At 64.1% G+C, this 106470-nt stretch carries 125 protein-coding genes and 1 riboswitch (2 of these 126 cut by a window edge); of the genes, 62 read left to right on the plus strand and 63 right to left on the minus strand.

Annotated elements, in window-relative coordinates:
• A protein-coding gene (locus tag FJ414_RS13635) for a xanthine dehydrogenase family protein molybdopterin-binding subunit (protein ID WP_140644900.1) crosses the window boundary here: on the plus strand, nucleotides 1-354 show its 3' portion. 1911 nt of this gene lie to the left of the window's left edge; only the last 354 of its 2265 coding nucleotides appear in the window; the start codon falls outside the window, past its left edge; the stop codon is at nucleotides 352-354.
• A gap of 171 nt (nucleotides 355-525) precedes the next feature.
• Nucleotides 526-771, plus strand: coding sequence for a MoaD/ThiS family protein (locus tag FJ414_RS13640; protein ID WP_140644901.1), 246 nt, complete (start codon nucleotides 526-528; stop codon nucleotides 769-771).
• A 51-nt stretch (nucleotides 772-822) separates the two neighbouring features.
• Here the strand turns inward: FJ414_RS13640 and FJ414_RS13645 are convergent, their stop codons facing one another.
• Together FJ414_RS13645 and FJ414_RS13650 are read right to left on the minus strand one after the other, a co-directional pair.
• A complete protein-coding gene (locus tag FJ414_RS13645; protein ID WP_140644902.1) occupies nucleotides 823-1605 on the minus strand; it encodes a competence protein CoiA family protein in 783 nt (260 codons plus the stop codon).
• A gap of 253 nt (nucleotides 1606-1858) precedes the next feature.
• Nucleotides 1859-3184 carry an ATP-binding protein gene (locus FJ414_RS13650; protein ID WP_181181609.1) on the minus strand — a complete coding sequence of 442 codons (1326 nt, stop codon included), beginning with the start codon at nucleotides 3182-3184 and terminating at the stop codon, nucleotides 1859-1861.
• A gap of 91 nt (nucleotides 3185-3275) precedes the next feature.
• On the opposite strand from FJ414_RS13650, the gene FJ414_RS13655 reads away from it, so the two are divergent.
• A complete protein-coding gene (locus FJ414_RS13655) occupies nucleotides 3276-4229 on the plus strand; it encodes a hypothetical protein (RefSeq protein ID WP_181181610.1) in 954 nt (317 codons plus the stop codon).
• A 128-nt stretch (nucleotides 4230-4357) separates the two neighbouring features.
• Here the strand turns inward: FJ414_RS13655 and FJ414_RS13660 are convergent, their stop codons facing one another.
• From FJ414_RS13660 to FJ414_RS13685, 6 genes are all read right to left on the minus strand, one after another.
• Nucleotides 4358-5047 (minus strand): hypothetical protein, encoded by a 690-nt coding sequence (locus tag FJ414_RS13660; RefSeq protein ID WP_140644905.1) that lies wholly within the window; start codon nucleotides 5045-5047, stop codon nucleotides 4358-4360.
• Nucleotides 5048-5053: 6 nt separating this feature from the next.
• The gene (locus FJ414_RS13665; protein ID WP_140644906.1) at nucleotides 5054-5476 is read right to left on the minus strand and encodes a DOPA 4,5-dioxygenase family protein; all 423 of its coding nucleotides are present in this window, start codon (nucleotides 5474-5476) and stop codon (nucleotides 5054-5056) included.
• A 530-nt stretch (nucleotides 5477-6006) separates the two neighbouring features.
• Nucleotides 6007-7005 carry a nucleoside hydrolase gene (locus FJ414_RS13670; protein WP_140644907.1) on the minus strand — a complete coding sequence of 333 codons (999 nt, stop codon included), beginning with the start codon at nucleotides 7003-7005 and terminating at the stop codon, nucleotides 6007-6009.
• Between the two features lie 299 nt (nucleotides 7006-7304).
• The gene (locus FJ414_RS13675) at nucleotides 7305-9374 is read right to left on the minus strand and encodes an ABC transporter ATP-binding protein/permease (RefSeq protein ID WP_140644908.1); all 2070 of its coding nucleotides are present in this window, start codon (nucleotides 9372-9374) and stop codon (nucleotides 7305-7307) included.
• 454 nt (nucleotides 9375-9828) lie between these two features.
• Entirely contained in the window at nucleotides 9829-11802 is a 1974-nt protein-coding gene (locus tag FJ414_RS13680) for an EAL domain-containing protein (protein ID WP_140644909.1), read from the minus strand.
• Nucleotides 11803-11947: 145 nt separating this feature from the next.
• Nucleotides 11948-12715 carry an alpha/beta hydrolase gene (locus tag FJ414_RS13685; RefSeq protein ID WP_140644910.1) on the minus strand — a complete coding sequence of 256 codons (768 nt, stop codon included), beginning with the start codon at nucleotides 12713-12715 and terminating at the stop codon, nucleotides 11948-11950.
• A gap of 183 nt (nucleotides 12716-12898) precedes the next feature.
• On the opposite strand from FJ414_RS13685, the gene FJ414_RS13690 reads away from it, so the two are divergent.
• From FJ414_RS13690 to FJ414_RS13705, 4 genes are all read left to right on the plus strand, one after another.
• Nucleotides 12899-14446, plus strand: a complete 1548-nt coding sequence (locus FJ414_RS13690; RefSeq protein WP_140644911.1) for a winged helix-turn-helix domain-containing protein — start codon at nucleotides 12899-12901, stop codon at nucleotides 14444-14446.
• Between the two features lie 335 nt (nucleotides 14447-14781).
• Nucleotides 14782-15165 carry a GNAT family N-acetyltransferase gene (locus tag FJ414_RS31660; RefSeq protein ID WP_210239667.1) on the plus strand — a complete coding sequence of 128 codons (384 nt, stop codon included), beginning with the start codon at nucleotides 14782-14784 and terminating at the stop codon, nucleotides 15163-15165.
• A 104-nt stretch (nucleotides 15166-15269) separates the two neighbouring features.
• A complete protein-coding gene (locus FJ414_RS13700; protein WP_140644912.1) occupies nucleotides 15270-16418 on the plus strand; it encodes an amidohydrolase in 1149 nt (382 codons plus the stop codon).
• 42 nt (nucleotides 16419-16460) lie between these two features.
• A complete protein-coding gene (locus FJ414_RS13705) occupies nucleotides 16461-17024 on the plus strand; it encodes a DNA-3-methyladenine glycosylase (RefSeq protein WP_140644913.1) in 564 nt (187 codons plus the stop codon).
• On the opposite strand, the gene FJ414_RS13710 is transcribed toward FJ414_RS13705, so the two are convergent.
• The gene (locus tag FJ414_RS13710) at nucleotides 17021-17335 is read right to left on the minus strand and encodes an EthD family reductase (protein ID WP_140644914.1); all 315 of its coding nucleotides are present in this window, start codon (nucleotides 17333-17335) and stop codon (nucleotides 17021-17023) included. The genes FJ414_RS13705 and FJ414_RS13710 overlap by 4 nt on opposite strands.
• A gap of 199 nt (nucleotides 17336-17534) precedes the next feature.
• Between FJ414_RS13710 and FJ414_RS13715 the strand changes: the two genes are divergently transcribed.
• Nucleotides 17535-17894, plus strand: a complete 360-nt coding sequence (locus FJ414_RS13715) for a hypothetical protein (RefSeq protein WP_140644915.1) — start codon at nucleotides 17535-17537, stop codon at nucleotides 17892-17894.
• A 22-nt stretch (nucleotides 17895-17916) separates the two neighbouring features.
• Here the strand turns inward: FJ414_RS13715 and FJ414_RS13720 are convergent, their stop codons facing one another.
• Together FJ414_RS13720 and FJ414_RS13725 are read right to left on the minus strand one after the other, a co-directional pair.
• Complete coding sequence (locus FJ414_RS13720) at nucleotides 17917-18528, minus strand: dihydrofolate reductase family protein (RefSeq protein ID WP_140644916.1); 612 nt, start codon at nucleotides 18526-18528, stop codon at nucleotides 17917-17919.
• Nucleotide 18529: 1 nt separating this feature from the next.
• Nucleotides 18530-19060, minus strand: coding sequence for a cupin (locus FJ414_RS13725; RefSeq protein ID WP_140644917.1), 531 nt, complete (start codon nucleotides 19058-19060; stop codon nucleotides 18530-18532).
• Between the two features lie 80 nt (nucleotides 19061-19140).
• On the opposite strand from FJ414_RS13725, the gene FJ414_RS13730 reads away from it, so the two are divergent.
• On the plus strand, nucleotides 19141-19659 hold the full coding sequence (locus FJ414_RS13730) for a hypothetical protein (RefSeq protein ID WP_140644918.1): 519 nt from the start codon (nucleotides 19141-19143) through the stop codon (nucleotides 19657-19659).
• Between the two features lie 56 nt (nucleotides 19660-19715).
• Here FJ414_RS13730 and FJ414_RS13735 read toward each other — a convergent pair whose 3' ends face one another.
• From FJ414_RS13735 to FJ414_RS13750, 4 genes are read right to left on the minus strand one after another with little or no spacing between them, the layout of a single operon-like run.
• Complete coding sequence (locus tag FJ414_RS13735) at nucleotides 19716-20732, minus strand: zinc-dependent alcohol dehydrogenase family protein (protein ID WP_140644919.1); 1017 nt, start codon at nucleotides 20730-20732, stop codon at nucleotides 19716-19718.
• Between the two features lie 42 nt (nucleotides 20733-20774).
• A complete protein-coding gene (locus FJ414_RS13740) occupies nucleotides 20775-21170 on the minus strand; it encodes a cupin domain-containing protein (protein WP_140644920.1) in 396 nt (131 codons plus the stop codon).
• Between the two features lie 19 nt (nucleotides 21171-21189).
• On the minus strand, nucleotides 21190-21648 hold the full coding sequence (locus tag FJ414_RS13745; protein ID WP_140644921.1) for a cyclophilin-like fold protein: 459 nt from the start codon (nucleotides 21646-21648) through the stop codon (nucleotides 21190-21192).
• A complete protein-coding gene (locus tag FJ414_RS13750; RefSeq protein ID WP_140644922.1) occupies nucleotides 21645-22847 on the minus strand; it encodes an MFS transporter in 1203 nt (400 codons plus the stop codon). Before FJ414_RS13750 ends, FJ414_RS13745 begins: the two co-directional genes overlap by 4 nt.
• A gap of 177 nt (nucleotides 22848-23024) precedes the next feature.
• On the opposite strand from FJ414_RS13750, the gene FJ414_RS13755 reads away from it, so the two are divergent.
• On the plus strand, nucleotides 23025-23918 hold the full coding sequence (locus tag FJ414_RS13755) for a LysR family transcriptional regulator (protein ID WP_140644923.1): 894 nt from the start codon (nucleotides 23025-23027) through the stop codon (nucleotides 23916-23918).
• 114 nt (nucleotides 23919-24032) lie between these two features.
• Complete coding sequence (locus FJ414_RS13760) at nucleotides 24033-24857, plus strand: sulfotransferase (RefSeq protein ID WP_140644924.1); 825 nt, start codon at nucleotides 24033-24035, stop codon at nucleotides 24855-24857.
• Between the two features lie 25 nt (nucleotides 24858-24882).
• On the opposite strand, the gene FJ414_RS31450 is transcribed toward FJ414_RS13760, so the two are convergent.
• The 3 genes from FJ414_RS31450 to FJ414_RS13775 form a co-directional block, all read right to left on the minus strand.
• Nucleotides 24883-25215 (minus strand): hypothetical protein, encoded by a 333-nt coding sequence (locus FJ414_RS31450; RefSeq protein ID WP_181181611.1) that lies wholly within the window; start codon nucleotides 25213-25215, stop codon nucleotides 24883-24885.
• Between the two features lie 162 nt (nucleotides 25216-25377).
• On the minus strand, nucleotides 25378-26109 hold the full coding sequence (locus FJ414_RS13770; RefSeq protein ID WP_140644926.1) for an SDR family oxidoreductase: 732 nt from the start codon (nucleotides 26107-26109) through the stop codon (nucleotides 25378-25380).
• Between the two features lie 31 nt (nucleotides 26110-26140).
• Entirely contained in the window at nucleotides 26141-26602 is a 462-nt protein-coding gene (locus FJ414_RS13775) for a VOC family protein (protein ID WP_140644927.1), read from the minus strand.
• A gap of 133 nt (nucleotides 26603-26735) precedes the next feature.
• On the opposite strand from FJ414_RS13775, the gene FJ414_RS13780 reads away from it, so the two are divergent.
• From FJ414_RS13780 to FJ414_RS13805, 6 genes are all read left to right on the plus strand, one after another.
• Entirely contained in the window at nucleotides 26736-27623 is an 888-nt protein-coding gene (locus tag FJ414_RS13780; RefSeq protein WP_140644928.1) for a transcriptional regulator GcvA, read from the plus strand.
• A 63-nt stretch (nucleotides 27624-27686) separates the two neighbouring features.
• Nucleotides 27687-27914: a hypothetical protein gene (locus tag FJ414_RS13785; RefSeq protein WP_140644929.1), complete on the plus strand. Its 228-nt coding sequence runs from the start codon at nucleotides 27687-27689 to the stop codon at nucleotides 27912-27914.
• Nucleotides 27915-28230: 316 nt separating this feature from the next.
• Nucleotides 28231-29229, plus strand: a complete 999-nt coding sequence (locus FJ414_RS13790) for a L,D-transpeptidase (RefSeq protein WP_140644930.1) — start codon at nucleotides 28231-28233, stop codon at nucleotides 29227-29229.
• A 150-nt stretch (nucleotides 29230-29379) separates the two neighbouring features.
• Nucleotides 29380-31818, plus strand: a complete 2439-nt coding sequence (locus FJ414_RS13795) for an FAD-dependent oxidoreductase (RefSeq protein ID WP_140644931.1) — start codon at nucleotides 29380-29382, stop codon at nucleotides 31816-31818.
• A gap of 54 nt (nucleotides 31819-31872) precedes the next feature.
• Nucleotides 31873-32982 carry a mandelate racemase/muconate lactonizing enzyme family protein gene (locus FJ414_RS13800; protein ID WP_140644932.1) on the plus strand — a complete coding sequence of 370 codons (1110 nt, stop codon included), beginning with the start codon at nucleotides 31873-31875 and terminating at the stop codon, nucleotides 32980-32982.
• Nucleotides 32983-33200: 218 nt separating this feature from the next.
• A complete protein-coding gene (locus FJ414_RS13805) occupies nucleotides 33201-33524 on the plus strand; it encodes a DUF2934 domain-containing protein (protein WP_140644933.1) in 324 nt (107 codons plus the stop codon).
• Here the strand turns inward: FJ414_RS13805 and FJ414_RS13810 are convergent.
• Nucleotides 33502-33879 (minus strand): hypothetical protein, encoded by a 378-nt coding sequence (locus FJ414_RS13810; protein ID WP_140644934.1) that lies wholly within the window; start codon nucleotides 33877-33879, stop codon nucleotides 33502-33504. The genes FJ414_RS13805 and FJ414_RS13810 overlap by 23 nt on opposite strands.
• A gap of 159 nt (nucleotides 33880-34038) precedes the next feature.
• Between FJ414_RS13810 and FJ414_RS13815 the strand changes: the two genes are divergently transcribed.
• From FJ414_RS13815 to FJ414_RS13825, 3 genes are all read left to right on the plus strand, one after another.
• Nucleotides 34039-34356: a metalloregulator ArsR/SmtB family transcription factor gene (locus FJ414_RS13815; protein WP_140644935.1), complete on the plus strand. Its 318-nt coding sequence runs from the start codon at nucleotides 34039-34041 to the stop codon at nucleotides 34354-34356.
• A complete protein-coding gene (locus FJ414_RS13820) occupies nucleotides 34353-34838 on the plus strand; it encodes an SRPBCC family protein (protein WP_140644936.1) in 486 nt (161 codons plus the stop codon). The genes FJ414_RS13815 and FJ414_RS13820 overlap by 4 nt, the downstream gene beginning before the upstream one ends.
• A 61-nt stretch (nucleotides 34839-34899) precedes the next feature.
• A complete protein-coding gene (locus FJ414_RS13825; RefSeq protein ID WP_140644937.1) occupies nucleotides 34900-35313 on the plus strand; it encodes an MAPEG family protein in 414 nt (137 codons plus the stop codon).
• A gap of 23 nt (nucleotides 35314-35336) precedes the next feature.
• On the opposite strand, the gene FJ414_RS13830 is transcribed toward FJ414_RS13825, so the two are convergent.
• Nucleotides 35337-35609 carry a PilZ domain-containing protein gene (locus FJ414_RS13830; RefSeq protein ID WP_140644938.1) on the minus strand — a complete coding sequence of 91 codons (273 nt, stop codon included), beginning with the start codon at nucleotides 35607-35609 and terminating at the stop codon, nucleotides 35337-35339.
• A gap of 149 nt (nucleotides 35610-35758) precedes the next feature.
• Nucleotides 35759-36331: a histidine phosphatase family protein gene (locus tag FJ414_RS13835; RefSeq protein ID WP_140644939.1), complete on the minus strand. Its 573-nt coding sequence runs from the start codon at nucleotides 36329-36331 to the stop codon at nucleotides 35759-35761.
• Nucleotides 36332-36416: 85 nt separating this feature from the next.
• Nucleotides 36417-36560, plus strand: a riboswitch (adenosylcobalamin (AdoCbl) riboswitch).
• On the opposite strand from FJ414_RS13835, the gene FJ414_RS13840 reads away from it, so the two are divergent.
• The 6 genes from FJ414_RS13840 to FJ414_RS13865 all read left to right on the plus strand — a co-directional run bounded on the left by FJ414_RS13840 (nucleotide 36561) and on the right by FJ414_RS13865 (nucleotide 40289).
• Nucleotides 36561-36770, plus strand: coding sequence for a CbtB domain-containing protein (locus FJ414_RS13840; RefSeq protein WP_140644940.1), 210 nt, complete (start codon nucleotides 36561-36563; stop codon nucleotides 36768-36770).
• 163 nt (nucleotides 36771-36933) lie between these two features.
• Nucleotides 36934-37674: a CbtA family protein gene (locus tag FJ414_RS13845; RefSeq protein ID WP_140644941.1), complete on the plus strand. Its 741-nt coding sequence runs from the start codon at nucleotides 36934-36936 to the stop codon at nucleotides 37672-37674.
• Between the two features lie 51 nt (nucleotides 37675-37725).
• Nucleotides 37726-38310 (plus strand): hypothetical protein, encoded by a 585-nt coding sequence (locus tag FJ414_RS13850; RefSeq protein ID WP_140644942.1) that lies wholly within the window; start codon nucleotides 37726-37728, stop codon nucleotides 38308-38310.
• A gap of 65 nt (nucleotides 38311-38375) precedes the next feature.
• A complete protein-coding gene (locus FJ414_RS13855; RefSeq protein WP_140644943.1) occupies nucleotides 38376-38870 on the plus strand; it encodes a DMT family transporter in 495 nt (164 codons plus the stop codon).
• Nucleotides 38871-38914: 44 nt separating this feature from the next.
• Complete coding sequence (locus FJ414_RS13860) at nucleotides 38915-39817, plus strand: GNAT family N-acetyltransferase (protein ID WP_140644944.1); 903 nt, start codon at nucleotides 38915-38917, stop codon at nucleotides 39815-39817.
• Between the two features lie 136 nt (nucleotides 39818-39953).
• Nucleotides 39954-40289 carry a hypothetical protein gene (locus FJ414_RS13865; protein ID WP_140644945.1) on the plus strand — a complete coding sequence of 112 codons (336 nt, stop codon included), beginning with the start codon at nucleotides 39954-39956 and terminating at the stop codon, nucleotides 40287-40289.
• Between the two features lie 43 nt (nucleotides 40290-40332).
• Here the strand turns inward: FJ414_RS13865 and FJ414_RS13870 are convergent, their stop codons facing one another.
• Nucleotides 40333-40482 (minus strand): hypothetical protein, encoded by a 150-nt coding sequence (locus FJ414_RS13870; RefSeq protein WP_112100506.1) that lies wholly within the window; start codon nucleotides 40480-40482, stop codon nucleotides 40333-40335.
• Nucleotides 40483-40728: 246 nt separating this feature from the next.
• Between FJ414_RS13870 and FJ414_RS13875 the strand changes: the two genes are divergently transcribed.
• From FJ414_RS13875 to FJ414_RS31455, 3 genes are all read left to right on the plus strand, one after another.
• On the plus strand, nucleotides 40729-40911 hold the full coding sequence (locus FJ414_RS13875; RefSeq protein WP_036258067.1) for a hypothetical protein: 183 nt from the start codon (nucleotides 40729-40731) through the stop codon (nucleotides 40909-40911).
• Between the two features lie 59 nt (nucleotides 40912-40970).
• The gene (locus FJ414_RS13880) at nucleotides 40971-41351 is read left to right on the plus strand and encodes a YkvA family protein (protein ID WP_140644946.1); all 381 of its coding nucleotides are present in this window, start codon (nucleotides 40971-40973) and stop codon (nucleotides 41349-41351) included.
• 148 nt (nucleotides 41352-41499) lie between these two features.
• Nucleotides 41500-41661 carry a hypothetical protein gene (locus tag FJ414_RS31455; RefSeq protein WP_181175249.1) on the plus strand — a complete coding sequence of 54 codons (162 nt, stop codon included), beginning with the start codon at nucleotides 41500-41502 and terminating at the stop codon, nucleotides 41659-41661.
• Nucleotides 41662-41849: 188 nt separating this feature from the next.
• Here FJ414_RS31455 and FJ414_RS13890 read toward each other — a convergent pair whose 3' ends face one another.
• Nucleotides 41850-42074: a hypothetical protein gene (locus FJ414_RS13890; RefSeq protein ID WP_140644948.1), complete on the minus strand. Its 225-nt coding sequence runs from the start codon at nucleotides 42072-42074 to the stop codon at nucleotides 41850-41852.
• A 474-nt stretch (nucleotides 42075-42548) separates the two neighbouring features.
• Nucleotides 42549-42734 carry a hypothetical protein gene (locus FJ414_RS13900; protein WP_140644949.1) on the minus strand — a complete coding sequence of 62 codons (186 nt, stop codon included), beginning with the start codon at nucleotides 42732-42734 and terminating at the stop codon, nucleotides 42549-42551.
• A gap of 553 nt (nucleotides 42735-43287) precedes the next feature.
• Here FJ414_RS13900 and FJ414_RS13905 point away from each other — a divergent pair.
• Nucleotides 43288-44688 (plus strand): sensor histidine kinase, encoded by a 1401-nt coding sequence (locus tag FJ414_RS13905; protein ID WP_140644950.1) that lies wholly within the window; start codon nucleotides 43288-43290, stop codon nucleotides 44686-44688.
• Nucleotides 44685-45329, plus strand: coding sequence for a response regulator transcription factor (locus FJ414_RS13910; RefSeq protein WP_140644951.1), 645 nt, complete (start codon nucleotides 44685-44687; stop codon nucleotides 45327-45329). The genes FJ414_RS13905 and FJ414_RS13910 overlap by 4 nt, the downstream gene beginning before the upstream one ends.
• 36 nt (nucleotides 45330-45365) lie before the next feature.
• Here FJ414_RS13910 and FJ414_RS13915 read toward each other — a convergent pair whose 3' ends face one another.
• From FJ414_RS13915 to minC, 6 genes are all read right to left on the minus strand, one after another.
• The gene (locus FJ414_RS13915) at nucleotides 45366-45923 is read right to left on the minus strand and encodes a hypothetical protein (RefSeq protein ID WP_140644952.1); all 558 of its coding nucleotides are present in this window, start codon (nucleotides 45921-45923) and stop codon (nucleotides 45366-45368) included.
• A gap of 370 nt (nucleotides 45924-46293) precedes the next feature.
• Entirely contained in the window at nucleotides 46294-46791 is a 498-nt protein-coding gene (locus FJ414_RS13920) for a hypothetical protein (protein ID WP_140644953.1), read from the minus strand.
• Between the two features lie 384 nt (nucleotides 46792-47175).
• Nucleotides 47176-48063: a DMT family transporter gene (locus FJ414_RS13925; RefSeq protein ID WP_246672391.1), complete on the minus strand. Its 888-nt coding sequence runs from the start codon at nucleotides 48061-48063 to the stop codon at nucleotides 47176-47178.
• A gap of 321 nt (nucleotides 48064-48384) precedes the next feature.
• Nucleotides 48385-48657 (minus strand): cell division topological specificity factor MinE, encoded by a 273-nt coding sequence (gene minE / locus FJ414_RS13930; protein ID WP_140644955.1) that lies wholly within the window; start codon nucleotides 48655-48657, stop codon nucleotides 48385-48387.
• Nucleotides 48654-49469: a septum site-determining protein MinD gene (gene minD, locus FJ414_RS13935; protein ID WP_140644956.1), complete on the minus strand. Its 816-nt coding sequence runs from the start codon at nucleotides 49467-49469 to the stop codon at nucleotides 48654-48656. The genes minE and minD overlap by 4 nt, the downstream gene beginning before the upstream one ends.
• Nucleotides 49470-49573: 104 nt before the next feature.
• The gene (gene minC / locus FJ414_RS13940; protein ID WP_140644957.1) at nucleotides 49574-50476 is read right to left on the minus strand and encodes a septum site-determining protein MinC; all 903 of its coding nucleotides are present in this window, start codon (nucleotides 50474-50476) and stop codon (nucleotides 49574-49576) included.
• A gap of 183 nt (nucleotides 50477-50659) precedes the next feature.
• Here minC and FJ414_RS13945 point away from each other — a divergent pair, with 183 nt between their 5' ends.
• Nucleotides 50660-51091, plus strand: coding sequence for an SgcJ/EcaC family oxidoreductase (locus tag FJ414_RS13945; protein ID WP_140644958.1), 432 nt, complete (start codon nucleotides 50660-50662; stop codon nucleotides 51089-51091).
• 103 nt (nucleotides 51092-51194) lie between these two features.
• Entirely contained in the window at nucleotides 51195-51629 is a 435-nt protein-coding gene (locus FJ414_RS13950) for a hypothetical protein (RefSeq protein WP_140644959.1), read from the plus strand.
• A 191-nt stretch (nucleotides 51630-51820) separates the two neighbouring features.
• Here the strand turns inward: FJ414_RS13950 and FJ414_RS31460 are convergent, their stop codons facing one another.
• Nucleotides 51821-51985 (minus strand): hypothetical protein, encoded by a 165-nt coding sequence (locus FJ414_RS31460; protein WP_181181612.1) that lies wholly within the window; start codon nucleotides 51983-51985, stop codon nucleotides 51821-51823.
• 345 nt (nucleotides 51986-52330) lie between these two features.
• Between FJ414_RS31460 and FJ414_RS13955 the strand changes: the two genes are divergently transcribed.
• Complete coding sequence (locus tag FJ414_RS13955; RefSeq protein WP_140644960.1) at nucleotides 52331-52582, plus strand: DUF982 domain-containing protein; 252 nt, start codon at nucleotides 52331-52333, stop codon at nucleotides 52580-52582.
• 200 nt (nucleotides 52583-52782) lie between these two features.
• Here the strand turns inward: FJ414_RS13955 and FJ414_RS31465 are convergent, their stop codons facing one another.
• The 7 genes from FJ414_RS31465 to FJ414_RS13985 form a co-directional block, all read right to left on the minus strand.
• Nucleotides 52783-52932, minus strand: coding sequence for a hypothetical protein (locus FJ414_RS31465; RefSeq protein WP_181181613.1), 150 nt, complete (start codon nucleotides 52930-52932; stop codon nucleotides 52783-52785).
• Between the two features lie 100 nt (nucleotides 52933-53032).
• A complete protein-coding gene (locus FJ414_RS13960) occupies nucleotides 53033-53215 on the minus strand; it encodes a hypothetical protein (protein WP_140644961.1) in 183 nt (60 codons plus the stop codon).
• A 93-nt stretch (nucleotides 53216-53308) separates the two neighbouring features.
• Nucleotides 53309-53584 carry a DUF1488 domain-containing protein gene (locus FJ414_RS13965; RefSeq protein ID WP_140644962.1) on the minus strand — a complete coding sequence of 92 codons (276 nt, stop codon included), beginning with the start codon at nucleotides 53582-53584 and terminating at the stop codon, nucleotides 53309-53311.
• A complete protein-coding gene (locus FJ414_RS13970; RefSeq protein WP_140644963.1) occupies nucleotides 53581-53907 on the minus strand; it encodes a hypothetical protein in 327 nt (108 codons plus the stop codon). The genes FJ414_RS13965 and FJ414_RS13970 overlap by 4 nt, the downstream gene beginning before the upstream one ends.
• Complete coding sequence (locus FJ414_RS13975; protein ID WP_140645013.1) at nucleotides 53904-54140, minus strand: hypothetical protein; 237 nt, start codon at nucleotides 54138-54140, stop codon at nucleotides 53904-53906. The genes FJ414_RS13970 and FJ414_RS13975 overlap by 4 nt, the downstream gene beginning before the upstream one ends.
• 117 nt (nucleotides 54141-54257) lie before the next feature.
• Complete coding sequence (locus tag FJ414_RS13980) at nucleotides 54258-54563, minus strand: hypothetical protein (RefSeq protein WP_140644964.1); 306 nt, start codon at nucleotides 54561-54563, stop codon at nucleotides 54258-54260.
• Nucleotides 54560-54823, minus strand: coding sequence for a hypothetical protein (locus FJ414_RS13985; protein WP_140644965.1), 264 nt, complete (start codon nucleotides 54821-54823; stop codon nucleotides 54560-54562). Before FJ414_RS13985 ends, FJ414_RS13980 begins: the two co-directional genes overlap by 4 nt.
• Nucleotides 54824-55404: 581 nt before the next feature.
• Here FJ414_RS13985 and FJ414_RS13990 point away from each other — a divergent pair.
• From FJ414_RS13990 to FJ414_RS14000, 3 genes are all read left to right on the plus strand, one after another.
• The gene (locus FJ414_RS13990) at nucleotides 55405-55614 is read left to right on the plus strand and encodes a hypothetical protein (protein WP_140644966.1); all 210 of its coding nucleotides are present in this window, start codon (nucleotides 55405-55407) and stop codon (nucleotides 55612-55614) included.
• Nucleotides 55615-55660: 46 nt separating this feature from the next.
• A complete protein-coding gene (locus FJ414_RS13995; protein ID WP_140644967.1) occupies nucleotides 55661-55852 on the plus strand; it encodes a hypothetical protein in 192 nt (63 codons plus the stop codon).
• A gap of 73 nt (nucleotides 55853-55925) precedes the next feature.
• The gene (locus FJ414_RS14000; protein WP_181181614.1) at nucleotides 55926-57317 is read left to right on the plus strand and encodes an FAD-binding oxidoreductase; all 1392 of its coding nucleotides are present in this window, start codon (nucleotides 55926-55928) and stop codon (nucleotides 57315-57317) included.
• Nucleotides 57318-57355: 38 nt separating this feature from the next.
• Here the strand turns inward: FJ414_RS14000 and FJ414_RS14005 are convergent, their stop codons facing one another.
• Both FJ414_RS14005 and FJ414_RS14010 read right to left on the minus strand, forming a co-directional pair.
• Complete coding sequence (locus tag FJ414_RS14005; protein ID WP_246672392.1) at nucleotides 57356-58225, minus strand: BA14K family protein; 870 nt, start codon at nucleotides 58223-58225, stop codon at nucleotides 57356-57358.
• Between the two features lie 129 nt (nucleotides 58226-58354).
• A complete protein-coding gene (locus tag FJ414_RS14010; protein WP_140644969.1) occupies nucleotides 58355-59479 on the minus strand; it encodes a KamA family radical SAM protein in 1125 nt (374 codons plus the stop codon).
• Nucleotides 59480-59625: 146 nt separating this feature from the next.
• On the opposite strand from FJ414_RS14010, the gene FJ414_RS14015 reads away from it, so the two are divergent.
• On the plus strand, nucleotides 59626-60561 hold the full coding sequence (locus FJ414_RS14015; protein WP_140644970.1) for a hypothetical protein: 936 nt from the start codon (nucleotides 59626-59628) through the stop codon (nucleotides 60559-60561).
• A gap of 14 nt (nucleotides 60562-60575) precedes the next feature.
• On the opposite strand, the gene FJ414_RS14020 is transcribed toward FJ414_RS14015, so the two are convergent.
• Nucleotides 60576-62132 (minus strand): serine hydrolase, encoded by a 1557-nt coding sequence (locus FJ414_RS14020; RefSeq protein WP_140644971.1) that lies wholly within the window; start codon nucleotides 62130-62132, stop codon nucleotides 60576-60578.
• Nucleotides 62133-62281: 149 nt separating this feature from the next.
• Nucleotides 62282-62686, minus strand: coding sequence for a VOC family protein (locus FJ414_RS14025; protein ID WP_140644972.1), 405 nt, complete (start codon nucleotides 62684-62686; stop codon nucleotides 62282-62284).
• Nucleotides 62687-62808: 122 nt separating this feature from the next.
• Between FJ414_RS14025 and FJ414_RS14030 the strand changes: the two genes are divergently transcribed.
• From FJ414_RS14030 to FJ414_RS14040, 3 genes are all read left to right on the plus strand, one after another.
• A complete protein-coding gene (locus FJ414_RS14030) occupies nucleotides 62809-63513 on the plus strand; it encodes a YafY family protein (RefSeq protein ID WP_140644973.1) in 705 nt (234 codons plus the stop codon).
• Nucleotides 63514-63689: 176 nt separating this feature from the next.
• Nucleotides 63690-65348, plus strand: a complete 1659-nt coding sequence (locus tag FJ414_RS14035) for an acyl-CoA synthetase (RefSeq protein WP_140644974.1) — start codon at nucleotides 63690-63692, stop codon at nucleotides 65346-65348.
• 82 nt (nucleotides 65349-65430) lie between these two features.
• Nucleotides 65431-66324: a hypothetical protein gene (locus tag FJ414_RS14040; RefSeq protein WP_140644975.1), complete on the plus strand. Its 894-nt coding sequence runs from the start codon at nucleotides 65431-65433 to the stop codon at nucleotides 66322-66324.
• 36 nt (nucleotides 66325-66360) lie between these two features.
• Here the strand turns inward: FJ414_RS14040 and FJ414_RS14045 are convergent, their stop codons facing one another.
• On the minus strand, nucleotides 66361-67785 hold the full coding sequence (locus FJ414_RS14045; protein ID WP_140645015.1) for a hypothetical protein: 1425 nt from the start codon (nucleotides 67783-67785) through the stop codon (nucleotides 66361-66363).
• A 524-nt stretch (nucleotides 67786-68309) separates the two neighbouring features.
• On the opposite strand from FJ414_RS14045, the gene htpG reads away from it, so the two are divergent.
• The 3 genes from htpG to FJ414_RS14060 all read left to right on the plus strand — a co-directional run bounded on the left by htpG (nucleotide 68310) and on the right by FJ414_RS14060 (nucleotide 72121).
• Entirely contained in the window at nucleotides 68310-70196 is a 1887-nt protein-coding gene (htpG, locus tag FJ414_RS14050; RefSeq protein WP_140644976.1) for a molecular chaperone HtpG, read from the plus strand.
• 118 nt (nucleotides 70197-70314) lie between these two features.
• Complete coding sequence (locus tag FJ414_RS14055) at nucleotides 70315-70995, plus strand: glutamine amidotransferase (protein WP_140644977.1); 681 nt, start codon at nucleotides 70315-70317, stop codon at nucleotides 70993-70995.
• A gap of 172 nt (nucleotides 70996-71167) precedes the next feature.
• Nucleotides 71168-72121 (plus strand): serine hydrolase domain-containing protein, encoded by a 954-nt coding sequence (locus FJ414_RS14060; RefSeq protein ID WP_246672393.1) that lies wholly within the window; start codon nucleotides 71168-71170, stop codon nucleotides 72119-72121.
• A 40-nt stretch (nucleotides 72122-72161) separates the two neighbouring features.
• Here FJ414_RS14060 and FJ414_RS14065 read toward each other — a convergent pair whose 3' ends face one another.
• The 5 genes from FJ414_RS14065 to FJ414_RS14085 form a co-directional block, all read right to left on the minus strand.
• Nucleotides 72162-73784, minus strand: a complete 1623-nt coding sequence (locus FJ414_RS14065; protein WP_140644978.1) for an ABC-F family ATP-binding cassette domain-containing protein — start codon at nucleotides 73782-73784, stop codon at nucleotides 72162-72164.
• A 152-nt stretch (nucleotides 73785-73936) separates the two neighbouring features.
• Complete coding sequence (locus FJ414_RS14070) at nucleotides 73937-74680, minus strand: 2OG-Fe(II) oxygenase (protein ID WP_140644979.1); 744 nt, start codon at nucleotides 74678-74680, stop codon at nucleotides 73937-73939.
• Nucleotides 74681-74806: 126 nt separating this feature from the next.
• A complete protein-coding gene (locus tag FJ414_RS14075; RefSeq protein WP_140644980.1) occupies nucleotides 74807-75331 on the minus strand; it encodes a hypothetical protein in 525 nt (174 codons plus the stop codon).
• Between the two features lie 5 nt (nucleotides 75332-75336).
• Nucleotides 75337-75759, minus strand: coding sequence for an OsmC family protein (locus FJ414_RS14080; RefSeq protein ID WP_140644981.1), 423 nt, complete (start codon nucleotides 75757-75759; stop codon nucleotides 75337-75339).
• A gap of 230 nt (nucleotides 75760-75989) precedes the next feature.
• Nucleotides 75990-77540, minus strand: coding sequence for an acid phosphatase (locus FJ414_RS14085; protein WP_140644982.1), 1551 nt, complete (start codon nucleotides 77538-77540; stop codon nucleotides 75990-75992).
• A 205-nt stretch (nucleotides 77541-77745) separates the two neighbouring features.
• Here FJ414_RS14085 and FJ414_RS14090 point away from each other — a divergent pair, with 205 nt between their 5' ends.
• Both FJ414_RS14090 and FJ414_RS14095 read left to right on the plus strand, forming a co-directional pair.
• Nucleotides 77746-79011, plus strand: a complete 1266-nt coding sequence (locus FJ414_RS14090; RefSeq protein ID WP_140644983.1) for a cytochrome-c peroxidase — start codon at nucleotides 77746-77748, stop codon at nucleotides 79009-79011.
• Nucleotides 79012-79165: 154 nt separating this feature from the next.
• On the plus strand, nucleotides 79166-79417 hold the full coding sequence (locus FJ414_RS14095) for a hypothetical protein (RefSeq protein ID WP_140644984.1): 252 nt from the start codon (nucleotides 79166-79168) through the stop codon (nucleotides 79415-79417).
• A gap of 51 nt (nucleotides 79418-79468) precedes the next feature.
• Here the strand turns inward: FJ414_RS14095 and FJ414_RS14100 are convergent, their stop codons facing one another.
• Entirely contained in the window at nucleotides 79469-80056 is a 588-nt protein-coding gene (locus FJ414_RS14100; RefSeq protein WP_140644985.1) for a dihydrofolate reductase family protein, read from the minus strand.
• A 46-nt stretch (nucleotides 80057-80102) separates the two neighbouring features.
• The gene (locus FJ414_RS14105; protein ID WP_140644986.1) at nucleotides 80103-80957 is read right to left on the minus strand and encodes an NmrA family NAD(P)-binding protein; all 855 of its coding nucleotides are present in this window, start codon (nucleotides 80955-80957) and stop codon (nucleotides 80103-80105) included.
• Nucleotides 80958-81058: 101 nt separating this feature from the next.
• On the opposite strand from FJ414_RS14105, the gene FJ414_RS14110 reads away from it, so the two are divergent.
• The gene (locus tag FJ414_RS14110) at nucleotides 81059-81475 is read left to right on the plus strand and encodes a helix-turn-helix domain-containing protein (protein WP_140644987.1); all 417 of its coding nucleotides are present in this window, start codon (nucleotides 81059-81061) and stop codon (nucleotides 81473-81475) included.
• Between the two features lie 115 nt (nucleotides 81476-81590).
• Here the strand turns inward: FJ414_RS14110 and FJ414_RS14115 are convergent, their stop codons facing one another.
• The 3 genes from FJ414_RS14115 to FJ414_RS14120 form a co-directional block, all read right to left on the minus strand.
• Complete coding sequence (locus FJ414_RS14115; protein ID WP_140644988.1) at nucleotides 81591-81806, minus strand: hypothetical protein; 216 nt, start codon at nucleotides 81804-81806, stop codon at nucleotides 81591-81593.
• Nucleotides 81807-82330: 524 nt separating this feature from the next.
• A complete protein-coding gene (locus tag FJ414_RS31470; RefSeq protein ID WP_181175240.1) occupies nucleotides 82331-82477 on the minus strand; it encodes a hypothetical protein in 147 nt (48 codons plus the stop codon).
• 100 nt (nucleotides 82478-82577) lie between these two features.
• Nucleotides 82578-82772 (minus strand): hypothetical protein, encoded by a 195-nt coding sequence (locus tag FJ414_RS14120; RefSeq protein WP_348639831.1) that lies wholly within the window; start codon nucleotides 82770-82772, stop codon nucleotides 82578-82580.
• A gap of 227 nt (nucleotides 82773-82999) precedes the next feature.
• On the opposite strand from FJ414_RS14120, the gene FJ414_RS31475 reads away from it, so the two are divergent.
• The 3 genes from FJ414_RS31475 to FJ414_RS14130 all read left to right on the plus strand — a co-directional run bounded on the left by FJ414_RS31475 (nucleotide 83000) and on the right by FJ414_RS14130 (nucleotide 86827).
• Nucleotides 83000-83161: a hypothetical protein gene (locus FJ414_RS31475; protein ID WP_181167121.1), complete on the plus strand. Its 162-nt coding sequence runs from the start codon at nucleotides 83000-83002 to the stop codon at nucleotides 83159-83161.
• 717 nt (nucleotides 83162-83878) lie between these two features.
• The gene (locus tag FJ414_RS14125; RefSeq protein ID WP_246672394.1) at nucleotides 83879-85339 is read left to right on the plus strand and encodes a tlde1 domain-containing protein; all 1461 of its coding nucleotides are present in this window, start codon (nucleotides 83879-83881) and stop codon (nucleotides 85337-85339) included.
• Nucleotides 85340-85582: 243 nt separating this feature from the next.
• The gene (locus FJ414_RS14130) at nucleotides 85583-86827 is read left to right on the plus strand and encodes a glycosyltransferase (RefSeq protein ID WP_140644990.1); all 1245 of its coding nucleotides are present in this window, start codon (nucleotides 85583-85585) and stop codon (nucleotides 86825-86827) included.
• 1 nt (nucleotide 86828) lies between these two features.
• Here FJ414_RS14130 and FJ414_RS14135 read toward each other — a convergent pair whose 3' ends face one another.
• The gene (locus tag FJ414_RS14135; RefSeq protein ID WP_140644991.1) at nucleotides 86829-87596 is read right to left on the minus strand and encodes a DUF4239 domain-containing protein; all 768 of its coding nucleotides are present in this window, start codon (nucleotides 87594-87596) and stop codon (nucleotides 86829-86831) included.
• Between the two features lie 204 nt (nucleotides 87597-87800).
• Between FJ414_RS14135 and FJ414_RS14140 the strand changes: the two genes are divergently transcribed.
• On the plus strand, nucleotides 87801-88586 hold the full coding sequence (locus FJ414_RS14140; RefSeq protein WP_140644992.1) for a ThuA domain-containing protein: 786 nt from the start codon (nucleotides 87801-87803) through the stop codon (nucleotides 88584-88586).
• A 104-nt stretch (nucleotides 88587-88690) separates the two neighbouring features.
• Entirely contained in the window at nucleotides 88691-89749 is a 1059-nt protein-coding gene (locus FJ414_RS14145; RefSeq protein WP_140644993.1) for a Gfo/Idh/MocA family oxidoreductase, read from the plus strand.
• Nucleotides 89750-89945: 196 nt separating this feature from the next.
• On the opposite strand, the gene FJ414_RS14150 is transcribed toward FJ414_RS14145, so the two are convergent.
• The 3 genes from FJ414_RS14150 to FJ414_RS14160 form a co-directional block, all read right to left on the minus strand.
• Nucleotides 89946-90668, minus strand: a complete 723-nt coding sequence (locus tag FJ414_RS14150) for a 3-keto-5-aminohexanoate cleavage protein (protein ID WP_140644994.1) — start codon at nucleotides 90666-90668, stop codon at nucleotides 89946-89948.
• Nucleotides 90669-90833: 165 nt separating this feature from the next.
• Nucleotides 90834-91766, minus strand: coding sequence for a dimethylarginine dimethylaminohydrolase family protein (locus FJ414_RS14155; RefSeq protein WP_140644995.1), 933 nt, complete (start codon nucleotides 91764-91766; stop codon nucleotides 90834-90836).
• Nucleotides 91767-91801: 35 nt separating this feature from the next.
• Nucleotides 91802-93394, minus strand: coding sequence for an amidohydrolase (locus tag FJ414_RS14160; protein ID WP_181181615.1), 1593 nt, complete (start codon nucleotides 93392-93394; stop codon nucleotides 91802-91804).
• A gap of 82 nt (nucleotides 93395-93476) precedes the next feature.
• Here FJ414_RS14160 and FJ414_RS14165 point away from each other — a divergent pair, with 82 nt between their 5' ends.
• The 5 genes from FJ414_RS14165 (at nucleotide 93477) to FJ414_RS14185 (ending at nucleotide 98500) form a co-directional block, all read left to right on the plus strand.
• Nucleotides 93477-94364 carry a LysR substrate-binding domain-containing protein gene (locus FJ414_RS14165; protein WP_140644997.1) on the plus strand — a complete coding sequence of 296 codons (888 nt, stop codon included), beginning with the start codon at nucleotides 93477-93479 and terminating at the stop codon, nucleotides 94362-94364.
• Nucleotides 94365-94533: 169 nt separating this feature from the next.
• A complete protein-coding gene (locus FJ414_RS14170) occupies nucleotides 94534-95628 on the plus strand; it encodes an ABC transporter ATP-binding protein (RefSeq protein ID WP_140644998.1) in 1095 nt (364 codons plus the stop codon).
• Nucleotides 95629-95711: 83 nt separating this feature from the next.
• Nucleotides 95712-96827: an ABC transporter substrate-binding protein gene (locus FJ414_RS14175; RefSeq protein WP_140645016.1), complete on the plus strand. Its 1116-nt coding sequence runs from the start codon at nucleotides 95712-95714 to the stop codon at nucleotides 96825-96827.
• A 22-nt stretch (nucleotides 96828-96849) separates the two neighbouring features.
• Entirely contained in the window at nucleotides 96850-97683 is an 834-nt protein-coding gene (locus FJ414_RS14180) for an ABC transporter permease (protein ID WP_140644999.1), read from the plus strand.
• A gap of 4 nt (nucleotides 97684-97687) precedes the next feature.
• On the plus strand, nucleotides 97688-98500 hold the full coding sequence (locus FJ414_RS14185) for an ABC transporter permease (RefSeq protein ID WP_140645000.1): 813 nt from the start codon (nucleotides 97688-97690) through the stop codon (nucleotides 98498-98500).
• Here the strand turns inward: FJ414_RS14185 and FJ414_RS14190 are convergent.
• The 3 genes from FJ414_RS14190 to FJ414_RS14200 form a co-directional block, all read right to left on the minus strand.
• Nucleotides 98497-99285 (minus strand): fumarylacetoacetate hydrolase family protein, encoded by a 789-nt coding sequence (locus FJ414_RS14190; RefSeq protein ID WP_140645001.1) that lies wholly within the window; start codon nucleotides 99283-99285, stop codon nucleotides 98497-98499. The genes FJ414_RS14185 and FJ414_RS14190 overlap by 4 nt on opposite strands.
• A 460-nt stretch (nucleotides 99286-99745) precedes the next feature.
• Nucleotides 99746-100288, minus strand: coding sequence for a cytochrome b (locus FJ414_RS14195; RefSeq protein ID WP_140645002.1), 543 nt, complete (start codon nucleotides 100286-100288; stop codon nucleotides 99746-99748).
• Nucleotides 100289-100497: 209 nt separating this feature from the next.
• The gene (locus FJ414_RS14200; protein ID WP_040988334.1) at nucleotides 100498-100857 is read right to left on the minus strand and encodes a metalloregulator ArsR/SmtB family transcription factor; all 360 of its coding nucleotides are present in this window, start codon (nucleotides 100855-100857) and stop codon (nucleotides 100498-100500) included.
• A 429-nt stretch (nucleotides 100858-101286) separates the two neighbouring features.
• Between FJ414_RS14200 and FJ414_RS14205 the strand changes: the two genes are divergently transcribed.
• Both FJ414_RS14205 and FJ414_RS14210 read left to right on the plus strand, forming a co-directional pair.
• On the plus strand, nucleotides 101287-101481 hold the full coding sequence (locus FJ414_RS14205) for a hypothetical protein (RefSeq protein ID WP_140645003.1): 195 nt from the start codon (nucleotides 101287-101289) through the stop codon (nucleotides 101479-101481).
• A gap of 106 nt (nucleotides 101482-101587) precedes the next feature.
• Complete coding sequence (locus FJ414_RS14210; RefSeq protein WP_140645004.1) at nucleotides 101588-101833, plus strand: DUF982 domain-containing protein; 246 nt, start codon at nucleotides 101588-101590, stop codon at nucleotides 101831-101833.
• A gap of 148 nt (nucleotides 101834-101981) precedes the next feature.
• Here FJ414_RS14210 and FJ414_RS31480 read toward each other — a convergent pair whose 3' ends face one another.
• On the minus strand, nucleotides 101982-102146 hold the full coding sequence (locus tag FJ414_RS31480; protein ID WP_181167119.1) for a hypothetical protein: 165 nt from the start codon (nucleotides 102144-102146) through the stop codon (nucleotides 101982-101984).
• Nucleotides 102147-102424: 278 nt separating this feature from the next.
• On the opposite strand from FJ414_RS31480, the gene FJ414_RS14215 reads away from it, so the two are divergent.
• Entirely contained in the window at nucleotides 102425-102667 is a 243-nt protein-coding gene (locus tag FJ414_RS14215) for a DUF982 domain-containing protein (RefSeq protein WP_095816412.1), read from the plus strand.
• Nucleotides 102668-102972: 305 nt separating this feature from the next.
• Here the strand turns inward: FJ414_RS14215 and FJ414_RS14220 are convergent, their stop codons facing one another.
• Nucleotides 102973-103935: a glycosyltransferase gene (locus tag FJ414_RS14220; protein ID WP_140645005.1), complete on the minus strand. Its 963-nt coding sequence runs from the start codon at nucleotides 103933-103935 to the stop codon at nucleotides 102973-102975.
• Between the two features lie 15 nt (nucleotides 103936-103950).
• Complete coding sequence (locus FJ414_RS31990; protein ID WP_181181617.1) at nucleotides 103951-104532, minus strand: CatB-related O-acetyltransferase; 582 nt, start codon at nucleotides 104530-104532, stop codon at nucleotides 103951-103953.
• 183 nt (nucleotides 104533-104715) lie between these two features.
• Here FJ414_RS31990 and FJ414_RS14230 point away from each other — a divergent pair, with 183 nt between their 5' ends.
• Together FJ414_RS14230 and FJ414_RS14235 are read left to right on the plus strand one after the other, a co-directional pair.
• Nucleotides 104716-105501, plus strand: a complete 786-nt coding sequence (locus FJ414_RS14230; protein WP_140645006.1) for a hypothetical protein — start codon at nucleotides 104716-104718, stop codon at nucleotides 105499-105501.
• Between the two features lie 175 nt (nucleotides 105502-105676).
• Nucleotides 105677-106470, plus strand: partial view of a hypothetical protein gene (locus FJ414_RS14235; RefSeq protein ID WP_140645007.1) — the 5' portion only. The gene runs 136 nt beyond the window's last position; only the first 794 of its 930 coding nucleotides appear in the window; its start codon is at nucleotides 105677-105679; the stop codon falls past the right edge of the window.

Consider the following 106470-nt stretch of genomic DNA (forward strand, 5'->3'; position numbering starts at 1 on the left):
GCGGTGCACCCGACCTATGTCGAGGGCCAGTACCAGGGGGGTGCCGCGCAGGGCATCGGCTGGGCGCTCAACGAGGAGTATATCTACGGCAAGGACGGGCGGCTGCAGAATGCGGGCTTCCTCGACTACCGCATCCCGGTCTGCTCCGACCTGCCGATGATCGACACGCAGATCCTGGAAATCCCCAACCCCAACCACCCCTATGGCGTGCGCGGCGTGGGCGAAACCTCGATCGTGCCGCCGCTGGCGGCGATCGCCAACGCAGTGTCGAATGCCGTCGGCGTGCGCATGACCCACATCCCGATGTCGCCGCCGCGGATTCTGGCGGCGCTGGACGCGGAGCGGGAAGGCTGAGAGGCATCCAAGCTTGGGTAGGTGTGTTGAGATTCAGGTCAGGCCGAGCCGAGAATGATGGCTTCCGAGAACCGGAGCGGAGCGTACTTGAAGTACGTGAGCACCGGAAGCGCAGGAAGCCGTCGTTCGCAGGCCGGCCTCACCTGAATATCGACGCACCTTGAGGCGATAATGGTCGCCGTCACCCTCTGGGGCTCGCTCAGCGCCGTCGCCGGCGGCAAGGCCAAGCACGAGATCGAGGCCAAGGACATCAGGGAGCTGTTCCGCAAGCTGGCGGAACAGTATCCCGGGATAGAGCCGTGGATCGACCGGGGGATTGCCGTGGCGATCGACGGGGTGATCTATCGCGATACGTGGGGGAAGGAACTGCCGCCGGGGGCGGAGATTTTTCTGCTGCCGAGGTTGGCCGGGGGGTAAGGTGGATCAGGCCTACTCGCTCTTTCCTCACTGCCCTACGCTGATGGTGCCCTAGTATTTTGCTCGACGACGACCTCTAGGTTGACCAAAATGTGGAGGTCTTGCGTAGTTCCAGCGACGAGCGGTTAGCCCCTTTTGGACAAACCATCTAATGGCATCCGTTGGTATGATCTGCTCCCTCATCTTAGCCGCGTCGACAAACCAGGACCGCGAAACAGCCGCGAGAACCGCATAGCCGTCGAAACGCCCCGGTAGCAAACACCAAAGCTTTCCTTGCATTTCCCTAGGTGATCCGTCCGGTAAATCGAAGCCTTCGAAATCGAACAAAACCGGCTTTGTGCAGTTGAGCCAAACAGCAGGCAGACAACTCTCAGGGCTACGCGTGATGAACAGGTTTTTCGCAAGGGGCACACTCAACAGGTTTCCGCGCGCCAGAAACCGCTTCCGGTCGTTCTTTAGGCGCATCCCGTCCACGATCCAGATCATGTTCCGGTAAAAAGCCTCGCGTGCAATTCTCTCTTGCGCAGGCAAGTGGGAATGCTGGAACTCAATCACTTGGCCATTTCCGGTCATCACATCTGCGACGTGCTTCTCACCTTTTTCATCGCGCTGGATGATTTCCTGCCATTCCAAGGGAAACTGATCCTTCCAGCCGCGGTGCCAAAGAGTTTCTGGCTCCCACCAAGAATCGCAGCTTCTATTGCCGCGATGCGCCCAATGCCAAACGCGTTGTGTCCCGCACTTTGAGGTCATGGGTTGCGAACAGCCCAGGCAGCAGCCGGACAGTTTGGGGGCCGCCTCACGTCTTTCGTCATTCACCAATGCAAGCCGCATAAATTTCTCCACAATTCGCGGTTGCCCGTGTCGCGGGACGCCGCTGATTTCTTGCGAGGAGTGTTTCGGCAGCATAGCCAACCACAGGCTGGCGCTGGTTCTTCTTATCGTCGACGTAAGGGGCCAGCCCACTGTCGGTTATCGCGCGACTGTCCTCAATGCCTGGCGCCGCTTCTTCTCAAGGCACGAGCAGGATTGTAGCTGGCGAGCTCCGCCGGTCAAGTCCGGCGCAGACGCCGCGCTCGTAAGTGGTTCAATAGCGATTGTTCCGAAACTTCGCGATCTCTTCACTCACCATGCCAAGCGATAGAGGTGCGAAGTCGAATGCATCGTAGAGCGGCTTGAGTAACGGAAAAAGGACTTCCGCCAAGTTATCTTCGATGACTGAAGCCCGCGCCTGCCCTTGCATTTTCACTGTACCGACAAAACACTCGCGGTCATAGCTGAGGTAACGCCAATCAAATAACGCCGACATCCGCCGACCTTTCAAGCCGTCGTACTGAACGCGCACCGAAATTTCAGGATCCTCGCCAAACAACTTGGCCAGGCGCGCCACATAGAGCAGCGTCTCACCGACGCGCCAAATCGGAATGGTCAGATCGACAGCCGTGCCCGGCTCAGCCTTCTCAGTAAAATCCTCATCGTAAGATCGAATTTCATACAGAAAGCCATCAGGCCGGACTCGCCAAAAGTCACAATGCCGACCATCCCTATGTTCTTCGCGAGGATCACCAACCCAGGCCTCGATTGCGTCGCCTACTGGCACCGGACCAATCGGCCTCCGATCGAGCACCACAAACGGACCCCATCCCGTCAATCTGACTTCGCTGGCCTTTCGAAGATGGCCCAGCAAACTCCTAAGATCTTGAGCCGGGCTGACGTTCAAGACCTGGAACGATTGTTCGTAGTGCCCAAGAGGGAAACGAGCTGGATCGTCCTTCGGCAACGGTTCCAGACGCTCATTCCACCTGTCCCGTGAGACTTCGGTGAACTTAAGCAGTTCATCAATCTGCGCCTGCGCTATAGAATCTAGGGAGTGGCCTTGTACGATACCTCTTATTGCCTCCAGCAGGCTGTCCCGATTTGCGCGAACACATCTGTCGAGGAGTGTTCGCCACTCCTCAGCCGTAAACGGCTCCTCGCTCTTGGGGCCCGGCTTTCGGATGTAGACTTTCTGCGCGAGAATTTCTCCATCCGTGCCCTTCGCCGCCATAACAGGAACAATCTGGCCGCCCGGTACAACTACGACGGCGTGTTCATTGCCTGATATAGGATGATTCAGATGGACAAGTTCACAGTGAATGTGCGGGTCTGCATACCTGTTTACCGCTGCATTCACAGCGTCGGCAGTGTACCGATTGATTTGAGCTGGACGAGGATAGGAACCAATAGGCGCGTTGCTAACTTCCCGCATCCCAATGAGAATGGCCCCCCCACCATGATTTGCTAGTGCAATCGCGGCCTTGGCAAGTGGCGCCCGGCCCGCTGGGGCATCGAGGTCGAGCCATGACTTAAATTCCGTGGCAAGCGTCTCGTTTTGAAGCTGAAATAGTTGTTCTAGGTCTTCGATATTTGCCACCGGCAAGCATCCTGCAAAACATATTGCGACACTACGATTTAACATCCACATTGAAAATAGTACACAGAGTGAGGCACGGAAAGATTCACAGATGCAGATCACGCCAGTTAGAATTGCAATTGAACTGCGCCTTTCTGGAGGCAGCGAACAGATGGTGGCCATGCGGGAGCGCTTAATAGCGATATGCCAACACTATCTCGATAGCGGGTTTGGGGATGGCAACGCGGAGCAAAGACTTTGTTCGCCTGATGACTTCACCTATTGGCAACAGCTCTCGGAGGTGCTGCTGGCGCATCAACTTACGGCAGCCGGCATTGAATTCACCCATCAAGCTGTTGGGCCGGATTTCTGCATTACCCACGGCGGAAGGCGCATCTGGATTGAGGTGATCGCCCCGACTCCTGCCAACGTCCCGGCGGCTTGGCTCGAGGCTACAGAAGGCGTTCGCGATTTTCCGCATGAAGCGATTCTTCTTCGATGGACAGCCGCAATCAAGCAGAAGGCCGAGGTTTTGCTTGGGAACCCACCCCGCGCCAATGGCTACCTCTCCAGCGGCGTAGTCAGCCAGAACGACTGCTACGTGATAGCGATTAACGGGCGCCTGTTGCGTGGCTTTGGCGGCTCGTTGCACGCGCTGATCGGCGTTAGTCAATTTCCCTTCGCGGCTGAGGCAACCTTTGCCATCGGACCACTTCAGGTGCGGATCAATCGCGAAACGTTAGAGGCATCAGCACCAGAGCATCAGCAAAGGTATTTGATCCACAAGCCAGTGGGACAACCTGTTCCGGCCGACACGTTTCTCGATCCGCGCTTTGCCCCCATCAGTGCGATATGGGCAGTCGATATCGATGAATCTGTGGTTGTCGGCCGGCCTGCAACGATGGTCGTTGTTCATAACCCGAGCGCAACCAACCCTTTGCCTGTGGGTTTTCTGCCCGCACAAGACGAATATGTCGCACATGTTGTTGATGAGCAGACTTATCGCCTCGATCGTGTCGAAGGTCGAACGGCGCGTCCTGCAGAAATTTCGATGACGGTCGGTTAGTGCGCGCCGCCCCGATCTTAACTGCCTAAGATTGGGGGCAGTTGGACCCGAAAGTCCAATAAAAATGCCGCCTACTTTAGCTCATCGTTATGCGGCCAACTGCCCCAACAAATGCTAGTGTAAATCCCTCAATCAGGCGGAAGGCCGAGTTCTTGAAGGATCGCCGGGGTCGTCAGGCCCCAGTTGGCCGTCCAGTGAAACATAAACGCGCTTATATCTAGATGTCCCCGAGACTCTGCAACTCTAGCGACTACCAGGAGACACCACAGTAATGCTTCTCGGCAAAATTGCTGATCTTCGAACAACGCCTGTCGATTTTCCACAAGACCTTTTATTGTGACAGGGGCGTTTGCTGGCAATGTAAGAGATGACGGGACCCAACGTGGGTGGACAACCTCGTTCCGGAGTTGCGAAAGCGCAAATATTTCATTTATTAGCCGATCCTGATCGCGCATTGGTCGATCGGGCGTTAGCGCAATCAGCTCCTTAATCTTTTTTGAAAGCGACCCATGGCTTTGCCCTACTCGCTTTAACAGCGCACCGCTTCGCAGTTCTTGTCCACGAAGATAGAAGAAGGTGTTCGTGAAAGCTTCAAGTCCAGTAAGGCTCATTATGAATGATTGCAGCCCGAACCACCGTCGTTGTTCGCCTTGTTCTTGTTTGATCATTGAATCAAGGTTCAAGGCTGCGAGCTTGAAATAGACGGTTACGACACTGAATAACTGCTCGAGCCGCACAGCGCCCTGATGCGGCTCGCCGTCTTTGAACACTTGGCGGATCGTGCCGTCCTCCTGCAACTCAATCACGAAATCCGGCATGCCCCCTCACACCCCCAGCGTCGGCTCGGTATTCACCTCAAGCGCCTCTTCCGCCTCGTCCTCCTCGCCGAGCACCTCGCCATGCACACCGAGCGCGCGACCGATCCAGATCGGGTCGACCGTGTGGTCGCGCTTGGGGTTGGTGGTGTTGGGGTGGATGAGGATACTCAGGCCGCCATGGTTCAGCATCAGCCAGGGGACCAGCGTGGCGAAGATTTTGGTGGCGAAGGAGACCTGGTACATGGCCTGCTCATGCGGGCCGACCGGCTCGTCGCGCCAGTTGCCGAGCCGCACACGGAACCGTTCGCCGATGCGCTGGCGCAGCCATTCGGCGTGTTGGCGCTGGGCCGCATCGCCGTAATAGATATGGGCGTGATAGCTGGCGATCTCCGCGAGCGGTCTCGGATCGTGCGGCCTGGCTTCGTTCATCGCGCTGCTCCCCTCCCCGGTGGTTCCGGTCTGCCGTGCGCAGCGAAACTCTAGGCGGTTCTTCGTTGCCTGGAAACGGCGAGCCGGCCTACAGACTGTTCAGTGCGGGCGTGTTTGACCGTAATCGCAGACGCCGGCGCCACTCCGTCTCGGCGCTGCGCGCCGAGCCACCTCTACCCCACTTTGTCTACGCTATGCACATCTTCTGTGACTGGCGCGACTAATCAGGCCGAGGCTTGATTGCCACGTGGTTCCCCCAATCCGTCGCTGCTTCGCAGCGCCACCTTTCCCCTCTCCGGAGGGAAAGGAAGGGAGCGTTGCTGGACGGGCGTTGACGGCAAAAAAGCTTGGCGCCTTTCCTCTACCCCGTCGATCGGGGGAGAGGTGGCTCGGCGAAGCCGAGACGGAGTGGGGGTCGACCAGTGCTGCATAAGACAATGCATGCGCCAAGCTGCCATGCACGCTATCGCCAAAGGCCAGCCGCGTGGAACGTGTGCATGCCGTAGCCCATTTCATGGGGGCGAGGAACGCTAACCGCCAAGGCCGCGACCTCGGCCGGCCTTCTTGCCGCTCAGCCGCTCGACCGCGTCGACGATCAGGTCGCAGAATTTTTGATGGTCGAGCTTCATCGCCACGCTGTGGCGGAAGTTCACCTGCTCGCTCGCCGTGCCGCCGAAATGGCGCATGCCGCCCATCTTCTCGAAATTGCAGACCGTCATGCCCCTGGTCCAGCGTCCGGCGGTCTCGACGCGGATGTCGGCCTTCTCGGTGGTGAAGACGCTTGCGTCGATCATGGCCGCCACGCAGCAGGCGTCGTGGACGGCGGGATATTCGATCTGCAGGAGGCCGCCATGCGTGGTGGCGATGAATTCCCAGATATCGAGGATGAACTTGGCGATCGAGCCGCCGACGGCGCGCACCCTGTCCTGCAGCTCAGGGGTGGCCAAAGCCTGGTGCGTGAGGTCGAGCCCCACCATGGTGACGTCCCAGTCGGCGCGGAACACCACGTCGGCGGCTTCCGCGTCGGCGTAGACGTTGAACTCGGCCGCGGGCGTGATGTTGCCGCGCGTGAAGCTGCCGCCCATCGCCACGACCCGCTTCACCCGCCCGACGATGCGCGGGTCCTTGCGGGCCGCGAGCGCGATGTTGGTGTAGGGACCGACCGGCACCAGCGTGACGGTCCTCGGCTCATGCGTCATAACCGTGTCGATGATGAAGTCGACGGCATGCCGCCTGTCGAGATCGAACGAAGCCGGCGGCAGCTCGGGGCCGTCGAGCCCGGTCTCGCCATGGATCTCGATCGCCAGCACCTGGTCGCCGACCAAAGGGCCGGGCGAGCCCTTCGCCACCGGCACCTCGATGCCATAGGCCGTGCAGGTGGCCAGCGCGTTGCGCGTGGTGTTCTCGACATTGTGGTTGCCCGAAACCGTGGTGATGCCGAGCAGGTCGATGTTCGGGTTGCCGGCCGCAAGCAGGATGGCGATGGCGTCGTCGTGCCCCGGGTCGCAGTCCAGGATAATCTTTTCCATGGTTCCTCCCTGTGGCGATTACAGACTGGGGCGGCTTGCAGCGTCAAGGTTCATCGGTTGGCACAAAGGGTGGGATGCAACATCGCGGATGCCGGCGCTGCCCCCGCTCCGTCTCGGCTTCGCCGAGCCACCTCTCCCCACTTTGTGGTGGCGAGGAAATGCTAATCGGCAAGGGCGCGGCCTTTGCAAGCTTGGGTTCCTCGCCCCCGCCAAAGGTGGGGGAGAGGTGGCTCGGTGCGCAGCGCCGAGACGGAGCGGGGGAGCGCCGCTGGCGATTACGCGCCACGTTAGAGTGCCCCCTACCCCTTGCTGCCATTCCCGCCGCTGCCCCACAGCGCGCGCTGCAGCAGGCCCCGCGCGCGCTTCTTCGGCGCGAGCTCGACGTCGCTGACCAGACGCGCCCCGCCCTGGCGCCGTTCCAGCGTGATCTTTCGCGTGTGGAAGGCTTCCAGCTCGGCGCGGTGCGCCACGCTGATGATGGTGACCTGGGGCAGCTCCTTGATCACCGTGCGCATCATCTTGTCCTGGCTCTTCTCGTCCAGCGCCGAGGTCGCTTCGTCCAGCACCACGATATCCGGCGCGTGCAGCAGCAGGCGGGCGAAGGCCAGGCGTTGCTTCTCGCCGCCCGACAGCGTCTGGTCCCAAGGCGCCTCTTCCTCCAGCCGGTCCTTCAAATAGCCGAGGCCGACCTTGTCGAGGGCCGCGTCGATCTCTTTCGTCTTCCAGTTGTCGGCGGCGGCGGGATAGGCGGTGGCGCGGCGCAGCGTGCCGGACGGGATGTAGGGGCGCTGCGGCAGCATGAACAGCCGCTTGCCCGGGTGGAAATCGACGCTGCCGCTGCCCCAGGGCCAGAGACCCGCAATGGCGCGCACCAGCGTCGACTTGCCCGAACCGGATTCGCCCGAGACCAGCACGCGCTCGCCGGGCTCGATCATCACTTCGGTTTCCTTGACCACGGCGGTGCCGTCGTCGAGCGTCACGGAAAGATCGTTGAGGCTGAGCATCGCCCCGTCTGCGGTCTCGCCGCGCTGGATGCGGCCCAGCTTGTCGTTCTCTTCGGCGCGCTCCAGCCCGTCCAACGACATCATCAGCGAGGCGATGCGGTGGGCCGACGCGTTCCAGTCGGCCAGGCGCGGGTAATTGTCGACCAGCCAGCCGAAGGCGCCCTGCACGATGGCGAAGGCGGAGGCCGCCTGCATCACCTGGCCCAGCGACATCGAGCCGTCGAGGAATTTCGGCGCGCACAGAAGCACCGGCACCACCGGCGCGAACAGGCTGGAGCCTTGCGAGACCAGTGCCGTGCGCATGTGCTGGCCGGTGAGCCGCGCCCAGCGGCCGAGCACGCCGGCGAAGGTGCGGTCGATGCCGGCGTTCTCCTCCTCCTCGCCGCCGAGCAGCGCGATGCTCTCGCCATTTTCGCGCACGCGCGTCAGCACGTAGCGGAACTCGGCCTCGGCCTGGTTCTTGTCCTCGGAAAGCTGGACGAAGCGGCGGCCGATGGCGAACATCGAGGTCGAGGTGATCGCCGCGTAGATGACCGCGGTGACGACGAGGAAGCCGGGCACGGTGATGGTGGAACCGCCCAGCGTAAAACTCAGCGCGCCGCCGATCGTCCACAGCACCACGATGAAGGTCGAGGCCGACAGGAAGGCGTTGAGGACGCCGGCGATGAAATCGACCGGCGATTCGGTGGCGATGCGCAGGTCCTCGGTCAGGCGGGCCTCGGGGTTGGCATGGTCGCCCTTGACGAGGTTGAGCTGGTAGTAGCGGCCGCTGGCCAGCCAGCGCTGGATGACGGCCGTGGTCAGCCAGGAGCGCCAGCGCCGCTGCATGGTCATGCGCAGGTAGACTTGCGCGACCACCAGGCTGATGCTGCCGGCGACCAGCGGCAGGAAGATGCCGCTCAGCCAATAGACGGTGTGGGCGTCGCGCTGCTCGATGGCGTCGAAGATCGCGCGGTTCCAGCGATTGATGCCGTATTGGAACCCGACATTGACGCAGATCAGCGTGAGCAGCCCGATCGTCAGGGGCCAGGCGAGCCTGTCGCCGTGCAAACCCCAATAGCCGCGACCGCTGATCCAGAAGCGCCGCAAAAGGTATTTCTTGCGCGCCCGCTCGGCTTCCTCCGGCGAAAGCGCGGGACCCGGCTCGGCGGCCTCGGGCGGCGGCGACCCGGCATGGCCGATGGCTTCCGGTGCTGCTTCGGCGGATGCTTTTTGTTCAGGCGCCTTGGGCGGGGCTTCGCTTGGCTTGGGCGGCTTCTCCTGCCGCGCCTTCGGCTTCCCTACCCGCTTCTGCGGGCGCGATTGGCGGACCGCGCGCGGAGTGGCGGCGCCTGCAGGCGCCGGTTTGACTTTGGCCTTGGGCATCGCGCGACAACGGCCCAAAAATCAAAAGGTTTCATGCGGGCCGCCCAGGCCAATCGCCGAGGGCGCTCCCCCTCTCCGTCTCGGCTTCGCCGAGCCACCCCGCCTTTGGCGAGGGCGAGGAACCGCATGCATTGTCTAGTGTAGCGCTGGTCGACCCCCACTCCGTCTCGGCTTCGCCGAGCCACCTCTCCCCCGCTCGACGGGGTAGAGGAAAGGCGCCAAGCTTTTTGCCGTCAACGCTCGTCCAGCAACGCTCCCTTCCTTTCCCTCCGGAGGGGGGAAGGTGGCGCTGCGAAGCAGCGACGGATTGGGGGAACCACCTGGCAATCAAGCTCAGGTCGATCAGTCACGCCCGTCACACCCTCGGAGCGCTCCGCCGCTCCGAGTGCCGCGCCTCACGGCAACCCTACCCTTTCGAGGCTGCTTGCCTGCTGGGTCACGGGCGAGCGACCCATCACGCGGCGTTGCCGCTGCGAGGATTGCGCAACGGCTCGAAAATAACCTCAGCGGCAGCGGCGTCGAAGGCCAGCGCGTCGCGCATCGGCAGCGCCGCCGAAAACAGATAGCCCTGCGCGATCATGCAGCCCAGCGAGCGCAGGATCATGCGGTCGGCGTCGGTCTCGACGCCTTCGGCCATCACCTCGATCCCCAGTGTCCGGCCAAGGCCGATGACCGCCTCGACGAGCGCCTGGTCTTCGACGGATTTCGCCAGGTCGCGGACGAAATCCTTATCGATCTTGATCTTGCGGATGCGGCTGTCCTTCAGCGACACCAGGGTCGAGAAGCCGGTGCCGAAATCGTCGAGCACGATCGATATGCCGGCATCCGCCAGGTGCCCGACCTTTTCGTCGACCCGGTCGCGGTCGACCGGCGCCTCTTCGGTGATCTCGATCTCGAGCATCGCGGCGGGCACATTGTTCGCCCGCAGGCCGGTAAGGATCATGTCGTCGACATTGCCGGCCTCGAGCTCGCGCGGCGAAAGGTTCATCGCGACCCGAACATCGCCGCGCCCCTGCTTCACGAGTTCACCGATCATGGCGCAGCAGTTGAGGAACACCGTCTCGGTAAGAAGCGAAAGCAGGCCGGTTTCGCGCGCGGCGGTGACGATCTCGGGCGGCGAGATGGCGCCATGGACGTCATGATGCCAGCGCAGCAGCGCCTCGAAGCCGACGACCGCGTTGCTGTCGAGCCGCACCAGCGGCTGGAACCAGGAGCAGAGCCGGCCTGCCTCGATCGCGCCGCGCAGGTCGCGCTCGATGCGGTTCTTGCGTTCCAGCGCGGCGTCGAGCTCCGCGTCGAACAGGCAATATTCGTTCCTGCCGCCGCGCTTGGCCGCATAGAGCGCGAAATCGGCCTTGAGCAGCATTTCCGTCAGGCGTGGCTTTTCCGCCTGATAGATGCCGATCGAGGCGCCGACGCGCACCGAATTCAGCTCCGGATCCGGATTGGCGATGGCCGCGATGATGGCCGACGCAAGCTCGCCGGCCTGCTGCGGACACCTGTCGGCGGAGAAAAGCAGCACGAACTCGTCGCCGCCGATGCGCGCGATCGTAGCGCCCCGCGGGGCGTGGTCCTCGATCCGGCGCGCCACCTTGACCAAAAGGTCGTCGCCAATGTTGTGGCCATAGGTGTCGTTGACGGATTTGAAGCCGTCGAGGTCGATCAGCATGGCGACGAACGGGCCGTCGGAAAGCCCGAGCTTGGCGATCGCCTGCTCCAGGCCATAGCGGTTGAGAAGGTTGGTCAGCGGATCCCGCCTGGAATTGCGCTCCATCTCGGCGGCGAATTCGCGCGCCTCGTATTTGAGGCGGCTGGTCTCGCGGAAACGGGACTGTCCGAGCAGCGCGCTCCTGATCATGCCGCCGAGAAAAAGCAGGATCGTGAAGGCGAGCACGCCATTTTCGACGCCGCCTTGCGCGAACACGCAGCCGGCGGCGATGAGAAGCGGCAGCACGATGAAGTTGATCGAAGCCGGCGCGTAGGAGGTTCCATAAGTGACCGAACCGGCCGAGGTGCCGGCAAGCACGATCAGATAGAGCGGCGCCTGCGGCGTGGTGTATCCATCGCTGAGCAGCGCCAGGAAAGACCAGGCGACGCCCGAGGCCAGCGCCAGCAGGCCATAGAGGGAAAGCCGCGCACCCACCGCCTCCGGCCTGTCGTCGGCAGCATCCGACTGAACAGCGGCAAGCACCACACGCGCGCCATTGATCAAGGCGATCGCGATAAACCACAACACCGCGGCAAGGCCGCCGCCCGACAAGAGCTGCACCGCCAGGATCAGGGCCGAGAGCACCGTGCCTATGGGCATCGAGATGAAGACGCACTTGCTCAGATCAGCAAGCTGGTCGCGCAGGATGCCTGCTTCCACGGCTTCGCTGCGTCCCTCAGAGGAGAGACCTGCAACCAGCCGCTCATCATGCCCTGTCATGGCCATAGTGGTTAGGCGAGCGGAATGAAAATCGTGTTAAGGATTTCAGCGGTTTACGGTGCATTTCTCGATCAGGGGCCGGCGCGGCAGCCGGAAAGCCCGGGCGCCGCCAGGCGTCCGGGCTGTTCGCAAGGATAACGCGGTATCAGTTTTTCGCGGCGGCGGCCTTTTCGATAAGGTCGGCGACGGCCTTGGGGTTGGAGACGTAGACGGCGTGGCTGCCGGCCACTTCCACCGTCGTCGCCTTGGCGCGGCTGGCCATCTGGCGCTGCGCCGGCGGCGGGATCATGTGGTCGTCGGTGGCGACGAGGTACCATGACGGCTTCACCTTCCAGGCCGGCTGGGTGACCTTGCCTTCGAGCGCCGCCACACCCCACGGAACCTGCGAGTCGGCCATGAAGGACGCGAGTTCGGGCTTGACGTCGGCGGCGAAGGAGGCGGCGAACTTCGCCTTGTCCAGCATCAGGAAGCCGTCGACGGGCGGCAGGATCGGGGGCACCGGAGCGCCAGCAGGCGGGTTGGCGATCAGCGAGGAGACCGACTCGCCGGCGTCCGGCGCGAAGGCGGCGATATAGACGACGCTCTTCACCTTGGGATCGGTGCCGGCTTCCGACACCACGACGCCGCCATAGGAATGGCCGACCAGGATGACGTCGCCCTTGGCGGCGGCGATGGCGCGCCTGGTGACGGTGACGTCGTCGGCCAAGGAGGTGGTCGGGTTCTGGACGATGGTGACGTCGTAGCCGTCCTCCTTCAGCTGCTGGTAGACGCCGTCCCAGCCCGAGCCGTCGACGAAGCCGCCATGGACGAGGACGACGGATTTCGCTGGCTCGGCCTTGGCCGCGAAGGTTGCCGATGCGGTTGCGCCGAGAGCGAGCGCGGCGGAAGCGATGATTGCTGCGGTGGTCGACATTTTGAGTTCTCCTGTTTCAAAGTTGTTTGCGTTGCTTGCAGGAGGACTATGCGACTGCGCGGCCGGGCTCGCTTTCAGGCGGCCTTCAGGACTTCTTGATTTTCCCTTGAGATCGCTTTGATTTTGCGTGCCCGACGCGATTAGAGTGTCCCATATTCACGGCGCGGCCCGGAGCAATTGATTTTGGCGTATCATTTCGAGGACTTTGCACTGGACGGCGACCGGCGCGAATTGCGCCGCGGCAGCGACCTGATCGCCGTCGAGCCGCAAGTGTTCGATCTTCTGCAATATCTGATCCGCAACCGCGACCGGGTGGTGAGCAAGGACGACCTGGTCGACGCCGTGTGGCAGGGCCGCATCGTTTCCGACGCGACTTTGGCCAGCCGCGTCAACGCTGCCCGCAATGCCCTCCAGGACAGCGGCGAGCAGCAGCGGCTCGTCCGAACCATCCTGCGGCGCGGCTTTCGCTTCGTCGGCAGCGTGCGCGAGGAAGGCGGGGCGCAGCCGCTCCCTTCGGCAGAGGAGCCGCCCTGCCCCGAGCCTTCCGCCCGCCCGTCGATCGCCGTGCTGCCCTTCCAGAACATGAGCGGCGATCCGGAACAGGATTATTTCGCCGACGGCATGGTCGAGGACATCATCACCGGTCTGTCGCGTATCCGCTGGCTGTTCGTCATCGCGCGGAATTCGAGCTTCACCTACAAGGGCCGCGCGGTGGACGTAAAGCAGGTCGGGCGCGAGCTCGGCGTGCTTTATGTGCTGGAAGGGTCGGTGCGCAAGGTGGGCAACCGCGTGCGCATCACCGGACAGCTCATCGATGCCGAGGACGGCAGCCATCTGTGGGCCGAGCGATACGATCGCGACCTCACCGACGTGTTCGCGCTGCAGGACGAGATCACCATCTCCGTGGTGGCGGCGATCGAGCCCAACCTGCGCCGGGCCGAGATCGAACGCGTCAAGCGCCAGCGGCCCAACAGTCTCGATGCCTACGACCTTCTGCTACGGGCGCTCCCCGCCGTCTACACTTTCATGCCGCAAGGTGCGGCCAAGGGCCTGCCGCTGCTCGACCAGGCTTTGGCCATCGAGCCGACCTACGCGCTCGCCCACGGCTTTGCCGCCTGGGCACACCAGACCCTGTTCATCCGCGGCGGTCTGAAAGCAGAGCATCGCGACAGGGCGGCCCGCCACGCCCATGCGGCGATCGAACATGGGTCGGGCGACGCCATGGCGCTGGCCTTGGCCGGCTTCACCATCGGTCTGGTCGAGCATGACCGCAGGCTTGCCGACGAGGCGTTTGCCGCGGCGCTTTTGCTCAGCGCCTCCTGCGCCTTCGTCTATGCCTTCGGCTGCGTGCCGGTGGCCTATGGCGGCGATGCGGCACGCGCCATCGCCTGGTGCGAGCAGGCGATGCGGCTCTCGCCGCTCGACGCCATGAGCTGCGTGCCGCAAGGCATTATCGGCTTCGGCAATTTTCTGTCCGGCCGGCATGAACAAGCCATCATTGCCGGCCGCCGCGCGGTAGAGATGACCCCGGGCTTCAGCATCCTGCATGGCTGGCTAGCGGCGCCGCTGGCCAGGGTCGGGCGGATCGAGGAGGCAAAGGCCTCCGCCAGGCGGCTGATGGCGCTCGATGCGCATTTCACGATCAGCGGCTGGTCGGCGGCCGTCGGGATTGCGCCTGGGATTATCGATGAGGTGACCAACGCGCTGCGGCTCGCGGGGCTGCCGGAATAAACGGTGGAGCATGGACACTCTTGGCCCGACCGAGCTCAGGCTGATGCAGGGCCTCGCCCAGGACGTGACGGCGCTGCGGCCGGAACTGCTCAATGGCGATGCGACAAGCGGCGAATTGGCTTGGGTCTGGGCCAAGGATTTCGATGCGCTCAGCCCCTTCTGGCGGCATCGGCTGTGGTTCGTGGATGGGCGGCTGGCGGCGTGGGGATGGGCCTGCCTGCCCCATCGGGTGCCGCGCGGCGACGACACGGTATACGAGGTCGAGACCGCCAACCTGACCTGGCAGACGCATCCGCACCGCACCGCGATGCTCGGGGAAATCCTCGACTGGCACGATGAGGTCGCGGGCGTCGCGCTTCAGCGAGGCGGCGTTCGAGCGCGTACGGCGGACCTGGCCGTACCGGGGCGACCTGCATGTGCTCATCGCCGCGCCCGACGGCACGCTGGCCGCCACCGCGATCATCTGGCTGGACGAGACGACGCGGACCGCCGAATTCGAACCGGTCGGCACGCATCGCGATTTTCGCCGGCGCGGACTGGGCACCGCCTTGCAATTGCACGGCATGCGGCTGGCGAGAGCCGCGGGCGCCACGCGCATGTTGGTCGCCTGCCGCGGCGCCCCGGCGGATCCGGCCGCCCGCAACATGTATTACGGCGTCGGCTTCCGCCCGATCAGCCGCGACCTGCCGCAGGTGAAGGTGGTCAGATGGCGGCATTGATTTTGCGAAGGCCGATGGACCATCGGAATTGATCGGCATGGCACGGCGCGAGAAAAAACCTATCGTGTTTGTGTGACCTGAAAAACCCATCGGAGCCCCAACCCATGACCCTGACCAATCGAGACATCGTCGAGCTCACCGAATGGCGGCGCAAGCTGCACCGGCAGCCGGAAATCTCGAATGAGGAGGAAAGGACCGCGAAGGAGGTGGTGAATTTCCTCGCCGATACCGGGCCGGACAAGGTGCTGACCGGGCTCGGCGGCCACGGCGTCGCGGCGGTCTATGACAGCGGACAGGTCGGACCGACGGTGCTGTTCCGCTCGGAGCTCGATGCGCTGCCGATCGAGGAGCTTTCGGGTGTGGCGCATGCCTCCGAGGTGCCGGGCAAGTCGCATATGTGCGGCCATGACGGGCACACCGCGATCCTGGCGGCGCTCGGCCGCCAGTTCGGACGCGAAAGACCGGCGCGCGGCCGCGTCGTCTTGATGTTCCAGCCGGCGGAGGAAACCGGCAATGGCGCGGCCGGGGTGGTCGCCGACCCGCGCTTTTCCGAGATCGCGCCGGACTTCGCGTTTTCGCTGCACAACCTGCCGGGCGTGCCGTTCGGCGAGGTGCGGCTGAAGGCCGGCACCGTCAACTGCGCCTCGCGCGGCATGCGCATCGTGCTCGAGGGCAAGACGGCGCATTCCTCGATGCCGGAAACCGGCATCTCGCCGATGCCGGCGGTGAGCGAGTTGATGCCGGCGCTGCCCGCGCTCGGCCGCGGGACCTTCACTGACGAGGATTTCGGCATGGTGACCGTCACCCATTGCGCGATGGGCGAAGCCGTGTTCGGCATTGCGCCCGGCTATGCCGAAGTGTGGGCGACGCTGCGCACCCGCCGCGACGAGCGCATGGCCGAGCAGGTCGCCGCGGCGGAGGCGCTCGCGGCAAAGATCGCCGCGAAGCACGGCCTTGCCGTGCGTTTCGACTATCACGAGATCTTCGTCGCCAGCGTCAATGCGCCGGACGCGGTGGAGCATCTCAACCGCGCGCTCGACGAGGAAGGCGTTTTACGCAGCGAGGAGACGCTGCCGATGCGCGCCTCTGAGGATTTCGGCATTTTCGGCCACAATGCCAGGTCGGCGATGTTCTTCCTCGGCGCCGGCGAGCGCACCCCCTCGCTGCACAATCCCGACTATGATTTCCCCGACGACCTCATCCCGATCGGCTCGCGCATCTTCATGCGCACGGCGCGCAGCCTTTTGGGTTGAGCGGAGCGCCAATGATGGCCTGCCCGATCGACGTCAATCACCATGCCATTTAGTGCTGGCTCTGCCGCCGACTTCTTCGCCCGCGACGCGGCTGTCGTGGCACGCGCGCTGATCGGCGCGCGGCTCGAGCTCAGTGGCGTCGGCGGCATCGTCGTCGAAACCGAGGCGTACCGGCCCGACGACCCCGCCTCGCACAGCTTTCGCGGCCGCACGCCGCGCAACGCGCCGATGTATGGCGTGCCCGGCACCGCTTACGTGTACCGCTCCTACGGACTGCATTGGTGCCTGAACGCGGTGTGCCTGCCGGGCAGCGCGGTGCTGATCCGCGCCATCCAGCCGCAATCCGGTATCGCCGCCATGCGCGCGCGGCGCGGAATGGATGACGAGCGGCTTCTCTGCTCAGGCCCCGGCAAGCTTTGCCAGGCGCTGGGCATCGACGGCTCGCACAACCGGCTGCCGCTGACCGCGCCACCTTTCGAATTTGCCCGTTCCGAAGCCGACCCGGCCGCGATCCTTGCCGGTCGCCGGATCGGCCTCACCAAAGGCGTGGAAGCCGAGTGGCGCTTTGGCCTCGGCGGATCGGCCTATCTCAGCCGCAGGTTCTAAACTTCCCTGCTGTCGAAAATGAACATCTGGATGCCCGACTCGTCAGGTGCGTAAAGCCGGCGATCAGCGCCCGCCGCTTTTCCTTCCGGGCTCGCGAAACCCTTCTTCATGGCGTCGAGATCGTCGAAATGCAGCATCCCGATCAGGTAGACGTCGGGTGGTCCGGCCAGCACCGTGATAGGCCCGCGGCTGACCTCGTATTTCCTGAGACCCGGAATTTTCTTGGCAAGCGGTATGTGCGTCTCGAAATAATGCTTGTCGAACGCCTGCGCGTCCGCCGGCTGCTTGTAGATGACGATCATTCCAGCCATTGCGGTTCTCCTTTTTGCCTGGACGAACCAAGGACGAAATGGCGGGTGGAAATGGAACGGGGCGTTGAAAAGAATCCGGGAACCGGGCTCGAAGTGCGACGATGCGGCTCTCGGTCCTTCCATCCGCTTTCGAGCCGTCTCGCTTGTGCGAAGACGCGTTCCGTGTAGTCTTCGCCCTAAATTAGCAGAGACTCAAACGATGAGAATTGCGGTGATCGTCGCGCTGAGCGCGGCAGCGGCTGGGTGCGTATCCTCCCCAGTCGACTATGGCGCCTCGCTTCCCCAGCAGGATCCGAAATGGGCGTCGCCGGAATGCCAGCAGGCCCGCAAGGCGGCCTCGGATTACGCCACCCGCGAGAAGCAGAACCCCGGCTGGGGCTTCGGCGTGCTGGTTGGCCCTTATAGCATGGGGCTCGTCGCGGCCGCCAAGGAGCACGAGCAGCAGCAGCGACGGCTGCTCGCCCGCCAGATACACCTGCAGTGCTCGAGCCAGCCGCTGCCGAAGGAACTGGATTTCGATCCGTCGACCTACGCGCCGAAGAAGACGCATTATCCGTAGGCGGTGGGCCGCGGCCCGGTTTCTACCGCGGCCGCTCCGCCGCGCCCTCCCCGTCGAACGCGTAGGTGAGAATCGCCACGCCCGTCGCGGTCGATACCAGGTCCGACAGCTTCAGCGCCGACGGCGCCTGCCCCGGCTCAAAAAGGCGCGAGCCTTCCCCCAGCACCAGCGGGTGGACCATCAGCACCAGTTCATCGATCAGCCCGTGCCGCATCAGCGCGCGCAGCAGCTTGCCGCTGCCGAACATGACCAGCGTCTTGTCGTGGCCTTGCTTAAGCGCGCGCACGGCCTCCCCGGCATCGCCGGCAAGCAGCGTCGAATTCTCCCAGCGCGGTTCGTAGCCGGCGTCATGCGAGGCGACGAATTTCTGCGCGCCGGTCAGCGCCCTGGTCATCGGATTGGCTGGCTGGCGGACAGCCCAGGCTTCGTAAAGATCCTCATAGGTCGTCCGGCCGGCGAGCAGCGACCAGCCGCCGGCCATGGCGCGTCCGATGACCTCCTGCAGCTGCGGGTCGCTGCCCGCAATGCCCCAGCCGCCATGCGCAAAACCGTTGCGCGTGTCTTCATCGGCGCGCGCCGGCGCCTGGAAGACACCGTCCAGCGTCAGATGCTCGATGGCGACGATCCTTGCCATTTCAGCCTTCGCTCCATGCTTTCAGCAGCGGCCCGTCGCCGCCATGGACCGGATCCTTGTCCGGCCGGCCGACAGCCGGGATGGTGCGCAGCGCCTCGGCGTGCTGCTCGGCGCTCCGGCACAGATCATATGTGCCGAAAGGCGGATAGGCACCGACCACCAGAAGGTCGGCCGAGGCGGACAGGCGCTGATGGCCTGTGCCGGCCGGTAGCAGCGCCACGTCGCCCGCCTTGACCTTGAGCACCTTGCCCTTATCGCCGCCGAAGCGGACCTCGGCGGCGCCGCGCGCGATGCCCAGCACCTCGTGGATGCGCGAATGATAGTGGACGAAGCCGTAGATGCCGTCTCGCCAGCTGTCGCCCCAGCCATTGGCGCCGAAAATATCCTCGAAGACGGCCGCCGGATCGGCGTCATTCGGCAGTTGCACCGCGCCGGGATAGACGAGCATCGGCCAGCGCGGATGGTTGGGCACCAGCCCGTCATCGGCAAAGTGGAAGGCGAGAGGTTCCTGTTTGTTGACAGATTGTGCCATCCTTGCGGCTTCCTGCATGGTCTTAATCGGACCTAACGGTTTTCCGCGGGTTTTGCTCCGGCCAGTCCGAGGAGGTCACAATGGCTGCGTTTCGTCTTTCGGCAATCGGCCTTTTTGCATCGGCACTTGCCTTTACCGCCGCTGCCGCCGGCAAGGCCACGGCGGCGGCTGCGCAGGATCTCCACAAGCTCTGCCGCCAGGTGAAGAACGACGACACGGTCCGCCCCTATTCGCACGCGCTTCACGCCGGCACCGTCAAGGCATTCAAGAAGCTGTTTCCGGAGGCCAAGAGCGCGCCGCAGGAATCGGAGCTTGCGACGCAAGCCAACTATCGCTGCATGAACGGCAAGCTGCTGGCCTGCTTCGTCGGCGCCAACCTGCCCTGCGCGAAGATGAACGCCGCGCGCGACAATCCCGGCGCGGACGAGTTCTGCAGGACCAACCCGAATGTCGACGTCGTGCCGGCTTTCGCGACGGGACACGACGCCGTCTATGCCTACAAATGCGCGGCTGGCAAGGCGGTGATCACCGGCCAGCCATGGGTGCTCGACAAGCGCGGCTTTGCCACCAAACTGTGGGCCGAAGTGCCCCGGCACTGACATGCGCGGGTCCTCGGCCCGACTGCCGAGGGCTCGCGGCCACCTGCCGGCGAAACCTAGACCTCGAGCATGACCTTGACGGCGCGACGCTCGTCCATCGCGCGGTAGCCTTCCGCCACCTCGGCCAGCGGCAGCTTGAGGTCGAAGACCTTGCCGGGCTTGATGCGGCCTTGCAGCACGCGCTCCATCAGGTCGGGCAGGAAGCGGCGCACCGGCGCCGGGCCGCCCAGCATGCGCTTCTGGCCGAAGAACAGGCGCTGGCCGTCGAAGCTCACGCCATGCGGCACGCCGACATAACCGATCGTGCCGCCGGGCCGCGAGCAGGCCAGCGCCTGGTCGAAGGATTCTCCCGTGCCGACGCATTCCAGCACCGAATCCGCGCCGACGCCCCTGGTCAGCTCCTTGATGCGCGCAATGCCTTCCTCACCGCGCTCGGCCACGATGTCGGTGGCGCCGAATTCGCGCGCGAGTTTCTGGCGGCTTGCATGGCGGCTCATGGCGATGATGCGCTCGGCGCCCATCTCCCTGGCCGCGAGCACGCCCATCAGGCCGACCGCGCCGTCGCCGACGACGACCACCGTCGATCCTTCGCGCACCTCGGCCGCATCGGCCGCGTACCAGCCGGTCCCGAGCACGTCCGACACCGCCAGCAAGTCAGGGATAAGCTCGGCCGGCGGAACCTCGGAAGTCGCCACCAGCGTCCCATCGGCCAGCGGCACGCGGGCGTAAGGCGCCTGGGCGCCGCTCATGAACTCGCGCTGCTCGCAGGAGGACTGGAAGCCGAAGCGGCAATGCGGGCAGGTGTTGTCGGAGAGGCAGAAGGAGCCGACGACGAACTGACCGGGACGGACATTGCGCACCTCGCTGCCCACCTCGACCACGATGCCGCAATATTCATGACCCATGTGCTGCGGGCCGTCGACCGGCTGCAGCCCGCGATAGGGCCACAGGTCCGAGCCGCAGATGCAACTGGCCGAGAGCTTGATGATGGCGTCCGTCGGGCGCAGGATTTTCGGATCGGCGACTTCCTCGCAGCGGATGTCGCCGGGCTTGTGAAGAACGGTTGCGAGCACTTGCTTTCCTTTCGTTCAATCAGACAGGGTCGGGCAGGAAGCTTAGGCGCCGTAATCGGCGTCGCTGACGTGTTCCAGCCAGTCGACGACCTTGCCGTCCTTGACCTCCTGGAGGGCGATGTGGGTCATGGCGGTTGCAGGGGACGCGCCGTGCCAGTGTTTTTCGCCAGGCGCGAACCAGACGACGTCGCCCGGCCGGATCTCCTCGACTGGGCCGCCCTCGCGCTGCACGCGGCCGAGGCCGGAAACGACGATCAGCGTCTGCCCGAGCGGGTGCGTGTGCCAGGCGGTGCGGGCGCCGGGCTCGAAAGTCACCTGCGCGCCTTGCACACGCTCGGCGTCGAAGGGATTGAAGAGCGGATCGATCCGCACGGTGCCGGTGAACCAACTTGCCGGACCCTTGCCGGAAGGCCGCGTGCCTGCGCGAAGAATGTCCATGGTAATCTCCTTTACGTCGTCAAATGCGCTCGATGTGAAGAGGGAAAGCGCCGTGCAAGGCCTCCTGACCCTCGTCGAAGCGGCCGAGCCTGATCAGCCCGGGATGGCGATAATCGGCGTAAAACATCGCCAGGTTGCCCCAGGGCATGAAATAGCAGAGATCGTAGGGCTGCTCGTTGCCGAATGGACCGCTGCCCTCCTCGGCCAGCTTGCGCGGCAGGTAAGCGATCTTCTCATTGTGCGCGTAGTCCTCGATCTTGAGATCCAGCGGCAGCATCGGGAAGAAGTCCCGCGCAGAAGGATTGTCGTGGAGCGTGGCGGTCATGGTCCGGCCATCGAACGTCATCCTGATCCTCATGTCGGTCGGCTCCTGGTTGGCCGGGTCCCTGCCCTGTTGGCTGTTGGCCGGCCGCGGCATGACCACGGTTGCAAGCGCGGCGCAGAGCAGCGTTCGCCGGCTGACCGGTTGTCGCGTCATCGATGGCTGCTCCCGCGCGCTGTCGCCGCGGCGGCAAGCAGCGCCGAACCGAGAAGCAGCACGGCGCCGAGCGCGAAGGGGCTCCACCAGCCGGCGGCATCGAACAGCAGCCCGCCAGCGAAGGCGCCGAAGGTGATGGCGAACTGGATCAGCGCGACCTGCAGCCCGCCGCCCGCCTCGAGATCGTGCGGGATCACCCGGGTCATCCAGGTGTTCCAGGCGACGGGAATCGGCGTGGTGAACAGGCCCCAGGCGATCAGCAGGGCGGCGGTCGCGATGGCGAACGGACCGAGCGCGATCAACAACAACGCGATGAGCGCCAGAACCGTCGGCAAGCCGACCAGCACGGCCGCGAGATGCGGGCGGAGCAGGAACCCGACCGCCGACGTGCCGACCAAGCCCGCAAGCCCCAGCCCAAGCAGCACCAGCGACAGCGTATTCACCTCAAGGCCGGTGACGTTTTCGAGGAAGGGGCGCAGATAGGTGGAGAGCGCGAACTGGCCCATGAAGGCGAGCGTGGTGGCCGCCATGCCGATGGCGAAGACGCGATTGCCGAGCAGGCCCAGCATTTTGCCGACCGAAGCCTGCTCACCCGCTGGCATTTTCGGCAGGACGGCAAGCTGCCAGACGATCGCCAGGAGGCCGATCGGGACGACGATGAAAAAGGCGCCGCGCCAGCCGATCAGGCCGCCGAGAAAACTTCCGAGCGGCGCCGCGATCACCGTGGCAAAGGCCGTTCCGCCCTGCAGCATGGCGATCGCCCTGGGCAGGTCGGCGCCAGGCACGAGGCGGGCCAGGATAGCGGTGGACAAGGACCAGAAGCCGCCGATCGACACGCCGATCAGGGCCCGGCCGAGCATGAAGACGAGATAGTTCGGCGCGAAGGTGATCGCCAGGCCGGAGACCACGAGGATGGCCGTGTAGAGGACAATGACGGTCCGCCGGTCCAGCCGCGACAAGAGCGCATTGCCGAACAGGCTGGCGAGGACCGCGAAGAAGCCGGAGACGGAGATCGCCTGGCCGGCCTGCCCCTCGGAGATGGCTAGCTCATTGGCAATGGGGGTGAGCAGGCTGACCGGCATGAACTCCGACGCCACCAGCACGAAGGTGAGCAGCGACAGACATGTCACCGCTCCCCAGGCGCTGGGCACTTTCACCACTTGGGCTTTGGCCAATTGACTGTCGTAGGTCGTATCCATGTGCCGCGGCTCGCGTCGAGCCCTCCAGTCATTTCGCTGGCGGCTATATAGATCATCGGCACTATCCGGATTAGCCATTGCAATCTGCATGAACTTATCCATTCTTGATATGAATTGACGAGTGGTGGCCACGAACCGCCACAGCTTGAACGAGCAGCCGAGCCAGGATGGTGCCCCATGCAGCGCGAGGATCTGAAGGATTTGCTGTGGTTCCTGACGGTGGCCAGGGAGCGCAGCTTTACCAGGGCGGCGGCCGAGCTCGGGACGTCGCAATCGACGCTCAGCCATACCATCAAGCAATTGGAGGCGCGGCTCGGCGTGCGGCTGCTGACCCGCACGACGCGGAGCGTAGCGCCCACGGAAGCAGGCGAGCGGCTCTACCAGTCACTCGTCCCGCGGTTCGAAGGCATCGAGTCCGACCTGTCGAGCCTGGTCGCCTTCCGCGACAGGCCCGCCGGCACGGTGCGTATCACACTGTCGGACCATGCGCTGCGGATGGTTGTCTGGCCGAAGCTGCAGCCGATGCTGCGCGACTATCCCGACCTGCGCGTCGAGCTCTACAGTGACAACGGCATGCGCAACATCGTCGAGGAGCGCTTCGACGCCGGCGTGCGGCTCGGCGAGAACGTCGACAAGGACATGATCGCGGTGCGCATCGGCGCCGACTGGCGGCTGGTGGCGGTGGCTTCGCCGGACTATTTTTCGCGCCGTCCCATCCCGAAAGCACCGCAGGACCTGGTCGCGCATGACTGTATCTGCCTGCGACAGACGACGTTCGGCGGGCTCTATGCCTGGGAGTTCGAGAAAAAGGGCCGCGAGCTCAGGGTGCGGGTGGAGGGCCAACTTACCTTCAACACGACCATCCCCATGGTCGACGCCGCGCTGAACGGATACGGCATAGCCTATGTCCCGGAAGACCTCGTCAGCCAGCATGTGGCCGAGGGCCGGCTGAGGCTCGTGCTCGACGACTGGAGCCTGCCCTTTCCAGGCTACCACCTCTATTACCCAAGCCGGCGACAGCTCTCGCCGGCGATGGCGGTGGTCGTCGCGGCGCTTCGGCACCGCGTTTGACGGCAGAACGTCCTGGCCGTTTCCGCCGGCTGGACCAGCCGGAGCCCGGCGCTTGCCCCGCCCTCCAGATCACTGTCGTCAGCGGCAATTAGCTGTTCGTCGCCGACCGCATATATGCATTTCCTATTGCAATCTCCGGAAGAAGAAGGTTCATTAAAATTTCCGGGGGAGAATAAAATCGTGCATAGGGGTGTGGTGCGGCTTCTTCCGAAGCCCAGGGTTTCTATATTCATTTGCGGTTGTGGGCATACGGGATCGACCTTGCTCGCCCGGATACTGGCTGCCCATCCGGATGTCTTCGCCATTCGACGCGAGACAAGCGCTTTTGTCTCCAACAGTGGCGCGCGATGGACCAAGCTAAGCCTGGTCTTGTTGCAGGCGGCCATTTCACGCCGCAGCGTCTGGGTCGAAAAGACTCCGAACCATATCCACTATACAAGGCAGATCACCGAGACGATCCCGGGCGCGCGCTTTATCGTCGTCACGCGCGACGGCAGGGATGTCGTGGCGTCGCTCGGGCAGCGTTACGAGGGCGATTTCGACAAGGCCTTCCAAAGATGGATCGCCGACAGCAAGGCCTCGATGCTTCGCGTCGAAAAGGGCGAAAGCATCCTATGGCGCTATGAGGACTTCATCGAATCGCCGGCGCTTTCCATCGAACGGCTGTGCCGCTTCATCGGCGTGGCCTTCGATCCGGGCATTCTGAACTATCACGAGCAGCCTGTTGTATGGGGGCGGGAAAAGGTGGTTCGCACGGCGCATTCCGCTCGCCGGCACGCCCAGGTGAACCAGCCGATCACCGATTATAGGGGCGGCTGGCGATCCAGGCTGCCGACGGAAGTGGCTTGCCGTTTCGACGCCGGCGAAGCGCGGGAAATCATGGACTATTTCGGATACGCGCAGGCCGAGCATTCGGGTGATGTCAATCACCAGACCTAAGCGTAGTCGAGGAGCGACCGTTTGATCAGCGCGGGAGCAGCCGCGAGACCTTGAGCCGCGGCGCGAAGAAGCAGCGCAGATAGGGCTGGTTGGTTATGACGTAATGGTTCTCGCAGATATGGTAGCGGCCGTCCGGCGATTCCTGCACGCGCTCTCGCGGGATGTTGAAACCTTCGGGAAGATAGACATAGCCGCCATCGGCCCTGGATTGCACGGCAGAGTCCGGTATGGGGCGGCAATCCGTGCCGCCACAGCATTTGAAGTTCGTTACCGGGTCAACCTTGTTTTCGTACCAGTCATGGGCGTTGGCACCTGTCGCGGCGCCAATCCACATGGCTGTGACGATGACCCTTCGCATGGCATTCCTCGACGAAGCGGAGGCGCTGCTCATTCAAGCGTCATCTATATTGGCGTTCCGCCGGAAACGCCATTGCCCGGCGAAGGCCTGGAAAGCGACGCCGGCCCTTGCGGCGGCGATGGATGAGGCCAGATCCTCAGACAGAGGTCCGGCCCTGCCCGCTCACACCAGCCGCTGCCCGCCGTCGATGTGGACGGTCTCGCCGGTCATGAATTCGTTCTGCATCAGATAGAGATAGGCGGGCGCGATGTCGGCGGGTTTGGCGATCTTTCCCGCCGGGATACGCGCGCCCATCTGCTCGAAATAACCTGACTTGGCCTCGCCGACGATCTCGTCCCACATTTCGGTATCGACCCAGCCGGGCGAGACGATGTTGACGCGGATCGGCGCGAGCTCCAGCGCCAGCGCGCGGGCGAAATAGCTGAAAGAGCCGGCGACTGCCGAGACCACCGAGCCGCCCGGGACCGGCGGGCGGTCCTTGTTGATGCCGGAGGTGAAGATCATCGAGCCGCCTTTGTTCAGCGTGCGCACGGCATGCTTGGCCAGCATCACCGCGCCGATCAGCTTGCCGTCGACGAAGCCGCGTACGAAATCCATGTCGGTCTCGCCGATCGGATCATTGGGCGGTGGTGTGCCGGCCGTCGCCACCAGATGATCGAAGGCGCCGGCTGCCTCGAACAAGCGGGACACCTCGGCCTCATCGGCCATGTCGGCGGCGACGCCAGTCACGCGCCCTGCCCCGCCGAGCCGCTTTTCGGCGGCCTTCAGCTTTTGCGCCGAGCGGCCGACGATCACGACTTCGGCGCCGTTTTCCAGCGCCGCGGCCGCGACGCCGAAACCGATGCCGGAGCTGCCACCGACGACAATGAGCTTCTTTCCCGTGAGACTGGCCATAGGTCTTCTCCGTTCTTCAATTGTGGGATGTTCAGGCGCGGCCGGCGTGGGCGGCCGCGATATCGGCGAGGATGATCTTCTTCATCGAATACATCGCCTGCCGAGCCCGGTCGGCCTTGGCGCGATCCGGGTCGTTCATCAGCCGCAGGGCTTCGCTGGGAATGACCTGCCAGTAGACGCCGAATTTGTCCTTCAGCCAGCCGCAGGACTGCTCCGAGCCGCCGTCGGCAGTCAGCGCGCTCCAGAAATAGTCGGTCTCGGCCTGGTCCTTCGTCTCGATGTAGAGCGAGATGCGCTCGTTGAAGGGCGGCACGCCGCCGGCATTCAAAGCGGTAAAGCGCTGGCCTTCCAGTTCGAAGTCGAAGATCGCGTGCGGCTTGTCGGTGAACTCGATGGTCCGCAGCGCGCGGCTGTTCTTGAAAACGGACAGATAGAAATCTCGCGCGGCTTCGGCATCGAGATTGAACCAGAGGAAGGGATGAACGGTGGCCATGGTGTCCTCGCAGGTTTGATCTGAAGTGAGCGTTGATCACAAATTCTGTGAGGATTTTTGGCTGGAAAAAGCTCGACGGACAAACCAAAGTTTGGCAAGGATTTGTTACCAACACTCACAAATCGATCTGGCCATGACCCGCAGACTGCCGCCGCTCAATGCCCTCCCGGCCTTCGAGGCTGCCGCCCGGCACCTGAATTTTTCCAGGGCTGCAGACGAGCTCAATCTCACGCATGGCGCCGTCAGCCGGGCGATAAAACATCTGGAGGAGCAGCTCGGCGCGCAGCTCTTCGAACGCGCCACGCGCTCGGTGCGGCTCACCCCGGTCGGCGAGCCTTATGCGGCTGCCGTGCGCGAGACGCTCGACCAGCTCGCGCTGGCGACGCAGACGGCGACCTCACGCCATTCGGGTTCGACGCTGAATGTCAGCACCTCGGACGGCTTCGCCGGCAAATGGCTGGTGCCGAGGCTCTACCGCTTTCATCGCACGCATGGCGACATCGACGTGCGCGTCTCGACCACCGGCAAGCTGACCAATTTCCGCGGCGACGGCATCGACGTCGCCATCCGTTATGGCGGCGGGCATTATCACGGGCTGACGTCGGAATTCCTCACCGGCGAGGAGGTGTTTCCCGTCTGCAGCCCGAAGCTCTTGGAGGGTCCGCGTCCGCTCAAGCACCCGCAGGACCTCAGGCACCACACGCTGATCCGCGACGGCTACCGCATCGACTGGGCGGCGTGGCTTGCCAGCGCCGGCGTCGAGGGCATCGACCCGAACAGCGGCCTCACCTTCGACTCCGCCACCTTCGCGGTGGAATCGGCGGTGCAGGGCGAAGGCGTGGTGCTCGGCCGCACCATGCTGGTTTCCGCCGATCTCGCCACCGGCCGGCTGGTGCGGCCGTTCGACCATGCGCTGAAAGCGGTCTCCAGCTTTTACCTCGTCTACCCGCCGGAGGCGATCCGCCAGCGCAAGGTGAAGGCGTTTCGCGATTGGCTGTTTGAGGAGATCGGGCCGGGCTGAAGCAAAGGCTTGCCAAAATCCCAGCCTTGCGAAGACGTGCCGATTGCGCGATGTTGCACAACCATGGCTGGCGAGTATCTGGACCACAAACTGGAATGCCCGTTTTGCGGCACCATCCGTTTGCAAATTCCGGCCGATGCTCAACCCGAAACGGCGATCCATTGCGCCGAGTGCGGCAAATATCTCGGCTCATGGGACGAGCTGCAAACCGATTTCGAGATCCAAGGCGGCACGGACGGCGTATTCCGGCTGGATAAGGGGCGCATCCAGAAGCTCAATTCCAGCCGATGACCAGCCGCAGCTGACGGAGCCCATGGGGCTCAGACCGGAAAGCGCCCAACAGGGCAACCGACGGCATGGGCGGGGGGCGTTGGGGAGCCGTCGGTTACCAGCACGAGGGGCCATGGAATCAGAAAATGCGCAGGCCCTGGCACGATAATGCCAGTTCTTTGCGTTCATGGGAACTGGTTTCCAGCTTAAAATTCAAATGTCTATGGGAGAAAGCGCACACTCGCGATGATCTTCGTGCGACTCCCCGCGACAGGAACCACATCGGCCGTGCCGCGTCATAGAGACAGGCTCTTGTCGCGATCCTGGAGTGACGTCGATGGTCAGGCTGCTTGGTGTCGTTGCGTTGGCGCTCGCGCTCGCGTGCGGCGGGACGCTGGCAGCCAAGCTCGACCTCACCGCTGTCAACCAGGCGCAATTCAGCGAGGGCGAGCCGAAGGGTGTCGATCCGATGGTGCTCAGGGCGCAGATCCTGCTTGATCGCGCCCGCTCCTCCCCCGGCCTGATCGACGGCCGCCTTTCCGACAATTTTTCCAAGGCCGTCGCAGCCTTCCAGGCGGCGAACGGACTGCCCTCCGACGGCAAGCTCACCCGGGAGACCTGGGACAAGCTCACAGCGATTTTCGCCGGCCCGGTGTTGATAAACTACGAGGTCACGGCCAAGGATGTGCGCGGGCCGTTCACCAGGCGCATCCCCGCCCGCATGGAGCGGATGGCGCATCTGAAGCGGCTCGGCTATCGCAACGCGCGGGAAAAACTGGCGGAGCGCTTCCATGTCAGCGAACAATTGCTGAGGCTGCTCAATCCCAAAACCGGTTTCAGGAAGGCCGACACCACGCTGGTGGTGCCTGATATCGGCCGCGGCGACCCTCCCGCGACCGTCGCCAGCGTCGAGGTCGACAAGGGCGCCCGCCAGGTGCGCGCGCTCGATGCGTCAGGCAAGGCGCTTGCGGTCTATCCCGCCTCGATCGGCAGTGAGGAAAAGCCGGCGCCGAGCGGCGCGGCGGAGGTCAGGCGCGTCGTCCACAATCCGACCTACCATTACAACCCGAAGTTCGCCTTCAAGGGGGTGAGGAGCAAGCGGCCCTTCACCATCGCCGCGGGACCGAACAATCCGGTCGGGGTCGTCTGGATCGATCTCTCGATCGAAAGCTACGGCATCCACGGCACGCCCGATCCCAGCAAGATCGGCACGACCTTCTCGCATGGCTGCATCCGGCTGACCAATTGGGATGCCGAAGATCTCGCCGCCATGGTCAAGCCCGGCACCAAGGTCGACTTCGAACAGGAGACGGCGCAAGACGGGCAAGGACAGTGAAATGCCGGCGGGTCGCGAGGCCGCCACGCTGTAACCTGTTGCATAAATCCAGCTTATCATGACCCCCAGTTTTTGAAGACGTTACACGGGCTTTCCCCGCCTGTAGCTTCGGCGGCGCTCGTTCAACAATGATATGGCTTCGGTGGTTTGATGCAGACACATGCGCGCGTGGTGATCGTCGGCGGCGGATGCGTCGGCGCGGGTATTCTTTATGGCCTGGCCAAGCGCGGCTGGACCGATGTGGCGCTGCTCGAGCGCACGCAGCTTACAGCAGGCTCGACCTGGCATGCGGCCGGTCTGATCCCCTCCTACGCCCGCAACATCAATGTCGGGCGGATGATCAACAAGACGATCGAGATCTATGAGGGGCTGGAGGCCGAGACCGGGCAGCCGGTCGGCTGGCACAAATGCGGGCAGCTGCGCATCGCCAATTCCAGGGACCGCCTCGACGAATATAAGAGCTATATGAGCGTCGCCGAGGTGCAGAACATGCGGGCGCAGCTGCTGACGCCGGACGAAGCCCGCAAGCTTTGGCCGCTGCTCGACAACAAACAAATGCTCGGCGCGCTCTATCATCCCGACGACGGCCATATCGCGCCGGCGGACGTGACGCATGCCATGGCCAAGGGCGCGCGGGATCTCGGCTCCAAGGTCTATCTCAACACCGAGGTGACCGGCTTCAAGCGGACGGCCAGCGGCGAGTGGCTGGTTGAGACCAACAAGGGCGACATCACCTGCGAGCATGTGATTTGCGCCACCGGCAATTACGCGCGCCAGACCGGCGCGCTGCTCGGCCTCGACATCCCGGCGATCCCGATCCTGCATCAATACTGGATCACCGAAGCCGTGTCGGAGGTGGTCGAGCGCAAGCGCGCGGGCCGGCCCGAAATGCCGATCCTGCGCGACGAAGGTTTCGAGGGCTATCTGCGCGAGGAAGGCGACGGCTTCATGTTCGGGCCTTACGAGCGCACCGAGCACCTCAAGCTCTTCGCCGAGGATGGCGTTCCCGCCTGGTTCGGCGCCGACCTGCTGGAAGAGGATTTCGACGCGGTGTCGTGGAACTGGGAACAGGCGCTGCAGCTCGTCCCGGCGCTTGGACGCGTCGGCATCAAGGCCAATGTGCGCGGCCCCTTCCAGATGACGGCGGACGAGCTGCCCTTGATGGGTCCGGCCTGGGGCCTGCCCAACGTCTGGCTGGCCGAGGGCGTGCCCGGCGGCATCCTGTGGGGCGGCACGATCGGCTATTATCTGTCGGAGCGGATCGTCGAGGGCGGCAACAGCCTCGATGTCTCCGACCTCGACCCACGCCGCTTCGGCGATTACGCCAACAAGGCTTGGACGCGCGAAAAGGTGCGCGAGGCCTGGGGCACACATGCCGAGCAGAAATATCCCGGACAGGACATGCCCGCCGCGCGGCCGCAAAAGACCGCGCCCTCCTATGACAGGCTGACCGAGCTCGGCGCCGTCTGGGGCGTGCTCAATGGCTGGGAGATGCCCAACTGGTTCGCGCGCGACGGGGTCGAGGCCAAGGACCAGTTTAGCTGGCGCTGGACGCCGAAGGGCAACCTCGTCGGCGAGGAGGTGCTCGCGGTGCGCAACGCCGTCGGCCTGGTCGAGATGACGCCGATGACCAAGTTCGAAATGTCGGGACGAGGCGCGGCCGCCTGGCTGGACCGGATCATCGCCAACCGCCTGCCGGCGGTCGGCAAGGTGACGCTGGCGCATCAGCTTACCGCCAACGGCGGCGTGCAGGCGGAATATATGGTGGCGCGCCTCGGCGATGACCTGTTCTACCTGATCTCGACGCCGCGCGCCGAGCGCTGGAATTTCGACGACCTCACAAAACTGCTTCCCACCGATGGCAGCGTGAAGCTGACAAACGTCACCAACGATCGCGGCTGTTTCACGGTCGTCGGACCCAAGGCGCGCGAGGTGCTGCAGCCTCTCACCGAGATCGACCTTTCCAACGAAAGTTTTCCGTGGTTCGGCGTCAAGACCGGCAATGTGTCTCTGGCCAGCGACGTGCGGCTGCTGCGCGTCAACTATGAAGGCGAGCTGGGCTGGGAGCTCTACCATCCCCTGCCCTATCAGCGTCAATTGCTCGACGCGATCCTGAAGCAAGGCGAGAAGCACGGCATGCGGCTGGTCGGGCTGCACGCGCTGGAGTCGCTCAGGCTCGAGAAATCCTATCGCGCCATGTACCGCGACATGAATCCCGAGCTCAACGCGCTGGAGAGCGGGCTGGAGCGTTTCATCCGCCTCGACAAGGGCGACTTCGTCGGGCGCGAAGCGGTGCTGAAATACAAGGAGCGCAACGACCAGCGCCGCTCGGTGACGCTCCGGATCGACACCGAAGGCACAAGCTCCCTTGCCAATGAAGGACTCTACAGCGACGGCGCGCTGGTCGGGCGCATCACGTCGGGCGGCTATGGCTACGCGCTCGGGCATGACGTGGCGCTGGCGCTGCTGCCCGAGCGTTTTTCCAAACCCGGCACGAAGCTCGACGTCGCGATCCTGGGCGAATGGAAGGTCGCGGAGGTGATCGCGGATTCGCCTTACGACCCGACCTCGGCCAGGGCGCGGATGTAGTAGGTGGGGCCTGCAAAGGCCCCGTTGCCGACGTGTCCTTCGGAGGAAGCCCGTATGCGTATCGATCGGATCAACGTCTATTCGGCGCAACTGCCGGTTAAAGGCGGTGTCTACCGCATGGCCAGCGCCGACGTGGAGGCGCTCGACTCCACACTGGTCGAAATCGTCACCGACGATGGTTTTGCCGGCTGGGGCGAGACCTGTCCGATCGGCCCGGTCTACCAACCGCATCATGCGCTTGGCGCCCGCGCCGCGATCGCCGAAATCGCGCCGGGCCTGATCGGCTCGGAGGTCGCCTCGATCAGGCAGCTGGCGAAACAGATGGACGAGCGGCTTAGCGGGCACGGCTACGCCAAGGCCGCGTTCGATATGGCGTTCCTCGACCTGCTCGGCCAGAAGCTCGGCGTGCCGGTCTCGACGCTTTTGGGCGGCGCGCTGACCGACCGCGTGCCGGCCTACTACTCGCTGATCGTCGGGGCGCCGGACGAGACGGCGCGGATCGCCGCCGACAAGGTGAAGGCCGGCTATCCGCGCCTGCAGGTCAAGATCGGCGGGCGCAACCTGGAAGAGGACGTGGCCGTCGTCCACAAGGTCTGGGAAGCGGTCGGCTACCAGGCTCGGCTAGCTGTCGACGGCAACCGAGGCTTGACGGTCGCCGCCGCGATGCACCTCGACCGGCTTTGCCAGCAAATCCCCTTCGTCTTCGAACAGCCCTGCAACACGATGGACGAGATCGCGACGCTGAAGGGCCGCGTGACGCATCCGGTCTATCTCGACGAAAGCACCGAGGACCAGAACGCCGTGCTGAGGGCCATCTCGCTCGGCATCGCCGACGGCTTCGGCTTCAAGGTGACGCGCCTTGGCGGCCTCACCAAGATGACGACGGTGCGCGACCTCTGCGCCATACGCTCGCTGCCGCACAGCTGCGACGACGCCTGGGGCGGCGACATCATCGCGGCGGCCTGCGTGCATCTGGCCGCCACGGTCGAGCCGCGCCGCATGGAAGGCGCCTGGATCGCGCAGGAATACATCAAGGGCCATTTCGACGCGAAGCACCCGGTCGTCATCAAGCAAGGTCACATCGCCGTACCGCAACGGCCGGGGCTGGGCGTGAAACCGGAGCCCGGCATGTTCGGCAAGCCTGTGGCGATATATGGGCCATAAGCGGGAAGCGGCGCCGCCGGGTTCGCAGTTTCGGATCGGAATGGCTGCTGGCCGGCGGTAATCATCAGCGCCGTCCCCCACTCGGAGTGGGAACGCCCTATGGGATTGTCCTCAGGCCGGGCGTTTCGACGGCTGCGCGCATCAGCCGATCACGTTCGCGATGCCACGGATCGTTCCGCCATGTCCCGCGTTCTTGTGACACGCAAGGAGGAACGGCGATGGACGACGATCGGACCGAGAAGATCAAGCAACGGGCCTATGAGATCTTTCAACGCGAGGGCGGCATCTTTGGCAATCACGAACGGCACTGGCATCAGGCGGAGTTGGAGATCGACCGCGAGGCCGCCCTGCCGCTGACTGCAGGCGATGCGCTGCCGGAAACGCGCGAGATCGACAGCGCGGATGTGCTGACGGTCGAGGCGCTTGCCATGCGCACCGGCATTTCCGGCGACGAGGCGCAGGAACTGCTCGACCGGCTGGGCAACGACCGCGCGGCGATCGAGCAAGCGGCGCGAAGCCTCAAGGCAAAGCGGCAGCGCTGACCCGCCGAAGATGCTCTATTTGCGCTCCACGGCGAGCACGACAGGCATGCCCCAAGGCATGTTCCTTGGCGCCTGCAGCAGGGAAACCTTGCCTTCCGACACCTGGGCCTCCCACCACGCGTAATGTTTCAGCCTGTAGTTGCCCCGGCGCACCGCTGAGACCGACGATGGGACCGCCGTCGAGATTGAGCGCGGTGTTGATGTCGAGTCCTGCTTTCAGCAGGGAGGTCGCCGGCCTGTCCAGGGAGAAGAAGGCTTCCTTGGTCGAGCCGACGATGATGCGGCCCTGACCGTCTTCGGCGATGAAGGTGCGGTTCGCCAGCCAGTTGCTCTTTGCGCACGTTGTTGCCGCCATCCTCGCCGATCAGCAGCGGATAGGACACAATCGCATTTTCGGCCCCATCCAGAACCGCTCGCCAGGCGCGGCCGGCAAGGTCGACCACGTGCGTGCCGCATGGGTGGCACTCTCCATCCGGGTTGACAGGACAGACGCGCCGCCCTAGCTTTCGCGTTAGTGACCACTAACGCGAAATACTGGACAGCGCTCGGCGATCCGACGCGACGCACGATCTTCGAACTGCTGGTCGACCGCCCCAGCTCGGTCAGCGGGCTCGCCAATGCACTGCCCGTGACGCGGCCGGCGGTCTCGCAGCATCTGAAGGTTCTCAAGGATGCCGGGCTGGTGGCCGACACGCGCTCGGGCAAGGAACGCATCTACCGTATCGACCCGGACGGCCTCGCGGCTTTCCGGGCGGAGATCGACCAGTTCTGGGTGAAGACGCTCGCGGCTTACGCGCGGCTTGTCGAGCAACCGACGGAGGACGAAACATGATCAAGCAGCCGGCACCCGCGCCCGTGAAACATTCCGTCGTCGTCGCGGCGCCGATCGCACGCGCCTTCAAAGTGTTCACCGAGGATTTCGGCAGCATCAAACCGCGCGAGCACAATCTGCTCGCCGTCCCGATCGCGGAAACGATCTTCGAGCAGCGGGTCGGCGGCCACGTCTACGACCGTGGCGTCGATGGCTCAGAGTGCCGCTTCGCCCGTGTGCTGGCCTACGATCCGCCGAACCGGCTGCTTCTGAGCTGGGACATCAGCCCGCGCTGGCAGATCGAAACCGACCTCACCCGCACAAGCGAGTGGGAAGTCCGCTTCACGGCCGAGGCGGAAAACCGCACCCGCGTCGAAATCGAGCATCGCCATATCGAGCGGCATGGCCAAGGCTGGGAAAGCGTGCGCGGCGGAGTCGACAGCGATCAGGGCTGGCCGCTCTACCTGCAGCGGTTCCAGGACCTCTTTTCCCGGGCAGCCTGACAGCACTACCCGGTACCGAAGGGCTTGGCCCGCACGACAGCCATTGGAAGGAGCGCGGAAAATGGAAGCTTATTGGCTGAGCACGCTCGGCGTGCTTGCGCTCTGTCTCCTGTCGGTGGCGCTGGCGGTCTATTCCGGCTCGTCCAAGGGATTTGCGGGCAAGCTTTCGGGTCCGGTCGTCCCGGCGGACGACGACAACCGGCTCTACCGGATCGACCGCGTCCACATGAATTCGGTCGAGGCGCTGGCCCCTTTCGCCGTGCCCGTGATGCTGGCGATGATGGTCGGCGTCGGCCCGGTGACGCTCGCCGTGCTTGTCTGGGTTCACCTGGCGATACGCCTCGTACACATGGTCATCTACCTGCGTGGGGGAAACGCCGCCAAGGGCGGCAGCGTCAGGACGATCCTCTATGTCTCGGGCGCGCTGGTCACGCTTGTTCTCATCCTCGTGACGGGGTGGGCGGCGCTTCGCTGAGCAGCTTTCGCTTCGGCCGCGCATCAGTCCTTCGGCGCGTTGCTGTAGAGCGCCACGCCGACGCGGTCGTTGCGCCGCCACCGCACCAAAGCGCGATAGGCCGTATCGTCGGCCGGGACCTCGAGCAGGAAGCGGTCCGGGATCTCCACATCGGCGCCGACGCGCAATTCCGCACCTTGCTCGTGCTGGTTTCTGACCGAGCAGCCGATCCTGACGCCGGCGGTGATGATCGTGGCTTCCTTGAGCACGAATTCGCGCGCATGTAGACGGCGCTCGGTCTCGGGAAAATTGGCCATATCCGGCGGGCTCCTCAGGCAAGGCTCTCCTCGCCATGGGGCAGCACCATAGCAGCGAGGCGTTTCCGTTCCGTTAGCGATCACTGAAACGCGGAACGGCAGCTTCATAGGCCGACCGCGTTCATCGGGATCTCTCATGCCCAGAGGGTTCAACCAGAGACGATGACCCCGCTCGCGTGCAGGACCCAGCGGCGGCCGTCGCCGCGGAACTCGGTGAGCGACAGCGGCTCGATGTCGATCTTCCAGACCGAGGAAAGCGGCGCGCCCAGAACATGCACCATGGCCGCGCGGATCGGCAGGGCGTGCGTGAGCGCGATGGTATGACCGCTCTCGGAAGCCAGGCGCTCCATCAGCGCGGCGCCGCGCCGGGCGACGGCGGCAAGCGATTCGCCGCCATGGGGCGCCGCTTCCGCATCGGCGAACCAGGCCGCCATGCCTTCCGGATCTTCTGCCTGCACCTCCTCGAAGCCTTTGCCGGCCCAGCGCCCGAAATCCTGCTCGGCAAGCAGCGGCTCGACCGTCGCCTCGAGGCCGAGCGCCTCGGCCGTCTGCCGCGCGGCCAGCGCCGGACTCGTCCAGACGCGGTCGGCGCGGCGCAGCGAAGCGGCCAGCGCGCCGGCACGCTCGAAGGCTCGCGGCTCCGGCGCCTCGTCACTCGGAAAACGACCCTTGCGCGTGGCCTGCGTCGCGCCGCTTGCGATCATCGTCAGGCGGGCGAGCATCCCAAAACTCCGTGGTCCAGTAAAATTTCGGCCGCGCGAAGCCGTGTTGGCCATTACATGTCGTTGACAGGCGAACGAAGTGCTGACAAGTGTTTTAGCGCTATACGGGATTGGAAGCCGGTGCGAGTCCGGCACGGTCGCGCCACTGTGATCGGCACCAGCCGAAAGTCAGGCCTTATTCCGCAGCATTGTTCGATCAACGGGACGCAGTATCCCACGGGAGGTCAATATGTCCGACACCACCTTCGCCCCCAGCTACGGTCCGGTTGCGATTCCGGTTCGCGAGCTTCTGCCGTGGGCCATCTTCGCCGGCCTGCTGTTGATGCTGGCGATCTATTTCGTCGGGGCGGAAGAAGGCGCGACGTCGCTGCTCCGCGGCACCTATGTGCACGAATTCGTGCATGACGGCCGCCACCTGCTCGGCTTCCCCTGCCACTAAAGCGGTTCAGCATCGCTGAACCCGCTTTCGATTCTGATCTAACGCAATTCCGGGCGGAAAGCCGCTACGCACTTTTCCTGGAATTGCTTGGTTGGCTTAACGCAATTCCGGACGGAAAAACCGCTACGCACTTTTCCTGGAATTGCTTAGAGGGATTAGTGACATGGTTGGAAAACTTTTGCTGCGCGGCATGCTTGTCGGGCTGGTCGCCGGGATTCTGGCGTTCGCCTTCGCCCGCGTCTATGGCGAGCCGCAGGTCGACAAGGCGATCGCCTTCGAGGAACAACAGGCCCAGGCCGCCGGCGGGGCGCCGGAGCCCGAGATGGTCAGCCGCGCCACGCAGGCCGGCATCGGCCTGGCAACCGGCGTGCTGGTCTATGGCGCCGCGCTTGGCGGGCTGTTCTCGCTGGTCTTCGCCTATGCCTATGGCCGGCTGGGCTCGCTCGGACCGCGCGGCACCTCGGCGCTGATCGCGCTGCTCGGCTTCCTAGCCGTGATCGTGGTCCCCGGCCTCAAATATCCGGCCAACCCGCCCGCGGTCGGCAATGCCGAGACCATCGGCTACCGCACGGAATTGTTCTTCATCATGATCGTGGTCTCGATCGCGGCGATGGTGGCGGCGGTCGGCCTGGCGCAGCGGCTGTGGACCCGGCTCGGCGCCTGGAACGCCTCGATCGTGGCTGGGCTGGCCTTCCTCGTCGTCTTCGCACTGGTGAAGGCAGCCCTGCCCGACATCAACGAAGTACCGGAGACCTTCTCGGCGACGGTGCTGTGGCAGTTCCGCGTCGCCTCGCTCGGCATCCAGCTTGTGCTATGGACCGTCGTCGGGCTCGGCTTCGGCGCGATTGCCGAGCGCGTGGTCGCGGCGCGCGACCAGCGCAGCCCTGCCCGCCGCTTCGCCTGAAATCCGATGTGTCGGCCGCCACGGTTCCTTGCCCTGGTGGCCATTTTCTTTTTGGCGACCGCCCTTTCGATCATGACGGCGGCAGCACCCGCCGAAGCGCATAGCGGATCCTTCGCCCCGCCTCCTCCCGGCATCCAGATCCCGAGCCTGACACACGGCCAGATGGCCGTGATCGCCCGCTATCGCGGCGAGATCATCGAGCTCGCCCAGCACCAGACCGCGACCGACCCGACCTTCCGGCGGCTCTACAATCACGGCAATCTGCAATACACCTATTGCCTGTGGGGCCTGATGCCGGGAAGCCTCGCCGACGAGGAGAGCCCCTTCAACGAATGCAGCCACGCCTACCTCGCCACCGCCAAGGCGCTGCTCACCCATATGGCGACGATGCCCTCAGCCGAACGCAACGCGAAAGCACTGATCTCCGATATCGACGCCGACATGGTGCGCAGCGGCGCGTCGTGGATCCTGTGCCAGTATAGCGGCGAATCTTTCAGCACCGGCGCCGTCGTCGAGCCCAGATGGCGCGACATGGTCTTCCACCTGCCGAGCCTCTGCGTGCTGCTTGCCACGATAGCGGCGCTCGTCGCCGCCGCATGGTCCATCTTCGGCACGCCGCGCGCCCGCGCGGCCTAGCCGAGCGCTGCGCGCAGGCGTAAGCATCGGCAATTGTCCGGTTCCCGGATTCGCAGCCGCCAGCCATGTTCGCCCCCGAAGCCTTCGCCGTCACCGCCGCCTTATGCAGCGCGCTGAGCTCCATGTTCCTGAGCGAGCTCAAGGGCGGCGTTCCCCTGCTCCAGCTTGCCCGCTGGCAGATGCTCGCAACCTTCGTGATGACCGGCTCGGTGTCGTTGGCGATCGGCGGCTGGCACACGATCGGAGCGAGGGAGTTCTGGCTGCTTGCCGGATCGAGCTTCGCCGGCATCAGCATTGCCAGCTCGACCTATTTCGCCACCATCTATTCGGTCGGCCCGCGCATCACGGCGCTGCTCTTCTCGCTCACCTCGCCTTTCGCCCTGGCGCTCGGCTATCTCGTGCTCGGCGAAACCATCAGCCGCTGGCAGGCGCTGGGCGTGGCGCTGGCGCTTGCCGGCATCGTGCTTGCCATCGGTGGGCAAACGCCGGGGGTCAACGCGGCCTCGGACCCCGGACGATGCTTGCTGATGGCGCCCGAGACGGCAGGCATGGACAACTGATACGATCGGCGTTGCGGCTCACGCTCTGTGGCTGAGGTTGTTCAATGTCGCTCGTTTACAGACCTGCTCGCGCCGATGATCTCGTGGCGACCGATGCGCTGGTGGTGGCCAGCATCAACGAGCTTACCACTCGGCACGGCTTTGGCCCGATGGCGGCGACGAGCCCTCCCAACTTCCAGCTGTTTTCGCTCGAGGACGACCCCGGCGGCCTGTGGGTGGCGGAAGACGACGGGGACATTGCCGGCTTCGCCTGGAGCTGGGTATGCGGCGATATCTGGTTCCTCGCCCAGTTGTTCGTCGATCCTGGCCGACAAGGCCGCGGCATCGGAAACACGCTGCTGGAACGGACCATGGAGCATGCCCGCGCATCAGGCGCAGCCCACAAGGCACTCATAACATTCACCTTCAATCGTGTGTCGCAGGGGCTTTACATGCGGCACGGCTTGTTTCCCAAAACGCCGATCTACCTTCTCAGCGCCGCGCGCGAACGGGTGACCAAGGCATTGGCTCGACCGCCGTTGCGCGCCGTCGAAATGGACGACAGCGCCGCGACGATGGAGAAACTTGCCGAGATCGACGCCCGTGCCCTGGGCGCCTCGCGAGTGAAGCATCATCGCTACCTGCTCACCGATCCGTCGACAACAGGCGTCCTGCTCTTTGCTGGCGGCGATGCGGTCGGCTACGGATACACCAACGCCGGCGGGCATATCGGCCCCCTGGCGGTGACGCGGCCCGATATCGTTCGCGATGCCTTTGCAACGGCGTTGCTGTTGGCGGCGGATCGCTCGGCCGAGAAGGTATCGGCCTTCCTGCCGGGCACATGCGGGAGCGCGCTCGGCCTCGCGATCGATCAAGGCATGCGCATCACCTTCCCGATGCTGCTGATGGCATCGCCCGGCTATGGCGACTGGACGCAGTACCTGCCGCGAAATCCCGGCTTCATGTGATCGGCCGCCCGCGGCTGAAGGCGGCCGGCGGCAACCAAATGCTTGTTTTGCCGTTTATTTCAGCGGCTGCCGGCACACAGCGTGGCGCCAGCCGGCTGCGTCGGCCAGGTATCGCCGAGGCGGAAAGGAGGCCGCGATGACACGGCCGACAGTGGAAATAGGCGACAGGGTGGCTGTCATCGCCACCGTGGTCGAACGCAACGAGAACCGCGTGATGCTGAGGCTCGACGGCGACAGCCATAAATATTCGATGGTCGAGCCCAATGCCAAGGCTGGCGACAAGTTCAGACTCGAGGGCGAGGTCGTGCATGTCGACGAGGATCTCGGACGCACGACCGTGCAGGTTCTGGGGCGCGTGACCGTCGACACCCGGTCGGTCGAGATGGTGACGCGACGTTGCGACCTCGACCATATCGGCTCGAACGTGCCGGGCCACCCTCGCCCACGCACCCCGCCGCGACCGCATGGGTGAGCCGGGGCCGAGCCGCGATTCTGTCGTGGGACGATGGACCGGTCTAATGGCGCTTGAAATACTGCACTTCGCGTTCGTGCTTTTCCGCCGCTTCGCGCGACTTGAAGGTGCCTAGATTGCGGCGCTTGCCGGTTCTCGGATCGATTTTGCGCGAATAGAGCCTGTATTCGCCGGATTTCAGCTTGCGGATCATGGCGGTCTCCTTGTGAGCCAAGAACCTAACCCGCCTGGGGCCGTCGCGGTTCCAGGCAGGCCATCCAGCCCGCTCGCGGCCCATCCGCAAAAAAGCGCCGCTGTCGGTGAACCATTTCACGGACGTAAACGACCCAATATCGGAATCGAGACCGCAACGACACGATTAGGTCGGATTATTTGTATTCAAATGACTTTGGCGACGTTATGCGGATGTCGCCGAAGTGCCGGATCTGAGGAGGGTGAGATGGTTACGGCGAAGCTTCACGGCGTTGAACTCGTCAGGGGCCAGAAGTGGACGGTGCGCGTCACCGCCTATGGCACGACGCTCATCTTTCCCTTCGAAGCCGAGCAATATGCGCGCTCCTATGCCGATGGCCAGGCCTTCCGCCTCGGCGTCGAGGTTGTCGAGTTGAAGGACTGCGCCTGAGAGGCCGAGCCATCGACCACCAAATGGCCTGAAGACCCGCGCACCCATATATAAGCGGCATGTCGATACTCGATACCGCGAAGCGGTGGGCGCGCAAGATCAAGCGCGATGTGGTTGCGCTCTGGATCGCCGCCCGCGATCCGCGTGTGCCCTGGTATGCAAAAGCCGCCGCGGGCGCAGTCGCGGCCTACGCGCTGAGCCCCATCGATCTTATCCCGGATTTCATCCCGATCATCGGTTACCTGGACGACCTGCTGATCGTGCCTGTCGGCATCATGCTCGCGGTCAAGCTGGTCCCGTCCGATCTGATGCAGGAATTCCGCGATGAGGCCGCGCGACGCGAGAAGCCGGTGAGCAAGGTCGGGCTCGCCTCCATGATCGCGCTCTGGGTGCTTGCGGCGTTGGCCCTCGCCTGGCTGTTCTGGCCGAAGCCGGCCTAGATCCTTCAGCCAGCGCAGCCGCGCATGCCGGCGGAATCTCACTCGGCAGCTAAATTAGCTGTCCCTTGTAATTTATGCAAATCAGGGCCATGCTGGACGAGCGCGTGAAATGGCAGGCGCAATGGGTGGGTTCAATTAGGGGTCAGGCGTGATGGAGTTCGCAGTCTGCTACGACCACAGCGGGTTCGATCTGGCACGGTCGCTCTTCCTCGATGTCACGGCGTTCTTTGCGCTGATGGCGCCATGGGCGGTCGCGCGGCTCATCGAGATGTCGCGCGAGGATGGCGCAGTCGGGCTACAGCCGGTCTGAGGCTCGAGCCGCCGCTTTGCTAAAGAGCGTTTCGCGGAAGCGCCGAACCGCTCTAACTCTCTGTGCTTTTCCTGGAATTGCTTTAAAAGCGCGTCGCGCTGAAGCGGATTCTGGCGACGCGCTTTTAAGCCTTTGTTTTCATGCATGTCGTTATCGCAAAACCGCTGCACACTTTTGCGCGACATGCATTAGCCGTCGTGGACGACCTTTCGGATCGACAGGTCGTCGCCGAACAACGCCGAACAGTCGATCTCCTCCTGGAAGTTTGCCTGCGGATCGAGCACCAGCCACGAAGCGTGCGTGCGAAGATCCTTCAGCCTGGCATTCTTTTGCGCGCGCGCCAGGCGCTCGGCCTCGGCAACCGAGGCCTGAAAATGCCTTTCGGCCTTGCGATGGTGAAGGATCCTCGACATAGCGGCGGAAAACGCGCTTGTCCCGCTTTTCGTTCCGTCGAAAGCGGCGGGTCGGACGCCTCGACCCTAACGCGTTCCCTGTTCGACGGTGGCGCGGCAGGATCTCCACGCGTCACGGTACGCGCGAAGGCGCATTTCTTTAAGTTTGCGCCCTGTTTCAAGCGGTATCGAGCATGAGCGCGCGCCGGATCGGCGGCTGAGGTAGCCCGGCTTGCCTTGGCGGTAAAAGAGTACGGCTCTTTGACGGACAAGCCGGGCTAAAGCGCCGACCATTGGGTTTCCTTGGGGGGAAGCCGGCGCAAGGACAGAGTGTCCGTTTCCCGTTGCGCCCGCAATTGTCGCTGAGGTCCTACGCGCCAGCGCAATGGTCCGACCGGCTGGAGACGTGATGCCGCAATTCCGGACGGAAGGCTACGGGAAAGCGCAGAGCCTACCCGCTCACACTTTTCCTGGAAGTGCTCCACGCCCGAACGCTCAAGCCCGCGTAAGACGGCCGCCCTTTTGCAGCGCCCTCCTGACGAAAAGCTCGGCATGCTGCGCCCATTCCGCTTCCGCGACGTCGTTCTCACGAACGGACTGCCTGAAAGCTTCCCGCAGAGCTTCGAGCTCAAAGATCGACAGCCGCTGGTTTCTTTTTTGTTTTTTTGTGCCGGCGTCCATAGTGCGTTGCCAAGAACCGCAAGGTGAAGCCCATCGTATATGCGGCGGCTGTTCGACCCATCAACACCGTGGCCATGACTTCTTTTGGGGGCAAATTTTGCCGCGGCGTCCGCGTCTTCTGCCGGGACGATGCGGGCTCCGCCTGCCGGATGTGGACGGGGTTGCATGCCGATCCATCCGGCAGCTCCGCCGCTATATGTCTGCACCTAAACGCCCGACAAAAAAGACCGCCTCGGGTCAAGGCGCGGGCGGTTATATCTTGCAGGTTATACGTCTTTTGGTATGGACCCAGCGCTCGATTGGTGGTTGTCTCGCAATTGCTAAAATCATCCATGATTTCAGGTGGCAGCCGGCCCGCGTCTTCCCCGTCAACAGGAATGACGCGGGCTTTTGCCGCTCGGGGAGAGCCACCCTCGCCGCTGGCGAAGCCAAGCCCGTTCGAGAGCGCGCAAACCCGTCGCCATTAACCTTCCCCATGGGCACGGACCAAGGTCGGTGTCGCAATTGCCGTCCCTCGCCTATAATCTTGCAAGCGGGTGGGTGAGCGGGGCCGATGTTTGGGAGATATTTCAGGCGACTTGCACGAATCTGGAGCGGGCTGTCGCTGGCTTGGCAGTTCGTGATCGCGGGCGGCATCGGCCTTCTGGCGGTGATGCTCGTGGTCGGGCTGTGGGTGACGTCGCAGATTCGCGAAGGGGTGATGCACAATTCCGCCACCACGACAGCGCTCTATGTCGACAGCGTGATCGCGCCGCTGCTGCCTGACCTGCGCAAGAGCCGCGAGCTCGACGATTCGGTCAAGCGGGCGCTGGACGAGACGCTCGGCCAGGGCGCGCTCGGAAAGAGGCTGGTGTCGTTCAAGCTGTGGCGACGCGACGGCATGGTGCTCTACTCCGACGACTCGGCCCTGATCGGCAGAACCTTTCCGCCCAACGCCAATCTGAAGTCGGCCTTCGCCGGCAATGTCGTGGCCGAATACAACAACCTCAGCGACGATCCCGAATCGGGAGACGAGAAAGCGGTGAACGCGCCGCTGTTCGAGATCTACAATCCGGTGCGCGAGCCCTGGTCGGGCGAAGTGGTGGCGGTATCGGAATTCTACGAGGTCGCCGACGATTTCCAGGAAACGCTGAACTCGGCGCTCAGATGGACGTGGCTGGTGGTGGCGGCCGCCACCGCGGCGGCGCTGGCGCTGCTCTCCGGCATCGTTTTCCGCGGCAGCCGCACCATCGTCACCCAACAGGCTGCGCTAGAGGCCAAGGTTGCCGAATTGCAGGCGGCGCTGGCGCAGAACTCGTCGCTGCGCCAGCGCGTCCAGCGCGCCTCGCGCCGCGCCACCGCCATCAACGAGCGGTATCTGCGGCGTATCGGCGCCGACCTGCATGACGGGCCGGCGCAACTGGTGGCGCTCGCCGCGCTCAGGATGGACAGCCCGGTGCTGGTTGATCCGACCACATCGAGCACGCTGCGCGAGGCCGAGATCGCCGGCATCCACAAGACGCTCGGCGAGGCGATGCGCGAGATACGCGGCATCTGCAACGGACTGGTGCTGCCGCAGATCGAAACGCAGGCTATCGCCGATATCTTGCGGCTGGCGGTGGCCGAGCACGAGCGGCGCACCAGCACCAAAGTGTTGCTAACTCTGCCCGAGCGCTTGCCGGAGCTCGGCACCTCGGAAAAGATCAGCATCTATCGCTTCGTGCAGGAAGGCCTGAACAACGCCTACCGCCACGGCAAGGGCAAAGGCCAGCAGGTCAGAGCCACGACGAAGGGCGGCAAGCTCCTGGTCGAGGTGCTGGACACCGGCCCCGGCTTCGACCCGGCCCGAAGCGAAGGCCTTGGGCTTGCCGGCCTCAGGGAACGGATCGAAAGCATAGGCGGGCAGTTCGAAACGCTGACCGGCCCGGGAGGAACCAGGCTGGTGATCACCTTGTCTGTCGAGGAGCAACCGTGAGCACATCCATCCGCATCGCAATAGTCGACGACCACCCCCTGTTTCGCGAGGGCGTGGCGCGCAGCCTCGGCGAGATAGGCGGCTTCGAACTTGTGGGCGAAGGCGCCAGCGCCGAGGACGCCGAAAGGCTGGCGCGCGCCAGCACACCCGATATTCTCCTGCTCGACATCAGCATGCCGGGCGGCGGCCTCAACGCGCTGGCCGGCATCCTTTCAGCGATGCCCGAGCAGAAGATCGTCATGCTCACCGTGTCGGAAACCAACGCCGACGTCGCCCTGGCGCTGAAGGCCGGCGCGCGCGGCTATGTGCTGAAAGGCGTCGGCTCCAAGGCGCTGGCCGAGATCCTGCGCGACGTCGCCAACGGCCAGAGCTACGTATCGCCGAGCCTGTCGGCGAGGCTGCTTTCCGACCTTTTGCAGCCCACCGGCAGCAAGCCCGATCCGCTCGGCCAACTCACCGGCCGCGAGGCCGAGATCCTGAAACTGGTCGCGGAGGGGCTCAGCAACAAAGAGGTGGCGGCCCGGCTGTCGCTGCAGGAGAAGACGGTCAAGCATCACATGACCAGGGTGCTGGCCAAGCTCAATGTGCGCAACCGCACCGAGGCGGCGCTGCTGATGCACGAGGCGAGGGAAAGGAACTGAGGAACTAGGTTCCCTCTTTCTTCAATTCTTCAACCCTCACAGGTTCAGCAGGCGTGACAGATCTTCCTCCGTCGCCTGCCGTTCGATGATGGTGCGGCCTTGCGCGTCCTTCATCTCGAAACGGCCGTTCTGGACCTGCTCCTTCATGCCGTTGCTATGGATGACGGTAACCTTGTCGCCATCGATCGAGAGCGTGTCGCCGGTTGCCACGTTGGTGTAGCTGTTCTTACCGCTAGGATCAGTATTGTTCTTACCGCCGGGATCGGTATTGCCCTTGCCGCTGTTGTTGCCCGGCCCGGCATTGGGGTTGCCGCCGCCGGCATTGCTGTTGCCGGAATTGCCGCCGGCATTGCTGTTTCCACTGTTGCCGCTATTGCCTGAGTTCGAGCCGCCGGCGGAACCCGAATTGCCGCCACTGCCGTTGCCGCCATTACCACCGTTCCCGCCGCTATTGCTGTTGCCGGCATCGGCCGTGGCTACGGCAATCCTCGGCGAACCCTCAAAGATGACGTGCCAAGGCGCAACGGTCAGCGCCAGCGCGCTAAACGCGCGCAGCGCGAGCCAAGCAAGCCTGCTGAAGAGGCGGTTTCGCATATTTTCTCTTCGTTCCGGTTCTGCCTCGGCATGGCCGAAGTTCCGCTCACGGCACAGCCGAGGCGGAACCGGTGTCTTGACCAGGGCAAGAATTCACATCCGGCGAGGCGACGAAAGCGGCCCACGACCCATGCCCCGGCCAGTCGGACCATTTCCGGCGCCATGGCTGACCAATGTCGCAACGGACAGGTCTTGCCGCGCAAAAAATTACCCCCGCACGAAGGCGGGGGTAAGGTGAGTAGCCAAGTTCTACCGCAAGACGATCAGGACCGCAGAGACGAAGCAAAAGGTGGCAACCTGATTTTGCAGCGCTGACCTCCGGTCCCTTAAGATCTAATCCCGATAAAACCTCGCTCTCACAAACTCTGTCTCACAGATTCTTCAGGCGATTGAGATCGGCCATGGTGGCTTTCCGGTCGACGATGGTGCGTCCGTACTTGTCTTCCATCCTGAACCGACCGTTCTCGATCTTCTCCTTCATTCCATTGCGGTGCGTGACCTGGATTCTGTTGCGTGTGGCCTCGACCTTGTCGCCGGTTATAGCATTGACGTGACTATCGACATCGGCGGTGCTTGCCGCGCTGGCGCTGCTGTTGCCATTGTCGCTGTTGCCATCATTATTGCCGTTGTTTCCGCCGCTATTGCCGTTGCCGTTCCCGCTGTTGCCGCCGCTGTTGCCGTTCCCGCCGCTGTTGCCGCCGCCGTTCCCGTTTCCACCGCCGCCATTACCACCGCCACCGCCGCCTTTGCCGGCATAGGCCTTGGTCACGACGAGACCATCAATGGAGAGACTGAAAGGCGTGACGACAAGCGCCAACGCTGCCAGTGCTGGCAAGACTAGCCTGCAGCCCCCGCGCGACGCGCGCATTCCGCTCTCCCCATGCCAACCCTTCAGCCCGTCGGCCGAACTACCCCACCGGCAATGTCGCAGCATAAGCATCCCCAATCGGCAAGGCATAAGGAAGTGGCCCACGACCCTTGTCTTGTCCACTCGGACCTATTGCAATTCTTTCATAGGACCTAAGTCTTATTTCAACCACTGGGTGCGGCCGAACATTGCCGCCGCAGAGGTGCATTTTCCAAAGCCTACCAATTCCGAGCAGCGGGCTCCGAAGCGGTTCACTGTTTCACGGAAACGGCAAACCACCGCGCCTCCTTGTTTTGAAGCAGCTCCGGACGGAAGGCCACGGCGAAGCGCCGGGCCTGACCGCTTCGCGCATTTCCAGGAATCGCCTTGGTTCGGAAGATGGATTCAGGCCGGCAACGGCATCGGCCGCCGCGCCGCAACCGCCGTGCCGAAAGCGGCGGCAATGACGGCGGCGACGCCTGCGCATTGCAAAAGGTCGAGCTTCTCATGCAGGAATAGAAAGCCCGTGAGCGCGCCGCCCGCCGGCTCCAGGCAGACCAGCATGCCGTAAACTTTGGCCGGCATGCGGACCAGCACCAGCATTTCCAGATAGAAGGGCAGCGCGCTGGAGAACAGGCCGACCACGGCGGCGCCTGCCATGATGTGCGGATCGGTGAGATAGGCCTGAGCAGCGTTGAAGCCGAAGGGCAGCGCCAGCACGGCGGCGATCGCCATGCCGTAGGCGGAGGTGCGCACGCCGAGTTCGGCGCCGGCCTTCTGCGCGAAGATGATGTAGAGCCCCCAGCAGGCGCCGGCCGCCAGCGCCAGCGCCACGCCTGTCGGATCGAGCCCGCGGCTGATACCGGCAAAGGGCGACAAAAGCACGATGCCGACGACGGCCAGCGCCACCCAGACAAGGTCGAGCAGGCGCCTTGAGCCGAGCGTGGCGACGAACAGCGGCCCGGTGAATTCGAGCGCCACGCAGACGCCGAGCGGAATGCGCTGGAGCGCGGCATAGAACAACATGTTCATGGCGCAGACGGTGATGCCGTAGGCGGCGAGCCAGGGCAGGTTTTTGCGCGAGGGCAGCACTTTCCAGGGCCTCAGCACCGCCGCCAGCATCAGCGCGCCAATGGCGAGCCTCAGCATGGTCGTGCCTTCCGGGCCCAGAACCGGGAACAGCCCCTTGGCAAAGGCGGCGCCGACCTGCACGGAGAGCATTGCACCGAGCAGGCCAAGCACCGGCATGGCGCCGACAGGGGCCTGTTGGTTAGCCTCCTGTGCTGCGGTCAATCCTGGCTCCATCCCTGGTTTAGATATGGAGATAGGACGCGGGCGCCACGCTGTCGTGAGGCAGCGGGAGGCGGATCGATGGGGCAAGGGGAGCGAGGCTTGTCGCCTTCGCCGTCCCAGGGCGGAGCAAGGAGCGAAGCAACGCGCGCAGACTCGAGGATCTAGCCGTTACGCTAAAGCGTTGCAACGATTGTAGAATTCTCCACGGCCGAACTCGTGGCAAGGTCACGGAATGGATCCTCGGGTCAAGCCCGAGGATGACGAGCGTCAGGGCACACCCCCCTCCCCGATCCGCTGCGCGGATCGGCCTACCCCATCAACTCACCCCGCCATGGCGAGCGGCGCGGCGCTCTTGTTGGGGATCTGGATGTCGATCTCCAGCGTCGACATGGTGGCGCCGCGATCCATCGAGACCTGGAGGTAGTCCTGGTCGATCTGCACATGCCTGGCAATGACCGCCATGATCTCCTCGCGCAGGATGGAGACGAGATCCGGCTGGCCGCGGCTCTGGCGCTCATAGGCGAGCAGCAGCTGCAGCCGCTCGCGCGCTACCGGCGCGCTGGTGCGCCGCTTGAAGAGATCGAGGATGCTCATGCGGCCCTCCTTCCGAGAAGCCGGTCGAGGAAGCCCTTGCGTTCGAAGGGGACGACCACCGGCAGGTCCTCGCCTTCCAGGCGTCTTGCCGCTTCGAGATAAGCCTTTGCGGCACCATTGAGTGGTTCCGAGAGCGTGACAGGCGAGCCGAGGTTGGAGGCCCGCAGCACATCCTGGCTTTCCGGTATGATGCCGAGCAACGGCGTGGAGAGTATCTCCAGCACGTCGTCGATCGACAGCATCTCGCCGCGCGAGGCGCGCGCCGCGTCGTAGCGGGTGACCAGCACGTGTTTTTGCACCAGCTCGCCCTGCTCCGCCTTCATGGTGCGGGCGTCGAGCAGGCCGATGATGCGGTCGGAGTCGCGCACCGACGACACTTCCGGGTTGGTGACGATGACCGCCTCGTCGGCGAAGCGCATGGCGAGTTGGGCGCCGCGCTCGATGCCGGCAGGGCTGTCGCAGAACACGTAGTCGAACACCGAGCGCAGCCGGGCGATGACCTCGGCCACGCCCTCTTCGGTCAGCGCGTCCTTGTCGCGCGTCTGCGAGGCCGGCAGCAGATAGAGCGTCTCCAGCCGCTTGTCGCGGATCAGCGCCTGCGACAGCTTCGCCGAGCCCTGGATGACGTTGACGAGGTCGAACACCACGCGGCGCTCGGCGCCCATGATGAGGTCGAGGTTCCTCAGGCCGACGTCGAAATCGACCAGCGCCACCTTCTTGCCGGTCTTGGCCACGGCGGCGCCGAGCGCGGCCGTCGAGGTCGTCTTGCCGACGCCCCCCTTGCCCGATGTGACCACGACTACCTTGCCCATATATCCAGCCTCCATTGGCGGTTTTTATTCTCTGCCGTGCGCGGCACGGCGGACTCGTTAACAACTTTGGCACGCGAAACCGGTCCGAAGCTTGCGCCGCCGGACTAGCCGAGCGGCACCACGCACAGCGCATCGTTGTCGAGGAAGGCCTGCACCGCCTTGCCGCGCGAGACGCCTTCCATCTCCTCGGCCGTGGTGTACCAGCCATCGACGGCAAGCAGCTCGGCCTCGTTCTTGCGGCAGAAGATGCGCGCCGAAATATTGCCTTCCGAGCCGGCGATCGCGCGGCCGCGCAGCGTGCCATAGACATGGATCGAGCCGCCGGCGACGATTTCGGAACCGGACGCGACCGAGCCCAGCACGATCACGTCGCCATGCGGATGGAAGACCGACTGCCCGGAGCGGATCGGCGCCTTGATCATCAAAGTGCCGGCCGAAGGTACCGGAACAGCGCCCAGCCCGGGCTTTTCCGCTTCTGCCTGGGCCGGCTCGATCCTGACTGCTTCCAGCCTCGCCAGTTCGGGGTCGACCGGTTCATCGCCGGACATCTCGATAGGAGAAACTTCCGCCTGCTCCACCTCCGTGGCCGACTGGGTCGTCTGAATAGCCTGCACCCGCTCCCCGGCGGCGGTCATTTCGAGTTCTTCCGCTCGCGCCTTGCGGGCTGCCCGGCCGAGCAGTCCCTCGGCGGTCGCCTCCTTGGCGCCGGCGAGCAGAGGCGGCAGCTCGGGCCCGAGCTCCGCGCCTTCCAGTTCGATGGCGTAGACGCGGATGCCGCGCGAGCCGAGCACGCCGACAAGCGCGCCAATCTCCTCCGGCCCCGGCTGCAAAATGTTCAGATCCAGCACCACCGGACGCCCGTTGAAATAGCCCGGCGAGTTGGCGATCCAGTGATCCAATCCCTCCAGCCAGTCGGCGATCGGCGCCTCCGGCGTCAGCGTGAAAGCGACGAACGAACGGGCGCGAAAGCGGATCGATTTGTTGTGCAAAGGGGCGGCGAAGGTCACGTCCAAGCGAATCCTTACTCAATGGTTAAAGGGTGCCGGGGCAATGGTTAACAAAAGGTTAATTTTGGGGATTGGAGCCGTTAACAACTGACGCGGCTGAGTTCTGTGGCAGCGCGGTGACAGGGCTTGCCGATGCCGCTATCGTCTCATCCCAAGCTGGCGCAAAGCAAGGGAGATCATGTCATGAGGTTGGAGGTCGGCAGACCAGAGGATGCGGCCATTGCCTTTGCCGATGCCTGGAACAGACATGACATGGACGACTTCACGGCGCTGTTTTCCGAGGATGCCAATTTCGTCAATGTCGTGGGCATGTGGTGGAAAAGCCGCGCAGAGATCGAAGCGGCGCACCGCGCGACTCATGGGACTATGTTTCGCGACAGCCGGTTGGAGGGTGTCGTCTCGTCCGTAGTCGAGTTGTCTCCTGGCCTTGCATCGGTGCACTATAGATGGACCCTGACCGGCGCCTCTGCTCCGGATGGCTCGCCAGCCGGAACACGGGAAGGCATCCTGCTTCTGGTGGTGGGGAAGGAACAGGCCGGCTGGCAGATAAAGGTGGCCCAAAACACCGACATTGTGCCAGGGGCGATCGCTCCCCCTGCCAACGCGAGGAGATAGCGGCCAAGCTCGCAAGGCGTGTGAAGCGCCTAATATACGAAGCGATGCGCGCGGACCATCCTCTTGCCCGAGACTTTCCACTCTCTTCAGGAAGGAGACGGGCATGGGCATCGATCGGCAAGACAGCAAGCGAGCAGGCAAGACAGGGGCCGCCATGGTAGCGCTGATGCTGCTTGCAGGATGTATGACGCACCAGCCAACTGGCACGGACGCATACCGGACGAGCAGCATAGACCAATGGCTGACGACCGACGATGCCGACAAGGCGGTCAGCGCGATGAGCGCCAAGGGCATGATGCCGGCGACCATCAACTGCCGGTTCGCCGACACCACGCCTGGCAAGGTGGCCTACCGCTCGAAATTCACCTGGAAACGGGCGCCTGCAAACACACGCTACCATTGGGAAGTCGGCGACCCGGCCTATCTCGCCAGCAAGGATGTCGCATCCAGCAGGGTTGGGCTGCGCCGGACGTTCGCGAAGACGGTGCGGGACCCGGCCACGGGGCAGAAGGTGGGGTGCTCGATCTGGGTGAGCTAGGTCTGCTGCGGGATCGGCCGTGGCTACGATGGCTGGAAGCGTCGCGGCAGAGTACGTCGTCGCAGACGCGATGATTGAGCTGCTCCAGCCAGTCGGCAATCGGCGCCAGCGTGCAAGCGACGAAAGAACGCGCAAGGATGCAAGTGGATTTGTCGTGCAAGGGGCGTCGAATGCCAGGCGCATGGACCCGACTATGATTTCCCGGCCTTGAGCGCCTTTGCCTCTCTCACAAGAGATGGCCAGTTCAGGCCGACAAGATAAATGAGTTCGAGCGCCTGAGCTTCGGTGATGCCGGTCTGCCGCACTAGCCGCTTGACGATATCGTCAAGCGTCGGCTGGCCTTTGTCGCGCGCCATTGCATTCCCCTTTCGTCCCCAACGGCTCTCGCTTCTCGATAGTTCCGCTAGCCAGGCAGGAAATGTGGGCGCACAGTGGACTCTCGCTGATGCGGCGAGGACAGTCCGGCTTGACCTCTTGCTAAACGGGTCGGGCTGTCCAGCAGCTTCGCTTCGGACGGTCCAGAAGCTTCGCTTCGGACGGTCCAGAAGCTTCGCTGTCGCTTCGTATGGATATGGACCCGCGTTCGCGCGTCTAAAATATTTTTTGTTTCGCGCGGCCCGAGCGACCCGATTGAGGTCGCCTTTCGACAGGTCCGTAAGAACAATGCTTGCTATGTTGGGGGCGCCGGCCTAAGCCCAGCAATGGCTAATGAAAAATTCGACCAGCCAGTGACGGTTGTCGCCGAGTTGACTGGCGGCGGGCACGAGACAATCGGCGACGCGGCCGCGTGCCTGGACTTCCTGCTCAGAAGATGGCGCGGCAAACGCAGCGAAAAGCATCGTGCGGCCGTTCAGGCCTGCGCGGATACCAATAGTGGGCGCCGCCCGGCCTCATTCGCGCGAAAGGCGTTCATAGTCGCCGCCCGCGAGGCCGCTATTCTGGTGACCTCCTAAGGCTCCTCACGTGACCTGAAATTCCTGTTTTCAATATCGATGATGTCGCCGCAATTTTCGCACTCCATCTGGGTGTGAGTGCGAATCCAGCCTACGCGTGTTTTGGCCTGGTGGTGGCACCGAGGGCATTCGACATCGATTTCGAAGTGGTCGGACTCTCGCTTTGTCATCGCAGTCCCCAAGGCTGGCCTGACGCGGCATCATCCGTTGTCAGTATTCCGCTCCCGCTCGTTTTCCTGCTCCACTACCTTGCCTTTCGCCTCTTTGGCCGCGAGCTTCGCCTCCTTCTTTGCCGCTTTCGCCTGATCGCGCTTACTGCGCTCGTATCGATAGTTGGGCTTCATCGCCATGGCATTTCTCCCGCTGGATCATTGTACGGCCTGGATTTGGGTATGCCTGGGGTCGCAACCGGTCATAGGATAGAAGGCCCAAACGGACGGTGGCGGAATATCAAATCAGGCGATTGCGTTCCGCGATCTCGCGTGCCCGCCTGACTGTCCCGACGGTGTCCGCGAGTTTGCGCCGCGCTGCCTCGTCCTTCCTGATCGTCAGCCGCACTGGCATGATGTCTGAGCGCCTCACGACCGGCTTGATAGCGACCGGCGGTGCCTCGGGGGTTTTCATCGAACGCATCGGCGTTATCCTTTCACGTAAGACGACAGCCAGGGGGACTGCCAGCCGCCGCATCGTGCCTGCATGCTCGTTCTTTCGATATCGGCTCCCCGCCTATCGGAAACCGGTGGAGGTCAAGGTGTAGGAGTTCCGCCGCTCGCGCGCATAAGCCTTGCTTGCGGCGTCTTGGATGGAACTGCGCAACGCGTCGAATGCCGAAAGGTACGCGTTCTCGGCAGTTTCCCTGCCGCCAGGATGGTCGCCAAATGTGCCTAATGCCTCTACTTCGACGAAAAACCGGACCTGGAACATACCGTCATGCCCAATGAAGCATACGGCGTTCCGCGTCTCGTCGAAACTTCGGCTGGGATTTGGAAAGGCAAGCGTCATGTTTGATCTGCCCGCGTTTCGGTATGTTCAAGTGCCAACCGGGCCCCATTCCATTCCTTTCGGCCCTCGGCATTGCGACGATTGAGATCCAACATCCTCCTCGTCGCATGCGCATGGGTAAGACCGACCATCGGAACGCCGTCGACATAGGCGGGAATTCCCGTGAAGACGTGATAGACGGTCCAGGAATGATCAAATTCGACGCGGCGACCATATTGAAGGTCGCTGAAGTCATGGCCCAAGATGCCGCCGTTATGTCGCGAGCCGCCGAATACGGCATTTTGAACCCGCTCGGTTTCGTCGTTGGGGATGGTTCTGTTCATACCCGTCTTTCCCCGCCTCCCTGCGCGGCAATGATCTCCGAATAGAGGGCTGCGCCATCGGCTTCGGAGATCGTGACGGCGTCCGGCCATTGCGGCATGTTCAGCGTCCTCGCCAAGAGCCGCGCGATCGCGATGGCGTTATCGAGGTCGGCCGCCAGCGCCGTCTCGCGGCCGATGACGGCACGCGCGTCATCGGCGACACGCGTGCGATAGAATTCGATCACGACCTTCATCGGGGTCCGCCGCGCCATCAGTCCTTGGCCTTCGCCTGGGCATTGATGACGGCGCATTCGATCTGGTTGCCAAACAGACTTTCCTGCTTCGGCTTCCTGGCCTCGCGGTTGGAACGCTTATGTGCCCTGGCCATGTCCGAACGTCCTTTCGATGAGGGCAATGCCATTGTCCGATGCCGGCGTCTCGACGCGCTCCAAACTGTCCTCGGTCACCACGCGCTCATGCGGTTCGCCGTCGCTGCGGATGCGGTATTGTGGGGAGCTTCCCTTTGGCGGCAGTGTGCCGGTGACACGATAGATTTCGTCAGTCTTCGGACCGGCGCCAACACCGCCCTTCAGCCGGACCGCTTGTCCGATGTCAAAAAGACGAGGGGGAGCCCCGTGCTGGATGGGGCGTGCGTTGCGTTGCAAGAGGGTTGTCATGGTTGTCTCCCGTCCTCGACGAGCGCGACCTCGAGCCTGGCCGGTTCGATCGGTACCATTTGCCGCGTGGACTCTTTTGCGGAGATCGCCGGCAGGTGAACGAAGGCGGCCACGCGGCGCCATGCGCTGCGCGAAGCCCCTTCGAGGGATTCCTCGTCGAGATCGACGCGGTAGTCGCCGGGCGGCTGCGGCGCATCGAAGCCCGGCAGCATAAACGCCGCATTGAAGCGAACGACGGTCGGCGTGGTGCGAGTGGTCACTTGCGGCTTCCTGCGGAAACGCGCGCATGCGCCTTCCGCTTCAATTCCAGCCGAACCGCCGAAACGATGTCCGACGCTGCCAGTACATCCGTGGTCAACGCCGGCATCATTTCAGGGTTCAAACGAAGCGAGTTGCCGCGCCGGGAGCGGCGCAGTGCATTCGCTATCGAAAATTCGGAGGCGGATGGCGAGGCTTCACTATGACGAAAGCCACCTCGACCAAATCAACGAATTTTATGTATGCACCCCAATTACGCTGCGAACAAGATGGCGGACGCGCTTTATTTTTCCTGGTTAAATAAAAAAGCGTCGCTTGGACACTGAAAAACAAACAGAAATTCTTCTCATCCGCGCTGATATTTTCCGAGTCTCGTAATTATTCCGCCCGATATTTTTACGGAATCCAGCTGTTGATTTCGGCATTCCTATCTATCGCCCTTCAGGCCGTCTATAAAGACAGGCATCCTCGCCTTTGCCGACACAGGAAGAAGCACCCTTGAAATCCGCTCTCCCAAACAATCGCGTCATCCGGCGCGCCGCTCCCGGCACCCGCCACCACCTCGATACTCGGGGTCCTCTCCATGCCTGAACCGACGCCTCACGCCTTCGGCAAATTTGACGCCAAGGCGCCGGCCGCCGTGACGGAGCCAGCCAGACCGAAGCGCCTGGAGAATGCAGCGGCGCGCGGGCTGGCGGCGCTCTCTTCACACGGATCGCTCGCCTTGAAGCTGTATGTGATGCTTTGGATCGTCGCCTTGGCGGTGTCGGTATTTGTCATAGTGAAGGCCTGACAAGGTCGGCCCGTCGCCTGACGCACAAACGAAAAGGAATGTGAGCATGGCAAACCGTTACGCGCTTCGAATGGACCGGCCAAACAGCTGGACCGTCTTCGACATCTTCACCGGCCAACCTGCCGAGGTCGAGCAGAAGATCATGGTCGGCATCAGGACACGCCGCGCCGAAAAGCTGGTTGTCGAACTGAACATCCAAGACGTCAAACGACGGGAAGACGCTCACAGGACATCCTGATCCCGCCAAGGCGGGTGACTCACATGCTTTGCTGCATCTATAGGGTAAGGATTCCTGGATGGAGCCAGCCAGCGTGAGCGACGACAAAGCCCTCATCACCTCCCTTCGCATTGCCTGTGCTACCTCGACCATCTGGAACGCCGCCGAGCTCGCGTCGCGCGATCCCGGCTTCGATGCCCGCAATTTCGGCGCCTCGGCGCTGGTGCGGCCGCGCGATGTCGAGGGTGTTGCGGCACTGGTCAAGTTCTGCACGGAGCATGGCATCAGCCTTGTTGCCCAAGGCGGGCGCACGGGGCTGGCGGGCGGGGCGGCGACCTGCTCCGGCCAGGTGATCTGCGATCTCGGCGGGCTGAACCGGATCGAGGAGATCGACCCGTTCGCGCGCGTGGCGATCATGCAGGCGGGCGTGACGCTCGGCGCGCTGCGGGAGGCGGCGGCCCGGCATGGGCTGGACCCGGGCATCGACCTTGCCGCGCGCGGCAGCGCCACGATCGGCGGCATGGTTTCCACCAATGCCGGCGGCATCATGGCGTTTCGCAACGGCACGATGCGCCACCGCGTGCTCGGCCTGGAAGCCGTGCTGCCGGACGGGCGGGTGTTTTGCGATCTCACCCGGGTGCTCAAGACCAGCGCCGGCTATGATTTGAAACATCTCTTCATCGGCGCGGAGGGCACGCTGGGCATCGTCACCCGCGTGGCGGTGCGGCTCGATCCGGTTGCCGGCGCCAGCGCCACCGCGCTTGTCGGCGTGCCGGACGCCGCCAGCGCGCAGCGCATCGTGCGGCATTTTCTGGGCTCGACCAGCGCCCGGCTCACCGGCGCCGAGATCCTGTGGCGCAATTTCGCTTCGCTCATGCAGCGGGCGCTGAACTATGCGCCAGGCAGCCTGCCCCTCGACGCGCCCTGCCTTCTGGTGCTGGGGCTCGGCGCCGACAGCATCGAGGCGGCTCGACAAGTGCTGGAGGACGGGCTGGCGGCGGTCTGGGAAGAGGCCGGCATCATCGACGGGCTGGTGGCGAGCTCCGAGGCGCAAGCCGCCGCGATGTGGCGGCTGCGCGAGGAGACCGAGCAAATTGAGCGCGCGCATCCCATGGCGCCCTCCTTCGACGTGTCCGTGCCGGGCGGCGGGCTGGATCAATATGTGGCGCGCATCGCGGCGGGGCTGAAGACGCTCGACGCCTCTTATGCACCATACGTCTACGGCCATCTCGCCGACGGCAATCTGCACATCTCGATCAATTGCGACGGGCCGGTCTCGCATGAGCGGCACGCGGCGATCGAGGACGTGCTTTACGAGGGTCTGCGCGAGGCCGGCGGCTCATTCTCGGCCGAGCACGGGGTCGGGCTGGAGAAGCGCGACGCCTATGAGCGGCACGCGGACCCGGTGAAGCGGGATTTGGCAAAGGCGATCAAAGAGATGATCGATCCGGGTAATGTGATGAATCCGGGAAAGGTCGTAGGGTGAGGTTGGCGGCCCTAGCCTTTCGGAGTGCGACTCTTCCCCTACTCGCACTGGCGGCGCGGACCGCCGTCGAAGGGCTGGTAGGAGTTGTCCTGCGGGTCGTAGGAGCGGTAGCGGCTGAAGCAGTAGTCGACGTGGTCGCCCGATACCGGGCGACCCGATGCCTGTTCCCGGGCGGCCTCTGCCTCGGGCGAAATCTCTTCCGGCGGGCCGCCATAGGTGGTGGCGTAGCCGTCGGCCGACGGGGCGTAGCCTTCCATCTCGGCCTGGTCGTCGCTCATCTGATCGTCGCTCGTCCGGTCGTCAGGCATGGCGTTCTGGCGATCGCTCGCTGCTGTCTGGTCATTCTGGCCTGCGCCCGTCGAGGCGGTGCGGCCGTCGCCGGGATCGTAATAGGGTGAGACGCAGGGGCGCAGCTCGCCGCTGTAGGAGCGGTAGCTGTTTTCCGCCGGGCGGTAGCTGCGATAGCGGGTGGCGCACCATTGCAAGTGGGCGACGGGCAATTGCTGCTGCTGCGCCTGCTGATCGACTGTCGCCGGCTGTTTGGCCACGCCGGCGTCGGGCGCTGGCTGGCCCGGGCCAGAGACGTCGGGCAATGGCTGCAGTGGCGGCGCCGCAGGAGGCGCCGTGGCCCCGCCAAGCGCCGCCGTCTGCGTTCCGCTATCCGTCTTGGCCGGCTCGCCAGTCTTGGCGGGCGCAGCCACTACCTGTCGGGCGGGAATGCGTTGAAGGTTCTGTTCCTGCCGATCGACCGGCTGGGCATCCTTCGTCCAGAGCTCGGAAACGCCGATCGCAGGCGTTGCCTGCCGCACCGGCTTGGCGGCGAGCAGCCAGGTGGCGAAGGCAAGCCCGCTGGCAAACACGGCCAGGGTCAACACGAAGCCGCCGGCAATTCCCAACAAAGCCTTCACGCGACGCTCCTTCAGCTCCCTCTCATAGAATGCAGGGCGCGGGATGGAGTTCCTTGTGCTGCGCAATGGGGGCCAAAGTCGGGCGGGCACGCGCAGTCGCCGAACGCCGGCAACGCAGATCGTGGCGGTCTAGACAATCACTTCCTTGTACTCCCGCACCTTGCCGTCCTGGCCGCTGATCCGCCAGGTATCGCCTTCGCGGCCCTCGATATGGCTCGCCGCCAGCGCCACCTTGCCGCCGCCATCCGGCAGGTCGATGACATAAGTCGGGTTGCAGATGCCAGAGAGGCGCCGGCGCAGTTCGGCGACCAGCGCCTGGCCTTGGGCAATCGTGGTGCGGCGGTGCGCCATGCCGCGCGCGAGGTCGCCGTGGTGCAGATAATAGGGTTTTACGCCCAGCCGGTACATCAGCTCGCGGCAGAGCTCCTCCAGCACCTCGACCTTGTCGTTGACGCCTTTCAGCAGGACGCTCTGGTTGAGCAGCACGAAGCCCGCCTGCCGCATCGTGCGGCAGGCCGCCTCGGCTTCGGCGGTGAGCTCGCGCGGATGGTTGAAGTGGGTCACAACAGTCACCATCAGCCGGCCATGCAGCGCCTCGACCAGGCCGAGTGTGATGCGCGACGGCAGCGCCACCGGCACGCGGGTGTGGATGCGCAGAAGCCTGAGATGCGGGATCGCCTCCAGGCGGGCGCGGATTTCGGCCAGCGCCTTGTCGCGCAGCGACAGCGGATCGCCGCCGGTCAGGATCACCTCGCGGATTTCGTTGTGTCCGGCGATATAGGCCAGCGCCGGCTCCAGCGCCTCGCGCGTATAGCCGCGGCCGATCGAGGTCAGCGACTCTTTCCTGAAGCAGAAGCGGCAATAGACCGCGCATTGATAGGTGGGGAACAGAAGCACGCGGTCGGCATGGCGGTGCGTCAGCCTGGACACCGGGCTGAAGGCATGGTCGCCGATCGGATCGTCGAGCTCGCCCTCGGCGGCGACCAGTTCGTCGGGCGACGGGATCACTTGGGCGCGGATCGGGTCGTCAGGGTCGTTCCAGTCGATCAGATCGAGATAGGGTTTGGGCACGCGCACCTTGTGCGCGGTCGCGGCTTCCTGCGCGGCGGCGCGCTCGGATGGCGAGAGCGGCAGGGACGCGAGGTCGCGGACATGGCGCACACCGGCGCGGACGTCGTCTTGCCAGGCGGCGCCATTTTTTCGGGCGGAATTAGGATCGCCCGCGGCGGCCGGTTCTCTGAGGTCTGAGGTCATTGGGATCTCGGGTGGCAATTCGCGCGGGATATCGGCCCGATCGACGGCGGGGTCAATGGCGAGCGACGTCGCGGCTCCAGCAGCACCATAGGTATTTGAGCGAAATAGCTTTAGTCTGCGCTCTCAGGGGCTTCGGGGCGACACAGATGAATTTCAGCGCAGGTCATGGCTACCTCCTCATCGGCGGTCTCATCCTGGTCGGCGCGGGACTGCTGATCCTCTCGCTGATCGTCAATCTGCGCGTAGCCCTCAGCGTGCGCGACGACGTGCGCCACCGCGAAAAACTGCTGGAATACTACCGCAACGTCTTCTCGCAGCTGGGGGTGATCCTGATCGGCATCGGCGTCTCGCTGTTCATCTTCTTCTTCCAGCAGAACTACCAGGACCAGCGCAAACGCGAGACCGAGCTGCAGCAGGTGCTCGCCAAGCTCGCCGCGCGCATCGCCCGCGGCGCGCCGGTCATGCAGTCGCTCGATGAGTTCGACGAGCTGCTGGATGAGGGTGGCCCGTATCTCAGCCCCGATCTCGGCGGCAACAACACCGCCGTCAGCCTACAGGGGACAGAGCTCGGCAAACAGGCGGCCAAGATCCTCCTGGTCGAGCGCGACGTCGATCTTGGCGACTTCGAAATACTGAACCTGTCGCGCGATTTCGAATCCTCCTTCGTCGTCAATGAGCTTGATCCCAGGCTGTGGTTCGACATCGTGCGCGACGAGAGCGAGATCAAATACGCCACCACACAGCTTGCGCTCGACTACAAGGACCTGCAGCAGACGATCGGCGGCGAGCCGGCGCAGACAGGGGTCGCCGATCCCGAAAAGGAACGCAGGATCAAACAGGAGGTGCTCGACATCTTCTACGATGCCGACTTGCTGCGCCAGCGCGCCAGAAGGCATCTGGCCCGGGCCTGCTGGCTTTTCAGCCAGGGGCGCGGCTTCGTCAAAGCTGTCCCGGTCGATGAGATCGAGGCCGATGCCAAATCGCACCAGCAATGGCTCGACCGGTCGAAGCCGGTGCTGACGCAGTCGAAATCAGGCAGCGGCGACTGTTTCGCGCTGCTCCAGTACGGGCGGGCGTCCTGACCGCCCGACCGCTTTCAATCGGGGATACGCCGCAGCGTGCCCATGTGATTGTCGTCGAGGAAATCGATGGTCATCGCCGACGCTTTGCCGTCGGGGCCGACGGCAAAGCTGACGCCGGCGGGCCTGTCGGGTGTCTCCGCGTCAGGGAAGGTCATGAAGCGGTCGCCGTCGAAATGCGCCAGCGAATAGGATCGCGCCCCTGACGGTCCGAGCTTGAGCACAAGGCCCTCGCCGGCGCCCGACACCACGGCATCGCCGATGAAGTCGTTGGCATAGCGGCCGGCATAGGCGCCGGCGCGCCGGGACGGGGTCGGCCTGGACGGCGGGCTAGCATAGGCGGCCTTGGCCGCCTCGATCATCGGGCCGAACAGCCCGACATAGATGCCGTTCCACGCCGCGATCCAATCTTTCTCGACTTTACCGTCGAAGACGAGATCGGCGAAGCTGTCGGACAGCCCCTCCGGCACTCCTGTCGGAAAGGCGTTGGCGAGGATGACGATACCGAGCTTCTCCTTTGGAAAGATCGTCACCAGGGTGCGGGCGCCGACGCTGAAGGCGCCGGCATGGCTCCAGCTCAGGCCGTGCCGGCCGAATTCGATGTTCCAGCCAAGGCCGTAGAAGGATTCGCCGCCGGAGACCGGGTTCTTGCCGCGCGTCATCAAGGGCACGTGGGTCTGGTCCAGCGCATCGGCGGCAATCAGGGTCTTGCCGGCATAGGAGCCGTCGCCGAGCAGGAGGCGTACCCATTGCGCGAGATCGCGCGCGGTTGAGCTGACGCCGCCGGCAGGCGCTTGGGCGTCCGGATCGCGCCTGATCTTGGCAGCCCAGGCGCCGTCGACCCTGACGTGGAGCGCGGCGCGATCGGCGCGCCTCATGAAGTCGGCGTGACGGGAGCTGGTCGAGGCCATGCCGAGCGGACGGTAGAGTTTCTCCTCGGCGATTTCTTCCCACGGCTTGCCTGTCGGTTTGGCGGCCGCGACGGCGCCTTCGGTCAGTCCAAAATTGGAATAGGAGTAGCCGGCGCGAAAGCTCGACGATGGCGGCACGAAGCGCAGGCGGTGGAGGATCGTGTCGCGATCATAGCCTATGTCCTCGAGATCGTCTCCAGCGGTGCCTGGAAGCCCGCTGCGATGCGAAAACAGGTCGCGGATGGTGAGCTCACTGGTTGGATAGGGATCGGCAAGCCGGAAGGCCGAATCGAGGTCGACGACCTTGGAATCCCAGGATACCGCTCCGTCGCTGACCAGCGCGGCTACGACCGTGGCCGAGACCGGCTTGGAGAGCGAAGCGATCTGGAACACCGTGTCGGCATCGACGGCCTCCGGCTTTCCGGCTTCGCGATGACCGAACCCCTCGAGAAAGACCACCTCGTCGTCGTGCACGACGGCGATGGTGAGGCCGGGAACATCACCATTGGCGACGGCGCCTTGCGCCAGCACTTCGAGCCTGGATAGCGCGGCAGTGATCCGCTCGGGCGTGATGGGGTCAGCCGCCGCCGCATGGGGCCAAAGTGCGAGCCCCGCGACGACGGCCCAAATCCTGAAACGCCAGAGATTCCGATCAAGCCGCATGCGCGCCCTCCCCTCCCTGCATTTACCAGGCCATAGTACAGGGTGGTGGGCACGCGGCCAATCCTTGCACAACTATCCTCCGCAGCAGCTTTGGAGGATGGGCAGGAGGGGAAACACTGGCGAAATGCGCCCGCCCCTGTCGATCTGCCTCACCGCTCGAACTTCCTGATCGCCTCAGCCTTCACCGGGGTGAAGAAATTCACCAGATTGCCGTCGGGATCGCGAAACAGAAGCGAGCGGTTGCCCCATGGCATGGTGGTGGGCGCCTGCACCAGCGCGCCATCGATGAAACCGCCCAGCCGACGGTAAGCGTCATCGACATCGGCGACGCGGAACTCGACGATGGCGCTGCGGTTCTCGGCGGGGCTAGCGACATGGTCGCCGCCGAAGAGTAGAAGCGTGCGCGTGCTGCCGATCGCCAGCGTGCCGGCCGCGGCGACGAGCTCGGCGAAATCCTCGGTGTAGAGCGTGAGCTTGATGCCCGTGACCGTCTCGTAGAAGGCGACAAGCCGCTTGACGTCGGTGGTGATGATGCGGGTCGAAACGAAATTCATTTGGTCTTCTCCGTGGACTGGCCGACGAAGAAATCTTCGCGGCTCGACGCGCCCGTTCAGGCACCCTGCCCCGACTTGTGGACCAGGCCTGCTGCCACCATAGTGGCAACAGGAGACATGCCTTGCGCCGCGCCGACAGACTGTTTCAGATCATCCAGATCCTGCGGCGCTCGAGCCGGCCGATCACCGCCGGCCAGATCGCCGAAGAGCTCGAAATCTCGCGCCGCTCGGTCTATCGCGACATCGCCGACCTCATCGGACAGCGCGTGCCGATCCAGGGCGAGGCCGGCCTCGGTTATGTGCTCGACCGCGACTACGACATGCCGCCGCTGATGCTGACGCCGGACGAGCTGGAGGCGGCGGTGCTCGGCGCGCAATGGGTGGCCGACAAGGGCGATGCGGTGCTGGCGGGCGCGGCGCGCGACCTGATCGCCAAGATCACCACCGTCGTACCCGAGCGGCTGCGCCCCTTCGTCAGCCAGCCCAGCGTCGGCGCGCCGCTCAGCCGCGCGAGCCTGCCCGACGGGCTGGATATCGCGCGGGCGCGGGCCTCGATCCGCAACGGCCACAAGATCCGTATCTTCTACCGCAACGAACAGGGCGACGAGAGTGAGCGCGTCGTCTGGCCGACGATGATCGGCTATGCCGAAACGGTGCGGCTGCTCGCCGCCTGGTGCGAGCTGCGCCAGGATTTCCGTCATTTCCGCACCGACCGGATATCCGCCGCGACTTTTCTCGACGAGCGCATCGGCTGCCGGCCGGCTGAGCTGCGCGGCCGCTGGAAACGGCACATGGAAGCGCAGGGAATTCAACTGCCGCAAAGCTAGCTGGCCACTAACTTGCTGGTTGGAAACGCTTTGAGCGGCGAAAGCTTGCGTTCCTTCGCGCAACCGTCGTCGCCTCACTCTCGACTTTCGCCGCAATCGACCCGCGTCCTCTTTTCATGCAATCTCCTTCAGCGGCGACGGCACGGGGAGATATGCGCCGCCGAGGGAGGATTGCCATGACCAAGACGCCAGCGCGGCCGCGCTATGAGGATGCCGTTGCGCAATTCCGCATCGAGGACGAGATCGCGCGCCTTCACGGCGACCCGGCCACCGGCATCAACGCCTATGTCGAATGCTGCGGCCGCTATACCGGCGAGAACCGGCTGGCGCTCCGCGCGATCTCGGCTGGCGGCGAATTGCGCGAATATTCCTTCGACGACCTCGCCGACATGTCCGGCCGCGTCGGCACAATGCTGAAGGAGCTTGGCGTACGGCCCGGCGGTGTCGTGGCGGGCATGCTGCCGCGCATTCCCGAACTGGTGGCGCTGATCCTCGGCACGTGGCGTGTTGGCGCCGTCTACCAGCCGCTGTTCACTGCCTTCGGTCCGAAGGCGGTCGAGCATCGCCTGAGCTACAGCAAGGCCAGGCTGGTGGTGACCAACCCCGCCAACCGCGCCAAGCTCGACGAGGTGGAGAACCGTCCGTGCATCGCCACCATCCTTGGCCGCGGCGACATGCTGCCCGCCGGCGACATCGATTTCCGCGCGGCGCTCGTGACCGCCTCCCCGGACTGCGAGCCCGTGATGCGCAAGGGCCCGGACCTGTTTATGATGATGTCGACCTCCGGCACCACCGGGCATCCGAAGGGCGTGCCGGTGCCGCTCAGCGCGCTGCTCGCCTTCGGCGCCTATATGCGCGACGCGATCGGGCTCACGCCCGACGACATCTTCTGGAACATCGCCGATCCCGGCTGGGCCTATGGGCTCTACTACGCCATCACGGGGCCGTTGCAGCTCGGCATCGCCACCACCTTCTATGAAGGCGCCTTCAACGCCCAATCGACCTACGACATCATCGAGCGCCTGGGCGTCACCAGCCTCGCCGGCTCGCCGACGGCCTATCGCCTGCTGATGGCGGAAGGGCCCGAGGCCGCGGCGCGCGTCAAAGGCAGGCTGCGCGTGGTGAGCAGCGCCGGCGAACCGCTCAACCCGGAAGTGATCCGCTGGTTCGACGCCAACCTCGCCGCGCCGATCCACGACCATTACGGCCAGACCGAGAACGGCATGATGGTCAACAACCATCATGGGCTGGCGCATATCGTGCGCACAGGCTCGGCCGGCTTCGCCATGCCGGGATACCGCATGGTGGTGCTGGATGACGAAGGCAACGAGCTCGGCCCCAACCAGCCGGGCGTGCTCGCGGTCGATATCGCCAGATCGCCGCTGCGCTGGTTCGGCGGCTACCACGAGGCCGAGACGCCGGCGATCGTGGGCGGCTATTACCGCACCGGCGACACGGTGGAATATGAGCCGGACGGCTCGGTCTCCTTCATCGGCCGGGCCGATGACGTCATCACCTCGTCCGGCTACCGCATCGGGCCGTTCGATGTCGAAAGCGCGCTGATCGAGCATCCGGCGGTCAATGAGGCGGCGGTGGTCGGCGTGCCCGATCCGCAGCGCACCGAGGTCGTCAAGGCCTTCGTGGTGCTGGCGCCCGCCTTCAAGGGCAGCGAGGCGCTGGCCGAGGAACTCGCCCAGCATGTGAAGAAGCGGCTGTCGGCGCATTCCTATCCGCGCGAGGTCGAGTTCGTCAGCGAACTGCCGAAGACGCCAAGCGGCAAGATCCAGCGGTTCCTGCTGCGGAAGGCCGAGGTGGAGAAGCGCAAAGCGGAATAAAGATTTGCCGCTGCCTTGATTTCCGCCACGCAAAAGCCGCCAAGTCGGGCGATGGCTCGCAAGGGTTACCTTGGGGTGCAGCATGCGGTTGGTTTTAACGCTTCTCTTTGCACTGGCGGGCAGCACGGCGCTCGCCGCCTCGCCGGAAGACGATTACGTCGCGGCGCGCGACAAGGCGATTGCCGACATCACCGCGCAGGAAAGCGCGAACAGCGCAATCGAAACCCTCGATGCCCAGAACGAGAAGGCGCTGGCCGACCTGCAGCAGCGTCTCGCCGCCATTCTCGGCCCGCTTGCGGTCAAGGGCTTTCCAACGACGGGCACCATGAACATCGAAAGCCTCAACGCTTCCGACATCGGCTATGGCATGCTGGACGGGCTGCGATATGCCCAGAGCGACGACGGTCCGAGCATCGTCGTCTCGACGCGCGGGCTGACCGAGCGCTGGCTCAAATCCAAATCGGCCGAAACGGAAGCAGATTTCAAGCTGCCCGCCGATATCGGCGCGGCGCTGAAGCTCGACAGTTTCTACACCCAGGCCATCGGCAGCGACGCGGCATTCTCCGGCACGCTCGATTTTTCGCTGAAGAAGCCCGACGGCGCCGATGCGGCGGTCGCCCGGCTCGGTGGCTGGACCCAGGATGTCGGACCGATCTACGACCAGCACGTCGTCGTGGCGGTCGTGAAGGGCGATCGCGTGCTGATTGCCGAAGCGCCCGCCTCGCCCGCCGTGCCGAAGATCGCGGCGTGCGGTTCGCTGTGGGCAGCCGCCGACGCCGCCGCGCAGAAAACCCAGCAGAGCGATGATGGCGCGGACCAGGACGACTCGACCGCCACCGATGCCGCCAACGCCGCCTGGGAAAAGGGCGACGCCGACTACCGCGCCTGCATGGCCCAGCGCCTGCCTGGTGACCCGTCCTTCCCGGCGCTGCTCAAGCAGGCGCAGGATCTTGCCGACGGCATGGCGGGGCAATAGCCGGCAGAGCGATCTCCGGAATTACGCAGCGATTTCTCAGCTTCCGTTTGCCCGCATGTTGCGCCGAGCAACACGCCGGGCGGTGGCGCGCCCCGCTTCCGCGATGATCCCATTGGCCTGAGGCGGGGCATCCTTGCGCGACCTTGCGTCGGTCACCCTATGCAGCCGCTCGTAAGGCAGCAATTCCCGGATGCGGGCATTGAGCGCTTCGACTTCGGCGTGCAGATCCTCGCATTCCTGCTTCTGGATATCGAGCTGGATCTGCTCGGACGCCTGCTGCAGCGAAAGCTGTGAGAGATTGGTGCTGACCGCGGACAGGTTCTTCTTGTCGGTTTCGCTCTCGTCCTTGAGAACGGCGAGCCTTTCCTCCGCAATCTGGCGTTCGGTGACGGCATCGTTCAACTGCGCCCTGAGCCTGGCGATCTCGGCCGTGGCTTCGTCGTTGTCGGCGGAGACGTGATCCAGGCGCGATTGCAGTTCCTGGATCTCAGCACGCAAACCGCGCATTTCCGCCTGACCGCGCGCCAGTTCGGCGGCACTGTCGCTTTCGGCGATCCGCGCCATCTCGGCGGTTTCGGCAAGCTTGGTTTGCGTTGCCTCCAGCGTTTTCTGTAGTCGGGTTTCCTCTTTTTCGTGGTTGCCGAGTTGAGCCATCAGCTCGGCGATGTGAGCGGTTTCGCCGGCGTGGGTTGCCGCGAATTCGTCGAACCTGTGCCGGGCCTCCGCCTCGCGCTTTTGCGCCTGCTCCAGATCGACCGAGAGGCCGACCTGCTTTTCGCGCAGCAGCTTGTTCTCGGCGCCGCGTCTGTCGAGCTCCACTGTTTTGGCCGCCAGAGCCTTGGCGATCTCGCCGAACTCCGTCTCGCGCCTGGTGCTCTCGTTGCCCATCTCCACCAGCTCCAGGCGCACGGCCGCAAGCGCTGAGCGCAGTTGCTCCCGGTCCTGAACGAGACTCGCCTCGCGCTGCTGCCACGCCTCGGCCGCGCCGTCGCGTTCGCGCTGCCTGCGGGCGGCGTCAAGCAGTTGTTCTGAAAGCGTTTTGTGTTCCGTGGTGAGGGCTAGGTTTGCCAGTTCCAGCTCGTTGGAGCGCAACACGTCGCGATGGAACACGTTGAGGACTTCGCGCGTCATATGGTGCGCGGTGGCAATCTCCGCCAGCTTCGCCTCGATCTCCTGCAGATGGCTCTGGCCATCCCGGAAAAGCCCGGCGACGGCCTCCAGCGCGGCCAGCCGCGTCTGGGTATGCGGTGTCAGCCGCGATGTCGCTGTGCCGGACGGCTCTTCGGCAGGCGGATTCTCGTCGCTTGCCACCAGTTCCTGGCCGGCAACGGCATCGTCCTCCGAGGGCTGCTGTTCATCATCTTTAAGAACGTCCTCGAATGCTTCCGCCAGATCCGATTGGAGTTCCTGAAATTCCTTATCGACGTCCTCGGCCCGCTTGATCAGAGACTTGAAATTCATCACGGCACATTCCTTACGATCGACGACACACCTTTTACGCTCGCCCCAAGCGTACTTAACGAATTGCTAATCTATCCCTTTACCTTCGGTTCGGGAAGCCTGGGCAAAGGAAACCAGAATTAAGGTTATCGCCGGTCCCAACCTTATGCGGTTCCGCCCTAGGTGATCCCTTCTTCCGCTCTTAACATATGTTAGTTTTCTCTCAGGGCAGGTGCTGAAAGCATGCTCAGCAAAAGGGAAAGACAGCGAGCTGCTTGTCATCATTCACATGAGCGATGCGAAGACTTTCAAAGCCACAAACGAGCACTAAAAACAGAGTCCCCCTGCCGACCCGATCGCAGAGCGTTCGATGGAGTCGGCTTTCCACATACCTCTCGCCGCCTCTTGTTGCCTTCCCCTCGCATCCCGATATTGTCCTGCCGAAGCCGGTCCCGCCCGGGCCGCGGCACAATTGAACAATCGTGGGATGAATCCCTGAAACGCCTCTGGCGCGTCAGGCAGAGTGGAGATTTGGGAAAGTCGAGATGACGGATCAGAATACGGAAACCAGGACATTCGAGGCGGACGTCTCGCGGCTGCTGCACATGATGGTGCATTCGGTCTATTCGGACCGTGACGTCTTCCTGCGCGAGCTGATCTCCAACGCGGCCGACGCCTGCGAGAAGCTGCGCTTCGAGGCGGTAAGCCGGCCCGAGCTTCTGGGCGACGATGCCAAGCCGCGCATCACCATCGCCGCCGACCCGGACAACAGAGACCTTGTCGTCGAGGACAATGGCATCGGCATGAGCCGCGACGAGATGGCGGAGGCGCTGGGCACCATCGCGCGCTCCGGCACGCGCGCCTTCCTGGAGCGCGTAGAGGCCGGCAAGGCGGCGGAAGACACGCAGCTCATCGGCCAGTTCGGCGTCGGCTTCTATTCCGCCTTCATGGTCGCCGACCGGGTCGACGTCATCAGCCGCCAGGCCGGCAGCGAGGAGGCCTTCCGCTGGTCGTCCGACGGCAAGGGCACCTACGAGATAGCGCCGGCGCCGCTCGAGGCAGCACCCAAGCGCGGCACGCGCGTGGTGCTGCATCTGATGGAGGACGCCTCCTCCTACACCACGCCCTACCGGCTCGAGGGCCTGGCGAAGTCGCAGTCGGGCCATGTGCCCGTGCCGATCACGCTTGTCGAGAAACCCGGCGCCGAGCCGCGCGACATCGCCGACGGCACGGCGATTTGGGTGCGCACGAAGAGCGAGATCAAGCCGGAGGAATATACCGACTTCTACCGCAGCATCGCCGGCCAGTATGACGAGCCGGCCTCGACCATCCATTTCCGCGCCGAGGGCCGGCAGGAATACAGCGTGCTCGCCTTCGTGCCGGGATCGCGGCCGTTCGACCTGTTCGACCAGGACCGCAAGGGCCGCATGAAGCTTTATGTGCGGCGCGTCTTCATCACCGACGACGCCGACGTGCTGCCGCGCTACCTGCGCTTCGTGCGCGGCCTGGTCGATTCCGCCGACCTGCCGCTCAACGTGTCGCGCGAGATGATCCAGGAAAGCCCGTTGCTCGCAGCGATCCGCAAGGGCGTGACCAACCGCGTTCTCGGCGACCTCGCCAAGACGGCCGAAAACGATGCCGAAGCCTACGCCAAAATCTGGGAAGATTTCGGCGTCGTGCTGAAGGAAGGGCTTTACGAGGACTACGAGCGGCGCGAGCAGCTGCTGAAGCTTGCCCGCTTCCGTTCGACGACTTCAGGCGAAGGCTGGCGCAGCCTTGCCGACTATGTTGGAGCGATAAAGGAAGGCCAGAAGGCGATCTTCTTCATGGCCGGCGACGACCGCGCCCGGCTGGAGGCCTCGCCGCAGTTGGAAGGCTTTCGCGCACGCGGTATCGAGGTGCTGTTGCTCACCGACCCGGTCGACAGTTTCTGGGTGACGATGGCGCCGGAGTTCGACGGCAAGCCGTTCAAGTCGGTGACGCAGGGCGCGGCCGAGCTTGCCGATGTCGCGCTGCCCGAGGACGCAGCAAAGCCGGACACCGAGACGCCATCCGACATCGCGACGTTCCTTGCCTTCGTGAAGACCACGCTCGGCGAGGAGGTGTCGGACGTGAAGGCCTCCGACCGGCTGACCGAAAGCGCCGTCTGCCTGGTCGCGCCGGAGCATGGCCCGGACCGCCAGTTCGAGCGTCTGCTCAACGCCGCCGGCCGGCTCGACAAGGCCGCCAAGCCGATCCTCGAGATCAACCCGCGCCATGAGCGCGTGGCGGCGCTGGCAAAGCTCGGCGACGAAGAAAAAGCGTTCAAGGAAGACGCAGCGCACCTGCTCTACGACGAGGCGCGCGTGCTCGACGGCGACAAGCCGGCTGACGCCAAGGCCTTCTCGGCGCGCCTGGCGCGACTGATCGATCGCGGGTTGGCGAGAGGGTGAGCCCCCCGGCGCCGCGCTGCGCGGCCTGCCGGCGTCCAGTCGGAACTGGGCGCTGGCACATTTTCGGCAGCCCGCTTAGCTTTATCGTATTCCCACGGCATGAGCGGCAGGTGTTCCTATGAAGCGCATTGTTCTGGTCAGGCACTCGGAAGAACCGGGGGACGATCATGTCCAGACGACGCTTGAGGCGAACGGCCATGCGATCACGACCGCGATGCCGTTCAAGGGCGATCCGATCGACCTCGGGTCCGTCGATGGAGCGGTGATCTATGGCGGTCCGTTCAATGTCTTCGACACCGACATACACCCGTTCCTCAACGACGAAGCCGCGCTGATCGAGCATTGCCTGGACAAGGACCTGCCGCTGCTCGGCATCTGCCAGGGCGCGCAGCAGATCGCCTGGCATCTCGGCGCCGATGTCGGGCCGGTGGAAAGCGGCATCCGGGAGTTCGGCTATTTCGAGATCACGCCGACAGCCGAAGCCGGCGATTTCCTCGACCGGCCGCTCTTCCTGCCGCAGAACCATTTTCATACTTTCGCCGTGCCGGCCGGCGCCGTGCATCTCGCTTCGAGCGACACGTTCCCCAACCAGGCGTTCCGGATCGGCGATAAGACCTATGCGCTGCAATTCCATGCCGAGCAGGGTCCGGCCGGCTTTCGGCGCTGGCAGGAACGGCAAGGCGCGCCCTACGGAACGCTCGGCGCGCAGGACCGGGACGAACAGGACAGGTTGATGGCGGCCCACCACGCAGCGCAGCTTGCCTGGTTCAGCGGCTTTGTGACCAAGCTGTTCGGTTGAGGCGCATTTGGTGGGAATTCGCGCATGACCATAGACGGCGTCTGCGATCCGCGTTTTGCCGGAGTGCGCGATGCGTTCGCCTGGTGTTTCGCTCAAGGCCTCGAGCATGGCGGCGGCGTCTCGGTCGTGGCCCACGGCAGGACCGTCGTCGATCTCTGGGGCGGCCATGCGGATGCCGCGCGCACCCAACGTCTGGTCTTCGACCAAGGGCGTCGTGGCGCTGGCGATCGCGATGCTGGTGGAGCGCGGCAAGCTGGATTATGCCGCACCGGTGGCGCGCTATTGGCCGGAATTCGCGGCGGGCGGCAAGGAGTACATCACGCTAGACCAGGTGATGTCGCACCAGTCCGGGCTGAACGGTCTCGCCGTGCCGATGGATGAGGCTGGCCTGCTCGCCTGGGTGCCCTATGCCGACGCGCTTGCCACCATGTCGCCGCTATGGGAGCCCGGCAGCCGCTGTGTCTACCATGCCCTGACCTACGGCCATCTTGCCGGCGAGGTGCTGCGGCGTGTCGACGGGCGCAGCATCGGCCGCTTCATCGCGGAAGAGATCGCAGTCCCGCTTGGGGCCGATTTCCATGTTGGCCTGCCGCAAGCCCAGGATTCCCGTGCCGCCGAGATGATCAAGGGCCCGAAGACGTCCGATTGGGTCGACTTCGTGCGCGCTTCTCCCTTTCCCCACGCATGCGACAACCCAACGCCCCGCGCATTGGCGCCCAACGACCGCGCCTGGCGCGCCGCCGAGGTGCCGGGCGGCAACGGCCAGTCAACGGCGCACGCGCTGGCGCGTATCTACGGCATGATGGCGGCGGGCGGGAGCTTCGAGGGCAAGCCCCTGATCGGCCGAGCGGCGATCGAAGAAGCCGCGAGGCCGCGCTTTCGCGGCATGGACGACAGCTTCGCGCTGCCAGCCGCCTTCGCCGCCGGCTATCAGATCGAGGATCCTGTCTATGCCCGCCGCGCATCGCCGCAGACATTCGGCCATACCGGCTGGGGCGGCGCCATCGGCTTTGCCGACCCCGGCGCCGGCGTTGGGTTCGGCTATGTCGCCAATCGCATGGTGGGGTTCGACGATGTGGACCCGCGCCGCAAGGCCCTGATCGACGCCGTCTACGACGCGCTCTGACGCCAGATGAAGCGCTGTCGGCCGAGGCCGGCCCTGCCGCCTACCCTCTCAGCCCCGGCGCTTCCTGGCCGGTGCGCGCGACATATTCGGTATAGCCGCCGCCATAGGTGTGGATGCCGTCTGGCGTCAGTTCCAGCACACGGTTGGAGAGTGCCGCCAGGAAATGGCGGTCGTGTGAGACGAAGAGCATGGTGCCTTCATATTGCGCCAGCGCCTCGATCAGCATCTGCTTGGTGGTGATGTCGAGGTGGTTGGTCGGCTCGTCGAGCACCAGCAGGTTGGGCGGGTCGAACAGCATCAGCGCCATCACCAGCCGCGCCTTCTCGCCGCCCGACAGCACGCGGCACTTCTTCTCGATCTCGTCGCCGGAGAAGCCGAAGCAGCCGGCAAGCGCGCGCAGCGGCGCCTGACCGGCCTGCGGAAACGAGTCCTCCAGCGTCTGGAAGACGGTGCGCTCGCCATCGAGCAGTTCCATGGCATGCTGGGCGAAATAGCCCATCTTGACGCTCGGGCCGCGCGCGACGGAGCCCTCGTCCGGCTCGGAGGCGCCGGCGACCAGCTTCAGAAGCGTCGACTTGCCGGCGCCGTTGACGCCCATCACGCACCAGCGCTCGCGGCGGCGGATCTGGAAGTCGAGGCCCGAATAGATATTGCGGCTGCCATAGGCCTTGTGGATGCCCTTCAGCGTCGCCACGTCCTCGCCGCAGCGCGGCGCCGGCTGGAACTCGAAGGCCACCGTCTGGCGGCGCTTCGGCGGTTCGACGCGGTCGATCTTGTCGAGCTTCTTCACCCGGCTCTGCACCTGGGCGGCATGGGAAGCGCGCGCCTTGAAACGCTCGATGAAGGCGATTTCCTTGGCCAGCATCGCCTGCTGGCGCTCGAACTGCGCTTGCAACTGCTTGTCGGCCAGCGCGCGCTGCTCCTGATAGAATTCGTAATTGCCTGAATAGGAGGTGAGTGCGCCGGCGTCGATCTCGATGATCTTGTTGACGATGCGGTTCATGAACTCGCGGTCGTGCGAGGTCATCAGCAGCGCGCCGTCGTAATCCTTCAGGAATTTCTCCAGCCAGATCAGGCTTTCGAGGTCGAGATGGTTCGACGGCTCGTCGAGCAGCATCACGTCGGGTCGCATCAACAGGATGCGAGCCAGCGCGACGCGCATCTTCCAGCCGCCGGAGAGTTTCGAAACATCGCCGTCCATCATCTCCTGGCTGAAGCCGAGGCCGTCGAGCACCTCGCGGGCGCGGCCGTCGAGCGCATAGCCGTCGAGCTCCTCGAAGCGGTGCTGCAGCTCGCCGTAGCGCTCGATGATCTCATCCATCTCGTCGGCGCGGTCGGGATCGCCCATGGCGTGTTCGAGCTCGCGCATCTCGGCGGCCACCGCGCTGACCGGCCCTGCGCCCTCCATGACCTCTGCCACGGCGCTCAAACCGCCCATGTCGCCGACATCCTGGCTGAAATAGCCGATGGTGACGCCGCGATCGACCGAGACCTGTCCCTCGTCCGGCTGCTCCTGGCCGATGATCATGCGGAACAAAGTCGTCTTGCCGGCGCCATTCGGGCCGACCAGTCCGACCTTCTCGCCCTTCTGCAAGGCGGCCGAGGCTTCGATGAAGACGATCTGCCGGCCGTTCTGCTTGCCGATATTTTCAAGACGGATCATGGGCTCGTAGGGAGTAGGGAGTAGGGAGTAGGGAGTAGGGAGTAGGGAGTAGGGCCAATAATCGAATGCGCGGGATAAAGGAACCCCTCATCGCTTCTCGGCCTCGACGTAACCTACTGCCTACTGCCTACTGCCTACTGCCTACTGCCTACTCACCTCGCGTCGTGGAAGATGATCCCGACCGTATGCCGCCGCCCCGACCGCAAGCGGCTCACGCCATGGCGCAGGTTGACGCGATAGTACCCCTTCGTGCCTTGCACCGGCCGGTTGTGAACCGCAAAGATCACCGCATCGCCGCGCTTCAGCGGCACCACCTCGGCGCGGCTTTGCATGCGCGGGCGCTGCTCGGTGAGCACGAATTCGCCGCCGGTGAAATCCTCACCCGGCTCGGACAACAGGACCGCCACCTGCAGCGGAAAGGCGAGTGCGCCGTAAAGATCCTGATGCAGGCAGTTGAAGTCGCCGGGGCCGTATTGCAGCAGAAGCGGCGTCGGCCTCACCTGGCCTTCGTCGTGGCAGCGCTTCAGGAAGGCGGCGTGTTCGGCCGGATAACGCTGCGCCACGCCCATCTTCTCGTTCCAGTCATTGGCGACGGTGGCGAGGCGCGGATAGAGCGCGGTGCGCAGGCCCTCGATCAGGTCCGGCAGCGGATAGCGGAAATAGCGATATTCGCCCTTGCCGAAGCCGTGGCGGGCCATCACCACATGGCTGCGGAAATACTCTTCATGCGGATAGAGCGCAGCGAGGTCGGCGCATTCCTCGGGCGCGAGCAGGTCCGGCATGACGGCGCAGCCATTGACGTTGAGCTCGGTGACCAGGACGCGCCAATCCTGCGCGGCGACGCGGGCTTCGGTTGAGCGGCTGGCGCGTTTGGTGTTCAGGGAATGGATGGTCATGGGTTGGCTCCATCGCTTGCTTGCCCGAAGATGGGGCGAGCGACGGGGCCAAACCACCCGATTCATGGCAAAGTGGCGAGGCGATCGAGCTGCCAATCTCCGTCCTTGCGGGGGAGATCAGCAGCTTCACTGCTGGCGATACGCCTCCAGCTCCGGATCGAGGTCCACCTTCACCGCATTGGTGAACACACACGTCGCCACCATGATGCCGGCGAAGGCAACGAGATTGACCAGCAACGCCTCGTCATAGCGCGCCTTGAGCGCGGCCCAGGTCTCGTCCGGGACGGCATTGGCGTCGGCGGCAACCGCCTTGCCGAAACCGATCAGCAGCGCCTCGTCGGTCGACGGCTCAATCGCCTCCGGATCGAGGCCGTTCTCGATCAGCGCGCGGCGAAAGAAGGTCACCGGGATCTCGGCGCGCATCGTTTCGGCGATCGCCTTCGAAAACAGCCAGATGGCGCGGTCATCGAGCGTGGGGCGCAAGAGGTCGCGCAGCGTGAACCATTCGGCGTAGATGCGATGCGCGGCCGGCGAGTGGAGCAGGATGCGCTTCATATTGGTCATGCGGCCGCGCAGCGCGAGCTCGCGGTCGTGCTCGGCGCGGATCTCGACGGAAGCGGTCGCGTAGTCGATCGGCGAAAGATGCGCCATCGGTCTCACCCGAGCGTCGCGTGAAGTGCCGGCGCGCCGCGCAGCGTGTTTGAGACGGTGCAGATATCCTCGGCATCCGCCAGGATCCGCTCTTTCGTCGCGGCATCGAGGTCTCCGGCGATCGTCAGGCGAATATTGAAGGTTTCCAGCCGCGACGGCTCGTCCTTCGCCTTGTCGCCGTTCACATCCGCCCTCACCTCGCCCATCCGGTCGGCGACCCCTAGGCGGGTGGCGGCGATGCGGGCGCTGAGCACCATGCAGGCAGCCAGCGAGGCGTAGAGCAGGTCGAGCGGGCTGAAGCCGGACGCGCTGACCTGCGTGACCACATCGACGGTGCCGCCGGTCGGTGTCGTGACCACCGGCAGGCCGCCCGGCGGCAGGACGGCGAGCGCGCCGGCGTTTCGGGTTCTGACTTTCAGGTCTGCCATCGCGTGGTCTCCAATTCGGAGACATTGATAGCGGACGGGAATTCACTGAGGCAATCGCCGAGGCAGGCCGTGGGCGATTGGCGTTTCCTCGCCCTCATGAAATGGGGGAGAGGTGGCTCGGCTAAGCCGAGACGGAAAGGGGGAGCGCCCTACGAAGGCCCCCTCTCCGTCCGCTTCGCGGACACCTCTCCCCCGCCTCTGGCGGGGGAGAGGAACCCAGTTCTGAAACGCTACTTCGTCAGATCGAGCGCGGCCGTCAAATCCCCCATCGGCGGCTGGTCGTTGTTGCGCAGCGCCTTGTCGCGGGCGACGATGCCCGGCAGCACCGGCAGGTCGTAGCGGGCGGTGATGAAACGCAGGATCGAGGTCGTGTCGTATTGGGTGTGGTCGACCGTGCCCATCTTCGCATAGGGCGAGATGATGAAGGCCGGGATGCGGTTGCCCGGGCCCCAGCGGTCGGCCTTGGGCGGCGCGACGTGATCCCAGAAGCCGCCATTCTCGTCATAGGTGATGACGACCAGCATATGGGCCCATTGCGGGCTCTTCTCCAGATGCGAAACGAGGTCGGCCAAGTGCTGGTCGCCCGAGGTCACATCGGCATAGCCGGCATGTTCGTTGAGGTTGCCCTGCGGCTTGTAGAAGGTGACGGACGGCAGCTTGCCGTCGTCGATCGCCTTGATGAACTCCACGCCGTCAAGGCCGCCATCCTTGATGTGCTCGGCCCGCGCGGCCGTGCCCGGGGCATAGGCCGCGAAATAGTTGTAGGGCTGGTGGTGGAACTGGAAGTTAGGCACGGGCGTCGCGTTCTTGCCGTCGAGCGCCGCCTGCCAGGCGCCCGCATACCAGGCCCAGGAAATGCCTTTGAGCGTCAGGAGATCGCCGATGGTGATCTCGTGCTGCGGCGGCAGCGTGGTCGGCTGCGCCGGATCGGCGAGCGTCTTGTCGCCGCCCTCGGCCGGCTTGTTGGCGCTCGGCTGGTAAGGCGGCTGCATGGTGTTGACGGCGTAGAAGTCGGGCGTGATGGCGCCGTCATTGGCGAATTTCGGCACGCCGCCCAGCGCCGAGGCGGGCGAGTTGTCGGCCGGGTTCAGCGTCACGCCATCCGGCTCGACGACGGCGATCTGGCCCTTCACCGGACTGGTGTCGGCATTCGGATAGTAGGGCGCGCAGGCGCAAGCGAGCATGAAGTGGTTGAGGAAGGAGCCGCCGAAGGCGCCCTGGAAGAAATTGTCCGCCAGCACGTATTTTTTGGCGATCGCCCACATCGGCAGGTTGGAGCCGTCATAGTGGCCCATGACCAGCGAGCCGGAATCGGCCCAGGCGACGAACTTGTCGTTCCGGCCGCCGTCGATCTGCATCTGCTCCTGGTAGAAGCGGTGCCAGAGGTCGTGCGTGACGACGTTGGTGCCCTCGTTGAAGCCCTTGGGATCGTCGATGGCGAAGGTGGCGTTGGCCAGATGCGCGCTCTGCGCCTCCGTCACCGCCGGCGTGACGCCCTTGCCGGTCAAGCCGCCCCAGGCCGGCGGCAGTTCGGAAAGCGGCTTGCCGTCGCGGTCGAGCTGACGCGCCTGGTCGGGCGACACGTTGGCCAGGCCGTTGGCGCCGGGGAAGCCGCCGTAGAGGTTATCGAAGCTGCGGTTCTCGGCGTAGATGACGACGACGGTGTCGATCTTGTCGTAGCCGGGAGGAGCCGCGTGGGCAGCAGCGGAGAACGATGCCAGCGCCGTGGAGGCGAGGCAAAGCGAGAGGAAGGACCGGGGCGAGAGAAAGAATCGGGTCATCGGGAAATGCCTCGTGGCTTGGGAATGGCTGGAGGACGGCAATGCAGGAACGCAACTGCATCAATGCCGAGCTACTTCGGAGCCTTGTCACCCATGTGACAGTTCCGCAGCGTCCGAACACGGTTTCGTGAGCGAGAAAGCCGGTCATCAATCCGTTGCACTCGATCCTTACGTCGCGAACGAAATAGGGCGAAGGAAATCAGGGATGTCGCCGCAGACGATGGGACGGAAAAATCACGCGATCGCCCTTCTGGCGGCCTCAATCGTCGGCTTGACCGCGCCTGCGAGCACCGCGGAGCCGTCCGGTGTCCACCCCGGGCCGATGTCGCGCCAGGAAGCCTTCGCCCGCGCCGACGCGCTGACGGCGCTTGGGCGGCAGATGTTCCTTGACCCTTCGCTCTCCGCCTCGGGCAAGCAGGCCTGCTCGTCCTGCCACGATCCCAACCACGCCTTCGGACCGGCCTTGGCTGCACCCGTCGAGATGGGCGGAGCCAAGCTCGACCAGCCCGGCGTTCGCGCCGTGCCGTCGCTGCGCTACCTGCAGGCGGCGCCCGCCTTCACCGAGCATTTCTACGACTCCGAGGACGAAGGCGACGAGAGCGTCGACAATGGCCCGACCGGCGGCCTGACCTGGGACGGCCGCGCCGACCACGGCAAGGACCAGGCGAGGATCCCGCTGCTGTCGCCCTTCGAGATGGGCAACAAGGACGAGGCTGACGTGGTCGCGGCGCTGCGCAAGGCGCCCTATGCCGGCGCCTTCGAGGCGGCGTTCGGCGCCGATGTGTTCGAGCACCCGCAGGATGCCTTCGACGCCGCGGTCGAAGCGCTCGGCACATTCGAGCAGAGCAGCGCCGATTTCTATCCCTATTCCAGCCGCTACGATGCTTTCCTCGCCGGCAAGGCGCAGCTCTCGGCGCAGGAATTGCGCGGCCGCATGCTGTTCGAGGACGAAGCGAAGGGCAATTGCGCGAGCTGCCATCTCAGCGAGCCCGCCAATGACGGCGAGCCGCCGCAGTTCACCGACTACGGCCTGATCGCGATCGCCGTGCCGCGCAATCCGGCGATCCCCGCCAACGCCGATCCCAATTATGTCGACCTCGGCCTGTGCGGACCGCTGCGCACCGATTTCAAAGGCCGCGCCGAATATTGCGGCCTGTTCAAGACGCCGACCCTGCGCAACGTGGCCTTGCGAAAGAGCTTCTTCCACAACGGCTATTTCCACTCGCTGCGCGAGGCGGTCGCCTTCTATGCCAGCCGCGATACGGATCCCGGGCGCTGGTATCCGAAGAAGGCGGACGGCACGGTCGACAAATTCGACGACCTGCCAAAGGTTTACTGGCCGAACCTCAACACCGACCCACCCTTCAACGGCAAAAAGCCGGGCGACAAGCCGGCGCTAAACGACGCCGAGATCGACGACATCGTCGCCTTCCTCGCCACGCTGACCGATGCCGACCAGGCTGGTCAATAGGGCGACCGGCAGCCAAGGAGACTGGTGGAACACACGGCCTGCTTGCAGCCGGAGCCGTGCTATCCACCGCAAAAGTGTGCCAATGTGAGCCACGTCATAGGAACGCCAAGTCGCACCTGCTATATTGCCCACCTCTTCACAGATGGAGTCTGCGATGAGGTTCGTCGCGGTGCAGGAGCCGCCCGGCGGCAGCTGGGCGGTGTTCGATGCGGGCAATGGCGCGCCGGCCGAGTATGCCGGCCGGGTGCTTATCGGCCTGACATCGCGCGAGGCCCGCTGGTTCGTCGCCGCGGGCAACGACCAGGCGGCTTGGCCACGGCCCGGCCGGCCAGGCGCGCACCTGCGGTTGGTCAGCGGAGGCGGCTCGCCGCCGATGCGCGAAAGGCACGGCCAAACAGGCGGTTGAGAAGACGCACTGACGGATTGATTCAAGCCGGCGCGACCTCGGTGTCGCTCCTCATTGTGCCGGCGCGTAGCGGCTCACCACCATGCCGCTGGCATAGGGCTTCGAGCCGAGGAGCTTCAGCTTGGCAAAACCACCCTTCTCGAAGATGCGGCGGCCGCTGCCCAGAACCGCCGGATTGATGAAGAGCTGGAACTCGTCGACCAGGCCGGCGGCGATCAGCGCGGCGGCAAAGCCCGCGCCGCCGAACACGGCGATGTTGCCGCCCGCGCCTTGCTTCAGCGCATCGACCTCGCGCGGCAGGTCGCCACTGACGACGCGGGTGCGTTCCCAGCGCGAAGCCTCGAGCTTGTCGCTCGCCACGATCTTCTCAGCCTCGACGATGCGTCGCGCGAAGGCATAGAAGCGATCCTTCGGGTATTTTCTCGCCGCGTTGCCCCAATGGGTCAGATACCCCTCCTCAGCCATCTTGCGGCTCAACAGGATGGTGTCGATTGTTTGGAAGACAGCGTTGAAATCCTGCTTGAGTTCTTCGTCCCAGGCATTGTCATCGCCCCATTCCCAGAGCTGCCAGCGATGCCCCTCGTCCGCGCCGACAAAGCCGTCGACCGACATCTGCATCTGAAGGATGAGCCTTTTCATTTTGGGTCTCCTCGCTAGGAATTTCTGCCGTGAAGGTTCAGGCGGCTCAGCGCGAACGGGCGAAAGCCTGCGCCCAGTCTTCGAAGGTGGTCGGCGTGGCGTTTTCGGCCGAGGGTGCCTCCAGCGCCCAGCGCTCGCCTCTGTTGAAGCTTGCCGCCGTTTCGCCCAGCGCATCGGCAAAACTCGCCGATATGCCGTTGGCGACCATGCCGGCCCGCGCTTCGGCGAACGGCGCTTCATGATAGGCGACATCCTTGCCGATCGCCCGGCCTAGGATGGTGGTGGCCTGTTCGAGCGTGTAGGAACCGCCGCCGTGCAATTCGACGACGCGCTGGGCCAGAAAATGTTCGGCGCTCAACAGGGCGGCGGCGCGCTCGCCAACGTCCTTGGCGGCAGTCAACGGCATCGGCAGGTCGCCGCGGAAGGGCGAGGCGAAGACGCCGGACGCCGCCTGCTCGACGAAGCCCATGCCCTTGACGAAATTCTCCATGAAGAAGGAGGCGCGCAGATAGACGAGCTCCTCCAGGCCTAGTGCGGCAAGCCGCTCCTCCATCAGAGCGGCGCCAAGCGAGGTACCCATTCTGAGATGGGCATTGAGGCCGCTGAGCAGCACGACGCGGCGCAGGCCGGCCTTGGCGATGGACGATGCCAGCCGTGCGCCGACTTGGTCCTCGAACCTGTGCAGATCGGGCGTGGTGACATCGAAGGGGATCATCACATAGGCGCCGTCGGCGCCCGAGAAGGCGGCGTCGAGCGCCGCCTGGTCGTCAAGCGCAACGCCGAGGCTGCGGGCGACGCCGCGTACCGTATGCCCTGCCCTGGTCAGCTTTGCCGCGACCTCGGCGCCGACCTCGCTGGTTGCACCGACGACCACCACCGTGCGGTTCGCTCGCCGGTTCATGACGCTCCTCCTCTGCGCTCAAATGATTTACTTTCGGAACCATTTGACGCAACGCGAGAACGATGTCAATAGTAAAGTGATTTAAAAATGGAACCATACCGATGTCGACCAAGGGAAGATCCGGCTGCCCGATCAACCTGTCGCTCGAGCTGCTCGGCGACCGCTGGACGCTGCTCATCATCCGCGACCTGATCTTCGCCGGGAAGAAGCACTTTCGCGAATTCCTGCAATCCGACGAAGGCATCTCGTCGCGCACGCTGGCCGAGCGGCTGCAGACGCTGCAGGACGAAGGCATCCTCACCCGCAGCGACGACCCGAGCCACGGGCTGAAGGCGATCTATCGGCTGACCGATGCCGGCATCGACCTTTTGCCGGTGCTCGCCACGCTCGGCGCCTGGGGCGGCAAATATCGACAGGCAGATGACAAGCTCGCGCAGATAGCGGATGAGTTGGCGGCCGGCGGCCAGCCGGCGCTTGAGCGGATGAAGCAGAAGCTGAGAGCCGAGCATCTGGGGTAGGCGGCGCGCCCTGCCTCTGCGCGCTGGCCTGCTCAAGGCCGCAGCTGGGCCAACCGCCGGCGTCTGCTATCCGCGAGCCGTCGATCCTCATTGGACAACAATTCCCCGCGGTCCGTCAGCGAGCCCGCTCACTTCCCAGCGGCCTGACCGGCTCCTCCGCCGGAGGCTCCCCGGGCAGCCCCAATCGCAGCCGCTCCTCTTCGGCAAAGATCTCGGCCTGCGCGTGGACATCGAACACTTGCTGCGTCAGCCTGCCGCCGTCGACGACGCGCACGATCCATTGGTTATTGACGGCTTTTACGCGGACACTGTCTGGTTCGCTTGTTACCATATACAGCTCCTGCTCTTCGCTCGAAGAATTGCCTGTCTCCGACCCAATACGATCTAGCGCGCCTGGAGTTGCCGAAAAGCATGGCTTATTGGTTTTTAATGCAAAGCGGCTCGCCGTTATTCGACCTGTTTGCGAAGCCTCACGAATGAAAACGAGTATGGCGCAGCAATTGCACGTCGCGCAGCGGAATTCGACTTCGCCATGGCGTTCGGTCGGCAGCGGATTTGGAAGGCGTCCGAATGGAACTGCGGATCGCGCAGCCCGTCACTTGGCCGTGCGAGAGTGCGGATCAACTCGTCGCGCGCCGGCGGCCCGGCAGCCTTGGGGGGTGATACTGGGTTCGGCGGCCGGGCCTGACCGGAGTTTGCGAGGCCGCCGGCTGTCGTGAGGATGCGCTTGGGGCCGGCCAAGGACAAGAACGACCTAGGCCCTAGGACCAAAGGGCATAGTCAAGACGGCCGAATTGTCATTGGCCAATTGCGATCGGATTGACCGGAAATAAGGCGCGTCGCAAGCCGGCCGCGTCAAAAGCCGAAGAAATGCCGGCCGACGAGATAGCCGAGGGCCGCGACGACCAGCGGAAACACCGCCGGCGCGGCCTTGCTGAACAGCGAGGTGTTTATCTCCTTGGCAGGAGCACTGGGTTTGGCATTGCCGAGGTTTTTGGTCATGGGATCTAATTACCGGTTGGGGCTAGCTGCCGGCCGAACCATTAAATTAGCAGTTGCTTATTAAATTTCCGGCAAGCCCGACGCTACAATTCGCAGCAATTTATTCCGATTGCTGCGTACGCTCGGCAAGCGCGAAGGCCTGAAGGTTACGCGACTTGCCGGGATCCTGGTCGGCGTTGGCGATGATGGCGTGGAAGGCCGCGCGGGCAATATCCCTCTTCTTGGCGTCCGGGTGCAGTTTTCGCACCGCCTTGAGCAGGTCTTTCGGTTTCATATCGGGGGTGACAACGCGCATCAGCGTATCGCCTATGGCCTGCAATTCGCTGGCATCCATAATGATGAACCCTGCTTTAGCGCATCCAGCTTGGCATATAGCGGTGAGAGCGCGTCATTTTTGTGATGCCCCTCGCGGACTCGGAGCCGCCTCTGCAAGAATTTCGTGGCGAAGCGTCAGCCTTGACGCCGGCGAAGGCGCGGGAACCCTGGCGTTGTCGCCGAGTTTAGATCCCGAGACGAATTGCCATGGAAGACAAACCGCCAGCCGAAAACCCGGGAAGGACCCTCGTCACGGTGCTGGCAATCTGCGTTCTCATCTTCGCCCTGTTTTTTATCGGCTTCAAATATTCGGGGCCTGACCAGGGAGCGCTGATCGTGCCGGGCGCAGTACAGCAAGGCAGCAAGTGAATGACTGGCGAGCACCAAGGCCTGACCAGGCTGGTGGAGCGCCTGGCAATCCCCAAGGATTTCGCGCGGCTGCGAAGCCAGTGAGATCGGGCTGACTGTTCCGTGCCGCACCGAGGTCGCCCCGCCCGCCCGGCAGGGTGACTTTTTTTTGGGGCGATCGTCGCGAATATGCGGCAAGCCGACCCCCCCGAACTCCTCGCCGCCTGGCCCAGAAGTTTTTGCAACTGGCTTTTTCAGTATTCTTCAGGCTGTCGCATTTTAACCCTAATCGGCCTCTAGCCGGCCGGAGATGCTGCGGTTCCAGCCTTCACGGTTTCTTGACAGGGGCCGGAAAAACGGGCAGCAAGTCGGGTGAGGGAGAGCATTTCTACCGTGGCGCAGACCATGGAGAGCTCTTTTTTCGCATGGACCGTCGCCAAATCGGCGATTGGTGGAGGGATTGGTTAACCATCTTTGTCCATCTTTTGAATCAATCGGCAACAGACGCGTGAAGGTGCAGGGGGCACCAGCGAACTGTGATCGTGACGGGTGCCAGGTCCGCAAACCGGCATGCCGATTGAGAGTGGTCGTATGGCGTTTTTGCGTTTGAAAAGCCGGGGTGACGCTCCTGATGGGGGGGTAACTTCGAAAAAGTCTGGTCATCGTTGGGTCGTGGTGCCTGCTGTCGGCGCCGCTCTCGCCCTATGGTCTGTCGCCACCTTGGCGGGGCTCTATTCGGTGAGCACCTCGCTGACCGCAGCTTCCAATGGATTGCCGCAAGGCCTGCTTTCGCCGCGCAACATCGCGCTTGGCGACCAGCGCCGGCTGATCGCCAACGCCTGGGCGCCGCGCCTTTCCGCCAATGGCGGCTACCAGGCGGGCTCGCTCATTGGCGGCTGCGACGCCGGCTGTTTCAGCCTCGCGACAAGCTTCAGACATAACGGCCAAGCTGCTGAAAAACCGAAGAATGAAGGCCACGACGGCAAGATGGCGCGCCTCAGGCTGCCGGCGCCCGACAGCGTCGCGCAGGAGAAGGTGGTGGTGGTGGCTTCGGCCGCCGGAGCCGCCGACCGTTTCGACGGCGTGGTGAAAAAGGCCGCGCTTTCGCCGCAGAAGCTTGCCGAAGCCTTTGCCCGCGCCGAGAACGCGCCGTTCCTGCTTGCCAGCCTGCCCTCGGCCAGCCGCTTCGGCGGCGCTGAGCCGGATGCCCCGGCGGAAGCCCGCTTCGGTTCGCAGCCGGCCCAAATCGCCGGCGCTTCCGAACTGGCGCTGGCGCTTGCCAACGTGGCGCAGGAGGATACGGCGGACATTCCGACCGCCGTCGCGCTCGAAAACAGCGACGCGCCAAATGTCGCCGACACCCCGGACAACGGCCAGGACGGCGAGTACCAGGTCGCCTCGCTGCCGCCGCAGGACGATTTGCCCGACACCATCGCCGTGCCCGGCCTTCGACCGCGCACCACGCTCGAGCGCGCTACCGAGGCGCCCGAACAGAACGCGGCCAAGCCGCAGAAACCAGAGATCGCGAAGCCGCAGGCGGCCAGGGCCAAGCCGCAGCCGGCCGACACCGCGCAAAGCACGCCGACAGCGGTCTCGCCCAGGAACGGCGACCAGGCCCTGCCGGGCGTGCCGGGCTCAAAGCCGCTCGTGGCCGACTCCAAGCCTGGCAAGCGCAAGGCGCAGGCGTCAGAGATGCTCGCCTACGCCAAGCCTGACACGCCGGAAAGAGGCGGCCTCGGCAGCGCGTTCCGCAATCTTTTCAACGGTCCCTCGACGGGCAATGGCGTCGCCGTCTACGATATTTCGGCGAGGACCGTCTACATGCCCGACGGCTCGAAGCTGGAGGCGCATTCGGGACTTGGTTCGATGGTCGACCAGCCACGCTTCGTGGACCGCAAGAATGTCGGTCCGACACCGCCGGACACATACAATCTGTCCATCCGTGAATCGCGCTTCCATGGCGTCGAGGCGATCCGGCTGACGCCGGCCAGCGGCAGGAACAAATACGGCCGCAACGGCCTGCTCGCGCATACCTATATGCTGCGCGGCGGCCGCGCCGAGTCCAATGGCTGCGTCGTCTTCAGGGACTACCACCGCTTCCTCGCCGCTTACAAAAAGGGCAAGATCAAGCGTCTTGTCGTCGTCCCGCGGCTCACAAGGTCCCCCACCCAGGTCGCCCAGGAGGGCCGCCAAGGTTAAGCCGAACCGGCCGGCGCGCTGGTCGCCGGCTATTATCGATCCCCACTTGCTGATCCGAAGGGCTTGGCGCCAAGACGCGCCCAAGTATTTGCCGTCGCTTAAACCATGGCGACGATCGCAACCTCATCGGAGGAAGCGATAACGACCCTTCCCAGATGGTAGATATGGCGCAGCCCGGGCTTGCGGCAAGCCCCCGGCCATGGCGTATCAACGCTGCTCCGAAAAACCATAACGGAGCACGGAATGCGTATCCTGTTATCGACTTACGGCTCGCGCGGCGACGTCGAACCGCTGGCGGCGCTGGGCGCGGCGTTGCAGGCGCACGGCGTCGAGGCCAAAGTGAGCGCGCCGGGCGACGCGGAGTTTGCCGCGCTTCTCGCCCGCGCCGGCGTGACGATGGCCCCGGCCTTCGCGCCGGTGCGCGAATGGGCGAAGGAAATGATCAACCGGTCGCGATCGGCGTCGCCCGAAGGCCGGGCCAGGCTCATTGCCGCCCAGGCGGCCGAGATCGTCGCCAGGCAATATGAGGCGCTTAGCGCGGCCGCCGAAGGCTGCGACGCGGTGGTGGCGTTCGGGCTCTTCCCGTCCTGCGCCGCCGCGCGGCTGGTCGCGGAGCAACACGGTATGCGCTACATGCTCGGCACGTTCTGCCCCGTCTGGCTGCCGTCGCCGCACAACCGGCCGCATGAATATCCAAGCCATCCGCTGCCGCCCGGCGTGACCGACAACCGGCTGCTGTGGGAGATGGACATCCGGACCAAGAACGCGCTCTTCGGCGAAGCGGTCAACGGCCAGCGCGCATCGCTCGGGCTGCTCCCGGTGGAAAATGTCCGGGACTATGTCTACGGCAATCCCGTCCTGCTCGCCTGCGACCCGACGCTTGGGCCATGGCCGGACTCGGACCTGATCGACGCCGTCCAGACCGGCGCCTTCATCCTGCCGGACGAGCGGCCCTTCCCTGATGGCCTGGAGGCCTTTCTCGATGCAGGCCCGCCACCTGTCTATGTCGGCTTCGGCTCGATATCGGTCGCCAGGGAAGCCGGCTTCACTGCCATCGAAGCGATCCGCGCCAGGGGCCTTCGCGCGGTCATCGCGCGTGGCTGGGCCGAGCTCGGCCCCGTCGACGACCGCGACGACTGCTTCGCCGTCGGCGAGGTCAACCAGCAGGCGCTGTTCGGCCGCGTCGCCGCCGTCATCCACCATGGCGGCGCCGGCACGACCGTTGCCGCTGCGCGGGCGGGAGCGCCACAGGCGATCGTGCCGCAGATCGGCGACCAGCCTTACTGGGCGCGGCGGGTGGCAGAACTGGGCATAGGGGCGAATGACGGTGCGGTGCCGAGCGCGGAGTCGTTGTCGGCGGCGTTGGATGTGGCGCTGGCGCCCGAAACTAGCACGCGTGCTGCGGCAGTGGCCGGCAAGATCCGCGCCGACGGCGCCGAGGTGGCGGCAAGGCTGCTGATTGAATTGGCGGGGCAACCTAGCCGGTGAATCATTGCGTCGTTAGTTCAGCCAGCGCCCTTTGCAGGGGCGTCGACGAGACCTGGATCGGGCCTGAGAAGGGACTGTCCATGTCGATGATCAAATAGACCGCCGCCGCCGCCAGCGCTCCGGAAACGAGGCACGTGAAGACGACGGTGCCATTGTGCGGTGCCCTGAAGCCGAAGCTGGCGAAAATAAGCGTCAGCCATGCCACGAGCAGCACGATCAGCGGCGCAGGGATGGCGCCCTCGGATTGCTCGGCCAGTATCCAGCGCTGCTCGATCAGCTTCTGGAGTTGCTGCGTCGCAGCCTGTTGCGCGGCGGTCTGCTTGGCATCCGCGGGCGTCAATCCCGCCAGGATGTCTCCGACCTGATAGAGCAGCAGTTCCGACAGCCTGTTCGGGACGACGGTTGTGTCGCTGTCGGCGGTGGAGGTGTCGACGACGCGTTGGACATAGGCAGCGAGCGACTGCCGGGCGCTGTCCGCCTCCGGCCCGTAATGCCGGAGTGTTCGGTCGAGCAGAATAATCTCGGTGGCGAAGGTGTGTACGTTGCCGTTGATGGACTCAAACGTGTTCTTGGCCGAGTTGATCATCAGACCGAGCATAAGCGAGGACATCACCACGAAAAGGTTCGCGGCAAGCCGCACCACCGCGCTGGTGTCGTCCCTAAGGTGGTGAGCGGGGAAGCGCTCGTGCACCATCAAGCTGACCAGCGAGGCCCCCGCCAGGCAAGCAAAGATCGCTGTCCCTACAAGCACTTCGCCCATGGCGGACATTGTAACCGAGGCGCGGCGCTTGCCAATTGGCTGTGCGAGGGTTGAATTAACGTCGAAGCATAAGGACGTATATCGCTGGCTGGTAAGGCGACTTTCATGCCGGGCTCCATGCACAGCGAGGCGAAGGTCGAAAACCGCTTTCAATACCGGGCGAAGGCGCTATCTATGGCGCGGGGCGGCTCCCAATCACACACGAGGCTATCCATGACAATTCGCGCTGTCGTCTGGGGCGAGAACATCCATGAGCGGACCAATGAGGTGGTCGCCGGCATCTATCCGGAAGGCATGCACGCGACCATCGCCAAGGCGCTGAATGCGGACAAGGCCATCTCCGCCTCGACGGCGACGCTGGAGCAGCCCGAGCACGGCCTGCCGGAATCCCGCCTCGCCGAAACCGACGTGCTCGTCTGGTGGGGCCACAAGGACCATGGCGCGGTGACCGACGAGGTGGTCGAGCGCGTCGCAAAACGTGTCTGGGAAGGCATGGGGCTGATCGTGCTCCATTCCGGCCATTTCTCGAAGATCTTCAAGCGGCTGATGGGCACGCCATGCACGCTGAAATGGCGCGAGGCCGGCGAACGCGAGCGGCTTTGGGTGACGAGCCCCAGCCATCCGATCGCCGACGGCGTCGGCGAATTCTTCGAGCTCGAAAACGAGGAAATGTATGGCGAGCAGTTCGCCGTGCCGGAGCCGCTGGAAACAGTCTTCATCTCCTGGTTCCAGGGCGGCGAGGTGTTCCGCTCGGGCCTGACTTACCGGCGCGGCGCCGGCAATGTCTTCTACTTCCGCCCCGGACACGAAACCTACCCGACCTATCACGATGCGACGGTCCAGAAAGTGCTGCGCAATGCGGTGAAGTGGGCGCACAACCCGCAGGGGTCGAAGCCCGCCATCCTCGATGCGCCGAACGTGCCGGTCGAGAAAGCGCTGGAGCCGATCGAGGAGCGCGGGCCCAAGCTGCACGCGCATGGCGAGGCCGGCTTCCGCTAAAAAAGCACTTCCCTGCTTCGCTTGGGATTGCGCCGATACAGCGCCTGGGTCACATTCGCCCCACATGATTGAATCGAACCAAATCGCTCGGAGGAGCAGAAAAAATGCGGCTTTTGATACTCGGTACCGGCTGGATGGCGCAGGAACATGCCCGCCGATTCGGCGCCATCGAGGGCGTGGAATTGGCGGCAGCCGTCGATGTCGATGAAAAGCGCGTCGGCGAGTACGCAGACGGCTTCAAGATTCCGAAGCGCTTCACCTCGCTGGAGGCGGCGCTCGACTGGGGCGATTTCGACGCGGTCGCCAATGTCACGCCGGACCGCATCCACCACCCGACCACCCTGGCGCTGGTCGCCGCCGGCAAGCCGGTGCTGTGCGAGAAGCCGCTGGCCGAGAATTTCGCCAGGGCGAGCGAAATGGCCGACGCCGCGGAAGCCGCCGGCATCGTCAATATGGTCAACCTCACCTATCGCAACGTGGCCGCGCTGCAGAAGGCGCGCCGGATGGTGCAGGCCGGCGAGATCGGCATGGTGCGCCATGTCGAGGCCTCCTATCTGCAGAGCTGGCTGGTCTCGAAATTCTGGGGCGACTGGCGCACCGATCCGAAATGGCTGTGGCGACTGTCGCGCGGCCACGGCTCCAACGGCGTGCTCGGCGATGTCGGCATCCACATCCTCGATTTCGCCAGCTATGGCGCGGCGCTCGACATCGACCATGTGTTCTGCCGGCTGCGCGCCTTCGACAAGGCGCCGGACAACCGCATCGGCGAGTACCAGCTCGACGCCAACGACAGTTTCGCCATGACGCTCGATTTCTCCAATGGCGCCTTCGGCGTGGTGCATGCCAGCCGCTGGGCCACCGGCCACATCAACGAACTGCGCCTGCGCATCCATGGCGACAAAGGCGCCATCGAGGTGGTGCACAATCTCGAGGGCTCGGCTCTGAAGGCGTGTGTCGGCAGCAATGTCGAGAACGCCAAATGGGAGGAGCTCGATGCCGGCACGGTGCCGACCAACTACCAGCGCTTCGTCGAGGCGGTGAAGAGCAGCGTGCAGACCGAACCCACCTTCCGGCACGCGGCAGGCCTGCAGAAGGTGCTGGACCTTGCCGTCGTGTCGGATGAGAAACGGGCGGAGTTGAGGGCGAACGCCGATACGCAGTGAGCCCGAAACTGCTGATCTCCCCCTTGCGGGGGAGATGCCCGGCAGGGCAGAGGGGGTGCTGTCCCGCCGACCTTTCAGCTGTTTGTAGCTGCTGCGTCTGCGGGTTATTGATGGAAAGTCGCCAGCGTTGGCGTTCCTTCACACCCCCCTCTGTCCTGCCGGACATCTCCCCCGCAAGGGGGGAGATTGGCTGTGGCTACGCTCTGCGATAAACCCCGACCGCCGCAGCGACCAGCGCGGCATTGCCGTCCGCCACGCTGGCGTCCGGCAATTCCTTGCCGTCCTCCAGCCCGACCCGGGTCGACAACTTCCGCGCGGCCGCCCTTTCGACGAAGGGCCAAACCGTAGCGTTCTCGCCATGCAGCAGGATCGAGCGGCGGATACCGGCGCGTTGCAGCACCTTCTCGATGCCGTCGGCCACCGCAAAGGCCTCGTCCAGCGTCTGCTCGGAAATCTCGATCAGCACGCGCAGCACCCGGCCGCCATGATCGAGGCCGGCCAGTCGTTCGGCGTCGGCGACGGACGCCAGGCCCGCCTCGATGCCGATGCCGCGCTGGCGCAGGCTTTCCATGACCATAGGTGCCGCCGCCTCGCTGAGATTGACCGAGGCATAGTCGGGCAGTTCGCGCCAGCCGGAGATGGCGACAAGCCTGCGCAGGTCGTCCTTCTCGATCCAGGCTCCGGTGGAGACGCCGATCAGCGTGCCCGGGCAGCCGCGGCGGAGTGCCGCGACCGTCCTGTCCATCGCTTCCGGCGCCAGGCTCTCTCGCCCGTCGGCGCCACGTGCGTGGACGTGCAGCTCGGCCGCGCCCGCAGCAATCGACGCGGCGGCGTCGCGCGCTATCGCTTCGGGGTCGAGCGGCAAGGCGGGGTGGAAATCGGCGGGTCGAGCGCCGTTGATGCAGGCCTGAACGATCATCCTTGCGGCAATCCTGTTTCGGTTGGCTGAAGCCTAGCCCAGGATCGGAGTGGCCGGAACCGGAACGATGCAATCTCCTGACAGGCCGCGCGATCAATATCCCCCCGGCCTGCGACCAGAGGGATAGACATTCATCGCGGGCGATCGCCGAACTTCGAAAGCCCCCTAGGCCGGCACGCGCTTCAGCGCCTGCGCCATGCAGTGAATGCCGCCGCCGGTCTTGGAAATCTCGCTCATGTCGACGGCCGCGACCTCGAAGCCCTGTGCCTTCAGCTTCTCGATCAGCGTCCTGCTGGAAGTCGGCGCGATCACCCTGTCCTTGCCGAGCGACATGAAGTTGCAGCCGAGCGCCATCGTGTCCTGGAAGGGCACGTCGATGATCTCGTGGCCCTTGCCCTTCAACCAGTCGACGATGCCGGGCTCGGTGCAGGCGAGGCAGACGGCGGTGAGCTTTTCGGCGATCGGCACCACCATCAGGTCGATATGGACGTAATATTCATCGATGAAGGCAAGACGCGTCTCCCAGCCTTCCTTCTCGAACCAGTCCTGCACCTGGCGCGCGCCCTCTTCCTGGGTGCGGGCGCCGCCGCAGCCGATCAGCACCACGCCCTCCTCGATGACGTTGAAGTCACCGCCCTCGAAGGTGCCGGCCGTCACCATGTCGTAGATCGGGATGCCGAGTTTTTCATAGGTGCGGATGGCGGCATAGTTCTCGCCGCGCCGCCACCAGTTGGCCATGGCGGTGATGAAGGCGCCGTAAGGCGTCATGACGCTGGAGTCGCGCGAATAGACCTGCATCGGCAGTTCCGGCGTCGGCTCGTGCCAGTGGATGTTGACGCCGAAATGCTCATAGGCCGCGACGAGGTCCTTGTGCTGCGCCTGCGCGATCTGGACGTTGCAGGGGGCCTCGCGCAGATATTTTCTCGACAGCGAACTGGTCGACAGGTGGCGCAGGAAATTGGGCGAGCCGAGCAGGACGTCAGTCAGCACGTCGGTCTCATTGGCGAAGCCCCACGCGGTCAGCGGCTTGGTGCCGCCATTGGGGTTGCGGCGCTGCAGCGAGAACGGCTCGGCGACGATGCGGTCATGGACAGTCATGGAGTTCTCCTCGAGCTGGTGTCGTTGTTGGTCAGTTATGCGGTGGAAGCGGCCGGGATCCACCAGCCGCGCCCGCGCGGCGTGGTGACATATTCCGGCCAGCGGAAATGGATGGGCGGTTCGTAGTCGCAAAGCGGCGCGATCCAGTTCGAGCCGCCGACGCCACCGCCGGTTCGCTTGACGAATTCGTCCATGGCGGCTTCGCGCGCGGCCTTGTCTTCCAGCAGGCGCAGCGCCGTCAGCGCGACCGTCTTGGCGGCGCAGGTCACCATCGGATCGATGGTGGCGGAAATACCGCCCAGCGCATTCATAACCCAGGAGGGATAGGCGTGGCCGTTTGCCGAGCGCAGCGCCGGACGGGCGACATAGAAGCGCGACGTCGGCGCGTGCCAGCTCATGTCGGTATAGTCGTCCGAGGTGGAGTTCAGCTGCGACGGCGGCAGGTCGCGGCGCAGGATCGCTTCCGCGTCGCGCGGCGTGATCAGCCGCTCCAGCTCGTCGATGAACGGGTTCTCGGTCGCCTCGCCGACGGCGTTGACCTGGACCTCGCGGGCGATGACCCTCGCCGCCTCGTCCCAGCGCGGCGCGCCGACGGTCGAGAGTGACTGATAGGTGATGTCGGCCATGGCGTGGTTGGCGAGCCCCGGCCGCGACTTCGATACCCAGTGGCGCTCGTAGCGGCAGCCGCTCATCTTGGCCGCCGCTTCCGCGTTGCGGTCGAGCACGGAGGTCACCTGCTCGGCCATGGCAATGGTCGGCACGCGGATCATGTACTGGATCTCGGCCAGGCCTGCCGGCAGATTGTCGGCGGTCGCCTGCCCTGCCGTCAGGATCGCCTCGCTGATCGACCAGCCGCCCTGATGCGTCAGCATGGAATCGCGCAGCGCCTTGGAGGCCATGTACATCATCATCAGCGCATCGTTGGCGCCGGGCGCCCGGACCGCCGAATGCGCCTGCGGGATCGGCGCGCCGTCGCTGGCGCGAACCCAATTTTCCGGTTGGTCGCAGACGAAGCGATAGATCATCGAATAGGCGGCGCCGCAATGCGTGTCCCAGCGCGCGGTGTTGCAGAGCGGCAGCATGTAGAAGGGATGGAAGGAGATCATGCCGGCGAGGCCGTCATAATAGCCTTTTGCCGCATGGATCGGCTTCGAGCCCCTCACCTTCTCGGCCGGCTCGCCGGTGAAACGCAGCGTGCCCTTGATGCCATGCTCCAGCATCGCCGCCTTGGTAGCCAGAAGCCCGCCGAGGCTGCCGATGCCGAGGCCCGAATGTGGATCGGTGTGCCCGCCGGCCTCGACGCCCAGGCCCGGCCGCGCGCGTTGGACCGTCGCGGCATCCTGGCAGTTGCCGGGCACTGCGTCATATTCGCCATACATGCCGATCGTCGGCCCATCGCCATTCGTCCAATGGGCGCAGAAGGCCGTCGGCATGCCACCCGAGCCTTCCTCGACCGAAAAGCCTTCGCGCTTCAGCCGATCGACATACCAGGCGGCCGACTGGTACTCGCGCCAGGCGGTCTCGCCGAAATCGAAGATGGTGCGCGTCCAGGCCGACAGCAGCGGCTGGATGCTGTCGATGCAGGCAAGCGCGGTTTCTTGCGCCGAAGTCGTCACCGGTTTGTCCATGGCTCAAAGAAAGCAGTGAAGCGGCTCATCAAAAAGTGATATGTTTTCCCGGCTCGTGCAAATTCGGTTCACCTGAGGCCCCTTGCGCATACCTTCCACGCAGGCGCTGCGCGCCCTCGACAGCTTCGCCCGTCACGGCAGCGTTTGGCGCGCCGCCGACGAGCTTCACCTCACCCGAAGTGCTGTCTCGCATCAGTTGCGACTGCTCGAGCGCGATCTCGGCTTCGATCTGTTGCAGCGCATCGGCAAGGGCGTGGCGCTGACGCCGCGCGGCCAGCGCTATGCTGCCGATGTCCGGAAGGCGCTGACCGTGCTCGGCGACGCGGGAACGCAAAACAGCGGCGCCGGCGTCGGCGGCTCCTTCGGCATCTCTTGTCCGCCGGGCTTCGCCTCGATGTTCCTGTGCACGCATATCGGCGAATTCCAGCAGATGTATCCGGACGTGGCGCTCTCCGTGCTGACGCCGCGGCGGCTCGACGACGTCTCCAACCCGGAGGCCGACGCCTTCATCGCCTTCGGTGTCGGCAACTGGCCGAACCGGGCGGTGGAACTGCTTTGCGAAGTCCACTTCACGCCGTTGTGCAGCCCGACCCTGCTCAACAAGATCGGCGGCTTTTCCAAACCCGCCGACGTGCTGCGCGCCAATCTCCTGCATCTTTCCGACACTGAGGACTGGGCACGCTGGCTGGCGCTGTCCAAGGTGGAAAATCCCGATACCGAAGGCGGCATCTTCTTTTCCGACATGAACCTCGTCTTCTCGGCAGCGATCGCCGGCCAAGGCATTGCCATGGGCGACGAGCTGACCGGTCGCCGGGCACTGAGCGAGGGCCGGCTGGTCAAGCCGTTCGAGGCGTCGGTCCCCTCGCCGCGTTCGTATTACCTGGTGTTCGAGCATGCGAAGGCCGCGCATCCGGTGCTGAATGCGTTCAGCGACTGGCTAAGGGCGAAGTTGTTGGAGAACAGGCTTTAGATCGAGCGGGGCGATGGAGAGCCAATCTCCCCGCAGGGGAGATTGGCAGTTCCAGCGCCACTCCCTCTCTCAGACGTGAATCGAATTTGCCGATAAGACGAAAACTATTCGGTTGCGGTGAGCCGCAGCCATGCCTACGATTTCATTGGGAACTGAGGAAAGAGCCAGGATGCAGCAACCCGGCCGGGCCGCGGAGATCAAGGCGAACGGGATCGGTAAGAGCTTCGGCTCGTTCCGAGCGCTGGACAATCTGTCGCTGGATATCGGCCGCGGCGAGTTCCTGACGTTGCTTGGACCGTCAGGTTCCGGCAAGACCACCTTCCTGATGATCCTCGCCGGCTTTGTGCAGCCGAGCGAAGGCAAGCTTTTCAGCGACGGCGTCGATATAACCAACCGGCCGGCCGAACAGCGCGCCGCCGGCATGGTCTTCCAGGGCTACGCTTTGTTCCCGCATATGAGCGTGGAACAGAACATCGCCTTCCCGCTCAAGGTGCGCAAGAAATCCGCCTCGGAAATCAAGCAACGTGTCGGCGAGATGGTCGAGCGCGTCGGCCTCAAGGGCCATGAGAAGAAACTGCCGGCGCAGCTTTCCGGCGGCCAGCAGCAGCGCGTGGCGCTGGCCCGCGCGCTGGTGTTCGAGCCGGGCGTGCTGCTCCTCGACGAGCCGTTCTCGGCGCTCGACAAGAGCCTGCGCGGCCAGATGCAGGCCGAGATGAAGCGGCTGCACCAGGAAACCGGCACCACCTTCGTCTTCGTCACCCACGACCAGAGCGAGGCACTGGCGCTGTCGTCGCGCGTCGCCATCTTCAATCACGGCAAGCTCTTGCAGGTCGGCAGGCCGGACGAGGTCTACGACCGGCCGGCCAACCGCTTCGTCGCCGAGTTCCTGGGCGAGATCAACATGCTGCCGGTGAAGGGCGTGCGCCCCGCCGACAGTGGCGCGACCGGGCTCTGCGAGGATCGCGCCGTCAACATGCGCTGCAAGGCCGAGACGATAAAGGGCGACGCCATCCTCGCCATCCGACCCGAGGACATGTCGATCGCGCCGGAAGCATCGGTCAACGAGAACGGCATCGCGGCGACCGCTGTCGCCTCGACCTATCTCGGTGCCGCGACCAAGCTAGACCTCACCACGCGCCAAGGCGCCAAGGTCACCGTCTCGGTGCCGAACGAGGTCGCGGCCGCGGCCTTGAGCAAAGGCAATTCCGTCTGGCTGACCTGGCCGGCGGAAAAAGGTTTCCTCCTTCCGGATGGAGGACAATAGAGCGCGCCGCCGCGGCCTGAAATCGCTGCATCGGCTTCCGGTTCAAATCAACGACAACAAGGGGAACTGACATGAACGACGATATGAACAACAAGACTCGGAAACAGGCCATCGAATCCCTCGCCGAGCGGACCAAGCGCGGCGAGATCTCGCGCCGGCGATTCGCGCAGCTCGCGGGCCTCGTGCTCGCCGGTACGCCGATGCTTTTGCGCTCGACCGGTGCTTTCGCCGACACCAAAGGGCTGGTGCTGGTGAACTGGGGCGGCGACGCCATCACGGCTTACGACGCAGCCTATGGCCAGGCCTTCACCAAGGACACCGGCATCCCGGTCAAGATGGACGGTTCCGGCCCGACCGAGGGCGCGATCGCCGCGCAGTACAAGAGCGGCGCGCCGACCTGGGACCTGGTCGACGTCGATCCGTTCTCGGCCATCACGCTCGGCGGCCAGGGCATGCTCGAACCGATCGACTACAAGGTCGTCGACAAGAACAAGATGCGTCCGGGCTTCGGCTGGGAATATGCCGCTTCGACCTACTTCTTCTCCTATGTGATCGCCTATGACTCGCAGAAGTTCGGCTCCAACGCGCCGACCGGCATGGCCGACTTCTTCGACGTCAAGAAGTTCCCCGGCAAGCGCTCGCTCTACAAATGGGGCGTGTCGAGCTGGGAAGCGGCCCTTCTGGCCGACGGCATCGCGCCGGCCTCGCTCTATCCGCTCGACCTGAAGCGCGCGCATGACAAGATCGCCGCCTTCAAGGAAAACGTCGTCTCCTACTGGGGCGGCGGTGCAGAAAGCCAGAGCGTTCTGCTCAACGGCGAGGCCTCGATGGCGATCGTGTGGTCGACCCGCGCCTCGCTGATCGAGCAGGACTCGGGCGGCCAGATCAAGTTCATCTGGGACCAGGGCCTGATCTCGCCCGGCGCGCTCGCGGTGCTGAAGAACAACCCCGGCGGCAAGGACGCTGCGATGAAGTTCATCGCCAGCGCGCAGGATCCGCAAAAGCAGCTCGTCATGTTCGACAAGCTCGGCCAAGGCCCGGCGAACCCGGCGGCCGACGCGCTGATTCCGGCCGACAAGAAGCGCATCAACCCCGTCGATCCGGAAAACATGAAGAAGCAGATCCCGCTCGACATGGAGTGGTACGCCAAGAATTACGGCGCCGCACTCGACGAATACACCAAGATCATCTCGGCCTGATCGGGCCGAGATTTTCCAACCGATGAGAGGCATCCTCTCCGACAGGATGGGCGCGGCGCTGCTGATGGCGCCGCTGCTCCTATTCCTTATCCTTGCCTATGCCTGGCCGTTCCTCGGCGTGGTGAAGTGGAGTTTTACGCTTCCAACGCCAGGGCTGGAGCAATACCACGCCCTGCTTACCGATGACCTCGTGCAGTCGGTGTTCATCCGCACGCTGCGCATCGCGGCGATCGTCACCGTCGTCTCCGTAACCGCCGCCTATGCGATCACCGTTGTCTGGGTGCGCGGCAGCCCGACGCAGCGCGTGCTTGCCGAATTCTGCATCCTGGTGCCGTTCTGGATCTCGGTGCTGACGCGCGCCTTCGGCTGGGTGGCGCTGCTCTCCAATCGCGGCCTGATCAACACCTGGCTGCAATCGATCGGCTTCATCTCGGAGCCGCTGACCCTGGTGCGCAACGAGTTCGGCGTCATCGTCGGCATGTCGCATTTCCTGATCCCCTTCGCGGTGTTCCCGCTGGCGTCCGCCATGCGCAGCCTGGACGAACGCGTGCTGCTCGCGGCGCGCGGCCTGGGCTCCAGCCGCATGCGCACGTTCTGGACGGTGTTCGTGCCGATGACGCGCTCCGGCATCATCGGCTCGGCGCTGATCACCTTCGTCTTTTCGCTGGGCTTCTTCGTCACGCCGGCAATCCTCGGCGGCGGCCGCAGCGTGATGATCGCGGAACTGATCTATCTGCGCATCTTCCAGAGCCCGGACTGGGGGCTTGGCGCGGCGATCAGCGTCGTTCTGGTGGTGTTCGTCGGCGCGCTGATGGCGCTTCTGTTCCGCTATGTCAAACCGAAGCAACTGGTGTAGCGCGATGCCGACTTATCGCCCCGGCCCCGTCTCGCTCATCCTCGCCGTGCTGGTGGCGCTGTTCCTGTTGATGCCGCTGCTTGCCGTCATCCCGGTGTCGCTGACGCCGAGCCGCATGCTGACCATGCCGACCGGTGAATTGTCGCTGCGCCATTACCGCTCGCTGATCGAGGATCCGCGCTGGCTGGAATCGATCCTGCTCTCGCTCAGGATCGGCGTCGTCAGCAGCATCCTTTCCACCGCGCTTGCCCTCACCTTCAGCCTCGGCGTGTGGATGTTCCAGCCGCGCTTCACCGCCGCCCTCGTCGGCTTCGTGCTGTTGCCGATGGTGGTGCCGCCGGTGGTCTCGGCCGTCACGCTCTATTTCCTGCTCACCTCGGTCTCCGGCCTCACCTCCTTCTTCGGCTACGATACCTGGCTGGGTGTGGCCATGGCGCATTCGGTGATGACGGTGCCTTTCGCCACGGTGCTCATCCTGGTGTCGCTCAGCCAGCTCGACCGCCGTATCGACCTTGCCGCGCGCGGCCTTGGCGCCAGCGTTTGGGAACGCGCAACGCGCGTCATCATGCCCAACATCAAGTTCGGCATCGTCACCGCGGCGCTGCTGTCCTTCGTGCTCTCCTGGGAGGAGATCGGCGTGACGCTGTTCATCACCTCGGTGAACGCCATCACCCTGCCGCGGCTGATGTGGATGGGCCTGCGCGACAACATCGATCCGGCGATCGCGGCACTTTCGGTGATCCTGATCATCATCACCGTGCTGGTGCTTATCGCGCGCAGCGTCATCACAAGGCAGCGCGGCGCAAGGCCTGATTAGACAAACCTGACCGAGACGCGGCCGAACCTGCCCAAATCGCCGGTGACTTCATCGCCTGGCTCGACTTCTATCGGTTTAACGCAGGTGCCGGTTATCACCACCTGCCCTGGCTCGAGCGCTATGCCCAGGCCCGACAATTCGTTGACGATCCATTGAAGGGCAATCCGAGGATCGCCCAGCACGGCCGCCCCCGATCCGTCATGGCGCGACTTCCCGGCGAGGAACCCGACCACCGGGTGCTTCGCCATATCCACATCGCGCCAATCGTCCTCCACGGCCTCGCCGATGACGAACAGATTGGCGCAAGCATTGTCCGCGATGAGCTGCGCCGCGCCGACCGCGCAGAAATCGTCGTATCGCGAGTCCGGTATCTCGATCGCCGGGTGCAGGGTCGCCACGGCATCCATCACTTCGGCGATCTCATAGGGCTCGGCGCGCGGCTTCAGCTCGCGGCCGAAGCGAAAGGCGAATTCGATTTCGGCCACGCGCATCCTGCTCGTCGCCAGCGAAACGGCTCCGCCGACATCGACCGCCTTCTCGGCCAGCAGGCGCCCGGCCATCGGACCGTCGACGTTGATATGCCTTTGACCGGCAAGGCTGGTTGCGGCGATCTTCCAACCGAAAAGCGGAGCCGCGGAGCGATCCATCACATGCGACTGGACGGCATAGCCTTCGGAGCGCGTTTGCGGCCGCACCGTCTCGGGTATCGCATCGAGACGGGTGCCATTGTCCCAGTGGGCCACCAACAGGCGCGAAGCGGCCTTGGCTTTTTGCGTATCGAACATCGACAGCACCGAAGATCAAAAAATGCCACGCCGCCCGGCGCTTCGCGGATCAGGAGCCCGGCTGGGACCATTGCGCAATGTGAACCAGGCGAGACGATAGGCGACGGGGTATCGAGAGTCCACATTGCCAGTCAGGAGCTTCCCGACGACACCAAGCCGGTGATCGCCCTTGGTGAACGCGGCAAGGCACGGGACCGCAAAACGAAAGAGGCCCGCCGGGAGCGGCGAGCCTCTTACGGAGCCGAAGTGGAAGCTCGGCGCCGTCATGATCCGGGGGTGTGGATCGACTCGAAATTTAGCCAACAGCGCCCGGCCCGGCGACTTACAAATCTGTAATCTTCGGCCCGGCAGGATCAGGCGACACCAACAAAAAGAGGCACGTTATCATAGTCTTGCGAGCGTCCGCGATCGCGCCGTCACGGCGCCTTCAATCAAAAGTGATGGAGCGGAAACCGGCTGACTACCGATTCCGCGGCAACATTCTGGTCAGCACCGTGTCCCGGCGAATGAAGTGGTGATAAAGCGCAGCCATGGCGTGCAAGCCGGCCATGATCAATATGCCGTTCGCGCAGAGCGAATGAAGCTCGCGAATAGTGCGTGCGGTTACCCTGTCCGGGGCGAAGGGTGCGGGAATCATAAACAGGCCGAAGAAGCTCAACGCGTCGCCCCGGAACCAGGTCAACAGGATCCCGAGGACGGGGATGGCGATGAGCAGGGTATAGAGAATGAAATGCCCGATCTTCGCCGCTGCCTGCTCGGCAGCGGGCATTTCCGACGGAAGGCCAGGCGCGCCCCTAAGGCCGCGCAGCACCACCCGCCAGAACACGAGCGCGGCCAGGAGAAGGCCAAACGAAATGTGCAACCGCCAGAAGAATGCGACCGCAGGATCCCCGCGAGAATAAAAAGCGTCACCATAGGTCAGGGCGTAGAGCAGGACGACGAGCGCGAATAGTGTCCAATGAAGGAACTTCTGGGTGGACGTGTAGGTCATGGCGAGGGCCATTCCGAAGGGCTCCTTTTGACAGGTCTTCCCGTTTCGGACGCTTTCCCGGCAGACTTGTGGCCGCTAAATTAAGAATTCGTAAGACTACAACAAACCGGCAAAACGCAAACCAGCGCTTTGCCTGTCGCATTGCCGTCTATTCTCGTCCACGCCATCGAGGCGCCGCACCGGACGAAGGCCCCCCGGCCTCGTCCGTGCGTGCAGGCAGTTCAGGCGGCCTGCGGCCGCCGCATCCTCTCGACAAAGGCCTGCCTTGCCGGTCCGGCAAGCGGCTTGTCCATGGCCAGCAGGCCATCGAGCAGCGCCAGGAGTTCGCGCGCTGCCGAAGACTTGCAGGAGTAATAGACCATCTGACGATCGCGGCGGGTTTCGACCAGGCCAAACCTGCGCAGTTTGGCCAGGTGTTGCGACAGCGCCGATTGGCTGAGTTCGACCTTGTCAGCGAGCACGCCGACAGAGAGTTCGCCCTCGGCCAGGTAGTTCATGATGAGCAGACGCTTCTCGTTGCCCATCACCGCGAGAAAGGCTGCCGCGCTTTCTGCGTTGGCGGTAAGTTTCTTGGTGACCATCGATTTCCCCGTGGTTCATGCTCTTCCGAAGGCCATGGGGGCGATGGCTTCAGAGTTCCAGAGCGTTGGTGAGCATGCCCCGATTTGGACACGGGACCTGCCCTGCTTCTTTTCAACCAGAACCCCTTCGTAACCCGGTTGCCACCACGTCGGGGTTGTTGGTATCGGACAGAACGCGCGGTGCTTTTCTGGGCGCAAGTCAATGCAGACTCGGAAAAATTCCACGCTGCTAATGCGTATCAGCGAAGCGCTCATTCGGCAAGAATATAACGAGGCCGGCAAAGCAATGGCCAACCGCGGGCATGCAAGCACCGCAGCCGGCGTGACCGGTCGAAGAGACCTCGGCCACGATGTTGCCGCGACTCACTCCCAATCTCGAAGCGTGCTAATATTAGCCGGGCAAAGGGGACCGGGCTGTAGGAGGAAGCCATGTCCGTCGTACGCAACACATTCACCCCCGACGAGACGGCCATGCTCGGCCGTGTCTACGAAAACGGCAATGTCGAGGGCGAGACCGCCGAGCAGAAGGAGGCGCGCGCCTCGCGCATCCTCGCCAATTACATGGCGGGCATCACCGACGAGGCGGAACTGATGGAGCTTTCGCGAAGGCCGCTTGGACGGTGAGCAGCGCGTGCCGCACCGGTGAGACGGCTTCACGTTAAGTTGACGTTTCGCGGGGCAACTCTACGGTAAAATATATCGTTCTCCGACATTTTTCGGGAGGTTGGCGATGATCCAAGGATGGTTTTCGAGGCCGGTCGAAGTCGCCGTCGGCGTTTCCGGCTCGATCCGCCACATATCCAACGCCGAGCAGGCTGTCGAACTGCTGACCGGCCAATGGCGCGATGCCGGCAGCGCGCCGCACGGCGCGGCGCTGCGCGCGTGCCGCCGGGCGATCCGCGGCGACGTCGCGGCGGACAATGCCAGGGAGGCCTTTGTTGTCGCCGCGCGCGAGGCGCATGTGTTGGTGGAATAGAGCGGACCGGCGTTCCACAAGCCCGCCTATCGATAGTAAAGCCACAAGAGCACCAGCACCGCGAACACCGCCGGAGAAAGCAGGATTCCGGCCCGAAAGATGCACATGGCCAGCTGAAGCGGAGTGAACATGCCTGGCGGCGTCGGGCCTATCGATCGCGCGACTTGACGGAAAACCGACGCGCCGTTCCAAACGCGCGCAAACGATCAGTTTCAGCGCGGGCACGGCTCAGCCGCATCTCCTCGTAGAGTCCGAAAGCGGTCGCCATCAAGGTGGCGACGGTCATGGTGGATGCGAGCACGGCGATAAGCATGAGAGGTCTTCCCGCGTTTTCATCAGCCTGCCGGATTCATTAGCGCCGTCCGCGAGGGCACGTCAGTGACTTTGGTCACGCGATTTTTCAGCCGGCCGGATCGCGAATCCGCCGGCCCATGGCCCGTCCGGACGCTGCCAATCGTCGGTTTGAAATTCTTCGGAACCTAATGCGTGGTGGTTGGTTAACGCGCGGGTCGGCAATCGCCCTCGGCCTGCATCGACGCCATCCGGCGTCGCTTGCTTGCCCAAAATACGATCATAAGAACGGAGGAAGTGATGAACGATGTCTGGTTTTCCGAACCGGTCGTGATCGATTTCCAGCCAAACGGCCAGCGGAAGGTATCAAGCTGTTTCGAAGCGATGGAATGCCTCGACCAACGCTGGCCGGGACAGGCGCGCGACGGCGCCTGGCGCTCGGCAAGCCGTGTCTGCCGCGATGCGCTCGACGGCCTGCGCAGCCCGGTGGAAGCCCGCAAGACACTGCGCAAGGCGGCCAAGGTCGCCGGCCTGCTGGCGTAGCCTCGATTTCCCATGGCGTCCCACCGGGGACGCCGCCAAGCCCGTCGTGGTTTCCCATTGCCGCGGCGGGCTTTTGTTTTCCATGAGGGCGAAGCGGCGGCCGACGCATACTCCGGAACACGTTCAAGCACGCATCCCGTTGGGCACATGAAAACGCCGGCCGCTGGGCTTCGGGGGCCTGACGGGTTCAGGCCCTTCCATTTCGGTGAGTGGGATGCCGGGCCGCAACGCAAGCGCCGGCGCGTGGCAACCGGGTGGTTACAATCCACAGCGGCGGAGGGCGAAAACAGGCTTGCGCGACCCGATCAGGCGAATCCGCCAAGCACTTCCGGAAACTGGACCGCCATCGCTCCTTCATCCGCCTGCCGGGCGTAGATCCGATGCATCTTCGTGCCGTCATACCTGGCCCGGCGGCGTTGCACGTCCTTGCCGAAAAGGCCAGCAACAGCATCGAAGCGCCGGATGAAGCGCTTCATCACGCCGCGCTCGAAGGGTATGCGCTGCTCGAACGGCTTGCGCCAGGGCGTGTCCTTTGCCAGGTCGCGCCAGACCCCGAGAGCTTCGAGTTCGACGCCGACCTGATTGCCCCACGGCTTGCCGCCCGCGAAATGCCTGGCCCAGGCTTGCGAGAAGCGAAATTCTCTCGTTCCGAGCGATTGCAAATTCCAGTTGGGGTGCATCGTCTGCCATTTGCCCTCGAAGGCGACGTTCAGGGCATTTTGATCGTTCATCTGGCCTTGGACGGCGGTCTTTCGCGTCTGCTCCAGCAGGGCATTCTCCCGGACAGCGTTCATGTCGAAGACGACGACACCGGAATTGAAATACGGCGCGCCGGGCGCCAGCTTGAGCTTTTGCCGGTATGAAGGCCTGAAATACATGTAGTCGTCATGCGCGGCGAGCAGCGGGGCGCGCAGCGGTTGCCCGATCAAGTCGCTGATGTCCCTGTTGAAGAGGACATCGCAGTCTGTGTATGCGATGCGATCGTACAGCTCGAAAACCGGAAACTGGTCGGCGAAAAGCCGAACGTAAGCGGCAATGCTGTATGTTCCGAAGCGAAAGCCGAAATTCGTCATGAAGTCCGTGACATCGACCAGCTCGACCTTGCCTTTCAGCAGATGGCGGGCGACGTCTAGGTCCGGTTCGCTCGCACCGGTGTAGAGCAGAAAGCCGTCGACCGGTGTCGAGACATCGATTATCCGACGCGCCGCCAGGCAGGCATATGGAAAGTATTCGGCGTCCGTGGCCAGAAAGAAACACGATTTGGTCATTCGCCACCGCAACCCTTATTTCGCCGCGGTGCCTGCCACAAAATGCTTCTCGACGAAAGCCTCGATCGGGCCGGTGAGCGAGGCCGCCTCGCTCTTGATCTTGTCATCGTCCCAGCGCCACCATTGGATCGCCAGAAGCTTCGATATGGTCTCCTCCGGGAATCGATACCTGATCAGGGTGGCCGGAGACCCGCCGACGATCGCGTAGGGCGGCACTTTTTTGATGACGACGGCTCCGGCGCCGACAATCGCGCCATCGCCGATCTCCACTCCCGGCAGTATCATCGCGCCGTTGCCGATCCAGACATCATTGCCGACGGTGATGCCGGCCGGTTTGCCGCCATTAACGATCGGCTCGGGCTGCTTCAGCAATCGGCTGTAGATCGGGAATGATGTTGCGCTGTCGGTTGGATGCTGGCCAGAGCAAATGAAAAGCACTCGACCGGCAACCGAGCAGAAGGCTCCGACTTGCAGCGGAGCATCCTTCAAGGGGAACAGAACCTTTCGCCATGTCACGCCGTAGGTGTGACGGCCAACCGTTACATGCTCCGGTAACTTGGAGCGCATGTCCCTCAGCCATTTGGAAAGCGCCGACATTCAGATCTCTTCCCCAACGCTCATGCGACATAGCCCCGGACCGGCGGAACCATCAACCGGGAACTTTGGGCGGCGCAAGGGAGCGGCCCACCCGAAAGCGCACCGACATCAGGAAAGTTTTGAGTGGATTGCGGTAGCGCGTGTTGGTAGTGGGAGGTCCCCGGCACTTCTCCCATTGATCGAATGAACGACGTTTTTGGTTATATCGCTTATGGCGATAACGAGGTTTATCACTTTGGCGCATTGCTGAGCGCACTTAAGCTTTTGCACAATTGCCTAGGCGCCAGAATAATCGTTGCAACCGACAGGCCCGAGCTTTTTCGCGGATACCCCGTCGAGACGATTGCTATAACCGCCGAGCAGAAAGAGTTGATGTCTTTCGGCTGGCGTTATCATTTCGGCATCAAGGCCGCGTTCCTCATCGAAATCCTGAAGCAAGCCGACCGCCTGATCTTCATGGACTCGGACCATTACCCTTATGTCGATCCATCCAGAGGGTTCCGACAGATTTCGCCGACTCGTTCATTCATGCGTAAGTGCGAGGGCGAGCATCGGCTTTACCCGGTTCTTACAGGCAAAGGCGTCAAAATCGCAGACTATACCCTGACTGGGCACGAACCGATGTGGCAAAGTGGAATCCTTGGCATTCATCGAGCCAATGTCGGTGCATTGACCGAAGCCTATTCCGCGATGCTGGCAGTACGCGAATTGACCAATACAGACGCACCCGAACAGTTTTGCATCGGTGTCGCGCTTTCTCGAAAAGGCCTGGCTCTCAGCCGACACCACCTTCCGGTCAGCGACTACAACACTCGAGGCAAGAAGGCCTTCGCCAGCCCACGCGTGCTGCAGTTCTTCAAGATGTACGGCGACTACCCAATTGCCGAGCAAATTAGGAGAGCCGGTTGGTATCGCCTATGGCGATCCCCCGTAGACCTTTGGCGCCAGCGGCGGAGGTGGTCGTTTTAGTTTGCTGTCGTCAGATCGTCGCCGGTGCGCTGGCGATCCCGAGTTCGTATCAATGGGTGTCGATAGTCAATTTGAGGCCGGGTTGCCCGCCCGATGAAATCTTCAGGCTGCTTGATTTTTCTTACGCTGCCAAGCAAAGGGAGTATCGGGGGGTTTGCCGCTTCGAGAGGCAGCCTTGGCATTCAAACCAATCGTGGACAGACTAAGCAGAAGCCAGGCCGTCATCCAGGCCAAGATGCTTCGCAACCAATTCGTCTATAAGAATTTCGAAAGTCGAGGACGGGCATCCGGGCACCTGCTCGCCAAGCAGTTACAAGACGCAAGCGTATCGCGCGTTTGCATTACGATCGCTTTCAATACGCCGTGGGTGATCGACGCCTTGACGAAGGCGTGGGAAATCCAGCCGCCGGGAATGACGCTGGTGGTCGTCGACAATTCGACAAAACCTGAGGCCAGGGAGGCCATTGCCCGCATCTGCCGAATTCGGGACGTCCCCTATCTCGCGCTGCCGATGCGGATTGAGAAGCATCTGTCGAGATCGCACGGATCGGCGATCACGTGGGCATTCAACAATATCGTGAGGCATTTGAAACCGGAGCTGTTCGGCTTCATCGATCACGACTGCTTCCCGGTCGCCCCCTTCGATATTCCGTCCAAGCTGGAAGACAAGGCGGCCTACGGGAAGAAATTCCTTCCGGGGGAAAACCACATCTACAAGCCAAAGCCGGGAGATCGGCACTGGAACCTGTGGGCGGGCTTTTGCTTCTACCGGTTCTCGGCCGTAGCTGGCCATAAGCTGAACTTCGAACCCCGCCTCAATCTCGGCTTGGATACTGGAGGCGCAAATTGGGCGCTCTTTTACTCTAAGTTGGACGCCGACAAGGATGTGGCCGTCGCATTGGTGCGTGAAAGCCCGATGACCATGGCCGGCGCGGTCGGGCACCACGAGTTCATCGACGGCGCCTTCTT

This window comes from Mesorhizobium sp. B3-1-6 (genome assembly GCF_006439555.1).
GTDB lineage: Bacteria > Pseudomonadota > Alphaproteobacteria > Rhizobiales > Rhizobiaceae > Mesorhizobium.

What these genes read in the sequence shown, in the direction of transcription:
- FJ414_RS13640 (WP_140644901.1), top strand. Translation starts at nt 526, where the DNA reads ATGGTCGCCGTCACCCTCTGGGGCTCGCTCAGCGCCGTCGCCGGCGGC.
- FJ414_RS13645 (WP_140644902.1), bottom strand. Translation starts at nt 1,605, where the DNA reads ATGCGGCTTGCATTGGTGAATGACGAAAGACGTGAGGCGGCCCCCAAA.
- FJ414_RS13655 (WP_181181610.1), top strand. Translation starts at nt 3,276, where the DNA reads ATGCAGATCACGCCAGTTAGAATTGCAATTGAACTGCGCCTTTCTGGA.
- FJ414_RS13660 (WP_140644905.1), bottom strand. Translation starts at nt 5,047, where the DNA reads ATGCCGGATTTCGTGATTGAGTTGCAGGAGGACGGCACGATCCGCCAA.
- FJ414_RS13665 (WP_140644906.1), bottom strand. Translation starts at nt 5,476, where the DNA reads ATGAACGAAGCCAGGCCGCACGATCCGAGACCGCTCGCGGAGATCGCC.
- FJ414_RS13670 (WP_140644907.1), bottom strand. Translation starts at nt 7,005, where the DNA reads ATGGAAAAGATTATCCTGGACTGCGACCCGGGGCACGACGACGCCATC.
- FJ414_RS13675 (WP_140644908.1), bottom strand. Translation starts at nt 9,374, where the DNA reads ATGCCCAAGGCCAAAGTCAAACCGGCGCCTGCAGGCGCCGCCACTCCG.
- FJ414_RS13680 (WP_140644909.1), bottom strand. Translation starts at nt 11,802, where the DNA reads ATGACAGGGCATGATGAGCGGCTGGTTGCAGGTCTCTCCTCTGAGGGA.
- FJ414_RS13685 (WP_140644910.1), bottom strand. Translation starts at nt 12,715, where the DNA reads ATGTCGACCACCGCAGCAATCATCGCTTCCGCCGCGCTCGCTCTCGGC.
- FJ414_RS31660 (WP_210239667.1), top strand. Translation starts at nt 14,782, where the DNA reads ATGAGGTCGCGGGCGTCGCGCTTCAGCGAGGCGGCGTTCGAGCGCGTA.
- FJ414_RS13700 (WP_140644912.1), top strand. Translation starts at nt 15,270, where the DNA reads ATGACCCTGACCAATCGAGACATCGTCGAGCTCACCGAATGGCGGCGC.
- FJ414_RS13705 (WP_140644913.1), top strand. Translation starts at nt 16,461, where the DNA reads ATGCCATTTAGTGCTGGCTCTGCCGCCGACTTCTTCGCCCGCGACGCG.
- FJ414_RS13710 (WP_140644914.1), bottom strand. Translation starts at nt 17,335, where the DNA reads ATGGCTGGAATGATCGTCATCTACAAGCAGCCGGCGGACGCGCAGGCG.
- FJ414_RS13715 (WP_140644915.1), top strand. Translation starts at nt 17,535, where the DNA reads ATGAGAATTGCGGTGATCGTCGCGCTGAGCGCGGCAGCGGCTGGGTGC.
- FJ414_RS13720 (WP_140644916.1), bottom strand. Translation starts at nt 18,528, where the DNA reads ATGGCAAGGATCGTCGCCATCGAGCATCTGACGCTGGACGGTGTCTTC.
- FJ414_RS13725 (WP_140644917.1), bottom strand. Translation starts at nt 19,060, where the DNA reads ATGGCACAATCTGTCAACAAACAGGAACCTCTCGCCTTCCACTTTGCC.
- FJ414_RS13730 (WP_140644918.1), top strand. Translation starts at nt 19,141, where the DNA reads ATGGCTGCGTTTCGTCTTTCGGCAATCGGCCTTTTTGCATCGGCACTT.
- FJ414_RS13740 (WP_140644920.1), bottom strand. Translation starts at nt 21,170, where the DNA reads ATGGACATTCTTCGCGCAGGCACGCGGCCTTCCGGCAAGGGTCCGGCA.
- FJ414_RS13745 (WP_140644921.1), bottom strand. Translation starts at nt 21,648, where the DNA reads ATGACGCGACAACCGGTCAGCCGGCGAACGCTGCTCTGCGCCGCGCTT.
- FJ414_RS13750 (WP_140644922.1), bottom strand. Translation starts at nt 22,847, where the DNA reads ATGGATACGACCTACGACAGTCAATTGGCCAAAGCCCAAGTGGTGAAA.
- FJ414_RS13755 (WP_140644923.1), top strand. Translation starts at nt 23,025, where the DNA reads ATGCAGCGCGAGGATCTGAAGGATTTGCTGTGGTTCCTGACGGTGGCC.
- FJ414_RS13760 (WP_140644924.1), top strand. Translation starts at nt 24,033, where the DNA reads ATGCATTTCCTATTGCAATCTCCGGAAGAAGAAGGTTCATTAAAATTT.
- FJ414_RS31450 (WP_181181611.1), bottom strand. Translation starts at nt 25,215, where the DNA reads ATGCGAAGGGTCATCGTCACAGCCATGTGGATTGGCGCCGCGACAGGT.
- FJ414_RS13770 (WP_140644926.1), bottom strand. Translation starts at nt 26,109, where the DNA reads ATGGCCAGTCTCACGGGAAAGAAGCTCATTGTCGTCGGTGGCAGCTCC.
- FJ414_RS13775 (WP_140644927.1), bottom strand. Translation starts at nt 26,602, where the DNA reads ATGGCCACCGTTCATCCCTTCCTCTGGTTCAATCTCGATGCCGAAGCC.
- FJ414_RS13780 (WP_140644928.1), top strand. Translation starts at nt 26,736, where the DNA reads ATGACCCGCAGACTGCCGCCGCTCAATGCCCTCCCGGCCTTCGAGGCT.
- FJ414_RS13785 (WP_140644929.1), top strand. Translation starts at nt 27,687, where the DNA reads ATGGCTGGCGAGTATCTGGACCACAAACTGGAATGCCCGTTTTGCGGC.
- FJ414_RS13790 (WP_140644930.1), top strand. Translation starts at nt 28,231, where the DNA reads ATGGTCAGGCTGCTTGGTGTCGTTGCGTTGGCGCTCGCGCTCGCGTGC.
- FJ414_RS13795 (WP_140644931.1), top strand. Translation starts at nt 29,380, where the DNA reads ATGCAGACACATGCGCGCGTGGTGATCGTCGGCGGCGGATGCGTCGGC.
- FJ414_RS13800 (WP_140644932.1), top strand. Translation starts at nt 31,873, where the DNA reads ATGCGTATCGATCGGATCAACGTCTATTCGGCGCAACTGCCGGTTAAA.
- FJ414_RS13805 (WP_140644933.1), top strand. Translation starts at nt 33,201, where the DNA reads ATGGACGACGATCGGACCGAGAAGATCAAGCAACGGGCCTATGAGATC.
- FJ414_RS13810 (WP_140644934.1), bottom strand. Translation starts at nt 33,879, where the DNA reads ATGGCGGCAACAACGTGCGCAAAGAGCAACTGGCTGGCGAACCGCACC.
- FJ414_RS13820 (WP_140644936.1), top strand. Translation starts at nt 34,353, where the DNA reads ATGATCAAGCAGCCGGCACCCGCGCCCGTGAAACATTCCGTCGTCGTC.
- FJ414_RS13825 (WP_140644937.1), top strand. Translation starts at nt 34,900, where the DNA reads ATGGAAGCTTATTGGCTGAGCACGCTCGGCGTGCTTGCGCTCTGTCTC.
- FJ414_RS13830 (WP_140644938.1), bottom strand. Translation starts at nt 35,609, where the DNA reads ATGGCCAATTTTCCCGAGACCGAGCGCCGTCTACATGCGCGCGAATTC.
- FJ414_RS13835 (WP_140644939.1), bottom strand. Translation starts at nt 36,331, where the DNA reads ATGCTCGCCCGCCTGACGATGATCGCAAGCGGCGCGACGCAGGCCACG.
- FJ414_RS13840 (WP_140644940.1), top strand. Translation starts at nt 36,561, where the DNA reads ATGTCCGACACCACCTTCGCCCCCAGCTACGGTCCGGTTGCGATTCCG.
- FJ414_RS13845 (WP_140644941.1), top strand. Translation starts at nt 36,934, where the DNA reads ATGGTTGGAAAACTTTTGCTGCGCGGCATGCTTGTCGGGCTGGTCGCC.
- FJ414_RS13855 (WP_140644943.1), top strand. Translation starts at nt 38,376, where the DNA reads ATGTTCGCCCCCGAAGCCTTCGCCGTCACCGCCGCCTTATGCAGCGCG.
- FJ414_RS13860 (WP_140644944.1), top strand. Translation starts at nt 38,915, where the DNA reads ATGTCGCTCGTTTACAGACCTGCTCGCGCCGATGATCTCGTGGCGACC.
- FJ414_RS13865 (WP_140644945.1), top strand. Translation starts at nt 39,954, where the DNA reads ATGACACGGCCGACAGTGGAAATAGGCGACAGGGTGGCTGTCATCGCC.
- FJ414_RS13870 (WP_112100506.1), bottom strand. Translation starts at nt 40,482, where the DNA reads ATGATCCGCAAGCTGAAATCCGGCGAATACAGGCTCTATTCGCGCAAA.
- FJ414_RS13875 (WP_036258067.1), top strand. Translation starts at nt 40,729, where the DNA reads ATGGTTACGGCGAAGCTTCACGGCGTTGAACTCGTCAGGGGCCAGAAG.
- FJ414_RS13880 (WP_140644946.1), top strand. Translation starts at nt 40,971, where the DNA reads ATGTCGATACTCGATACCGCGAAGCGGTGGGCGCGCAAGATCAAGCGC.
- FJ414_RS13890 (WP_140644948.1), bottom strand. Translation starts at nt 42,074, where the DNA reads ATGTCGAGGATCCTTCACCATCGCAAGGCCGAAAGGCATTTTCAGGCC.
- FJ414_RS13900 (WP_140644949.1), bottom strand. Translation starts at nt 42,734, where the DNA reads ATGGACGCCGGCACAAAAAAACAAAAAAGAAACCAGCGGCTGTCGATC.
- FJ414_RS13905 (WP_140644950.1), top strand. Translation starts at nt 43,288, where the DNA reads ATGTTTGGGAGATATTTCAGGCGACTTGCACGAATCTGGAGCGGGCTG.
- FJ414_RS13915 (WP_140644952.1), bottom strand. Translation starts at nt 45,923, where the DNA reads ATGCGAAACCGCCTCTTCAGCAGGCTTGCTTGGCTCGCGCTGCGCGCG.
- FJ414_RS13920 (WP_140644953.1), bottom strand. Translation starts at nt 46,791, where the DNA reads ATGCGCGCGTCGCGCGGGGGCTGCAGGCTAGTCTTGCCAGCACTGGCA.
- minE (WP_140644955.1), bottom strand. Translation starts at nt 48,657, where the DNA reads ATGAGCATCCTCGATCTCTTCAAGCGGCGCACCAGCGCGCCGGTAGCG.
- minD (WP_140644956.1), bottom strand. Translation starts at nt 49,469, where the DNA reads ATGGGCAAGGTAGTCGTGGTCACATCGGGCAAGGGGGGCGTCGGCAAG.
- FJ414_RS13945 (WP_140644958.1), top strand. Translation starts at nt 50,660, where the DNA reads ATGAGGTTGGAGGTCGGCAGACCAGAGGATGCGGCCATTGCCTTTGCC.
- FJ414_RS13950 (WP_140644959.1), top strand. Translation starts at nt 51,195, where the DNA reads ATGGGCATCGATCGGCAAGACAGCAAGCGAGCAGGCAAGACAGGGGCC.
- FJ414_RS31460 (WP_181181612.1), bottom strand. Translation starts at nt 51,985, where the DNA reads ATGGCGCGCGACAAAGGCCAGCCGACGCTTGACGATATCGTCAAGCGG.
- FJ414_RS13955 (WP_140644960.1), top strand. Translation starts at nt 52,331, where the DNA reads ATGGCTAATGAAAAATTCGACCAGCCAGTGACGGTTGTCGCCGAGTTG.
- FJ414_RS31465 (WP_181181613.1), bottom strand. Translation starts at nt 52,932, where the DNA reads ATGGCGATGAAGCCCAACTATCGATACGAGCGCAGTAAGCGCGATCAG.
- FJ414_RS13960 (WP_140644961.1), bottom strand. Translation starts at nt 53,215, where the DNA reads ATGCGTTCGATGAAAACCCCCGAGGCACCGCCGGTCGCTATCAAGCCG.
- FJ414_RS13965 (WP_140644962.1), bottom strand. Translation starts at nt 53,584, where the DNA reads ATGACGCTTGCCTTTCCAAATCCCAGCCGAAGTTTCGACGAGACGCGG.
- FJ414_RS13970 (WP_140644963.1), bottom strand. Translation starts at nt 53,907, where the DNA reads ATGAACAGAACCATCCCCAACGACGAAACCGAGCGGGTTCAAAATGCC.
- FJ414_RS13975 (WP_140645013.1), bottom strand. Translation starts at nt 54,140, where the DNA reads ATGAAGGTCGTGATCGAATTCTATCGCACGCGTGTCGCCGATGACGCG.
- FJ414_RS13980 (WP_140644964.1), bottom strand. Translation starts at nt 54,563, where the DNA reads ATGACAACCCTCTTGCAACGCAACGCACGCCCCATCCAGCACGGGGCT.
- FJ414_RS13990 (WP_140644966.1), top strand. Translation starts at nt 55,405, where the DNA reads ATGCCTGAACCGACGCCTCACGCCTTCGGCAAATTTGACGCCAAGGCG.
- FJ414_RS13995 (WP_140644967.1), top strand. Translation starts at nt 55,661, where the DNA reads ATGGCAAACCGTTACGCGCTTCGAATGGACCGGCCAAACAGCTGGACC.
- FJ414_RS14010 (WP_140644969.1), bottom strand. Translation starts at nt 59,479, where the DNA reads ATGACCTCAGACCTCAGAGAACCGGCCGCCGCGGGCGATCCTAATTCC.
- FJ414_RS14015 (WP_140644970.1), top strand. Translation starts at nt 59,626, where the DNA reads ATGAATTTCAGCGCAGGTCATGGCTACCTCCTCATCGGCGGTCTCATC.
- FJ414_RS14020 (WP_140644971.1), bottom strand. Translation starts at nt 62,132, where the DNA reads ATGCGGCTTGATCGGAATCTCTGGCGTTTCAGGATTTGGGCCGTCGTC.
- FJ414_RS14025 (WP_140644972.1), bottom strand. Translation starts at nt 62,686, where the DNA reads ATGAATTTCGTTTCGACCCGCATCATCACCACCGACGTCAAGCGGCTT.
- FJ414_RS14035 (WP_140644974.1), top strand. Translation starts at nt 63,690, where the DNA reads ATGACCAAGACGCCAGCGCGGCCGCGCTATGAGGATGCCGTTGCGCAA.
- FJ414_RS14040 (WP_140644975.1), top strand. Translation starts at nt 65,431, where the DNA reads ATGCGGTTGGTTTTAACGCTTCTCTTTGCACTGGCGGGCAGCACGGCG.
- FJ414_RS14045 (WP_140645015.1), bottom strand. Translation starts at nt 67,785, where the DNA reads ATGAATTTCAAGTCTCTGATCAAGCGGGCCGAGGACGTCGATAAGGAA.
- htpG (WP_140644976.1), top strand. Translation starts at nt 68,310, where the DNA reads ATGACGGATCAGAATACGGAAACCAGGACATTCGAGGCGGACGTCTCG.
- FJ414_RS14055 (WP_140644977.1), top strand. Translation starts at nt 70,315, where the DNA reads ATGAAGCGCATTGTTCTGGTCAGGCACTCGGAAGAACCGGGGGACGAT.
- FJ414_RS14060 (WP_246672393.1), top strand. Translation starts at nt 71,168, where the DNA reads ATGCCGCGCGCACCCAACGTCTGGTCTTCGACCAAGGGCGTCGTGGCG.
- FJ414_RS14065 (WP_140644978.1), bottom strand. Translation starts at nt 73,784, where the DNA reads ATGATCCGTCTTGAAAATATCGGCAAGCAGAACGGCCGGCAGATCGTC.
- FJ414_RS14070 (WP_140644979.1), bottom strand. Translation starts at nt 74,680, where the DNA reads ATGACCATCCATTCCCTGAACACCAAACGCGCCAGCCGCTCAACCGAA.
- FJ414_RS14075 (WP_140644980.1), bottom strand. Translation starts at nt 75,331, where the DNA reads ATGGCGCATCTTTCGCCGATCGACTACGCGACCGCTTCCGTCGAGATC.
- FJ414_RS14080 (WP_140644981.1), bottom strand. Translation starts at nt 75,759, where the DNA reads ATGGCAGACCTGAAAGTCAGAACCCGAAACGCCGGCGCGCTCGCCGTC.
- FJ414_RS14085 (WP_140644982.1), bottom strand. Translation starts at nt 77,540, where the DNA reads ATGACCCGATTCTTTCTCTCGCCCCGGTCCTTCCTCTCGCTTTGCCTC.
- FJ414_RS14090 (WP_140644983.1), top strand. Translation starts at nt 77,746, where the DNA reads ATGTCGCCGCAGACGATGGGACGGAAAAATCACGCGATCGCCCTTCTG.
- FJ414_RS14095 (WP_140644984.1), top strand. Translation starts at nt 79,166, where the DNA reads ATGAGGTTCGTCGCGGTGCAGGAGCCGCCCGGCGGCAGCTGGGCGGTG.
- FJ414_RS14100 (WP_140644985.1), bottom strand. Translation starts at nt 80,056, where the DNA reads ATGAAAAGGCTCATCCTTCAGATGCAGATGTCGGTCGACGGCTTTGTC.
- FJ414_RS14105 (WP_140644986.1), bottom strand. Translation starts at nt 80,957, where the DNA reads ATGAACCGGCGAGCGAACCGCACGGTGGTGGTCGTCGGTGCAACCAGC.
- FJ414_RS14110 (WP_140644987.1), top strand. Translation starts at nt 81,059, where the DNA reads ATGTCGACCAAGGGAAGATCCGGCTGCCCGATCAACCTGTCGCTCGAG.
- FJ414_RS14115 (WP_140644988.1), bottom strand. Translation starts at nt 81,806, where the DNA reads ATGGTAACAAGCGAACCAGACAGTGTCCGCGTAAAAGCCGTCAATAAC.
- FJ414_RS31470 (WP_181175240.1), bottom strand. Translation starts at nt 82,477, where the DNA reads ATGACCAAAAACCTCGGCAATGCCAAACCCAGTGCTCCTGCCAAGGAG.
- FJ414_RS14120 (WP_348639831.1), bottom strand. Translation starts at nt 82,772, where the DNA reads ATGCGCGTTGTCACCCCCGATATGAAACCGAAAGACCTGCTCAAGGCG.
- FJ414_RS31475 (WP_181167121.1), top strand. Translation starts at nt 83,000, where the DNA reads ATGGAAGACAAACCGCCAGCCGAAAACCCGGGAAGGACCCTCGTCACG.
- FJ414_RS14130 (WP_140644990.1), top strand. Translation starts at nt 85,583, where the DNA reads ATGCGTATCCTGTTATCGACTTACGGCTCGCGCGGCGACGTCGAACCG.
- FJ414_RS14135 (WP_140644991.1), bottom strand. Translation starts at nt 87,596, where the DNA reads ATGTCCGCCATGGGCGAAGTGCTTGTAGGGACAGCGATCTTTGCTTGC.
- FJ414_RS14140 (WP_140644992.1), top strand. Translation starts at nt 87,801, where the DNA reads ATGACAATTCGCGCTGTCGTCTGGGGCGAGAACATCCATGAGCGGACC.
- FJ414_RS14145 (WP_140644993.1), top strand. Translation starts at nt 88,691, where the DNA reads ATGCGGCTTTTGATACTCGGTACCGGCTGGATGGCGCAGGAACATGCC.
- FJ414_RS14150 (WP_140644994.1), bottom strand. Translation starts at nt 90,668, where the DNA reads ATGATCGTTCAGGCCTGCATCAACGGCGCTCGACCCGCCGATTTCCAC.
- FJ414_RS14155 (WP_140644995.1), bottom strand. Translation starts at nt 91,766, where the DNA reads ATGACTGTCCATGACCGCATCGTCGCCGAGCCGTTCTCGCTGCAGCGC.
- FJ414_RS14160 (WP_181181615.1), bottom strand. Translation starts at nt 93,394, where the DNA reads ATGGACAAACCGGTGACGACTTCGGCGCAAGAAACCGCGCTTGCCTGC.
- FJ414_RS14170 (WP_140644998.1), top strand. Translation starts at nt 94,534, where the DNA reads ATGCAGCAACCCGGCCGGGCCGCGGAGATCAAGGCGAACGGGATCGGT.
- FJ414_RS14175 (WP_140645016.1), top strand. Translation starts at nt 95,712, where the DNA reads ATGAACAACAAGACTCGGAAACAGGCCATCGAATCCCTCGCCGAGCGG.
- FJ414_RS14180 (WP_140644999.1), top strand. Translation starts at nt 96,850, where the DNA reads ATGAGAGGCATCCTCTCCGACAGGATGGGCGCGGCGCTGCTGATGGCG.
- FJ414_RS14185 (WP_140645000.1), top strand. Translation starts at nt 97,688, where the DNA reads ATGCCGACTTATCGCCCCGGCCCCGTCTCGCTCATCCTCGCCGTGCTG.
- FJ414_RS14190 (WP_140645001.1), bottom strand. Translation starts at nt 99,285, where the DNA reads ATGTTCGATACGCAAAAAGCCAAGGCCGCTTCGCGCCTGTTGGTGGCC.
- FJ414_RS14195 (WP_140645002.1), bottom strand. Translation starts at nt 100,288, where the DNA reads ATGGCCCTCGCCATGACCTACACGTCCACCCAGAAGTTCCTTCATTGG.
- FJ414_RS14200 (WP_040988334.1), bottom strand. Translation starts at nt 100,857, where the DNA reads ATGGTCACCAAGAAACTTACCGCCAACGCAGAAAGCGCGGCAGCCTTT.
- FJ414_RS14205 (WP_140645003.1), top strand. Translation starts at nt 101,287, where the DNA reads ATGTCCGTCGTACGCAACACATTCACCCCCGACGAGACGGCCATGCTC.
- FJ414_RS14210 (WP_140645004.1), top strand. Translation starts at nt 101,588, where the DNA reads ATGATCCAAGGATGGTTTTCGAGGCCGGTCGAAGTCGCCGTCGGCGTT.
- FJ414_RS31480 (WP_181167119.1), bottom strand. Translation starts at nt 102,146, where the DNA reads ATGCTTATCGCCGTGCTCGCATCCACCATGACCGTCGCCACCTTGATG.
- FJ414_RS14215 (WP_095816412.1), top strand. Translation starts at nt 102,425, where the DNA reads ATGAACGATGTCTGGTTTTCCGAACCGGTCGTGATCGATTTCCAGCCA.
- FJ414_RS14220 (WP_140645005.1), bottom strand. Translation starts at nt 103,935, where the DNA reads ATGACCAAATCGTGTTTCTTTCTGGCCACGGACGCCGAATACTTTCCA.
- FJ414_RS31990 (WP_181181617.1), bottom strand. Translation starts at nt 104,532, where the DNA reads ATGTCGGCGCTTTCCAAATGGCTGAGGGACATGCGCTCCAAGTTACCG.
- FJ414_RS14230 (WP_140645006.1), top strand. Translation starts at nt 104,716, where the DNA reads ATGAACGACGTTTTTGGTTATATCGCTTATGGCGATAACGAGGTTTAT.